Source organism: Halopseudomonas salina, from assembly GCF_008641105.1.
In genome coordinates this window covers 109,810-225,152 of sequence record NZ_VTTI01000006.1, presented here as the reverse complement: position 1 = coordinate 225,152, position 115,343 = coordinate 109,810, and the positions used below count along the sequence as shown (strand labels likewise).

Below are 115,343 nucleotides of genomic sequence, written 5' to 3'. Positions count from 1 at the left end.
GGGCAGCCAGAAGTACAGCGGGAAGATCGCCGATTTGAGGCCGAATACAATCAGCAGCAACATGCCTGCGGCACCGGCCACGGGCGCATCGGCCGGATCCAGCGTGGCAACTCTCAGCGCCATGTCAGCCATGTTGAGCGTGCCGGTAATACCATAGAGCGTTCCCGCCGCGATCAGGAACAGAGCCGACCCGAACAGGTTGAGCACCACATAATGCAGGCCGGCGCGCACGCGGGCAGACCCCGCCCCATGCAGCAGCAAGGCGTACGAGGCGATCAGCAGAATCTCGAAGAACACGAAGAGATTGAACAGGTCACCGGTGAGGAAGGCACCGGTGATACCCATCAGTTGAAACTGGAAAATCGCATGGAAGTTGCGACCCAGCCCATCGTCACCACGCGCAGCATAGATGATCACGCCGCTGGCCAGCACCGCAGCAATCCCCAGCATCAGAGCCGCCAGACGATCAACCACCAGCACTATGCCGAACGGGGGCTCCCAGTTACCCAGCGCATAGACAATAGTCCCGGCATCGGCCTGGCTCATCAGGACCAGTGCGAGCGGCACCTGTACCAGGGTGGCCAGCAGGGACAGGCTCCGTTTGAGGGTCATGCTGCTGCGCGCCATCAGCAGCAGCAAGGCACCGACAAACATGGGTATCAGAACAGGAAGAACCGGCAAGTGATTCATCAATGGTCTCCCTTGCCATCAACGTGATCACTTTCGAGTTCACCCTGGGCCCGCAGCGCCAGCACCAGGACATAGGCAGTCATCGCAAAGCCGATAACAATCGCCGTCAGCACCAGCGCCTGGGGCAAGGGGTCAGCGTACTCCCGGGCCTCCCCGAGAATGGCTGGCATGCCGGTGGCCAGCCGTCCCATGGCGAACAGAAACAGGTTAACCGCGTAGCTGAGCAGAGTCAGACCCAGTACCACCGGAAAAGTCCGGGCCCGCAACATCAGATACACACCGCAACTGGTCAGCACGCCCAGCGTAATGGCATAGAGCAGTTCCATCAGCTTGCCTCCCCGGCATTACGGCCAACCGACAATTTACCCAGATTGGTCAGAATCAATAGCGTTGCACCCACCACAGTGAGATAGACCCCCAGATCAAAGAGCAATGCGCTGGCAAGTTCTACCTTGCCCACCAGCGGTATGCCAACGTACTCGAACGTACTGGTCAGGAATGGGTAACCAAACAGCAGGCTGCCCAGGCCGGTAAGCCCTGCGATAATGACGCCAGCCCCGGCCAGATAATGGTAATCGATGCGCCAGCGCTCGGCGGTCCACTGCACGCCACTGGCGAAGTACTGCAGAATCAAGGCTACCGCGGTTATCAGGCCGGCAATAAATCCACCGCCAGGCAGGTTGTGGCCGCGCAGGAAGATATACACCGAGATCATCAACGCCAGCGGCAGGATGACCCGGGACAGATTTACCAGCATCAGCGGATGCGCATCCCGGGCCCAGGGCCGGCCATTGGCGTCGGTTACCGGTGTGAGCAGGCGCAGGCCGTCGATCAGTGCATAGATCGCGATACCGGCAATCGCCAGCACCGTGACTTCGCCCAGGGTGTCGTATCCGCGGAAATCGACCAGGATCACGTTGACCACATTGGTCCCGCCGCCCCCGGTCTTGCTGTTGGCCAGAAAAAAGCCGGCAATGCTCTCGTACGGACGCGTCAGCACTGCAACCGCCAGGCCCGATACCAGCAGGCCCGCAAATCCCGCTACAACAAGATCGCGTACCTGACGCAGGCTGGAGGATTCCACCGGCGTGCGACGGGGCAAGAAGAACAGCGACAACATCAGCAGAACGATGGTCACCACTTCGACCGACAGTTGGGTCAGTGCCAGGTCCGGAGCAGAGAAGCGCGCAAAGGCCAGAGCCACAAAGAGGCCGACCACGCTGAGCATCACCAGTGCAATCAACCGCTGACGGTGCCAGAGCACTGTCGCCAGTGCGGCCGCCATCAACATAAGGGCGCCTACCAGCGTTACCCCATCAATCGGAGTCATTGCCACATCGCCGCGCAGCTCCGGCAGCTGCAGCAACCAGAAACCGCTGGTTAACAGGGCCGCGACAAGCATCCAGGCCAGGTAGCGCTGCAAGGAAGCGTTCTCAAGTAATAGAGTGAACTGCCCGGCACCGCGTACCAGAGCCTGCACCGCACTTTCAAACATCAGCTTGGCATCCAGTACCGGCAGCCCCTCATACCAGTTGTAGAGCCGGCTGCGACCAGCGTATACCAGCACACCGCCGACCAGGGCGACCACGCTCATCGCCAGCGGCAGGTTGAGCCCGTGCCAGATCGCCAGGCTGTAATAGGGTAAATCGCCACCCACAGTAGCGCTCGCCGACACAGCCAGTAACCCGGCCACGGTAAACGCGGGCGCCAGGCCAACCAGCAGACACAGGGCGACCAAAATCTCAACCGGCACCTTCATGTAGCGCGGCGGCTCATGGGGCGGATACTTGGGAAGGTTGAACGGCTTGCCGTTGAAAAATACGTCGTGAATAAAGCGCAACGAATAGGCGACCGAAAACACCCCCGCCAGCGTCGCGACCAGCGGGATCACCCAGCTGAAGTTGCCGAACTGGGTCTGTTGCAGCGTTTCGGTAAAGAACATTTCCTTGCTCAGGAAGCCGTTGAGCAGCGGCACCCCGGCCATGGCAGAAGCAGCCACCATGGCCAGCGTGGCCGTGTGCGGCATGAAGCGCCAGAGCCCGTTGATACGGCGCATGTCACGAGTACCGGTTTCATGGTCGATGATCCCGGCAGCCATGAACAGTGACGCCTTGAAGGTCGCGTGATTGATGATGTGAAAAACCGCCGCCACAGCGGCAAGCTTGGTATCCAGACCAAACAGCAGGGTAATCAGGCCCAGGTGGCTGATCGTCGAATAGGCCAGAAGCCCCTTGAGATCATGTTTGAACAACGCCGTAAAGGCGCCGAGCAACAGCGTGATCATCCCCGTAATACTGACCAGGAAGAACCACAGATCGGTATCGGCCAGGGCCGGATACATTCGCGCCAGCAGGAACACACCTGCCTTTACCATGGTCGCCGAGTGCAGGTAGGCCGAGACCGGAGTGGGCGCAGCCATTGCGTGGGGCAGCCAGAAATGGAACGGGAACTGCGCCGATTTGGTGAACACGCCAAGCAGCACCAGCACCAGCACTACCGGGTAAAGACTATGGGCCCGGATCAGGTCGCCGGCCGCAAGCACTGCCGACAGCTCGTAGCTACCGACTATATGACCCAGCAATAGAACGCCGGCAAGCAGTGCCAAGCCACCCCCGCCAGTGACCGCCAGCGCCATGCGAGCGCCCTTGCGGGCATCGGTGGAGTGCGACCAGTAGCCGATCAGCAGGAAGGATGACAAGCTGGTCATCTCCCAGAAGAACATCATCAGCAACAGGTTTTCCGACAAGACCACGCCGAGCATCGCGGCCATGAACAGCAGCAGATAGGCGAAGAAACGACCCATCGGATCGCTTTTAGACAGGTAATACCGGGCGTAAAGAATAACCAGTAGACCAATACCCTGGATCAGGAGCGCAAACATGAACCCCAGACCATCGAGTCGGAAGCTCAGATTCAGACCAATCTGTTCCAGCCAGGGCCAGGTTTGCACCAGCACCTTCCCGGCAAAAACGTCCCCGGAGAGCCGCCACAATAGAAACAGGCCGATGGCTGGAGGCAACATGGTTGCCAGTGCACAAAGGGAGCGGCCATAACGAACCGTCAACAGGGGTAACAGGCACCCCAACAGGGGAAGGAATACAATCAGCGCCAGGGTCATGCAGGACTTACTCCATCAATGGCCGTTCAGGCTTCTTCAAGCCGTTCATTATCCACACACAGCCTTGCACTGTCATGAATTCAGCCAATCGATTGGATTTGGACTTTCTATTCAGACCTTTCCCTGCCGACTAAATCCCCCCGAGCCCGGTCGGAATCAAGCGCATCACCTAGCGGCCCGACGCTGGGTCTGACGCCCGCCATATGCCCGGCACGGGAAATGGCGTGGGCTGCCAAAGGTGCGGTGATCAGCAATACCGCTATCGCCAGCAATATCTCCACCCATGCGGTGCCAGCAGTAGCAGCCAGCACGCCAAGCAACACCAGGATTGCCCCCAGCGCGCCGGCTTTGCTGGCCGCGTGCATTCGCGTGTAGGCATCAGGCAAACGCAAGACTCCCAGGGCTCCCAGCAAACTGAAAGCCGCGCCCAGCAAGATCAGCATGGAGCCAGCGAAGGCAAGCAGGTCATTCATGATCCGCCCTCCCGCTTACCTTCATCGCTCTCGCCTGCGACCTGGGGGCGGTCAGTACTGTGGGTGCCCTGGAAAAGCAGCGCAAAGGCCACGCTACCCAGAAAACTGACGATCGCCAACACGATGGCCACATCGAGCAATACCGCCTGCTCACTCATCATCGCCAGTACCGCCACCCCGGCGACCCCGATCATGGTCAGTGCATCGACGGCCACCGCCCGGTCCGGCCGACTAGGGCCCACCAGCAGACGCCACATGATCAGCAACGTACTCAACAACAGCATGCCGCCTGCCAGGGGCAGGACCCAACCGGCTCCAGCCAGTGTCACATTCACAGGTCACCTCCTAGGGGTTGTACCCAGCGCATCAGGCGGCGTTCTATCTCGCTGACGGCCAAAATCACAGAATCAACCGAACGGGTATCCAGTACATGCACAAACAGGTCACCGGTTCGTGCCCGGTAATCCAGCGCCAGGGTGCCCGGAGTCAGCGTGAGCAAACAACCCAGCAGGGTAATCAGGCGCTTGTCCCGAGTGTGGACAGGTACGCACACAACTGCCGGCTCGACCTTGCAGTGGGGATTGAGCACAATCTTTGCCACGTCAAGAGAGGCGCTGAAAACCTGCCAGATGAACCAGGGTACAAACACCAGTGCCGCCTCAAGACGCAACGCATACAAACGACTGCCCTGATGCATCAGCCCGACGACTCTGATGACCGGATACAGCGCTGCAAATCCTAACAAGCAGTACATGGGGCTCAGCGACGCCAGGAATGCGGCCAGGGCGGCAGCAAGGAGCAGATGAATGTAGAACATCACTCACGCCTCCCGTCGAGCAGTTGCAGATAGGCCGGCGCTTCTATCAGCTGGGCCGAAGCGGCCATCGCGTATTCCATAACCGGCCCGGCACCAAGTCCGATTGACACGGTAATCATCGCCAGTACGCCTACCGTGATCCAGGCACCTGCCGGCCCCTGCCCTGTCACGCCAAGCATTGCTGGCTGCGGGTGCGCCTTGAGAAAGCTCTCGTTCCAGATCTTGCTCATCGAAAGCAGAGTAAAGACGCCAGTGAAGAGCGCAAAGAATGCAGCCACCCAGATGCCTGCGTCCAGGCTCGCCTTGACCAGTACAAACTTGGCCCAGAAACCGGACAGGGGCGGTATACCCGCCAGGGACAGAGCGGGTATGGCAAAGAGAATCGCCAGCAAAGGCGTGCGCGCATACAGGCCGCCCATGGCGGCCAGGCGCTCGGAGCCGGTTATACGGGCCGCAATGCCGCCAACAAAGAACAGGTTGGCTTTGACCACGATATGGTGGATCAGGTAGAAAACCGCGCCCGCCAGCGCCAGCGGCGTGGCCAGGGCCAGGCCCAGCACCATGTAGCCCACCTGGCTGACGATATGAAAGGACAGGATACGCCGCACCTCCGTCTGGGCCGCCGCGCCCAGCACGCCAATGATCATGGTCGCGCAGGCTACCCACAACAGCACCGTATGAATAACGCCCGGCTCCGGCCAGAGCAGGGTCACCAGTCGGATCAGGGCGTACACGCCCACCTTGGTCAGGAGACCGGCAAAGAGCGCAGAGACTGGCGTCCAGGCCACGTGGTAACTGGCCGGCAGCCAGCCAAACAGCGGAAACAGCGCCGCCTTGATCGAAAAGGACACCAGCATCAAAATCACGCCCAGCCAGGCTCCGTCGCTGGCTTGCTCGGCGCGGAACAGCAGCGCAAGCTCCCCCATGTTCAGGGTGCCTGTAGCCCCATAGACCAGCCCCGCCGCGAGGAGAAACAGCAGCGTCGCCAGCATGTTGAGCACCAGGTAGGTCATCGCCCCGGACAACCGCCGCTCGCCGCCGCCCAGGGCAATGAGCGCGAAGGAACCGATCAGCAGGACCTCAAACCAGACATACAGGTTGAATACATCAGCGGTGATGAATGCGCCGCAGATACCGGCCAGCAGCCCCTGTATGAACAGATGCGTATCGCGCAGAAAATCTGCCGGCATCGGCTGGCGTAAGCAATAGACCAGTGTCGCCAGGCCGATCACACCGGTGATAGCAACCATGACGGCGGAGAGTCGATCGATCACCAGACTGATGCCATAGGGCGCCCCCCAGCCACCCATCTGCGCGCTCAGCACAGTACCGCCAGCGGCAATCACTACCAGATACAGGCCGGTCAGCAGTAGCAGCACGGCACCGGTGAGGCTGATCGCGGTCACCCAGGCGTGATGACGCCTGACCAGCAGTGCCAGCAGCAGCGTCACAAGGGGAATCAGGATCGGCAGAACGATAAGGGTATTCATTCCCTGCCCCCCTGGCTCTGACCGTGACCCTGTTCAGCGTCCTCGTCCGGAGCCGGCTCTTCGGTTACCTGGCTGACACCGTCGGTATCCTTGTCCCCATGCAGCTCGTGGGTGCGCTTGAGTACCGACAGGGCAAACACGAACAAGGCAAAGCCGATCACAATGGCCGTCAATACCAGCGCCTGGGGCAAGGGATTGGCAGCGTCAAGTGCACCCTCACCGGCGAAGGTAAAAGCCGCCTCACTGCCCGAGTAACGGCCCGCGGTAAGCACCCCCAGATTGATCGCATTGCCCAGCACCGCGATGCCAAGCACAACACGCATCAGATGCCGGTCCAGCATCATCCAGACCCCCAACGCCGACATGAGGCCGGCGGTAATGGCACCAATCCATTCCATCAGGCGGTCCTCCCGATCAGGTTGCGAACCATATGCATGACCGAACCGAATACTGTCAGGAAAACCCCCACATCAAACAATAATGGCGTGCCCAACTTGACGCCGAATGGCTCGATCCAGAAGCCGGTCATGAACGCCACCTGGGCTCCCAGGCCGAACAAACCCGCTCCCACCGCACAGGCGAGCCCCAGGCCAATAATCGTAGGCGGCGCGATCCGCGAGAGCCCGCGCTGAATACCCCGCCCGAATGTAACCACCAGCAGGGTAAAGCCTGTGGCCGCCACCAAGCCTCCGATAAACCCCCCACCGGGCAGGTTGTGGCCACGCCAGAGAATAGCCAGTGATACCACCAGCAGAATGGTTGCCAGAGGGCGCATGCCCTGGCGCAGCATCAGAGAACCAAATTCGGGCAAGCCGCGCGGTTTGCCTTCGGGTAACTGGCCGGCACCCAGCAGCGTGGAGGCAGCCAGGGCAGCGATGGCCACTACCAGGATCTCCCCAAGGGTATCCACCGCTCGGAAGTCCACCAGAATCACATTGACCACATTGCTGCCGTAGCCTGCCGGCAGGCTGTTAGCCAGAAACCAGTCTGCCAGATCGCCAGGCAGAGGTTGGCTGACCGCCGTCATGATCAGCAGCGTAACAGCCAGGCCGAAGAGCATCGCAACTCCGGCATGCCAGATATTCATGGCACGGGTGTTGTTGCCACTGGCTGGCACCCCCCGCATCCGGCGCAGCACCATGGCCAGAAATACCACCGTCAGGGTTTCCACCATTAGTTGAGTAAGCGCCACATCCGGCGCGTTGATGGACACAAAGAAGAGCGCCAGGCCCAGACCGCTAGCCCCAAGGGAGGCCACCAACGCAAGACGCCCGCCCATGAAGGCGGCACCCGCTGCGCCGCCAAGGGCCAACAGACAGCCAATCAGCCCCGGTAGTGACACCGCTGATAACGCCGGACCGTCAAAGGGCTGAGCCTTCATCAACAACAGACCCCCGAGTACGCTGATGCTGACGATCAACGTCATCAAGGCCATATGCAAACGCAATGAGCCGTGCTGGAAAAGGCCGGCCACTGCGCCCGCAAACTGGAAAAGGCGTTTGAGCGACTTGTCCCAGACCAGGTCACCGCTGAACTCCCAGACACTGCCCAGGCGCCTGGCCAGCGCGCGCACCGAATCAGCCCGAAAGTAGAACATGGTCCCCAACCCCAGGGTCAATACGCTGGCCAGCACTGCCGGGGTTATGCCCCCCCACAGATACAGACTGACATCGACCTCGCCACTGGCTGCGGCCTGAACGGCGGTATTCACCAACCAGGTTTCAGGCCACTGGTTCCAGGCGCCGAGACCAAAACCACCCACCGCCAGCAGCAGCGGACCGGCCCACATGACCGGGCTCACTTCATGGGGCTGCCCTTCCCAATGCCCGCGCTGGCCGAAGAAGGTCTTGAAGAAGATCAGACCGGCGGCAGCGACCAACAGGGCATTGGTGAGAATCATCACCAGCGTGACACTCCAGCCAACCGCTCCCATTTCCATCAGCCCGGCGTACTTGAACTCCTTGGCGATAAATCCGAAGAAAGGTGGCAGGCCGGCATTGGAAAAGGCGGCCAGCCCCACTGCGATACCAGTCAGGGGCATCAACGCGAAAAGCCCCCCCAGCTTGCGGATATCTCGCGTGCCTGTGGAGTGATCGATAGCGCCGACAGCCATGAACAAGGCGCCCTTGTAGAACGAGTGGGCAACCAGATACAGCACGAAGGCCTGCAGGCCGTAGCTGGTGTTGGTGCCGATCAGCATGGTCAATTGGCCCAGCACTGCCACCGTGGTAAAGGCCAGCATGCGCTTGAGGTCATATTGCCGAATTGCCAGCACAGCGCCCAGCAAAGCTGTCAGAGCACCCAGTGTGATCAGCACCGTACTCCAGCCAAAGCCACCACCAAGCGTAGGATTGAGTCGGGCCAACAGGTAGATCCCCGCCTTGACCATGGTCGCCGAGTGCAGATACGCCGACACCGGCGTAGGCGCGTTCATCGCGTTGGGCAGCCACAGATGGAAGGGAAACTGTGCCGACTTGGTAAAACAACCAATCAATACCAGCACCATGATTGCCGGAAACAGACCGTGGGCCTGCACCAGTCCCGCCTGCAACTGGGAAAACTGCCAGGTCTCTGCAGCAGTACCCAGTAGCACCAGCCCGGCCAGCAACGCCAGGCCACCGCCGCCGGTAATCAACAAGGCCTGCAGGGCTGCCCGACGGGATTCGGATTTTTCGTGGTTGAAGCTGATCAACAGATAGCTGGCAATACTGGTCAGTTCCCAGAACACGAACATCACGATCAGATTGTCCGCCAGCACCAGGCCGAGCATGGCCATCATGAAGATCAACAGGTAGGCATAGAACCGGCCAAGTTGCGGATGATCATGTAGATAGGCGCCGGAATACATCACGATCAGAGTGCCGATCCCGCTGATCAGCAACGCAAACAGCAGAGCCAGGCCGTCCAGTCGCAGGGTCACCGCGACATCAAGCAAGGGCACCCAGGCAAAACTCTCGAATAGAATCTCGCCGCCTGCCACCGCTGATATCTGTGAGGCAAACCAGGCGAAGCACGCAGCGGGCACCAGCGCCAGCAGCAAACCCGCATAGCGCGGAACCGCGCGATACACCAAAGGCGCACAAAGCCCGTTGATGAAAATGGCTAGAAGACTGGCCAGCATCTCAGGCCGGTCCCGGTAGATCGTGTAATGACATCAAGTGCGCTCCCGTAAACCCTGGAACACTCAATTTACACATTAAGAACCTGATGGAATATCTTGACTAACGCCGACAATCAAACTGCAAAGGCCGACGGCCAGAGCGCTATAAATAAGAAGAAGAACTGTTACCTCTGAAACACTTTGAATCAAAATCTGATGGGATCTGGCCATGACAATGCATCCCCCAAGAGCGTCAGGTGGTTCCAGTCACCCACCCAACGCTCCTTGAAACAGCCGATTGCAGACTATTTGACGACCCGGGTCTGCCCATTGAGCGTCTGTATCCGGACGCGATCTCCAGGCCTGAAGGTCACCTCGGGCGAGGCTTCCTGCACATAGGCACGCATGCTGCCATCATCCTCGCGAACGGTGATTTCGACGCCCTGGGCTCGGGTGATACCCTCCTCAGCCGCAGCACCTGCCATGCCGCCTGCCACTGCACCGATCACCGTGGCAATCGCCGCGCCGCGGCCACCACCCACACCGCTGCCAGCAACACCGCCGATTGCGGCGCCTGCAGCCGGGCCGATAATCGTCTTGCTGCCTTCGATCTGAACCGGCCGCACTGTCTCGACAACCCCCGTGCGCACTACCTGGGGCCTGCGAGCGTCATCTCGGCTATAAGTCTCGCCCGTCAATGAGGAGGCGCAACCCGACAGAACGAGCAGGCTACCGAGCATACAGATCAACACAAATTGTCTTTTCATGGGGTACTCCAATTAGATAAGGCCTGAACGTTGGACGCCGAAAACCCACCGATGTTGCGTAGTGATCGTATTGACCCACGCAGGGGGCGCTATCCAAAGCCAAGAATACCGGGATTAGCTGCAATAGTATGCCTGCAGCACTCCTTCTTTCGTTTCCATACAGAGTGATTTACCCCAACAGGCGGTCGAAAAAGGCAGGCGGGCGCGCTATAATCGCGCCCGTTTCTGGGCGGACCGCCAGCAGAGTACGGTGGCGTTCAGGTACCTTTTTAACTCGAATTCGCGCTTCGTCGTAGCCAGGCCAACATAACAACAATACCGGGCAGGTTGCCGAACATCATCATGTCCGGAGGTTTTTGTATGCCCCTTTTTCAGGCTGCCTGGCTGTATTACCTGAGCAACCCAGCACTGGTCATCAATGGCCTGGCACTATTCTATGCGCTGTCGGGTAGCTGGCTGGTGTTTGCTGCGCAGTGGCGCGCAGCGCGCGGAAGCTTACAACTGACTGCAGGCATCGCTAACACTCTGAATAGCGAAGAAGCGCCCCTTGATAACCGGGTGAATCGGATGTTCCGTCGCATTGGGCTCGGTTGCCTGGCGCTGGCTATGGCATTGAGCCTGCTAAGCACTCTGGTCTGAAGCAGCCAACGCACTGATCGCCGGGTTGGCATACTGCAGCAACCACCATTTCTGCTGCGCAGCGCAGCAGCCGCTGAGACGCTCCTCGAAGCGCGCCTTTTCACTGGCCAGCCGCTCCGGCTTGAAGCCCTCCCGCCAGTTGCCCATGAACGCCTGTATGCCCGGCATGGCCATGAAATCAGGCAGATTTTCGACAGCCATGAAATTGCTCGGTTGCAGCCTGTAACTCTGCAATATCTGTCTGTCTACCTCACGGGCAACGGCTTTCGCATCGGGGTACTCGCCCGTCAATGGCTCACCGAACGCCACGTGTACATGCCCTTTGTAGCCAGTCAATCCCTTCGCAATGGAACGGTCATCCTCCCCTGGCTCCTTCACATAGGTGCCGGTGCGCGCACGCTGCTCCAACTCGCGCGCTTTCATCTGATCGCAAGGGTCCCATTCATAGGCAATGGAAACAGGCACGATATTCAGACTGCGGACGATCTGGGCGAAGTCTTCACCCTTGCGGCTCATGCACAGCATCTTGATGATCGCGGTATCAGTTTCATCCAGGCCATCCTTGGCGCGTCCCTCGGCCTGAGCAATCCAGATGGAATTGCCAGTTGCAATGGAATGATTGATATACGCCGACAATGTCTGATAAACGCTAAGCTTCTCCCGCCGGCCAGTCACCGAGCGATGCACAATAAAGCTCTTGTTCAGGCGCATCAGGTCACTGACAAAGGGCCTTTGCAGCAGGTTGTCACCGATGGCAATACGGGGCGTGGGATGTCCCGCATGGTAGAGCGCATAATTGACGAACGCCGGATCCATGACGATGTCACGGTGATTGGCAAGAAACAGATAAGGACTGTTCTTGGCCAGACGATCCAGCCCGCTGTAACTGACATCAGCGACGCTGCGCTCGATAAGACGATCCAGGTAAGGCTCGATGCGCTGTTGCAGCGCATCCACGCTATCGATTCGACGCGCTTCCCGGCGTAGCCCCGCCCCTACCGTCTTTTTGACCAGGCCGGGGAACCACCGATTCAATCGTGGAAAATGATGGCTGGCCAGGATTCCCAGAAGCTCATTGTCCCGTGTCAGTCGCTGCAATACTGCAGGGACCTCTTCATCGGTATAGGGTCTTATCGCGTCGAACTCGACCATGTCATCCTCGTTTGAAGGTGTTCAAGCCGCGCATTATGCGTTCCGACGGCCGGTTTCGCCAGATTGCCGATAGGGCTACACTGCCGGGAAGCCAATAACAGGAGCAAAATCACATGCAGGCGATCGAAGAAGCCCAGTTGCACTGTCCGCACTGTGACGAGCCCATATCACTGCTGCTTGACCTGTCCGGAGGCACCCAAGCCTATGTTGAGGACTGTCAGGTCTGCTGTCAGCCGATCCTCGTCAACCTGTGGATCGACCACGCCAACGATGATTATCACGTAGATCTGCGCAGGGAACAGGACTGAACATGTTGTGTGCCTACAAACCGCAGGACATGTCTGAAGCGCACCTGCTGCGTCAATTGCTGACTGACCATCACATTAACTGCTACCTGAGCGGTGAGTATCTGCAGGGCGGCATGGGCGAACTACCGGCAATGGATCTGCTCGGCCTGTGGGTAGCCCCCGAGGACCTAGGGCTGGCGCGGGAACTGATCGGTGATTGGCAGCAGGCCACCCCGATCATGCCTGAAATGGACGATCTGTGAGCGGTCGCCTGGCGCAATTTACCGCGCCCGTGAAGGACCTGCCAGAGGGCTGGAAGCCGCAATGGAACCTGGCACCGGGACAGCAGCTGCTGATTCTGCGCAAAGCTGCAAGCAAGATGGAATGTGCCAAGGTGCTATGGAACCTCACACCTGGCTGGCTGCGGCAGCTTGATCGTGCGGCTTTCAGCGCCCAGGCCGAATTCCTTCACGAAAAACCCATGTTCGGAGAGGCTTTTGCCCAGCGGCGCTGCATCATTCCGGTCGATGGGTTCTTTGTCTGGCATGCCCAGGGCAAGCGCAAACAACCCTGGTACCTTCGTCGCCACCAGGGCGGGCTGGCGATAGCCGGGCTCTGGGAGCGATACAGCCTGGAGGATGGCAGTTTCTGGGATAGCTGCGCCCTGGTGACTGCGCCTGCCAAGGGCCTGCCTGCGCGCCTGTCCGCGCGAATGCCGGTAACCTTGAATGCTGCCGAGCAGGCCATCTGGCTCGCCTCAGCAACCGCCCTCGGCGCTCTTCAGCCCCTGTTACTCAACGCGACATCCCAGGTAACCATGATGCACCCGGTCAATCCGTCCATGAGCAGCCCGACCACGCTGGGCGCACAATGCTGTGCGCCCAGCGGCAAGGCCGTGACCCTGGAGTGACGCGGACGGATCAGACCTTGAACTGATTGATCAATCGGCGCTGCTGCTCAGCCAGACGGGTCAGACCCGCACTGGCTTCGGATGCTTCCTGGGCACCACCGGCAACGGATTTGGCCACCTGATCGATGGTTGATACATTGCGATTTACATCTTCGGCCACTGCGCTCTGTTCTTCGGCGGCGCTGGCAATCTGGGTGTTCATCTCGGTAATGATCGACACAGCCTGGGTAATGGACGTCAGCGCAGCGTCGGCTTCTTCTGCCTGCAGCACGCTCTCCTCAGTCCGGCTACGACTCTGCTCCATGACTTTCACAGTATCGCGGGTGCCCTTCTGCAACTGTTCGATCATGGTCTGAATTTCTTCAGTCGAACTCTGCGTTTTCTGGGCCAGGTTCCGGACCTCGTCCGCCACCACTGCAAATCCGCGGCCCTGTTCGCCCGCGCGTGCTGCCTCGATGGCCGCATTCAGCGCAAGCAGGTTGGTCTGCTCCGCGATCCCGCGGATGGTCGCCAGAATGCCGGTAATATTATCGCTATCGCGAGCCAGGGACTGCACGCTGGCGACGGCCTTGTTGATATCTTCTGCCAGGCTCAGCGTTGCAGCCGCGCTGGCCTTGACCACATCACGTCCGTGACTGGCCGATCCATCAGCGTTTCGCGCCGCTTCCGCAGCCTGGGAGGCATTACGAGCCACGTCCTGCGCGGTGGCAGTCATCTGTGTCACCGCTGTTGCCACCTGATCAATCTCGCTCAGCTGCCGCTGAATACCGTCGTTGGTACGCATGGCAATATCAGCGGTGTGTTCGGAGGCGTCGGTGACCTGGGCAACAGACCCGACTACTTCGCGAATCATCGCCTGCAATTTGTCCAGGAATCGGTTGAAGCCTATGGCAATAGAACCCAGCTCGTCACCCCGATCTACCGTCAGGCGCTTGGTCAGGTCACCCTCCCCCTGGGCAATATTATCCAGCATGGCTACCAGGCGACGCGCTGGACGCGACAGGCTGAGCCCCAGTAGCACCATCACCAGCAAACCGCCCAGGGCCACAACAACGCCAATGGCTATCAGCGTTGCGGTATCGCTTGCCTGACGGGTTTTCATTTCGTTGGTCAGCGTAGCCACATCGCTCATGACGGCATCCAACGGCAAGGTGATGAGCAAGGTCCAACGTGTGCCCGTATCGCCAATAGGAACCGGCATCACCAGTTCGATATGGCCACCCGCTTGGTCCACATCGTAAATCAGCTCATCACCCAGAGCCTGAATATTGGCCAGCTCATTGGCATCAAGGATATTACTCGCAGGGTCACCGGGCCGGGCGTCATCACCGGTATAGGCAACCAGCCTGCCATTACTGCTGATCAGCGCCTGGTCGCCAAGGCCGTTGAAGAGGCCGGCGTTGTTTTGTTGGAGTGTCTGCTGGATAAAGTCCAGTGACAGATCCACCCCCACTATTCCGCGGAACTCACCCTCGGACATAATCGGGACAGTGAACGAGGACAACATGACCTGCTTGCCACCCAGGTCATAGGGGGCAGGATCGGCGACACAGGGCTTGAGGGTATCGCGCGGGCACAGATAGTACTCGCCCTCCCGCACGCCGGTAGCCGTGAGCGTCTCGCTCTCAAGGTCAGACAAGGCGTCCAGCTGCGGCTCTCCGTTGTCGTCGCGGAACCACCAGGGCATGAAACGGCCGGTGCCGTCGTAACCGTCGGTTTCGATACCTTCAAAGTACTGGTCGAGATCATCAAACGCATTGGGTTCCCAGCCGACGTACACGCCTAACAGCTCGGGGTTCTGCACCAGGGTATTGCGCAACACCCGGACCATTTCCTCCCGGCTCATCATCAGTGTGGACAAACCATCGGGCTCCAGTTCACCCAGCAAGCGGTTAAGCTGGGAGAGTTGATCGGCAACCATGAAGGGGTCGCTCAAGCGCCGGCGAATGCGCTGACTTTCAGCGGTGGCGACAGCGGTGAGTCGCTCCCTGACCTGGCGCTCGATCAGCTCACGGCTGCTATCCTGCACAAATTGTTGACTGCGGTTCGCAGAGTTGATGCTGTACAGCGTGACCAGACCAACTGCAGCGAACAGGCAAGCCCCAGCAAGTACTACAATGGCTGACTGAATGGATTTGAATTTCATGCGTTACCCCGGCTGGACATATTCCCTATAGCGTTATCGGCTGGCACATGCGGATCTTCAGCACCATTTTCAACGGATAGGCATTTATAATCGGTTGGCAGGTACCTATCTAGTGCACACTGCTGACCAAACAATCGAATCAAACGACTCGATCGGTCGAATTCATAACACAGGATTATTCCCAAATGCGCAGTCGTCTCATACTACTCTTGCTCCCTCTGCTGATACTGACCGGGTGCCAGGCAGTGCAAACTACCCAGGGCGGTGCCGTAGGCGTTGACCGTACCCAATACATGTTCGGCGGCCTCTCCAGTGACGAAGTCGACAAGATGGCCGCACAGTCTTACGCCAAACAGCTGGCCGAGGCGCGCTCCAAGGGCCTCCTGAATACTGACAAGGCGATGCTCAATCGCCTGCGCCGCATCTCCAACCACCTGATACCCCAGGTAACCCACTTCCGGCCAGAAGCGAAAAACTGGAATTGGGAGGTCAATCTGATCAAGAGCGATCAGATCAACGCCAGCGCGGCTCCAGGCGGCAAGATTCTGTTTTATACCGGCATAGTCGACAAGCTGAAACTGACTGATGCCGAGATAGCTCAGATCATGGGTCACGAGATTGCCCACGCCCTGCGCGAGCACGGCCGGGAAGCGATTTCCCGCGCCTATACTTCACAGATGGGCACCCAGATCGCTGGCGCCCTACTCGGCCTGGGTGAGGGCAGCATGCAGGTGGCCGATGCCGCTGTGCAATACGGCCTGATGCTGCCCAACAGCCGTTCAAATGAAACCGAAGCCGATCTGATCGGCATGGAGCTTGCTGCACGCGCCGGGTACGCACCGGAAGCGGCAGTAAGCCTCTGGCAGAAAATGGCCAGCGCCTCTCAGGGCAGCCCTCCGCAGTTTCTCAGCACTCACCCTTCCACTGGCGGTCGAATTGAAACCCTGCGAGCGACCATACCCAGGGTCAAACCCTTGTATGAATCGTCAGCCAAGCGCTGACAGATCCAGACCTACCAATGAGCGGCGGCTGCAGCGGAACAGGCAAAAAGCGGGAAGTCTGTCTAGGCTGTAGCCAGCCGCAGCGGTCGGCTTCACATTAAATGGAGATAAAGACATGAGTATCAAACTCGGCGATATAGCACCCAACTTCGAGCAGGATTCCAGTGAGGGCCCCATCAAGTTTCATGACTGGATTGGAGACAGCTGGGTCGTGCTGTTTTCGCATCCGGCGGACTTCACACCGGTTTGCACCACCGAACTGGGCCTGACAGCCAAGCTGAAAGACGAGTTCGCCGCACGCGGCGTCAAGGCCATAGCCTTGTCGGTAGATCCGGTCGAGTCACACACTCGCTGGATCGACGACATCAATGAGACCCAGGCTACCGTGGTGAACTTTCCGATCATTGCCGACCATGACCGCAAGGTCTCGGATCTCTATGACCTGATTCACCCCAATGCCAGCGACACATTGACGGTGCGCTCGCTATTCATAATCGACCCGAACAAGAAGGTCCGATTGATGATCACCTATCCGGCCAGTACGGGGCGTAACTTCAACGAGATCCTGCGGGTTATCGACTCCCTGCAACTCACCGACAATTACAAGTGCGCCACCCCGGGCAACTGGGTCGACGGTGATGACGTGGTCATTGTGCCGTCCCTTCAGGACGAGGAAGAGATCAAGCGTCGCTTCCCGAAAGGCTACCGCAAGGTCAAGCCTTACCTGCGGATGACGCCTCAGCCCAATCGCTGAGCGCATCACCTGTAGCAAGCGCAAGAACCGAAAAGCCGGAAGTCGCCAGTAGCGCTTCCGGCTTTTCAGCACCTAGCCCGCTGTCAATGCCAGCCAGCCGGCATACAGACCCATCAGCAAAAAGGCGAAGGCCGCAACACTGCGGATGATGCCCAGAGGCAGTTTCGCGGCGGCGGCATTGCCCAGGAACACCACCGGTACGTTGGCCAGCATCATGCCCAGGGTGGTACCCATGACTACCCAGATATAGGTTTCAAATTGCGCGGCAAGCACAACGGTTGCGATCTGCGTCTTGTCCCCCATCTCGGCAATGAAGAAAGCGACCAGCGTTGCCATGAAGGCGCCGTAGTGACTGATGGGCGGGGTATCATCTTCGTCCAGCTTGTCAGGCACCAGCGTCCAGGCTGCCACTGCGAAAAAAGACAAGGCAAGCATGCCGTACAGCCAGGTATCGCTTAACAGGGAGCTGACAAACTGACCGACGGCACCCGCCAGCGCGTGGTTAGCCAGGGTGGCAACCAGAATACCCAGCACGATAGGCCATGGCCGCCGAAAACGCAGCGCCAGCACCAGTGCCAGTAATTGAGTCTTATCGCCAATTTCTGCCAGCGCAACTATACCGGTCGAGACCAGAAAGGATTCCACGGAGTTTCCAGAGAGGGCGGGTCAGACAAACCATTGACATATATCTACCCCCCGCCCCCGGTTGGTCGATATATGTCAAAGGTCTCGTCAAACCCTGTCGGTTCCATGTTGAACACATGAGCGACGGCGGGTCGCAAGTACCATGGTCTGCGGACCAATTATGTTGATACTTGCCTCTATCGAGAGACTACTCCCCCAAGACGGGCGCAAAGATAACCCACAGGCTACGCATGGTCAACCGGGAGCTACTGCGGAGTAGACCTTGAAGCGGTTATTCTCGCGCAGCACATTGCAGGGTCCGATATGCGCTTCGATCAGTGCCGGATAGCGCAGGAAACCATTGGCGACGATGCGCATCTCACCACCGGGCAGCAGGTTGCGGGTCATCTGCTCGAAAAAGCGTTCAGCGATACTGGTGTCATGTTTAATGCCGGTATGAAACGGTGGATTACTGACCACTGCTGCCAGGCGTCCATGTACGTCGCTCAAGCCGTCGGATGGGTAGATCTCCGCTTCCACGCCGTTGCGCTCCAGGGTCTGGCGAGCGCAGTATAGCGCTAGGGCGTCAACATCGACCATCTCGAAGCGGCTACCCGGATTACGCCGGGCCAGCGCTGTCGTCAGCACGCCTGCGCCGCAACCGAAATCCAGTACTTTCCCGGGCGGCAATGGGGCGAGTTCTTCGAGGAGCAACTGACTGCCTTCATCCAGTCGGCCATGGCTGAAAACGCCGGGCAGGCTCACCAGGTCTATGCTCTGATCAGCCAACTCGATGTGAACTTCGCGTTGCCAGGAGCCCAGTTCAAAGGGCTCTGCGCCGTCTGCTACCTGCATGGTCCAGAGCTGGCAGTGCCGGGCGGAGTCGATTTTCCGGGCGCCATTGCCATAGGGTTGCAGGAGCTTCTCGGCGCGGCTGATGCCGCCCTTCTTTTCGCCAACCAGATAAATCGGGCATCCGGGTGTCAGCAGGGGCACGATCTGGGCCAATGCGTACTCGGCACGCTCGAGGGCTTTGGGCACGACAAGTATGGCGGCATCCAGACCTTCAAACCTGGGGCACAGATGTGAGAAACATAGCCGCTCTTCGTCAAGCTGGGTTGCCAGGCTCCGCTGCACTGACCAGTCCCAGGTCCACACCTGCCAGTCGGCGTCGATGCTGCTGACCAGGTCGTCAGCGGGTGGATTGACCAGCAGCAAGCGCTTTCCGGCAAAGAGCTCTTCGCTGCGCTCAAGTATCTGGCTGATGTTTTCCATAAAAACTCCGCTTCTGGGTGAAAGCTGATTGCCCGGGGCTGGGGATTGTAAGCGTGGGCTGCGCAGACTGAAAGTGCGCGAGGAGGAGATTGGGCTACATAGTTTGTCGTGGCCTGATTCAATATTGTCGAAATGGGTTCTGAGCCTTGTAGCTCCCAGCCTGGCAGGGTTCCGAAAGCCGCCGTGAATCCGTCCTTGGAGGCTTGTCAGAAACGTCCCTGTTTCAGACACTTTCTCCACCCCGCCAGGCTGTGCGCTCAACTGGCATCGGTGTGATGTAGAGTTTGCTGTCCAAGGTCAAAACCAAGCCCCACATGACCGCGGAACGGTTTGGTTTTCTCTCGGGTTACTCAGTAGCTGGCAGCAGACGCAGGGCGAGAGGACTAAGACGACCGTCGATGGCAGGGATGCCATCGTCGAGCTTACAGGGACGTACTTGCAGCGTGTCGGCGTGGACTCTCGGCCTGGGGCTGCCTGACTCGATATTCAAGAATCACAGGGGTTTGCTGTCCAGGGTCAAAAGCCAAGGCTCGGCAGGATAGGGAGTGCTGGCTTCAGTTTTTGCGGGGCTTGGCGCGCGTGGTTGGTTCTGCCTGCAGTGGATCATCCGGCCAGTAGTGCTTGGGATAACGTCCTTTCATGTCTTTTTTGACTTCAAGGTAACTACCGGTCCAGAAACCGGCCAGGTCCTGGGTGACCTGCACGGGACGGCGGGCCGGCGACAACAGGTGCAGCTTGAGCGCGACCCGGCCACCGGCAATGCGGGGAGTATCGGTACTGCCAAACATCTCCTGCAGACGCACCGCGAGCACCGGAGGACTGTCACTGTAATCGATACGAATCTGCGAGCCTGTGGGCACCTCCCAATGGGTGGGTGCCTGCTCGTCCAGTTCGCGAGGCAAGGGCCAGGGCAGGAGGCCGGTCAGAATGGAGCTCAGGTCGAGGTTGCCGAAATGCGCCAGTCGGGTGACCTTGTCGAGCCATGGCGCCAGCCACTGCTCTAGGGAATCAAGCAATGCCTGGTCGGAGAGGTCAGGCCAGCGGCTGTCGGCTGTGGTTTGCACATCCAGATCGCGTAGCAGGTTGACGCGCGCCTGCCACTGACGCAGGGCCGGCGTCCATGGCAGCAGCTCCAGACCCTGCTTGCGGACTACCTGGCAGAGAGCCTGGCTTCGTTGCCTGGGGTCGATCTGCGTGAGGGGCTTGCGGCTGAAGACCAGCGCACCCAGCATCTGCTGCCGTTCGGCCAGCAAGGTTTCGCTTCTGGCGTCCCATTCCAGGGTTTCACGGGAGACAAGCAACTCTGGCAAATGCGCTTCTATTTGCTCCGGCAGCAGTGCTGCGGCAAGAAAGATTCGTGCGCTGCTCTGTCCTGCGTGGCCGCCCAGACTGGCTACTGCCAGCCACTGCTGGCCTTGCAGGCTGTCGACGTTGGCAAAGGCGGCGGCTCGGCCGTTGGCCAGCCGATATTCGCTGCCCAGCTCTGCGCGACGGCTGGCGATACGATCGGGATAGGCCATGGCCAGGAGCACGCCCGCCCAGGATTCGTTACGCGGATCGCTCACGGGACTGGGAACAGGCGAGCGCTCGACCAGTCTGTGCCATTGCTTTGCCAGGGTGCGCGCCCGGTGTAATGCTCCGCGGTCTGCCGAGGGTTCCGCGCGGGTGTCATCAAACAATGCCAGGCGACGGGCCAGGTCCGCGTCCTCTATCCCGCGGAGCAGGTCGCGTTCGCTTACCACCGCTGCCACGCGGCAGGCCATTTCACCCAGCCCCAGGCGCTGACCTTTCAGGAGCATATGAGCCAGTCTTGGATGCATCGGCAGGCCGGCCATCGCCAGACCATGGGGCGTTTGCAACCAGCCGTTATCCGCTTGCCGCAATGCACCGAGGCGTTCCAATAATTCACGGCCCTGCTGCAGGGCGGCCGACGGCGGCTGATCTAGCCAGGCCAGCTCGGCTGGGTCCTGAATGCCCCAGCCAGCCAGTTGCAAAGCCAGCGGGGCCAGGTCTGCCTGCAATATTTCCGGCTCGCTGCGCGCCGCCAGTTGGTGCTGCTGGCTTACCGACCACAAACGATAGGCAACACCGGGCTCGAGCCGACCAGCGCGGCCCGCACGCTGCTCTGCGGCGGCTCGGGACACCCTGACAGTATGCAGGCGCGTCATACCCGAGACCGGGTCGAAGGCGGGTTGCCGGGCGAGACCGCAGTCAATCACTACTCGCACCCCCTCAATGGTCAGGCTGGTTTCGGCAATCGAAGTGGCCAGCACAACCTTGCGCTGGCCCTGGGCCGCAGGCTCGATTGCCTGGCGCTGACTGGCAAAATCCAGTTCGCCGTGCAGGGGGATCACCTGCACCTCGTTCTGCGCTGCCAGGGCCTCCTGCAATTGACGTTGTACCCTGCGGATCTCGCCGACCCCGGGCAGGAACACCAGAATGCTGCCGCTCTCCTCGGCCAGTGCCTGGAGCACGCATTGCACGACCAGATAATCCACCGGCTGACCCGGTCTGACGGGATTGCCGTAGCGCACGTCCACCGGGTATTGCCTGCCCTGGCTGCTGATCAGAGGCGCACCATCAAGAAGGTCACAGACCGCGGCCGCATCGAGAGTTGCCGACATGACCAGCAGTTTCAGCGGTGCGGCATCGCGCAGGTATTGCTGGGTCTGCAGGCACAGCGCCAGCCCCAGGTCAGCGTCCAGACTACGTTCGTGAAACTCATCGAAGATAACCAAACCGACGCCGGGCAGCTCGGGGTCAGCCTGGAGCAGGCGCTGCAGGATTCCCTCGGTCACCACTTCGATACGCGTAGCAGCACTGACTCGACTCTCGAGTCTGATGCGGTAACCCACCGTCTGTCCTACCGGTTCGCCAAGCAACTGCGCGAGCCGCTCTGCCGCAGCCCGCGCAGCAAGGCGACGCGGCTCGAGCATGATGATCTTCTGTCCGACAAGCCAGTCGCTATCGAGCAGAGCCAAGGGCACCACCGTGGTCTTGCCAGCACCCGGTGGTGCCTGCAGCACTGCAGCGGGATTGGCAGCCAACGCGCGCTTGAGTTCAGGCAGGATCAGGTTGACGGGCAAATCATTCATTCGGTTGCGGCACCATCGGTAAAAGCCGCTATCATACCCCTATAAAATGCGCACCGCGGGGTGTAGCCCCGTCGACGTTCCCGACTCAGACCCAGCAACCTCAAGAGACTCGATCATGCGAATGAAAACCCTGGCCTCCGCCCTGCTAGTCACGGCCCTTACCAGCCAATTGGCAGCCTGCGGCACCATTTTTTATCCTGAGCGCCGTGGCCAGATAAGCGGCCAGATCGACTCGGGCGTGGCCATTCTCAACGGTATCGGCCTGCTCTTCTATGTCATACCCGGCGTAATCGCCTTTGCTGTGGATTTCGCCACCGGCGCCATCTATCTGCCAGACAACCGCTACAGTATTGCCCCTGAGCAATTGAACAAGGCTGTGGGAGCAGATGGCCAGGTGGACACCGTCAAGCTCAAAGCGCTGCTTCAGGAGGAGATTGGTTTGGACCTGCCGCTTGAGCGCGCCCAGCAGCTGGACCACCCCGATGCTGTGCAAATGGCAGCCTTGGGTCTGCCGTCGCGCGCGTGATGACTCAGCCCAATCACCTGGAGCTCCCTGAACGGGAACGGTTGCTCAAGCTAGCCACATACGCCTCGGTAACCGTGGCTTTCAGTCTGATTGCCCTCAAGAGTGGCGTCTGGATGGCATCAGGATCAGTCAGCATACTGGCCTCACTGATTGATTCGCTGATGGACAGTGCCGCCTCGATCATCAACCTGTTCGCCGTACGTTACGCGTTGAAGCCAGCGGATCAGGAGCATCGCTTCGGGCACGGCAAGGCCGAGGCGCTCGCAGGCCTGGCCCAGTCGGCCTTCATCACCGGGTCAGCGCTGCTGGTATTGCTGCAGGGTATTGACCATCTGGTCAACCCTCAGCCCATCGCCGCCACATGGCTTGGCATCGGGGTAATGGTTCTTTCGATCATTGCAACGCTGGGCCTTTTGGCGATTCAAAAGCATGTAATCGCACGCACCGGCTCAACAGCAATCGGTGCCGATGCGCTTCATTATCGTTCGGATCTGCTTCTCAATGGCAGTGTCATAGTCGCGCTGCTGCTGGCTAGCTACGGCATCCAGCGTGCTGACGCGGTGATGGGCCTGGGCATCGCGGTATATATCGGCTATAGCGCCGTGCGTATCGGGCTTGATGCAATACAGATTCTGATGGATCACGAGCTGCCCGATGAAGTGCGCACCGAGGCCCTGGCATTGGCGCGTGCCGTGCCCGGCGTGCTGGACGTGCATGATTTTCGCAGTCGCCAGTCCGGCCACCTCTGGTTCATGCAGATGCACGTGGAACTACCCGCCGACATGCCGCTGCTGGAGGCCCATGAGCTGGGCGAATCAGTACGTACGGCGCTGGTCGAGCGTTTTCCCCAGGTCGATGTACTGATTCACACGGACCCGGTCTAGACCAGGCCGGAATGTAGCGTTCAATGGCAACACGCAGGCCCCATACAAAAGAACGGCCGGCTTCCCTATGGAGCCGGCCGTTCTTTTTAGCGTCCTGTACACATCCGGATAGGAGGCTGCCTGATTCCCGGGCCTTGTGAGCTGGGAGGCCGGCTGGCGAGAATCCGGTAGGATTTTTGCCTTCCTCTCCCGGGATAGGGGAGCGGACTGGACGAACCGGCCTTGGCTTCGAACTTGGGACTATATTACCCCTCCCATGGCGGCATTTCTTGTCTAATATTGCACATATGCGTTACCTTTCAGCAATATATTATGCTTATTACGTTTTATTGAGCAATAAAGGATCAAAACATGACAAATGATCACAATCTCGACCGCTACGACCTGAAGATACTTGCCGCATTGCAGCATGACGCAAGCATCAGCAACCAGGAACTGGCAGAACATATCGGCTTATCGCCTTCGCCCTGCTCAAGGCGGGTCAAGCAGTTGGAAGACAGCGGCTATATACGGCGTCAGGTCGCGCTGCTTGAGCCACGTCGACTGGGCCTGACCCTCACCGCTTTTGTGATGATCGGCATGGATAGACACACACCTGAACGCTTTGCAGGCTTTGAAACCGCGATCCGCGACTGCCCCGAAGTGCTCGATTGCTGCCTGGTCACAGGTATGGACGCAGACTATCAGCTGCGGGTCGTCGTTCCCGATATGGAACACTACCAGCAGTTCCTGTTGGGCCGCCTGACGCGTATCGACGGCGTATCGAGCGTACGCTCAAGCTTCGTACTTAACCAGATAGTCGGCAGCACCGAACTGCCACTTGGCCATCTGCAAAATTCCGTATCCTAGCGTCACCAACCTTACACCTGCGACAAGGCACCACAGGCCCCAGGCAGAGATTTCGGTATAATGTTGACCCAGATCAATAACTTTTATCGAATGGGAGAGTTTTGTGAGCTATCAAGAATTTGAAGCCTTGGCCATGCCCCTGATGATCTTTGCTCTGGTTGCATTCATGGGCTACATCGTCTGGGATCTGGCAAAAAAATCAAAAGCAGGCCGATACGGCACTGCAGTTCTCTTCACCGGCCTTGGACTCGGCGTCATGGGCTTCGTTATCAAAGCAGTCCTCATCGGACAACTGGACGTCTGAAAACCCCGCCCCTATGGCGCAATTCCCTCCTGCATGAAGATCTGAATCCTGATTCACTGTTCGAATAGATGAATCAGGATTCATACAATGGCCTATCGCACTACTGAAGCCCGACTCGAGCGTGACCAGGCTCTGCGCGAACACATTCTGGGTTGCGCGCTGCACCAGGTAGCCGATGGCGGCTTCGCCGCACTGACCATGAACTCCCTGGCAGAAAGCGCAGGCATTGCTACCGGCAGCCTGTATCGCTACTTTCCTGGCAAGGCAGCACTGGCCTGCGAAGTCTTCACGCGCGCAACCCGGGTTGAAATAGACAGCCTGAAAGTCGCTTTCGCTAGTCAGGGTGACGCGGCGCACCGATTGCGCCGGGGTATCACCCAGTTCGCCACCCGCGCCTGGCACAGCCGACAGCTGGCCTACGCATTGATCGCCGAACCCGTCGAAGCAGAGGTTGATGCCCAGCGGCTGCGCTACCGCGAGGCCTATGCCGAACTCTTCACCCGGCTGATTCGTGAAGGTAACGCTGACGGCAGCTTCAATGTACCCAATATCCCTGTCACTGCGGCCTGCATGGTCGGTACCGTGGCCGAATCACTGATCGGTCCGCTGTCCCCACAGGCACGTGCGCTCAGGGCCAGCGGCCTGCCCAGCGAAAGCCTCGAAAGCGTCACCAGCGCCCTCACCCTGTTCTGTCTGCGCGCCCTCGGCGCCAAGGAGTCTGACCATGCAAACCACTGACCACGCCTCGCTGTATGCGGAAACCCATGAGGTCACCAATCAGGCTCCGCCCCTGGAAGGTATCAACCTGTACCGCGCGGACCTGCCATTGCAGGAGTGGGTACGTCGCTTCGGCGGCGGTTGGGCCGATGAGCACCTGGAGGCCTATGGCAAACTCACCGGGGACTCGTTGATGCAGGCCGGCTTTCTCGCCAACGAGAACAAGCCTGTATTGAAAAGTCATGATCGCTTTGGCAACCGGATCGATGTGGTTGAATTTCATCCCGCCTACCATGAGCTGATGACCGCAGGCATCGCCCAGGGCATAACATCTGCGCCCTGGGCGAACTCCAGGCCAGGCGCGCATGTCGCTCGGGCGGCGAGCATGTACCTGCACAACCAGATTGAATCAGGCACCTGCTGCCCGATGACCATGACTTACGCGTGTATCCCGAGCCTGCGCATGCAGCCAGATCTGGCCGAGACGTGGCTGCCCAAGATCCTCTCGGGCCAGTACGATCCGCGCAATCTGCCGATAGGGCAGAAGACGGGCGCGACCATAGGTATGGCGATGACCGAGAAGCAGGGCGGCACTGATCTACGCGCCAACACCACCCGCGCGCAGCCCATTGGCGCCGGCGGACCAGGCCAGGCATACGAACTGGTCGGCCATAAATGGTTCTGTTCAGCGCCGATGTGCGACGCATTCCTGACCCTGGCGCAGACCAAAAAAGGCTTGAGCTGCTTTCTGCTGCCCCGCCACCGGCCTGACGGTAGCCGCAATCAGTTTTACATCCAGCGCCTGAAAAACAAGCTCGGCAACTGGGCCAATGCCTCGAGCGAAGTGGAGTACCGTGGTGCGTTGGCCTGGATGGTTGGCGAAGAAGGCCGCGGCATCCCGACCATTATCGAGATGGTCTCGCTGACCCGCTTTGATTGCATGATCGGCTCCAGCTCGCTGATGCGCCAGGCCCTGACCCAGGCTACACACCACTGCGCATACCGCGCAGTAGGCGGCCGCCCGCTGGCCGAGCAACCATTGATGCAGAACGTGCTGGCTGATCTTGCCCTGGAGAGCGAAGCCGCGCTGGCACTGACCATGCGCATGGGCAAGGCAATCGACAGCGGCAGCGACGAACACGAGAAAAAATTCGCCCGGCTGGTCACCGCAATAGGCAAATACTGGATATGCAAACGCGCGCCGGGAATGATCAATGAGGCCCAGGAATGCCTCGGCGGCGCCGGTTACGTGGAGGAAAACATCATGCCGCGGCTGTACCGCGAAGCGCCGGTAAATTCGATATGGGAAGGCTCGGGCAATGTGCAATGCCTGGACGTGCTGCGCGCCTTGTCAAAGGAGCCGGGCGTTCTGGAGGTGCTGTTCAGCGAACTGGGAGACGGTCACGGCGATGCTCACCTGACCCGCCATATCCAGCAGATAAAGGCGGATTTTGGCGATACCGATGACATCCAGTACCGCGCCCGGCAGCTGACCGAAGACGTGGCCGTAGCGTTACAGGCCAAACTACTGCTTGAGGCGGGCAATGCAACAGTGTCCGACGCCTTTATCGCCAGCCGTATAGCCGGGCACGGCCGCGCCTTCGGCACCCTACCGCGCGGTACCGATGTCGCGGCCCTGGTGGCACGCGCAACGCCGGCGGGTTGATTTTCTGGCGTTGATTTCAACTTCCTCGGCCGAGATGGAACTCGGCCACTCCCGGAATTCGGCTCGACACATCTACCGGCCCGCACTAGCATCACCTGTTCACCCACTGTCAGATTTGCCTATGCCTGCCAAACACCCTCGACGCCCTACCCCCCCAATTTCTGGCAAGTCGACAACCCCGCGCCGCAAGCCCGCACCGCGGCCGGCCGTCTGCCTGCTTGTGGCACTGAACAAGCCGTTTGATGTACTAACCCAGTTCACCGATGGACAAGGCCGCCGGACACTCAAGGATTTTGTCGACGTGCCAGGTATCTACCCGGCTGGCCGCCTGGATCGCGACAGCGAAGGTCTGTTACTGCTGACAAACGACGGGCATTTACAGGCACGCATAACCGACCCGAAACACAAACTGGCGAAAACCTACTGGGTGCAGGTCGACGGAGTACCTACCGAAATCCAACTGCAGGCGCTGCGTCATGGCGTTACCCTGAAGGACGGCCCCACCTTGCCTGCCGATGTGGAGCAGATTGCCGAGCCTGAGCTATGGCCACGGGACCCACCGGTGCGCTACCGGGCCAATATCCCTACCAGTTGGCTGAGCGTTACCATACGTGAGGGCCGCAACCGGCAGGTGCGCCGCATGACTGCAGCGGTCGGCTTGCCGACGCTGCGCCTGGTTCGGGTACGAATTGGCGACTGGACTTTGGGGGATCTGCAGCCGGGTCAGTGGCGGGAACTGAACGCGGCTGCCAATAACTGTCAGGCATAGCTATTACGCTGCCGACCTGCCTGTCGAGACGAGACTCGCGGTTACCTAGTAGCGCAGTCCGACTGTCCGGAATAGCGCGCCAACCAGCCAGATCGGACCAATCAGCAGAAACTGCAGATCCTTGAAAAAGGATGGTTTTTTACCTTCCAGGTGATGGCCGATGAACTGACCGATCCAGGCCAGCACAAAAATCGCGACGCAGGGCCAGAAAACAACGGTCATGTTCCAGAGAGTCAGCAGCATGAGCAGGCTGACCACCAGCATCACAGCCGCTATCCGCCAGGACAACATCGTATAGAAGGCCATGGCAGCGGCCACCGCTATTACCGACACCCAAGGATCAATTGCCCAGAGGATGCCCAGAACACTGAAGGTTATCAATGGCACACAGATCCAGTGCAGCAGCTTGTTGACCGCGTTTTGATGACTTTCTCCGTACTGATCGAACCACTGATCTATCGCACGCATGCTCTACTCCAATTATTTTTGTAGGTTGTCAGTTGAGAATTCGCCCACAGGCCATGGCGGCCCAAGATACGTCCGGTGATAATTACCGGCCGCAAAGCACTGCTGCTCCCCTGCCGACACCCAACGCATGATGGTAAGCTTAGCCCATGAAAACACTACTCCCTTTTCGCCCCGTGGTTCTCTGTCTTTCCGGTCATGATCCGTCCGGCGGAGCCGGCCTGCAGGCCGATATCGAGGCATTGATAGCCCAGGGCTGTCATGCAGCGCCAACAATAACAGCACTGACCGTACAGAACACCGTGAATGTCAGCGACTTCCGCGTGCTAGACCGCGAATGGGTGCTGGCTCAGGCCAACGCGGTGCTGAATGACATGCCCGTGTCGGCGGTAAAGCTCGGCATGCTGGGCAACCTGACCATGGTCGAGACCATCATCGAGTTGCTGCAGGATCACCCTGAACTCCCGCTGGTATGCGATCCGGTGCTGCGCGCAGGGGGCGGTGGCTCGTTGGGCAAGGACGACGTCGCCCTGGCCCTGCGGGAAAATCTGCTGCCTATTGCTCTGATTGCCACACCCAATCTGCCCGAGGCGCGCATTCTGGCCGAGCTGCCCGAAGGCACTGCCGATGAATGCGCCGCCCGGCTGCTGCCTTACTGTCGTAACCTGCTGATTACCGGCGGCCATGGCGATGAGAGCGAAATTCACAACCGCTTGTATTGCCGGGACGGCAGTCAGCACACCTTTACCTGCCAGCGCCTGCCAGGCAATTACCACGGATCCGGCTGCACCCTGGCCAGCGCCCTGGCCGGCCGCCTGGCGCTCGGGGAGGAGCTGGTCAGCGCAGTACGCTCGGCGCTGGACTATACCTGGCGGACTCTGCGTGATGCCGAGCAGCCCGGCCTGGGTCAGTACGTGCCCCGGCGGCTACCGCTGGATTTCTGTTCATGAGTGAACAGCTCCACGGTCTGTATGCGATCACCGACAGTCATCTGCTCACCCAGGGCCGACTCTTGCCCTGGGTAGACGCTGCCCTCGCAGGTGGCGCGCGGATACTGCAATACCGGGACAAGTCAGACGATCCGGCTCGCCGGCTCGACGAGGCCAGGCAGCTCAAGGGCCTGTGCGAATATTATGGGGCAACACTGATCATCAATGATGATCTGCCGCTGGCTGCTGAATTGGGTGTGGGCCTGCATCTGGGTCGTGATGACGGATGCCTGCGCGAAGCCCGTGCACAACTCGGCAATAACGCAATCATTGGCGCAACCTGCCACGCCGACCTGATGTTTGCCGAACAGGCCCAGGCCGCCGGTGCCAGCTACATCGCCTTCGGCCGCTTTTTCCAGTCCGTTACCAAACCCGGTACGCCCCAGGCGACGCCGGTGCTGCTGGAGCAGGCTCGTCAGCGATTCAGCCTGCCCATAGTGGCCATCGGCGGTATCACGCTGCATAACGCCCCGCAGCTTATTGGCGCCGGCGCCAACATGCTCGCCGTGGTCAATGGCCTGTTCGGCGCGCCCAGTGCTGTCGAAGTCGAGCGTCGTGCCCGCGGTTTTACCGAACTCTTCCAGTCAACATTTTGAAGGAACCCTCCATGTCCCGCTCCGAAACCCTCTTTGCCAACGCCCAGAAACACATACCTGGCGGCGTGAACTCGCCGGTACGCGCCTTCAAAAGCGTCGGCGGCACGCCGCTTTTCTTCAAGCATGCCGAGGGTGCTTACGTAGTAGACGAGGACGACAAGCGCTACGTCGACTATGTCGGTTCCTGGGGACCGATGATTCTCGGTCATGCCCACCCGGCGGTGCTGGATGCAGTTCGCGAGCAGCTGCAGCATGGCCTGTCCTTTGGCGCGCCGACGGCAATGGAAACCGAGATGGCCGATCTGGTCTGCAGCCTGGTCCCCTCCATGGAGATGGTACGCATGACCAGCTCGGGCACCGAAGCCACCATGAGCGCCATCCGGCTTGCCCGCGGCTATACCGGTCGCGACAACATCATCAAGTTCGAGGGCTGCTACCACGGGCACTCCGACAGCCTGCTGGTCAAGGCCGGTTCAGGCGCTCTTACCCAGGGCGTGCCCAGTTCGGCTGGCGTTCCTGCCGATTTTGCCAAGCACACCCTGACACTGCCATTCAATGACATCGGCGCCGTCGAGACCATGCTCACGGAATTGGGCAGCAGCGTAGCCTGCATTATCGTCGAGCCAGTGGCCGGCAACATGAACTGCGTGCCACCGGTGCCGGGCTTTCTGGAGGGCTTGCGCCAGCTCTGTGATCAGCATGGTGTGGTGTTGATATTCGATGAGGTAATGACCGGTTTTCGCGTGGCCCTCGGCGGCGCCCAGGCGCACTATGGCGTCACACCGGACATCACCACCTTCGGCAAGATTATCGGTGGTGGGATGCCCGTAGGCTGCTTCGGCGGCAAGCGCGACATCATGGAGGTGATCGCTCCCATGGGGCCGGTTTATCAGGCCGGCACCCTGTCAGGTAATCCGCTGGCCATGGCCGCCGGCCTGACCACGCTGAAACTGCTCAAGCGCCCCGGCTTCCACGCCGAGCTGAGCGACTACACAGCACGGATGCTCGCAGGGCTGCAGGAGCGGGCCGACGCGGCGTCAATACCCTTTGTTACCACCCAGGCAGGTGGCATGTTTGGCCTGTATTTCTCCGGAGCCGATGACATTCTGACCTTTGATGATGTGATGGCAGGCGATGTGGAACGCTTCAAGCGCTTTTTCCATCTGATGCTCGCTGGCGGCGTTTACCTGGCGCCCAGTGCGTTCGAAGCTGGCTTCACTTCCATTGCCCACGGCGAAACCGAGCTCAAACTCACGCTGGATGCGGCAGAAAAGGCCTTTGCCGCCCTATGACTGCCATCGTCTATGTGCTGCTTGGAGCAAGTGCGCTGGGACTCTGCGTGTGGCTTTGGCGCCATAGAGTTGGCCGACGCGAAGGCGCACGGGGCGCCATAACCGCCGGCCTGGTCGCTCTGGTGCTGGTTGCCAGTAGCGCCCTGCCCCTGGCGTTTGTGCAATGGGACATGGTTGGCAAGAGCGTCGAGCATGCCCAACGCATCATGGGGCTTGCGGCGCAACATATGAGCCTGCCCCTGCTGGGGTTTGCGTGCCTCTATCTGGCCAGCGGCTGGCGCTGGCAGCCGGTGATATGGAGCCGCATCATTCTGGGCATTCTCGCTTTCTACGAGCTGTCGCGGTACCTGGAGTGGCAGACGGGCTACCTCTGGCTGCTGACTCTGATCGGCGCAGTGGGGCTGGCTGCAAGCGGCTTACTCAACATCGGCAGGGACCGCAGGGTGGGCATTCTCTGTCTGGCTGCCATCGTTTGCCTGCTGGCGCCGACGCTGATCAGCGGACTTACCGGCCAACTGCCGTTGCTGAGCCTGCTGGATGCCTCGAGCCACGCCAGCTGGTTGATACCCGGCTTCATAGCCGCCGGAATGGCGGTTGGCGTGCTTGCCGAACAGGCGCACAATGATAGCCAGAATCAACCCGAACACGAGACACCTTCAGAGTCATGATCATTCCCATGCGCAAACCCTTTCTGTTCCTCTGCCTGGTGACTGGAATTACCAGCACGACGGTGTACGCGCAGGAGCAGGACGGCAATCCCCTGCTGGTCAGTACCGAGGAAAGGTGTGCCTTCAACCGGGTGGATGATGAGAGCCTGGAGCTGGCACTGGAGGCCTGCCGCAGCGCCGCAGAAAATGGCGACCTGCAGGCACAATATGAAATGGGGGAGTTCTTTTACCAGGGTGAACGGGTCGAGCGCGACATCGAAAAGGCCCTAGAGTGGTTCGAGCGGGCCTCAATTCAAGGGCACCCCCGCGCGCAGTACCAATTGGGGCTCATGCACTACCAGGGAGAAGGCGTTACCCGTAATCTGCCCCAGGCGTACATCATTCTGAAAATGTCGGCAGTCAACGGCGAGGAAGCGGCCATGGATGCCAGCGACCGGATAGCACTGCAGATGAACGAGAACGAGCTTTCAGTAGCCACCCATGTACTGGGTACGCTGTTCCGCGATTATCTGACCCAACTCCGCGAAGAACAGCTGCAGCAACTGCAGAATCAGCAGCCAGGTCCGATCGGCCCCTCAGTCCCCGCCGTTGAGTCCCCTGATCCTTGATGCTTGATCAGTTTTGCGGAGGCATCGGGAAGCTCATGACGTTACCACCGCCTTTGGCTTCACTGATCTTGGCCTGACCGATTCGCTCAACTTCATCTATGCGCACAATCGACTGCAGGGGGATAAAACTGCGCTCCACACCCTCGAACTGGGTCTTGAGCTTTTCTTCCGCAGGATCAACCAGCAACTGGGAACGCTCACCGAAGAGCAATTCCTCTATTTCCAGGAATCCCCAGAGATCGCTCTGGAATATGTTGCGCGCATACAACTCGTACACCTGCCCCTGATTGAGGAAGATCACGCGAAAAATCGGTTGTTTGTCTTTGCTCATAGCTGAACTGTAAGAACCTGTGGCAAGCGAGCCGGACCAGTGCATCCGACGGGCGCGGATGATACCACAGCGCAGGACATCGGCTTCCTCATCAGTGTATAATTTCGCTTTTGACGAGGCTACGCCCAGCGCATCCCATGGCCAAGAAACTCTTTATTCAGACCCACGGCTGCCAGATGAACGAGTATGACAGCTCGCGCATGGCCGACCTGCTTGGTGAAAACCAGGCGATGGAAATGACCGATCGCCCGGATGAAGCCGATATCATCCTGCTCAATACCTGTTCGATTCGTGAGAAAGCCCAGGAAAAGGTTTTTTCCGAATTGGGCCGTTGGCGACCACTGAAGGAAAAGAATCCTGACCTGATCATCGGCGTCGGCGGCTGCGTGGCCAGCCAGGAAGGCTCGGCCATTCGCGACCGCGCACCCTACGTGGATGTGGTTTTTGGCCCGCAGACGCTGCACCGGCTGCCGGAAATGATCAACGCCGCACGCACTACAAACAAGCCGCAGGTTGATGTGTCTTTCCCGGAAATCGAGAAATTCGACCGTCTGCCCGAACCCCGCGTTGACGGCCCTACTGCGTTCGTCTCGATCATGGAAGGCTGCAGCAAATACTGCAGCTTCTGTGTGGTGCCCTACACCCGAGGCGAAGAAGTCAGCCGCCCCTTCGATGACGTGCTCGCAGAGTGCATACATCTTGCCGAAAACGGCGTGCGTGAAATCACCCTGTTGGGCCAGAACGTCAATGGCTATCGCGGTCAGACCCATGAAGGCACGATAGCCGACCTGGCCGACCTGATTCGCGTGATCGCCGAGATCGACGGCATCGACCGTATCCGCTACACCACGTCGCATCCGCTGGAGTTTTCCGACAGCCTGATTCGCGCCCATGCCGAAGTGCCGGAACTGGTCAAGTACCTCCACCTGCCAGTCCAGTCCGGCTCAGACAGGGTGCTGGCTGGCATGAAGCGCAATCACACTGCCCTGGAATACAAATCGCGGGTGCGCAAGTTGCGTGCGGCGGTGCCGGACATGATTCTGAGCTCGGACTTCATCATCGGCTTCCCCGGCGAGACCGAAAAGGATTTCGAGCAGACGATGAAGCTGGTAGAGGACGTCGGATTCGATTTCTCCTACTCCTTTATCTACAGCGCCCGACCCGGCACACCGGCCTCTGACCTGCCCGACACAACGCCTGTCGAGGTCAAGAAGCAGCGTCTGCAAATTCTGCAGAATCGTCTGAATCAGCAGGGATTCGACAACAGTCGTCGCATGATCGGCACGGTGCAGCGCATTCTGGTCAGTGATTACTCTAAGAAGGACCCAGGCATGCTCCAGGGCCGGACCGAGCACAACCGTATCGTCAACTTCCGCTGCGACAATCCGCGCCTGATAGGACAGTTCGTGGACGTGGTTATCGATGAGGCTCTGCCGCATTCCCTGCGTGGCACGCTGATGGCCGAGACCGTCCACTGAACCGTCCATTCAAACACGCCCGCAAGCCCTTCCGGAACGCGCACCCGCGGTGCGCGCAGACCGCTGATCGCGGCATCTTTGCATCGCGCCTCTGGCGCGCTATGCTGTGATTTCCCGACTATTACGAGGTTACTGACAGATTATTTTGAACGCTCCCCTGCACATCCATCGTTTCAGCATCGAACCCGTCGACCCCCGCCGCCTGGCCAGCCTGTGCGGCCAGTTCGATGAACATCTTCTGCTCATCGAGCAGCGCCTGGGTCTTGAGGTTCGTAATCGCGGCAATCAATTCGAGCTGATTGGCGAGGCCGAACTGGCCCGCTCGGCTGAAGCAGTGCTGCGCCAGCTGTACCGGGAAACCCGTGACCAGGCCGAACTGGCTCCCGATACGGTTCACCTGTTTCTACAGGAATCCGGGCTGGAGAATCTCAGCGAGACTCTCTACAACGGCGCAGGGAATGCACCTGTAGTTTTGCGCACCCGACGCATGGCGATTCAGCCGCGCGGGCCGAACCAGCAAAGCTACGTGCGTTCAATTCAGGAATACGACATCAATTTCGGCATTGGTCCGGCCGGCACCGGCAAGACCTATCTTGCCGTTGCCTGCGCGGTTGATGCGCTGGAGCGGGAACAGGTGCGGCGCATCCTGCTGGTCCGTCCCGCGGTCGAGGCCGGCGAGAAACTCGGTTTTCTGCCGGGGGATCTGGCACAGAAGATCGACCCTTACCTGCGCCCGCTGTATGACGCGCTCTACGAGATGCTCGGGTTCGAGAACGTGGCCAAGCTGATCGAAAAGCAGGTAATCGAAGTCGCTCCCCTGGCTTACATGCGTGGCCGCACCCTGAATAACAGCTTTATTATTCTGGATGAAAGCCAGAACACCACGCTGGAGCAGATGAAGATGTTCCTGACGCGCATCGGCTTTGGTTCCACCGCGGTAATAACTGGTGACGTGACCCAGGTCGACCTGCCCCGCGGTACCAAGTCGGGCCTGTCACACGTTGTTGATGTCCTCAAAGACGTGAAAGGTATCGGCTTCACCCACTTCAAATCCAAGGACGTGGTGCGCCACCCGCTGGTGCAGCGCATTGTCGAGGCCTACGACCGCTTCGAGTTGCGTCAGGAAGGCGAGCGCAAGGAACGCAGTAATGAGTCCTGATCCGGCACCCCTCGAACTGGATATACAGCGCGCCAGCACTGCTGCCGAGCTGCCCGACGACGAGAGCTTCAGGCACTGGGCCGGGCTCGCCCTCTCGGACCGACCCGGCCACGAACTGACTATTCGCCTGGTCGACGAGGAAGAAAGCCAGACTCTCAACCGGGAATACCGGCACAAGGACTATCCGACCAATGTGCTGTCCTTTCCTGCCGACCTGCCACCCGAGCTGAATATACCGTTGCTGGGCGATCTGGTGATCTGCGCTCCTGTTGTGGCGCGCGAAGCCGAGGAGCAGGAAAAGCCGTTGCAGGCACACTGGGCCCACATGGTCATTCACGGCTGCCTGCATCTGATTGGCTACGACCATATGGAAGATGCACAAGCCGATGAAATGGAATCGCTGGAGCGCCAGCTGCTGGCGCAATTGGGTATTGCCGACCCGTATTTGAGCGAATCCCTGTAACACAATACCTATTACAACTGTTTCCAAACGCTATACACATTTCCACAACGAGTAGAAAGGAACCATGAGCGAAGATCGATCGACCAACGGACACAAGACCTGGCTGGACAAACTGGTCCAGGCTTTTGTCCATGAACCCAAGAACCGCCAGGAACTGCTGGAACTGTTGCGCGAAGCGCATGCCAACGAAGTACTGGATATCGAGGCACTGTCGATTATCGAGGGCGCGCTGCAGGTCTCCGACATGCAGGTACGCGACATCATGATCCCACGCTCGCAGATGATCACCATCCGCTCGAGCCAGTCACCCCGCGAGTTTCTGCCTGAAGTGATCGAGGCGGCCCACTCGCGGTTCCCGGTCACCGGCGACAGCCTGGATGATGTGCTGGGTATTCTCCTCGCCAAGGACCTGCTGCCCCTGCTGCTAGAGGAAAACACCGAGCGTTTCAACATCAAGGAAATCCTCCGTCCGGCCACCTGCGTGCCCGAGTCCAAACGCTTGAACGTGCTCCTCAAGGAGTTTCGTGCCACGCGCAATCACATGGCTATCGTGATTGACGAGTACGGCGGCGTTTCCGGCCTGGTGACCATCGAGGACGTGCTTGAGCAGATTGTCGGTGACATCGAAGACGAGCACGACATAGACGAAGACAGCCAGATCAAGCCGCTGCATAGCGGTGATTTCCTGGTTAAGGGGCTGACTCCGATCGAAGACTTCAACGAGCATTTCGGCACCGAGTTCCCGGATGAGGAATTCGATACCGTGGGCGGCCTGGTAATGAATGCATTTGGTCATTTGCCAAGACGCAACGAGGTCGTCGAGCTGGACGGGTTCCGCGTGCGCGTGCTCAATTCAGACAGCCGCCGGGTGCACCTGCTGCGGGTAACCGTCGTCGAATCCTGAGAATGCCATGCCCCTGCTGAACACCCTACTCAACTGGCTGCGCGCGCCCGGCTGGCCGGGCCATCTGTTGGCTCTGCTGGCAGGCGCGCTGAGTACCCTTGCGCTCAGCCCTTTCGGGCTGTGGCCGCTGGGTCTGCTCTCGGTCGCCTTGCTGTTCCAGGGGCTCCAACAATTACAACCCGGTCAGGCAGCACTGCGCGGCTGGTTCTGGGGTCTGGGTCTGTTCGCCAGCGGCGTATCCTGGGTATATATCAGCATCCATGTGCATGGCTATGCTTCGCCGATTCTCGCCGGACTGCTGACCGCCGGCTTTGTCGCCGGTCTGGCCCTGGTGATCGCGCTGATGGCATGGCTATGGGCCCGCTGGTTGCGGCCCACAGGCAATCCCTGGCTGGCCTGCTGGGGATTTGCTGCGCTCTGGGTGCTGCAGGAGGTTTTCCGCGGCTGGTTTCTCACTGGTTTTCCCTGGCTCTACCACGGATATGGGCATACCGACACCTGGCTGGCAGGTTGGGCGCCGCTAGGCGGCGTCTGGCTGTTGAGCTTTCTGAGCGTTTTGTCCGCCTGCCTGCTGAGCGAGCCGGGCCTGTGGCGGAGTATCCGGTCAGCCAGCACGGGCACTGCCCTGTTGCTGGTCATCTGGCTGGGCGGTATGGGCCTTTCCACACTGGAATGGACGCAACCTACCGGCTCGCCGTTGTCAGTTGCACTGATTCAGGCGGACATCCCCCAGTCACGCAAATGGGATCCGGATCACATTGACCAGACCCTGACACTCTATCGCGATCTGAGCATCGCCCTGGCGCCTGTTGATCTGATCCTGTGGCCCGAGACCGCCGTTCCGGTTCTGCAGAGCCAGGCGCTGGCCTTTACCAACGGCATGGCCGCGCGCCTTGCGGAACAGGGCACCACACTGATTACCGGCATCCCGGTGGATGAGTACGACAATGATGTACTACAGATCTATAATGGCATCATGGTTGCGGGTCAGCAGGATGAGCAATACCTGAAACACAAACTGGTCCCCTTCGGCGAATATGTTCCACTGGAGGAGGTCCTGCGCGGTTTGATCGCCTTCTTCGACCTGCCCATGTCGAGCTTTACCCGCGGACCTGCCGTTCAGCAGCCACTAAAAGCCGCCGGATACCGACTCGCGCCCTTCATCTGTTATGAAGCGGTATACCCGCATTTTGCCGCACGCCTGGCAGCGCAAAGCGAGCTGCTCATTACCATCAGCAATGATAGCTGGTTTGGTCGTTCGATCGGCCCCCTGCAGCACCTGCAGATGGCGCGCATGAGGGCAATGGAAAGCGGCCGCTGGATGATCCGCGGCACCAACAACGGGGTGACCGCGCTGATTGATCATCGGGGCAGAATTACCCAGCGCATACCGCAGTTCGAGCAGGCGGTACTGACTGGCGAAGTGCAGCCCCGCACAGGGCTGACGCCCTATTTGCACTGGCCAGACTGGCCATTATGGCTAGTGGTGCTGGCCTGTCTCGCAGGCTGCGCGGTAAAGCGCCAGCGAGCTCGCAGAATTGCCCCCGCCACCAGGAAGTGAAACGCCGCTCTCCAGTGCCTGCAGAATACGCCAGAGCAGCCGTTGATCCTCCTGTGTCAGGCCGTTGAGCTCCAGCTCCGTCAGAGCCGGAGGGTTTCCCTCCATCCACTGGCGCGTGCGCGCCATATCCATTGCCTGATCCAGACGACGCAACAGTCGTCCGTAGGAGGAATCCCGGCTCCGCTCGTGCGATTCGGGTACCGTCCCTTTCATGAAACTCGTCTCCTCTGGTGTAGGCCTGCGTTGAAAATCCGCTCGCCAGATAACCTGAGCATAGTTGCCTTGAGCCGCTACGCAGGTCCGCGGCGACGAATGGCATGGGCTACCTGCTTGCAGCCCGGTGGTGTATCCTGCGCTATTGATTTATGCAGCGGCCTGTCCAGCATCGATTGACTGCTCCAAGGGCGTCTCCGGGATCACCGCAGACCCGCGCTGCATGACTACCTTTTCCGCCAGACGAGCCCAGACCGTTCACATGCAAGAACAGTATTCTCCCCGCGATATAGAAAGCACAGCCCAGACAGAATGGACCCGCAACGAAGTCTTCAAGGTAACCGAGACTCCGGACCAGAACACCTTCTACTGCCTGTCCATGTTCCCCTACCCCAGCGGCAAGCTGCACATGGGGCACGTGCGCAATTACACCATCGGCGACGTGATCAGCCGCTACCATCGCATGCAGGGCCGCAACGTGCTGCAACCCATGGGGTGGGACGCGTTCGGCATGCCTGCGGAAAATGCGGCAATGAACAACAACGTAGCGCCGGCCAAGTGGACCTACGACAACATCGACTACATGCGCACCCAGCTGAAAAGCCTGGGGTTGGCGATGGACTGGTCGCGGGAATTTGCCACCTGTACGCCACAGTATTATCGCTGGGAGCAGTGGCTGTTTACCCGGCTGTTCGAGAAGGGCGTTATCTATCGCAAGAACGGCACCGTCAACTGGGATCCGATCGACCAGACTGTTCTGGCCAACGAGCAGGTTATCGACGGCCGGGGCTGGCGCAGCGGCGCGTTGATCGAGAAACGCGAAATACCGATGTATTATTTCCGTATAACCGACTACGCGGAAGAACTGCTGACTTCCCTGGACGGCCTGACCGGCTGGCCTGAGCAAGTCAAGACCATGCAACGTAACTGGATTGGCAAGTCGGTAGGTATGGAAGTGCACTTCCCCTACGACCAGGCAAGTATTGGCGAGAACGGCAAGCTCAAGGTCTTCACCACCCGCCCTGACACCTTGATGGGTGTGACCTATATGGCAGTTGCAGCGGAACATCCGCTGGCCACCATCGCTGCCAAAGGTAACCCACAACTGCAAAGCTTTATCGATGAATGCAAGCGTGGCGGCGTGGCTGAAGCCGATATCGCCACCCAGGAAAAAAAGGGTATGCCGACGTCCCTGTTCGTCGAGCACCCCCTGACCGGCGAAAAGCTGCCGGTGTGGGTCGCCAATTACGTGCTGATGACCTATGGCGAGGGTGCCGTCATGGCCGTGCCTGCCCACGATGAACGCGACTTCCATTTTGCCAACCAGTACGGGCTACCCATCAAACCGGTTGTGCGCACCAGCGCTGGGGATGAAACGCCGGAACCATGGCAGGATGCCTATGGCGAGAAGGGTGAACTGATCAACTCAGAAGAGTTCGATGGGCTCGACTTTGCCAGTGCCTTGGAAGCCATCGGTGAGGTGCTGTCACAGAAAGACCTGGGCGCACCACGCACTCAATATCGTCTGCGTGACTGGGGTATCAGCCGTCAACGCTATTGGGGCTGCCCGATCCCGATCATCCACTGCGACACCTGCGGAGATGTGCCGGTACCCGAGAACCAGTTGCCCGTCATACTGCCCGAAGATGTAGTGCCCGACGGCAATGGCAGCCCCCTTGCCCGCATGCCCGAATTCTACGAATGCAGCTGCCCTACCTGCGGCGCACCGGCCAAGCGTGAAACCGACACCATGGACACCTTTGTCGAAAGCTCCTGGTATTTCGCCCGCTACGCCTCACCGCACTTTGAACAGGGCATGGTCGATCCCGCCGCTGCGAACTACTGGCTGCCGGTCGATCAGTACATCGGGGGCATCGAGCACGCCATTTTGCACCTGCTCTACGCCCGCTTCTTCCATAAACTGATGCGCGATGAAGGCTTGCTCGACTCCGATGAGCCGTTCAAGAACCTGTTGACCCAGGGCATGGTAATTGCCGAAACCTACTACCGTCTGGCCGAAAACGGCTCCAAGGTCTGGTTCAACCCAGCGGACGTTCAAGTCGAACGTGACGCCAAGGGCAAGATCGTCGCGGCCCGCCTGGCCAGTGACGGACAACCGGTGGAAATTGGCGGCGTCGAGAAGATGTCGAAATCCAAGAACAACGGCGTTGACCCGCAATCGATGATCGATCAGTACGGTGCCGACACCTGTCGTCTGTTCATGATGTTCGCCTCGCCGCCGGATATGAGTCTGGAATGGTCGGATACCGGAGTCGAGGGTGCGCATCGATTCCTGCGCCGGGTCTGGCGTCTGGCGCATCAACACGTTACTGCAGGGCCAACGCATAAGCTGGACAAGACGCGCCTGGATGATGACCAGAAAGCCGTGCGCCGTGCGATTCATCTGGCGATCCGTCAGGCAAGCCAGGATATCGGCCAGAATCACAAGTTCAATACCGCGATCGCCGCCATCATGACCCTGATGAATGTGCTGGAGAAAGCGCCGCAGGCCAGCAATCAGGATCGCGCCCTGCTGCAGGAAGGCCTTGAGGCGGTCGTGCTGCTGTTAGCGCCGATTACCCCGCACATCAGCCATGGTCTCTGGCATGCACTTGGCCACGAGGATCTGGCAGTACAGGCACAATGGCCGGTGCTGGATGAGTCCGCTCTGGTCCAGGACACCCTGCAACTGGTGATTCAGGTGAACGGCAAGCTGCGCGGGCATATCGAAGTCGAAGCCGCGGCAACGCGGGAAACAATAGAAGCAATCGCGCGCGCCAATGAAAACGTCCTGCGCTTTACCGAAGGCCTGACCATCCGCAAGGTGATTGTGGTGCCCGGTAAGCTGGTCAATATTGTCGCCAACTGACATGCAACGGAGAGCCAACATGTTAACGAACCATCATCGCCAGTTGCTTGGCTGCATGCTGATAGCCCTGAGTCTCGCGCTCAGTGGTTGTGGGTTCCACCTACGCGGTACTGGCGTGGATAACGTCCAACTCGAGGAGCTGCAGCTAAGCGCGCGCAACAGCTACGGCCAGCTGTATCGCAATATCCGCCAGGCACTGCAAATCGATGGCGTGGAAATAACCCAAACCGCTCCCTATCATCTGCAACTGCTCGAAGAGCGTGAGGACAAGACTGCCGTCAGCTATACGAGCCGTGCTACACCAGCCGAATTCGAGCTGGAGACCAGTCTCACTTTCCAGATCAGCGACGAGCGTGGCCGGGCTCTGGTAGGCCCGGCAACACTCAAATCCCAGCGACTCTTTGTCAACGATAGCGATAACCTGACCGGTACCAGCGAGGAAGAAGATCTGCTGCGCCGCGAGATGCGCAATGATCTTACCCGGCAGTTGCTGTTTCGCCTGTCCAGCCTGAGCGAAAGCGAGCTCTCGGCCCGCGAGCAGGCGCTTGACAGCCAACAGACGCCCTGAGGCCGGATGAAACTCAACGCTGGCCAGTTGGCGCGCCAACTCAAGGAAAGCCTGGCCCCGGTGTATGCAATCAGCAGCGACGAACCGCTGCTTGCCGGTGAAGCGGCCGACCAGGTCCGGGCTGCGTGCCGGCGCGATGGCAGTGAGGAACGGCTGGTCTTCCATGTGGACCGCTCCTTCGACTGGGGCCAGCTACATGACACCAGCCACAGCCTGTCACTCTTTGCTCAAAAACGCCTTGTCGAGCTGCGCATACCGGGCGGCAAACCCGGGGATGAGGGCGCCAAGGCAATACTGGCCTGGCTCGACAGCCCACCGCCTGACACCACATTACTGATCAGCCTGCCCAAACTCGATGGCAGTACCCAGCGCACCAAGTGGGCCAAGGCACTGACCGAGCATGCCAACAGCCGCTTTCTCCAGATATGGCCAGTGGATGCCCAGCAATTGCCCGGCTGGATGCGCGAGCGGCTGGCTGCCGAGGGTATTACGCCCAGTGCAGAAGCACTCGATCTGCTGAGTACCAGGGTCGAGGGCAATCTGCTCGCAGCCGAGCAGGAAATCCAGAAACTCAAACTGTACTGTGACGCCGGTCATCTCGATCTGGAGACGGTCCAGAAGGTAGTTGCCGACAGCGCCCGTTTCGATGTGTTTTCGCTGGTCGATGCCATGCTGCTGGGCCAGGCCGCACAAGCGCTCAGAATTCTGCAGGGCTTACGCGGTGAAGGGGTCGAAGCCCCCATAATACTCTGGGCACTGGCCCGGGAGATCCGTAGCCTGGCCAGCATGGCCCATGGACTCAAACAGCAGATCCCCCTCGACCGGGTCTTCGCCAGCCAACGCCCGCCGGTCTGGGACAAACGCAAGCCTGTGTTGGGCCAAGCGCTGCAGCGGCATTCCGCGACCGCCTGGGATCAGTGGCTGCAGGCGGCGCAACAGATTGATGAACAGATAAAGGGGCAACAGCCCGGCTCCGCCTGGGATGGTCTCAGCGCCATGGTGCTGGCTGTCGCCGGGGTCCGGTTAACCCTGACTGCACCCGCTCCACACTAATATCCGCAGGACCTACCCATGCTGTTCAGGCGCCTTCTGCCGTTTCTTCAGGAAAACCCCTCCCTGGCTCTATTTGCGCTGCTCGCTACGGCCTCTTCGGGGTTCGGCCAGACGTTCCTGCTCGGCCTTTTCGGCGATCAATTGCGCAACGCTTTCGGCCTTTCTCATTCACTTTACGGACTGACCTATAGCCTCGCCACCCTGTGCTCGGCCGCGCTGCTGCTGCGGTTCGGCTCCCTGCTCGATCACTGGTCGCTGCGCCGGGTCACACTGATGGCCATCCTGGTACTCAGCGCTGGCTGTTTGATGCTGGGCCTGGCCGGGTACCTGTGGATGCTGGCGCTCGGGTTTCTTCTAGTGCGGTTTGGCGGTCAGGCCATGCTCTCGCATATAGGCATGACCACGGCCGGACGTTATTTCAGTCTTAATCGAGGCAAGGTAGTGGCTTTCAGCGCCAGCGGTTTTCCCTTGTCAGAGGCGGTGTTACCGCTGCTGATCTCGGCACTGGTGGTAGCTGTTGGCTGGCGTGGAAGCTGGATCGCCTCGGCGGTTATCCTGCTCATCGTACTATTGCCCCTGATGCTCTGGCTAAGCCGTAATGCCAGTCATCCACAGGCAAGCGGTGATCACGCCGAGCATACCCTGACTGGTTGGACCCGTGCTGAGGTGCTGCGCGACCGCGGATTCTATCTGCTTTTACCTGCCTCGATAGCAGTCCCGTTTATCGTCACGGCATTGTTCTTCCACCAGGGGGCGATCACAACGCTCCGTGGCTGGAGCTTGGAAGACTTTGCCCGTGCGTTCATCAGCTACGGCGCCGGACACTTCCTGAGTCTGTTTCTGGCCGGCGTGCTGATTGATCGTGTCGGCGCGCAAAAGCTCTTGCCGGTGGCGCTGATACCGCTGCTCTCCGGCCTGCTGGTGCTCGGCTTAAGCGGTGCCGATTGGATACCCTGGCTGTTCCTCGGGTTACTCGGCTTGAGCCAGGGCGCGATGAACGCCACCCTCGGCGCCCTGTGGCCGGAACGCTATGGAGTGCGCCACATCGGCGCAATACGGTCGGTGATGCAGGCCATCATGGTGCTCTCCACTGCGGTAGCGCCGGTGGCCCTGGGGCTGCTTCTGGACGCAGGGGTCGGCATCGCCGGCCTGGTAGCGCTGCTTGCCGTGTATACGGCAGCTTCGGCAGCCCTGGCGGCCACCGCGGCAAGAGCCTCAGCGTAGCAGGCTCGGCGACTAGAGGACGTCGTTGGCCTCGAACACCCGATCCCAGTCTTCTACATCAAGGAAGCCCTTGACGCGTGGATGGCCAACATCCGTTTTCGCTATGAGGAAGATCGAAGTACCGTAATCCGGTGTGTCGCTTGAGAATCCGAGCGCTTCCTCGAACCGGGCAATACAGGTGCTATGTGTTATCAGTACAAGGTTTTTGCCGGGCTGCTTGAAATGCATGACATCCTTTAAAAGCGAATCGCTTTTACGGCATTTATTCAGCCAATTGCGATCACCGCTATGATCTCCGAACAGAATATCCGCAGTTTGGTCGGTACGGGTCATCGGGCTGTTGTACAACATCGCCTGATCCAGACCCAACTGGTAGAAATCCTCTGACAACGCTTTGCCGATATCCACTGAACGCGCGGTGATGCCGTCCCGCCCATCCAGGCAGGGCCACTCCGAACGGTCACAGCGCTCCAGGTGCCGCACCAGCACCACCACCTCGCCGAGTTGCCAGCTCTGCAGCACCCTCTCTTGGGTATCATCACTCTCATTGGATAAATCAGGCAGCTCGGGCGGATCCAGTACCCATGCGGCCAATGCAATCGCGGCAATAAATGGCAACGCACGCCCCACTGGTCGTAAAAGTCGCTTCAGTTTCACGTTCTCTCCCTTCGTATCACTGTCTGGCCTCGGAGGTTTTGTGTATTCGGGGCACGGGTCGAAAGTTCAGTGCTGGGCTGCACACTCCACACACAGATGGGCCGCCGGATCAATCCTCAGCCGCCCGGCGGCTATAGGTTCGCCGCACTCTTCGCAGTAGCCGAAGTCATCTGACTCAACGCGTGCCAGCGCCCTGACCAGCCTTTTCAGTTCCTGCTGGTTACGTATCTTCGTGGCATCAAGCATAGCCTGCTGCTGCATTGCATCCATCCGTGACAGGCGACCGACCCTGGCTTGGTCCAGCTCGACCGCCTCACTGCGCGAAGAGCCCGCTGCACAACCCGCCTCAAACTCGGCAATGCGGCGATGAAGCAGCCCATCCAACTCGGCTCGCAGCGTCGAGTCCATATCAGCTACTCAGCGCAGCAATAAGACGGGACGGGACGTTTTCTGCAGGATATTGGTCGTGGTACTACCCACAAAAAACTGACGGATCCGCGAGTGGCCGTAGGCACCCATGACCAGCAGGTCGATATCGTGCTCCTGTTCGTAGTCCATCAGCACCTTCTCGACTTCACCGGCCTTGATATTTACATGAACCTCAAAACCGGCCTTTTCCAACCGGTTCTTGGCAGCGTTGATTGCTTCCCAGGCATCATTGGTATCGGCGCCAACCATCACCAAATGGATCGGTAGCCCAACGAATAAGGGGCTGTCCGCGAGCATCTCGACCCCCTTGCGTGTAGTCGCACTGTTATCGAACGCGAGCATCACGCTGGCGGGTTTGCGGAATTCGCCAGCGGTGACCAGGATCGGCCGATGCATGGTGCGGATCACGCTTTCCAGGTGACTACCCACATGCTGGCCCACGGAATCACCTACCTCACCCTGGCGACCGATGACCAGTAAGCGAATCTCGTGCTCAAGCTCATTCAGGGTTTCAACCAAATCGCCGTTACGTTGCCGGCTGAGCGGCTCTGGTACGCCATCGGCGCGGGCGCGCTCAACTGCAGCCTCCAGCATCAGGCGACCCTGCTCACGCATCAACCTGCCACGCTTCTCATCCAGCTCGGCCAGCTCGTCGAGCAGGTGCTCTCGACTGCCAAGGCCGATGTTGCCTGACAGATCACCGCGAGGCTGAGCATGCTGCTGGTCAAGCACATGGATAAAGACCAGCGGGGCGTCCAGGGCCAGACTGGCCCAGGCCGCGTAATCACATACACCCGTCGAGGAAAGCGACCCGTCGATGCAGGCCAGAACGGTATTCTTGGTCATCGGTTTATTCTCCTTGTTCATTTAATGACCCATCAACTGGTCAACGGCGTCAGGCTTGTCGTGTACTCCGAAGCGGTCGACGATGGTCGCGCTGGCCTCGTTGAGTCCGATGATCTCGACTTCGGTGCCCTCACGGCGGAACTTGATCACCACCTTGTCGAGCGCGGCAACCGCCGTAATGTCCCAGAAATGCGCGCGGGACAGATCGATCACCACCTTATCAAGGGCTTCCTTGAAGTCAAAGGCGCCGACGAACTTGTCGCTGGAACTGAAGAACACCTGGCCAACAACGTTATAACGACGCTCAATGCCTTCAGCAATCGAATCGCTGCCAATATGCAGGTAGTGGCCCATCTTGTTGGCAAAGAACATGGCTGCCAACAGCACGCCCACAAACACGCCGTAAGCGAGGTTATGGGTAGCAACCACCACAACCACGGTGGCCACCATGACAATATTGGTCGACAACGGGTGCTTCTTGAGATTGCGCAGTGAATCCCAGCTGAAGGTACCAATCGAGACCATGATCATCACTGCTACTAGTGCCGCCATGGGAATTAACGACAGGTAATCACCCAGAAACACTACCATCACTAACAGAATGACACCCGCTGCAAAGGAGGAAAGCCGCGTGCGACCACCTGATTTGATGTTGATGATCGACTGACCAATCATTGCACAACCGGCCATACCACCGAGAAGGCCTGAACCAATGTTAGCGATACCCTGACCCTTGCACTCGCGGTTCTTGTCGCTGGGCGTGTCAGTCAGGTCATCGACGATAGTGGCCGTCATCATCGATTCCAGGAGGCCCACTACCGCGAGCGCAGCAGAGTAAGGGAAGATGATCATCAGGGTTTCGAAATTCAGCGGCACCTGGGGCCAGAGGAATATCGGAAGAGTATCGGGCAGTTCGCCCATATCACCGACGGTACGAATATCCAGTCCCAGATAGAGCGCCAGTAGAGTCAGTACCACAATGCAAACAAGCGGCGAAGGAATCATCTTGCCGATTTTGGGTAAGTACGGGAAAAGGTAGATGATCGCCAGACCACCTGCCGTCATCGCATACACATGCCAGGTAACGTTGGTCAGCTCTGGCAGCTGGGCCATGAAGATGAGAATTGCCAGGGCGTTGACGAAGCCCGTCACCACAGAACGTGAAACAAAGCGCATCAGTGATCCCAGCTTGAGGTAGCCGGCACCAATCTGCAGCAGGCCGCACAGTATCGTTGCCGCCAGCAAGTATTCAAGCCCGTGGTCGCGTACCAGGGTGACCATCAAAAGCGCCATGGCACCGGTTGCTGCCGAAATCATACCTGCACGTCCACCGGTAAAAGCAATCACCACCGCGATGCAGAACGAAGCGTACAGACCGACCTTAGGATCCACTCCGGCAATAATCGAAAACGCAATCGCCTCGGGGATCAACGCCAGGGCTACCACAACACCAGCGAGAATATCGCCACGGATGTTGGAAAACCAATCTTGTCTTACTGATTGCATCAGGGTCATACAATTCGTCCACTTGGAAAATAAGGGCCCGGACTTTTTGCTGCATGCCGTGTTCGCCTGACGATCCCGAATGGGGCAACCAGGGCACAGCTTTCAACGGCAAAAATAACAGGGTCGTATCAGGAAACTCAGGATTTAATTCACAGCCAGATAAGATCAGGCCGGATAAAGACTGCCTTGGGTAAACAATAGCGCCAGACTTTAGCGCTGTTTACCAGGGCAACTACACACAAGCAAAGGTATAGCTTGCGGATGACAAAGTGTCATCTGGGGAGGTAAAACCTATGGCGGCGTAGCGCCGGGAAAACTGTTCATCGGCTTGTCCGGTAAGGGGTCCGTTTAGAGGGGGCGTACTCTATCACAGGAGATAGCCGCAGGCTATCAACCAAATGCTTTCAATTCGCACACAACGTAGCCTGTTAGCTTTCTGTTCAAGCCATCAAGAACTCACTCGGACACACGCTGATACCCACCGCTTACGCCTTCCTTGGAGAGCACCCACTGCCAGAGCTGAATATCTCTCGCCCGGAATGCTCCAGCGCAAGACAAAAGGTAATACCGCCACATCCGGTGAAAGCGCTCGCCCAACTGATTGGAAAATCGCGGCCAGGCTTTTTCGAAATTCTCATGCCATGCCATCAGGGTACGGTCGTAATCGGCGCCAAAGTTGTGCATATCCTCAACTACAAAAAGTTCATCTGCAGCATCTCCCAGCTGTCCGATGGAGGGCAGGTCTCCATTGGGAAAAATGTATTTGTCGATCCAGGGATCCGGGGCAGACTTGCGGGTGTTCTTGCCAATTGTGTGCAGGAGAAACAGGCCGTTATCTTCAAGGCAGCGGTGGGCTACTTCCATGAATATACGATGATTCTTACGACCCACATGCTCGAACATGCCTACGCTAGCTATGCGATCGAATTTCTCTTCCAGATCGCGATAGTCCATCAACCTGAAGTCCAGTGGCAGGTCAGGGTAGCGAGCCTTCACCCAGGCGGCCTGCTCACTGGAAATTGTTACACCCACGCACTCCACACCGTAATGCTCAGCTGCATAGCTCATGAAGCTCCCCCAGCCACAGCCAATATCCAATACACGCATTCCGGGCTCAAGCTGCAATTTGCGGCAGATAAGGTCGAGCTTGTTGGTCTGCGCCTGCTCCAACGTCTCTGCATCTTTCCAGTAACCACAGGTGTAGGTCATTCGCTCATCGAGCATGGCGGCATAGAAATCATTGCCTAGATCGTAATGCTGCTCGCCGACCTGCCACGCTCGCTTCATGGTCTGCAGGTTAAGCAGGCGGGCACGCAAACTGTGAATCACCAGGCGCAGTGGCTGCACTTCCTTATCAAGACGGGCGTCGAGTAGATGACAGAAAAACTCGTCCAGATGCGGGCAGTCCCAGTCGCCATCCATATAGGCTTCACCCAAGCCCAGATTGCCTTTGGACAGCGCACGCTCGGGGACGCCGGGGTGATTGAGCTGTATATCCCACGGACGGTCGCCGTTGATCTGAATATCAGCACGATCAAACATTGTTTTTACCGTGTTATGAAAAGAACTTTCGTTCAGCTCCGTGTTTTGTTTTTCTTCATACATAGGTGACGAGGACATTACGAGCTCCTGACTGCTTTAGCAGGAGCGGCTAGAAGCGATCATTTATCACTCCGGACGCTCCCTCTGACTTTCATCCCATTTCCAGCGACATATATCGTGCCCAGTCATCAGTTGGACCTAAAATAACTGCGGCGTCAGAGAATGCGTACATTAAGGTGGCGTAACGCCATTCAGGTTCGCTAATTTCATTTTGCTTACTCCTTAAACACGGGCTTTAGAGCCAGTTTGCTACCGCGATATAACCTACCCCCCCGAGAACCACAGTATAGGGTAGCGCCATGACGACCATCCGTCCGTACGACAAACGCACCAGTGGCGCGATGGCAGAGGTCAGCAGGAACAAAAAAGCCGCCTGACCATTGGGTGTAGCTACGCTTGGCAGGTTGGTACCCGTATTGATCGCAACAGCCAGCAGTTCGAAGTGCTCCCGATCGATCTGCCCTGAATCAAGCGCCTGCTTGATTTCACTGATATATACCGTGGCAACAAAGACATTGTCGCTGATCATGGACAGCAGTCCGTTGGCGAGGAAGAACATGCCGGGCTGTTCGTCGAGGGGCAGCGCCAGCACCATGGCAATGATCGGGCTGAACAGATGTTGCTGATGGATGACCGCAACAATGGCGAAAAACACCACCAACAGCGCAGTGAACGGCAGAGCTTCCTGGAACGCCTTGCCAATCTGGTGCTCGTCGGTAACGCCATTGAAGCTGGTCATCACAATAATCACCAGCAGACCGATCAGACCGACTTCAGCAACATGAAAAGCCAGACCAAGGATCAGTACCAGAGCCGCAAACGCCTGAACAATGAGCTGAGCCTGCTGCGCTTTCCCTCGCTTGCGCTGTTCTTCTGCGGCGAATTCCTCGAGCACACGACGCACATTACGGGGAATCTTTGCCCCGTACCCGAACCAGCCGGTTTTTTCCAGCAACACGCAGGTAAGCGAGCCTGCGGCCAGGACAGGCAAACTTACCGGCGCCATACGCATAAAGAATTCTGCAAAATCCCAGCCTGCTGTTTTGGCGATCAGCAGGTTCTGCGGCTCCCCCACCAGCGTGCATACGCCACCCAAGGCGGTACCAATTGCGCCATGCATAAGCAAGCTGCGCAAGAAAGCCCTAAATGACTCCAGATCATCACGATGCAGCTCAAGGGCCTCGTCATCTGGATGAACCACTTTCTCTGTTTGGGTCTTGTGGGGAGCGGAGGCTACCTTGTGGTAAACCGAATAGAACCCCACTGCCACGCTGATAATAACGGCGGTGACGGTCAAGGCATCGAGAAAGGCTGAGAGCAATGCCGCGGTCAGGCAGAACAGCAAACTCAAGGAGGACTTGGAGCGCACGCCAAGCAGTATTCGGGTAAAAACCAGCAGTAACAGGCTTTTCATGAAGTAGATGCCGGCCACCATGAACATCAACAGCAGGATCACCGGGAAATTCAGTAGCATCTCGGCGTAGAGCGCCTCGGGGGTGGCCATGCCGATCAGTAAAGCTTCTACGGCGAGCAATCCTCCCGGAAGAAGCGGGTAGCACTTGAGCGCCATGGCCAGGGTGAAAATGAATTCCGCGACCAGAATCCAGCCTGTTACGTACGGGCCGAGCAGCCAGAGGAATACCGGGTTCAGAACAAGAAATGCAAGGATAGCCTGCTTGTACCACTTAGGCGCATTGCCGAGAAAATTGTGCGCAAACGCACTGCCGAGAGTCGTGGTTGGAATGTTCAATTTTTGATCCAATGTTACGGGCTGGTAAAACCCAAACACAAAAAGACGCGTTCTGATCCGGCTGTCCGGTTCAGTTAGAGCGTCTTGTTGTTTTTTTTACGCGAAAATTATTGCACGCAAGCGCGCGCAGGAAGGAAGCCACGAAAAGGCCGGGGTGTGGGACGCTATGGTGGCGTAACGCCGGAGATAAAAGACATGAACATGTTCGCAACGAGTAAAATAAAAGGCCGGACCTTAGCATACAAAATAGCCAGACGCTATCACCCGGTGTCTTTCGATCAGATACCACAGACCAGGTCCCGGATGATAACCGTCGGCTAGCCACATCAGGTTTCAGCCCGAATTAGCGATCCAGTCCCCGTGTCCAGTTATTCAGATTGAGCTTGTCGATCACCAGGTGCGTCAGCAAAGCGGCGCGGAGCTCGAGCGAATATTGATCCGGGGCGAGGGATCGAGCTGCGGTCGATTCTGCGGAAAAGGATACGGCAAGGCGCGCCGGAGTGAACTCCAGCTCGCTATTGGTGCGCAGCAAGCCGACCATTTCGCCTTGATTTACCCAGGCTTCATCAGGAAGGGCGTCGCGAAATATCGATTCCCCAAAAGCAACAAATGGCTCTGTGGAGCCCATCAGATCGACTACGGTTGGCAAGATATCGTAATGGGAAACAAGCTTGTCGGATCGGTGCGCTGAAATCAGCTTTGGAGCATAAACAACCAGCGGAACGTGGAAACGACTGCGCAGACTGCCGGCGGATGCCCGCAATACATGATCAGAGGTTATCAGGAACACGGTATCGTCATACCAGTCGCTCGCCCTCGCCTTGGCCATGAACTCCCCCAGAGCCCAATCGGAATAGGCAAGGGTGTTGAGGTAGCCATTCTCGCTGGCGCTATCATGGGGAAAGCGATGAAATTGCTTGCCGGGATCGGCGAAAGGTTCATGGGTAGTGCCGGTAAAGACCACGCCCATGAAGGGCCCCTTTGACGCCATTCTGTCCAGCCGCTGATGAAAGAACTGTAATGTGTCGTGGTCCCAGCCAAAGCGTGGCGTGGGCTCGGGGTAGTCCATTACCAGGGGTATGTCTTCCTGTCCGAAATATTCAGAGAAACCCAGGCTGGCCGCAACGGCGTTCATCCGGAAGGAGCGACGTGTGGAAGACTGCACGAACACGCTCTCATAGCCTCGCTCGGCGGCCAGGTTGCCTACTCGCGACATATCCACCTGCTCCAGCCCCTCGGACAGACGCGGTTGCCCGGGTAGGACAGGGACGCCGGTCAGTATGGCTTGCAGGCTCTGGATGCTGCGCTGGGCGGCCGCATAGTGGTTGGTATATACCTGTGACTGCTCCAGCAAGGCATCCATATTGGGCGTTACGCCCAGATCTTTGCCAGAAAGCCCGTCGATATAATCGTTGCTCCAACTCTCCAGAACGATCAGGACAATATTCGGGCTGGAGTGGGGCGTAGGTTGGTCGCCGTATTGACGCACGAAGGGGTTGGCTTGAGAAATATTGAGCTCTTTTCTCAGCGCCGCCTCAGTGGAATCCGAAACCGGGCTTTTCAGTACCTTGTCGAGGTTACGACTGGTATGAATAACAGAAAACGCCGCATTCATTGCCAGGTTAGCCAGTCGGGCATCACCCAGGGCATGGGCGTCAACGACATTGAGCGTCTTGCCATCCAACACCAGACCACGTCCGAGCAAAACAAGCAGGGGCAGCACCAAAACCAGGGTAAGCCATGCGTGGGGCCAGCGTGGCGCCGGTCCGTCCATCACGTCGGATCTGATCAGTTTCCACCAGGCCCAACCGCCGAGGAGTGAAACCATGAGCAGGGCGATGAATTCTTCGCGTCTGGACGAAACCAGCAAGTCAACGACGAAGGGCCAGTCGTTGACCATGAACAGTAACTCCGCTCCTAGATGACGTTGCACCTCCCCATAGAAAGCGATGCTGGCTATGCCCAGCACAAGAACCAGTAGAAGAGGCAGGATTGCAAGCAGCATCCAGCCCTGGCGCCATAAGGGATGGGCGGCAAATCGGAACGGAACCAGTAGAGCCAGCAGTATCAGGGCATTGAGCTGGGTGAGGACTGCCAGATCAAACCTCGCGCCAACCCATAATGTCCTTAGCCCCTCCAGAATGGTTATCCCTGCAAACGAGTCGGGATAAGTCACCCACAGCGCGAGGCGCAAACCGAGGCATAACAGCAGACCCACCAGATAAATGATCAGCAAACTGCGGAGATTAGACGGGATCCTCAATAACACCTCTTTCAATTTCTGCCACCCAGCCATCGAACCAAAATTTTATACGGGGCTTCAAATTGCTTTTAGATGCAGAGCGCACTCAATCTGGAGCATGCTGGGTATCCCGTTCCCGTCTGCGGAATACCGACATTATCAGCGCCGAGAGACTGTAGATCACCATAAAGGGGTCGATCAGATAATCCCAGTAGTTGTCCGATGGTTTCAAATCGACAATGAAGGCCAGGGTGGCAAACGCCAGCATAACCACACCCAGGGTATTTCGCAGCAGCACAAAGAGCACCGTCAGCGCAGCCACGAGCACTAGCAGCGCTCGTGGGCTGTAGCCCCATCGGTAGGTATCGACCATGCCAACACCCAGTGCTGCGGGATACAAAACCAGACCGAGAACGGCAAAGCATAGCCAGAGCGGCCATTTTGCAGCAAGCGGAACGGGCGGCAGGTAACCCAGTCTGATTATGGATGCAGCCACCAGCCAGACAATGCTGGTCATCGCCAGATCATCCGTCAAGCCGCGCAACAGCCCAGCCAGCGTCAAACCGGTGGAAAGCGGTATCAAGGCCACCAGCACGAGCCCCAGCAACACCGCCAGGCGATAGGCTGGCGATAACCGGCGCAGCGGTAACAGCAGAAACAGTATGAGCGCAAAAGTGAGCACCGCCTGCCAATTGGCAATAATCATTCCTGCGCCTCCAACCAGGCCCTGTTGAAAGTAACGTGCTTGATAAAGCTGTTGTTCCAGGAATACACCATATGGAAACGTCCATCATCCGAGCGGATCAGGTAGGGATACTCATAGTCGAAATTGCACAGTCCCCGGCGACAAACGCGCCCCTCAAGCAACTGCATATACTCGTCGAGCAGAACGTCTCGCTTGGGACCACTGGCCTCGAGAAACTTCTCACGCATCAACGGCTCATACTTTTCCAGGGGAATGGGATCGCCATCTGCGTCTGACGACTCATCGATCGTATTGATCAACGACCAGGTACTCAAACTGAAACTGGCCTCGTCCAGAGTCAAACGAAACCGGCCATCAGTGAGATTGTTCTGAGCGACCAGGAGCGTATTGCGGTGTGAACGCACGGCCGCCAGTGACGAGTTGGGGTTCCAGGGCTCCACTGAGCGCTCTTCGCTCCAGGTCTGCCCTGCGTCCGCGGTTACTGTGGCCAGCACATGACCCTCCTCCGATTCTCCAGCGTAGCGCAACAGCGCAATTGCCCGCCGCTCGTCCAGAGGCACTACCGTAGGTTGCAGCGAGTGGGTCCCGTCCGCCATGCGGAATTTGTCTACCACACGGCCGTCAGCGTCGAGGTAGAGATACTCGGGAAATTTACCCAGAAACTCGTGGTAGACCGGCAGGCCGATTGAACCGTCCTTGTGAAAGACCGGAGCGCTACGTACCAGGGTACTGATGTTGATAAATGGCGAGGTGATCAACTGACGCGGCTTTGACCAGGTCACGCCCTGATCTTCCGACACCATCACATTGATCGCACTGCCTGCCCAGCCACCCAGTGAGACCGACACGTAGAACAGCCAGAGACGCTCATCAGGCGCGAGTGCTATAACCGGGTTGCCCAGTTTACGGATCGGTTTGCCCACCGCAGCGCGCGTTATATCTCGGGTTGCAAAAACCTCTTCATTGCTCCATTCACCCGTACCCGCATCAAAGCGTGCACCGCGAATCTGGACATCAGCGGCTCCCTCACGGGAGCCGGCAAACCAGACACTTAGCAGATCGCCACCAGGTAGCGCGGTGATTGAAGAAGAATGCACGAAATCATCCAGGTCGCTGGATACAAAGCGCCGCTCCATAACGGGCTCTGAGCTTATTTCTTTGCTGTCATCCCATTTTGTCGCAGTGTCAAAACCCGACATTGTGTAGGGTGTACTCCACAACCAACCTAGCGCAAAAAGCACTGCCAGCAGCACCAGAACAGGGGCTCTGTAGTGCAAGGACCATGAACGGAAAAACATACTACTCCTTGTTATTCTGAAGCGCTGTCAACACCGATCACGACATTCGTTGATAATGAGTGCCAAGCAAGTGCCCGTTGGATTAGTCGGCCGGAATGGTTTCCGATGTTATCAAATATCGTCCTTTTTCCCTATGATTCCGAATCAGGTTCTGAGAAATAACCAAGTCTGTGCCAGCAATCGACACAGCCTGAAACCCTGACTCTGGATCAGATTAACCAGTTCGACCGTGGGCAATTCACCAATGTCCGGCGTGTGAATTTCGATAAGAATCATGCGCAAACAAGCTGGCAGTTCAGCCGGAAATAACCCGCATTCCCCACCCTCGATATCCAGCACCAGTACGGTAGGCTCATGATCACCAAGCAAGGAAGAAAGGGATCTGGCCGGCACGGTGAGTCTGCGATCAGCCTTGGCGGGTGTCAGTGCGCTGCTCCACCAGTATTCATCGTAGATCCCCAGCTCGATATGCTCGGCCTGGTAGGCGTCAGCAACCACGGCCGCTTCAATAAGCTCCAACGTCTGGCCGTTGGCGGCGAAGGTGTTTCGTATCTGGTCGTACATGGCCGGATTGGGCTCGACAATCACTACAGGCTGCTGCGAGCGCATCCCCGCGAAGGACCCGGTGACACCGGCCCCAGCCCCGCACTCCATTACCCGGTCGCCGGGGCGAATCATTGCGTCGATCAGTTGCAGATCGGCCTGCTCATAGTCGCCAATGGCGAAGTAGTAGGCCATCCGCGCACTGAATCCTGATCTGACCGGTAGCACCAGGGAGTAGAACGGATGTTTCAGGCGGCCTTCGTCCGACAGACCATTAACCCACTGCTGAAAACGCTGAATCTGGAAGGCATCTTCAGGTTCTTCCTGGGGCCACTGATGCAGGCCCCGGGCGCTGACCCGCAAGCGACGTTTCTCGATAGTGCTATCTTCAAGCGACGGGACCGGCATCGACTGACCCTCGGATTGGTCTGGCCGGCCATACTAACACCGTGCCAGAGTCGTATCCATGCGCGCTGATACGACCATCAGCGGTCACGAACCAACTGTTTGCCATGGTAGAGTTGCACGATATATCCAAGTCGGAACATCTCAATGCCTATGAACACTCCTCGCCCGACCTTCACCACTCGCTATCTGGCCACAGCCACCCTGGCCCTGCTGCTGGCAGCTTGTGCCGACACACCCATCCAGAAGGCTCATGCCGAAAGCCCGGTTACCACAACGGCTCCAGCCAGCGCTCCAGGCCTCGCGGAAACGCCGGCCGTCGAACCTGTCGCCCAAGACCAGACTTTCAGCCAATGGCAGCAGCAATTCAGAGGCCAGGCGCTCGATGCAGGCATCAACGAGGCACTTTTCGACCGTGCATTTGCTGGTGTTGTGCCTGATCCGGGCATACTGCGCGCCGACAGCAGCCAACCCGAATTCACTCGCCCTGTTTGGGAGTACCTGGACGGCGCCCTCTCCAGTACGCGTATAAGTCGAGCGCAGCGCCTGCTGGATGAACATGCATCAACGCTGGGGGCCATTGAACAGGCATACGGGGTCGATCGACATATTCTGGTCGCCATCTGGGGCCTGGAGAGTAACTTCGGCAGCAATATGGGCGACAACTACGTCATTCGCGCCCTGGCTACGCTGGCGCATCAGGGCCGCCGGCCCGATTTTGCCCACGCGCAGCTCCTGGCTGCCCTGGAAATACTGCAGCGCGGCGACATCGCCCCGGACGGCATGCTTGGCTCCTGGGCAGGCGCCATGGGACAGACCCAGTTCATACCGACGACCTATAACAGCCATGCCGTGGATTTTGACGGCGACAACAAACGCGATATCTGGAACTCCTCAGCCGATGCCTTGGGGTCCGCCGCCAACTATCTGAAAGTGTCCAACTGGGATAGTGGGCAACCCTGGGGTGCAGAAGTTTCGCTGACCGAAGACTTTGATTACGCGCTGGCAGACACGGCGATACGCAAGACTGTCGCCGAATGGGCAGCGTTAGGGGTAAAAAGCGCCCAGGGGGGACCGCTGACCTTTGCTGACGGGAGCCAGCCCGCCTCGCTCCTGCTACCCGCGGGTTACCGGGGGCCGGCGTTTCTGGTTCTGGGCAACTTCCGCAGTATTCTGCGCTACAACAACTCGTCGAGTTATGCCTTGGCAATCGGGCTGTTAACCGAGCGCATGCAGGGCCGGGGTGAAATAACGGCAAGCTGGCCCAAGGGTGACCAACCATTGGCGCGCAGTGAGCGGCTCGAACTGCAAAGACGACTCAAAGAGGTGGGCTTCGACCCGGGCGGCGTTGACGGCATCATTGGCGCCAATAGCCGCAAGGCATTGAGAAACTTCCAGATTGCCCTGGGGCTGCCGGCTGACGGCTACCCGTCCAAATCACTCCTGGAAAAATTGCGTACATATCAATAGCGGCTTCAGCCGATACTCACAGGCGCCCTTGACAGCGCCTGTGATAAGATTACACCAATCTATCTTGGGTAAAAGCCGGCTCCCCTCACCATGACCCGGCGTTTACATCGTCTTGGGCCCGGTACAGGAGCAGCTACCTTTCATGAGCGACCACCCCTCAAAACGCGTCGGTAGCGGCGAGAAGTTTCGCAACGCTCAGGGTATTGCCGCGATAAAGGACGGCCAGAAACGGCGCGCTACGAGCGTCGAGCCTGTGGTGTTCGAACCCAAACCCAGATGGCTACGCGCACGCGCCCCGACCGGAGAGCGCTTCGAGGCCGTCAAACAGAATGTGGCTTCCCACAAGCTGAGTACGGTGTGTCAGGAATCCCACTGCCCGAACATGGGCGAATGCTGGTCCAATGGCACAGCAACCATCATGCTGATGGGGTCGGTCTGCACCCGCGCTTGCCGCTTCTGCGCAGTCGACACCGGCAACCCCAATGGCTGGCTGGATATCGATGAGCCGGAAAACACGGCCAAGTCGGTAGAGCTGATGGGCCTGCGCTATATCGTTCTCACATCGGTAGATCGCGACGACCTGCCGGACGGCGGAGCCAGCCACTACGCCGCCGCTGTCCGTGCGATAAAACAACGCACGCCGCAGGTGGTGGTTGAAGCCCTGACACCTGACTTTGACGGTGTGCATACGGCTATCGAGGCCGTGGTAGATTCAGGGCTGGAGGTTTTTGCCCAGAACGTGGAAACAGTCGAGCGACTCACCCGTGAAGTCCGTGACCCCCGAGCTGGCTATGCCAAGACCCTCAAAGTTCTGGAGCATGCCAAGCGCCATCGCCCCAAGGTGATCACCAAGACCAGTTTGATGCTCGGTCTGGGTGAAACAGATGAAGAGATACTGGCTACCCTGGATGATCTGCGGGCAATCGGCGTCGATATCGTGACGCTTGGCCAATACCTGCAGCCCACCAAGAATCATCTCAAGGTAAAGCGCTGGGTCACGCCTGAGGAGTTCAACCGCTATCGCGAGATTGGGCTGGCCAAGGGATTCATGGAGGTGCCATCGGGCCCATTGGTGCGCTCGAGTTACCGCGCAGACCGGGTTTTCGAGAAAAACAATCTGGGGCTGGCAGAGCCCACTGCGGTGCCTGGACAAGGCCCCGTGCCACAACTGATACCCACCCGCTCCGTCAGCTGAGCTCCTGCAACAGCGCCTGCTCCAGGCGCTGGCCCACCTCATCAATACCCGGCCGCGCCTCAAGCTCCTCACTCATCTGCGTCATCACCAGACCTGCATAGCCACAGGGGTTGATCCTCTGGAATGGCTGCAGATCCATATCCACATTCAATGCCAGACCGTGGAACGAGCAGCCCCGGCGAATGCGCAGGCCCAAAGAGGCGATCTTTGCGGCCCCAACGTACACGCCGGGGGCGTCAGGACGCGGAGCGGCTTGGATACCGTAACCGGCCAAGGTATCCACCAGGCTCCGCTCCATGGCGGTTACAAGGTCACGAACACCCATATCCCGTCGACGAATATCCAGCATCAGATATGCAACCAGTTGCCCCGGGCCGTGGTAGGTCACTTGTCCGCCGCGCTCAACCTGCACCACCGGAATATCGCCAGCGGCCAGCACATGCTCGGCTTTCCCCGCCTGGCCCTGGGTAAACACCGGTGGGTGCTCCAGCAACCAGATCTCATCCGGGGTACCTGCATCGCGCTCATGAGTAAAAAGGCGCATCGCTTCAAGTGTAGGCAGATAATCAACTAGCCCCAGGCGACGAACCACAGGCGCGTCACTCACAGGACCATCTGCACCCGGCCTGTGGCCTTCAGCTCCGCATTCAGGGCCTGCAACTGCTCAGGGCCGGTGGCCATGATTTCCATGCGCAGGGACAGGAACCGACCGTTCTTGCTCTCCCTGATATCGATGGCTGCAGGGTCCAGGCCCGGCGCGTGACGTTCGACAATATCCGCCACCAGCGCTACAAATCCTTCACCGGCATTGCCGATTACCTTGATGGGATACCGGCAGGGAAATTCGATGCGCGGTGCGTCAGTATTTGTCGTTGCCATGGGCAGGCCCCTCTCAGTTGAACAAGCCGTAGAAAAACAGCCTGAGGTTATCCCACAAACGGCCAAAAATGCCTGCCTGTTCGACATTTGCCAAGGCCACAAGCGGCGCACTGTGCACAATCTCATCACCCAGCCTGACCTCGACCTGACCCAATACGTCGCCCACGGCGATTGGCGCCTTGATCGACGAATCGATGGTGATACCCGCTTCCAGTTTCTCCGCCTGCCCTTTGGGCAAGGTCATCACCAGCCCATCAGTCAGACCCAGCGCAACCTGATTCTCTGCACCGGCCCAAACCCTGGCTTGAGACAGCACCTGCCCGGCTTCATAGAAAGACTTGGTCTCGAAGAAACGAAAGCCCCAGGTCAGCATTTTTTGGGTTTCCGCCGCTCTTGCCTGCTCGCTGGTCGTGCCCATGACTACCGATATCAGACGCATACCTTCACGCTCGGCAGAGGCCACCAGGCAGTAACCGGCTTCCTCGGTATGCCCGGTCTTGAGTCCGTCAACCGTGCTGTCACGCCAGAGCATCAGGTTGCGGTTGGGCTGGGTAATACCGTTCCAGACAAACTCCTTTTCCTTATACAACTTGTAATGTTCCGGGTCGTCACGAATGATGGCGTGCGCCATGGTTGCCATATCGCGAGCAGTGGAAAGGTGGCCCTCAGCTGGCCATCCGGTGGAGTTTTCGAAGTGTGTATTGGTCATGCCCAGACGCTTGGCGTGGCTGTTCATCAGGTCAGCGAAGGCGTCCTCGCTACCGGCAATATGCTCAGCCATGGCAATACTGGCATCGTTCCCGGACTGAATGATGATGCCTCGCAGCAAATCGATAACCTGTACCTGGTTGCCTACCTCGATGAACATCTTCGAGCCACCCTTGCGCCAGGCCTTCTCGCTCACCAACACCAGATCGGATTCCTTGATCTGGCCACGCAGTATCTCCATGCTGGCAATATAACTGGTCATCATCTTGGTCAGACTGGCCGGCGGCAGCGGCTCGTCGGCATTGTGCTCCATGAGCACTTTGCCGCTGCGGGCATCCAGCAGCATATAGCTGCTGGCCGCAAGCTGTGGCGCCGATGGAACAATAGCTGCACCCTGAGGCGCGACGTTAGGCGTGGGTACCTGGGCAGAAGCCAGACCGGAAAAGGCCAGCGAACCTGAAAGCAGCAACATGTGGGTCAATTTTTTAAGCATGGTACTCACTATGAAATGGGTTGGTACGGTGATTGATTGTCAATTGCCGGAAATCAGCGTTGGGGTGCCCAGATTGGCACGCTGCAATATATCTAGCAGCTGCCGGGCCTGATCCTGCGAGACCAGCGGTCCGATGCGAACCCGGTGTAACGTCGTGGCATTATTTTCCGTGGTACTGAGAAATACCGGATTACTGGTCTGGCTCTGCAATTGTGCCCGAAGCTGCTCGGCCGCCTGAATGGAAGAAAACGCGCCCACCTGGAGAAACACCTTTTCCTCGGCAACGGGTTCCTGCGTTGCATACTGAGGCGCTGGCTCCGGCTCGGCCGCCTGCGCGGTCACCAGATAACCCGGATTCCGTTGCTGATGCCAGACAACCGGGTCAATACCTTCAACCAGCACCCGCGCCGTGCCCTTATCAGCAAAGCCGAGCTTCTTGGCCGCCGCATAGGACAGATCGATTATCCGCGTGGAATAAAAAGGCCCGCGGTCATTCACCCGCACGACAATCTTGCGATCATTTGCAAGGTTGGTGACCTGAACATAGGTCGGCAATGGCAACGTCTTGTGTGCGGCCGTCATGCCATAGAGGTCATAGAGTTCGCCGTTGGCTGTCTTCTGCCCATGGAACTTGGTTCCGTACCAGGATGCCTCACCCTCCTCCCGATAACGCCGGCCATCCTGCATGGGGGTGTAATGCTTGCCGAGTACCTTGTAGGGCGAGGCTTTATAGGGGCCGTTGTGCACCACAGGCACCGCATCAGGAATGGCCGAAACGTCCATAAGATAGTCTGGCGCGCCATCTACCGCGGGTCTGCTAGCGGGAGCAGAGCCGGTAACCGGCTGCTGGGGAGCACTCGAGCAGGCCCCCAGCAATGCCAGCACAACGGCACCCAGGGCTCCCCGGAGACTGCATGTAGACATGTTATTCATTTACCCCGGCCTCTTTGATCAGCTGCGACAACTGATGCACCACCATCGCATACATGACACTTCTATTGTAACGGGTAATCACATAGAGATTATTCAGCCCGATCCAGTGCTGCACATGGTCTCCGGCGTCAAACTCGTAAGCCATGACCTCCAGATTAGTTGCAAGTTCACTCTCGGGCTGCCAGCCCAGCGCCATCAAATCTCCCACGCTGCTGCGGGCTTCCAGGCCCCGGTCCAGCGTCACCCCACTGGCGAAGTCGTCTCCAGTAACGGTGGCCGGAACCGCAACGGCCTCGCCTGACCGCCAATCATGCTCGCTGAAATAATTGGCCACACTGCCTATGGCGTCAACCGGGTTATTCCAGATATCAACCTTGTCATCACCGTCAAAATCAACAGCAAAGGCCTGATAACTGCTGGGGATGAACTGGGGATAGCCCATTGCTCCGGCGTAGGAGCCCGTTAACGTCAGAGGATCCATCTGTTGTTCGCGGGTCAATACCAGAAATGCCTTGAGTTGACGACGGAAGAAGTCGGCCCGTGGCGGATAGTCAAATCCCAGGGTGGTGAGCGCGTCAATCACGCGGTGGCTGCCTTTGTTACCACCGTAGGACGTTTCCACGCCGATGATTGCAGTGATCACTTCAGCCTCCACACCGTATTGCTGCTCGGCGCGAGCCAGCGCATCAGCATGGGTGCGCATGAACTCAAGGCCATCTGCGATGCGTTTATCAGTAATGAATATTGCGCGGTACTCATGCCAGGGGCGAACGCGTTCGGCTGGTCTGGAAATAGCGTCCAGGATGGCTTGCTTGCGTTCGGCATCGGCAAGCAACCCACTCACATAGGCCGCGGGAAAACCGTGCTCGACCTGCATTTCATGCACGAAGGGTGCTACCGCCGGATGCTCGGCGGAATAATCGGACGCCCATAGCGGCGCGCCGCTGGACGTCAGAACAGCGGCAACGAACAGGTTCAGACGACGGAATAAATTTGCCTGCATTACTGGGCCATCCATTTTCGATGCGTTTGAATCGACATCAGAATGCCGAATCCGGATAGAAGCGTTACCAATGAGGTGCCGCCATAGCTGATCAGCGGCAAGGGTACCCCGACTACCGGTAACAGGCCACTGACCATGCCGATATTGACCAGCACATATATGAAGAATGTGAGTGTGATACTACCTGCCAACAGCTTGCTGAAGGTATCCTGGGCCTGCAGAGTGATGAACAGCCCCCGCGCGATGATCAGCAGGTACACGACCAACAATAGACACACGCCAACCATGCCGAACTCTTCGGCCAATACCGCGATGATGAAATCGGTATGCCCTTCGGGCAGAAAGTCCAGGTGTGACTGGGTACCCTGCAGCCAGCCCTTGCCGAATACGCCACCGGAACCGATGGCAGCCTTGGACTGGATGATATTCCAGCCCGCACCCAGGGGATCACTTTCCGGGTTCAGGAAAGTCAGCACCCGACGCTTCTGATACTCGTGCAGAACGAAAAACCACATGGCCATGGCGGCGGGCGCTAATAACACCCCCGCCCCGATGATATAGCGCCAGCGTAAACCCGCCAGCAGCAGAACAAAGAATCCTGACAATGCCACCAGCAGGGACGTACCCAGGTCCGGCTGCTTGAGAATCAGAACCATGGGGACCAGGACAATCACCAAGGTACCGCAGATATACCGGAAACTCGGCGGCAGATTACGTCGCGCCAGATACCAGGCCACCGCCATCGGCATGACCAGCTTCATGATCTCCGAGGGCTGGAAACGGATCACCCCGGGGATGGTCAGCCAACGCTGAGCGCCCTTGGCCTCGGTACCCACCACCAGAACGGCAAGCAATAAAAGCAGACAGCCTACATAGGCCGCTGGCACCCAACGCTCCATGAAGCGCGGTTTGAACTGGGCAATGGCCAGCATCACGGCCAACCCCACGCAATAGGCAGCGCCCTGGCGATACAAGATCGCCAGACTTTTACCACTGGCGGAATACAGCACGAAGCCGGCAACAGCGGCAAGCACCATGATCAGCAGCAGCAACCAGGGATCCACGTGAATCCGTTGCCAGAATGGATCGCGCCTTTGCAAACCGCCGCCGCCGGCGGCCACTGCAGAGAGAATACCTCTCATTCTGCTACCTCCTCGGTGAAAGCGGTCGGTTCGGGGTCAGGCACCAGCCATGCGTCGAAGAGCTGGCGCGCGACGGGCGCTGCAACACGTCCGCCCGACTCCCCGTTTTCAACCATCACTGCCACCGCAATTTTTGGCGCTTCAGCCGGTGCAAAGCCCACGAACAGGGCGTGATCACGGTGGCGCTCCTGCAGCGCTTCCGAATCGTACTTTTCACCCTGGGCAATGGCTACCACCTGAGCAGTGCCGGTTTTACCCGCCATGCGGTATGGCGCATCTACAGCAGCGCTGCGCGATGTGCCATGCGGTGCATGCATTACATCCTGCAGAGCATCGACAATGAAGTCCCAGTCATCCGGGTTCTTGAGTTCGATATCAGCCGGCGTGTCATCCACCTGAGGCGGCTCGCCTTCGGCGTGCATGAGCAGACGCGGTCGACGCCAAACGCCCCGATTGGCCATCAAAGCAACCGATTGGGCAAGCTGCAATGGCGTAGTCAGCATGTATCCCTGACCGATGCCGGTGATCAAGGTTTCGCCTGGGTACCAGGGCTGGCGACGGGCTTCGCGCTTCCAGGCACGCGAGGGCATGAGCCCCGCAGACTCTTCATACATGTCATGGGAAACGCGTGTTCCGAGGCCGAAACGGGTCATGTATTCATGCATCCGGTCGATGCCCAGCTTGTTTGCCAGGTCATAGAAATACGTGTCGTTGGAGCGCGCTATGGCATAGGCCATGGACACCCAGCCATCCCCCGAGCGGTTCCAGTTGCGGTACTTGTGGCTGTGGTTGGGTAACTGGTAGAAGCCTGGGTCATAAACGCGGCTTTCCCGTGTAGTCACACCACTGTCGAGTCCGGCCAGGGCAATGATCTGCTTGATCGTCGAGCCGGGTGGATACAGGCCGCGCAGAACCCGGTTGAACAGGGGCTGATCGAGGGAGTCGCGCAGGGCACCGTAATCAGCATGGCTGATGCCGGTCACGAAGAGGTTGGGATTGAAACCCGGCTGGCTGACAAACGCGAGCACCCCACCAGTTTCAGGTTCGATCGCTATGACGGCGCCGCGTCTATTACCCAGCGCCTTTTCCGCCACCGCTTGCAAGCGGCTATCCAGGTGCAGGGTAATGTCCTTGCCAGGCAGCGGATCTGTGCGCTTGAGCACCCTGAGAACACGCCCCCGCGCGTTGGTTTCCACTTCCTCATAACCCACGGTACCGTGCAGGGTATCTTCGTAGAACCGCTCGATACCGGTCTTGCCTATATAGTGGGTACCGGCATAGGCCACCTGATCAATGGTGGTCATTTCCTTTTCGTTGATGCGCCCGACATACCCTACTGCATGAGCAAAATGCTCCGCAAAGGGGTAATGCCGTACAAAGCTGGTCTGCACCTCGACGCCAGGCAGCCGAAACTGGTTGATGGCAATTTGCGCTATCTGCTCTTCGGTCAGGCCAAACATGACCGGCACGGCTTCGAAGGGCCGCCTTCCCTGGGTCAACTTGCGTTCCGCGCGCTCCAGGTCCTCTTCGCTCAGCTGCAGCAGCGAGCCGAGAAGCACGAAGGTGTCATCCAGATTGGGTACCCGTTCCCGGGTGATGCTGAGACTGAAGCTGGGGCGATTTTCAGCGAGCACTATTCCGTTACGGTCATATATCCGGCCACGACTCGGCGGCACCGGCTGAATATGCACCCGGTTATTCTCGGACAGGGTCGAATGATGCTCGTATTGCGTGACCTGCAGAAAGTACATACGACCAACCAGTGCCATCGTCAACGCTGCGACGAACACGGAGGCAAGCACTACCCTCCTCTGGATAACACCGGCGTCACTGGAATGGTCCTTCAGGTGAATAGGTCTGGCCATGTATCACTTGTGGTAGGGGTGGCGATTTAGAATTGTCCAGGCTCGGTACAGCTGTTCCGCCAATAGTATCCTTACCAGAGGGTGCGGCAGGGTTAACGCTGACAGTGACCAGCGCTGCTCGCTGCGCGCCGCCACCTCAGCGGCCAGACCTTCCGGTCCGCCAACCATCAGATTGACATTGCGCGCTTCCAGACGCCAGGCCTCCAGATGGGCAGCAAGGTCTTCAGTGCTCCAGCTGCGACCGGTTACCTCCAGGGTGACAATGCGATCGCCTGGCTGGGTGGCCGCCAGCATCTGCTCACCCTCACGGCGCATCAACCTGGCAATGTCCGCATTCTTGCCACGCGTTGCCAGCGGCACCTCCACCAGGTCCAGCGGCAGATCAGCGGGCATGCGCTTGGCATACTCGTGATAACCCTGCTCGACCCAGCCCGGCATGCGTGACGCTACACTGATTAAGCGTATACGCAATGCAACTTACTCGGCGGGTTGCTGCTGCTGGGCCCGGCGAGACTCAGCGCTCTGCCACAGGCGTTCCAGGTCATAGAACTGCCGGGTTGCGGGCTGCATCACATGCACGACTATGTCGCCCAGATCTACCAGCACCCATTCACCGGACTCCTTGCCTTCAATACCCAGGGGACGATTACCGGCCGCCTTGGCTTTCTCCAACACGTTATCACTGAGCGCACTGACGTGCCGGTTCGAGGTACCGCTGGCGATAATCATGTAATCGGTGACACTGGTAAGTTCGCGGACGTCGATGCGCACCACATCCTTGGCCTTGAGCTCCTCCAGCGCATCTTCTATCACTTTGAGCATTTCGTCGATCTGCATAGGTAGTTCTAATCCTTTGGTGTCAGGGCCGGTACAGCCCGTGGTTTTCAATATAATCGAGTACGGCATCGGGCAACAGGAAACGCGGTGATCGGTCTGCCGCAACCAGTTGGCGAATGTGAGTGGCCGAAATCGCCAGCGGTGTCTGCGAGAGGCAGATAATCTGCCCTGCCTTCGCGTTGGCGCCAGCGGGATCACTGACGCTGCGAGCAGCCAGTAGATCCTTGAGCACCTCAGGCAGCTCCGGATCGTAATCCGGACGCTGCAATACCACCAGGTTGCTCAGTTCCAGCAATTCTTCCCAGCGATGCCAGCCCGGCAATCCGCCGAAGGCATCCCAACCAAGAATCATGTACAGGGTAACAGTATCGCCAAGCTCGCTGCGCAGCGATTCAAGCGTTTCTACGCTATATGACGGGCGGTCACGCTGCAGTTCACGGTCATCGACCCGCAAACCACAACCACCCTGGGCGGCCAGCCGGACCATTTCCAGGCGTTGCCCGGCAGTGGCCCCCGGTTGTTCACGATGCGGCGGGCGTGCACTGGGGATCAACCGAAGCTCATCCAGACCCAGGCATTCAGCGGCTTCCAGCGCACCGCGCAGATGACCGTAGTGGATCGGATCGAAGGTGCCTCCGAGCAGACCGATACGCTGACTCATCCGCACATCATTGGCGGATATGTCCGTCGCCGAATACCACATATTTTTCGCTCGTGAGGCCTTCCAGGCCAACCGGACCACGGGCATGAATCTTGTCAGTAGAGATACCGATCTCGGCTCCGAGTCCATATTCAAAGCCATCGGCAAAGCGCGTCGATGCGTTGATCATCACCGAACTGGAATCCACCTCGGCCAGGAACCGCCGAGCCCGGGTGAAATCTTCCGAGACCATGGCATCGGTGTGCTGGGAACTGTAGGTATTGATATGCTCGATAGCTGCATCCATATCGGCGACGACGCGGATCGACAGAATCGGTGCCAGATACTCGGTCGACCAGTCTTCCTCGGTAGCCACCAGGGCCTCAGGGAGAATCGCACAGGTGGCGGCACAACCGCGTAACTCTACCTGCTTTTCGGCGTACACCTTCGCCACCCGGGGCAGAAAGCTGGCAGCAATGCTCTCATGTACCAACAGGGTTTCCATCGCATTACAAACGCCATATCGATGAGTCTTGGCGTTAACGGCAATCGCCTCCGCCTTGTCCAGGTCGGCCCGATCGTCCACGTACACGTGACAAATTCCATCCAGATGCTTGATGACCGGGACACGCGCATCACGACTGATCCGCTCAATCAGCCCCTTGCCACCGCGCGGCACAATCACATCGACAAATTCCGGCATGGTGATCAGTGCGCCCACAGCGGCACGATCGGTCGTTTCCACAACCTGCACCACCTCGGCAGGTAACCCGGCCGCGGCCAGGCCCTGAGCAAGGCAGCGGGCTATAGCTCGATTGGAGTGAATCGACTCGGAGCCACCGCGCAATATACAGGCGTTGCCAGACTTCAGGCAGAGGCTGGCTGCCTCCACTGTCACATTGGGCCGCGATTCGTAAATGATACCGATGACGCCCAGGGGCACGCGCATTCGGCCTACCTGAATTCCGGAGGGCAGAAACTTCATATCGCGTATGGCGCCAATAGGGTCGTCTAGCGCCGCGACCTGACGCAGGCCTTCGAGCATTCCCTGGATACGCGCAGGCGTCAGTGCCAGGCGGTCGAGCATCGCTGCGTCCAGACCATTGTCCCGACCCGACTGAAGATCCAGCTCATTGGCTTCCACCAGCTGGTTCTGTGCCGCTTCGATGGCATCTGCCGTTGCCAGCAACGCGCGATTCTTCACCGTTGTGCTGGCACGGCCAATCACCCGGGATACCTGCCGGGCCTTGAGACCGAGCCCCTGCATGTAATCTGCTACCTGTTCTGCGCCCATGCCTGCCACCGATTACCTGTTGCCGAGACTAAAGGCCGCATTATAGCTGCCTGCCCCGGCACTGGACAGGGCAGAGCTGCTATGATCTGCAATATGATTGGATCACGCCAACACAGATACCCGACCGGCCCAAAGGCCTTCGCAACCGCGAGGATGCAAGGACCATGGACAATCTGCTGACGGGCAGCCTGATTGAATGGCTTGGAGACCATCGACAATGGCTCGGCCTGGCCATATTTCTGATCGCGTTGCTGGAGTCTCTCGCCGTCGCAGGACTGGTAATACCCGGTGTATTTCTGCTCCTCGCAGTCACGGCCATGGCTGGAGGCGGCGGCATGTCCTTTGTCGCAGCCTTGTCCTGGGCTTTCTGCGGCGCAGTATTGGGCGACATGCTCAGCTTTGCGCTGGGACGTTTTTTTCACCAGGATATCCGGCGTCTGGGACTCTTTCGCCGTCACCCACAGTGGATTGCCCGCGGAGAAATCTTTTTCAGACGTTATGGTCTGTTCGGGATTTTCATAGGCCGATTCGTGGGCCCGATCCGCCCTATAATTCCCATGATCGCAGGCATGCTCGACATGCCCACCGTCCGCTTCGTCGCTATCAACCTGCTCTCTGCCCTGGCCTGGGCACCGGTTTATGTCACACCGGGCTTTCTGGCAGGCCGAGCAGTCAAATGGCCGGTACCGGAGTTTTTCTGGCAGCATGCGTTAACGTTACTGGGACTGCTTGCGGGGTTACTACTGGCTGTCGTTCTGATTCTTCGGGCGCAGCAGCGCTGGAGCAACATCCTGGCGGGCCTGTTATGCCTGGTCGCATTGGTGGCGTTGGCGATGCACAGCGAAAGGCTGGTAATTCTTGATCAGAGCCTGGCCGTCTGGCTTTCCATGGCAGACGTTAACGCGGGCCTGCTGGACGCAATGGCGGCGCTGGCCAGTCCGGTCTACCCTGCCGCCCTTTTCAGCCTGCTCGCCTTGAGTCTGGCAATGTCGCGGGGCTGGCGATCCCTGGCCCTGACTCTTGTGGCTTCACTGATGTGTGGATTGCTCGTGTTGGCGTTTGATGCAACCTGGCAGGCAACCACACTTGCCGCCAGTCTTTTGCTCATCGCTATCGCCGCCTTGCTGAAAAACCGGCCACATGCTTTCTGGACACGCGCGGCGTTCATGTCTGGAGTCGCCCCGCCGGCGATTCTGCTGGGAACGATAAGCCTTGCTGCCACGCACATGAGCCTGATGGGCCTGGTAAACGCCTTTCTGCTGGCGGCAGCCAGCCTGCTTCTGTCCCTTTGGCTGGTCGAACGCGCAGGCCCCGTTGAATGTCCTGCGTTCCCGGCCAATAATCTGCTGCTGTGGTTGCCATTGGCGACCGCGGTCGGGGTGCTTTCAGGCCTGCATTATTTCTAGCCATTCATTGATCTGACTGAGCCGCGCCTGGGGATGATCGAGATTCAGCAGCGCGACCTTCTGATCCAGCGAGAAGGGCAACAGAAAAGCCAGCTGGTATCCCAGGCGTTGCTGGCTCCCGGCCACTTCGGGCAATCCCAGGCCCTCGGCCAGAGGGTGCTGCATCAACGCATCGTGCAACACCACCAGATCATCATGCTGCTCCAGCACGGGCGCATCTGCCTGTTCCGGCAACCAGCTGATCTCTCCACTGACCAGTCCGTCTGCAGCCACATCAGCGGAGTCGATGCGCCCGCGCCGGCCGCCTTCCACGCGAATACCCAGCAGTCCATTGTCGCGCTGCTGCCAATCGGTTATCAGCGCCTCACAGCCCAGGGCATTGAAACGAAGGTCGCCAGACCCGGTTTCAGGGCCGGATTCCAGGGCCACAATCAGAAAACTCTCGCCCTGCTTGAAACACCGGCTGAGCATATCCAGATAACGCGCTTCGAAAATCTGCAAATCGATAACGCACCCGGGCAAGAGAATGCTCTGGAGTGGAAATAAGGGGTGTCTCTCAGTCATGCCCGCCTCGCGCTGGAAAGAAAATGGACCGCCGGCGTCTCTGTGCGGCGGTTATGGCATTCAGCAAACCTATTCAGCCGTGTGCCGATTGACCCGGTCAGCAACCCTTGTAACCATGGCAAATGACTTGAACTTGTGTCTATAGTTTCGCCTGCACTCATTGCAAGCGCCTGTTTCACACAGCTCCGCATGGGGCACTACAACAACAGCCATGGAGAACGCCATGACCGCCGTACCCGTTTCCGAACTGACCTCCTACATTGGCAAGGATCTCGGCCATTCAGAATGGATGACCATTGATCAGGAGCGCGTCAATCAATTTGCCGACTGCACCGGCGACCATCAATTCATCCACATCGATGAAGAGAAGGCAAAACAAACGCCCTTTGGCGGCACGATCGCCCACGGATTCTTGTCCCTGTCCTTGCTGCCCACGCTGTCAGCCGGACTCTTGATTCGCCCTGAAGGTCTGAAGATGGCGGTCAATTACGGCCTGGACAGCCTGCGTTTCATCCAACCGGTACGGGTGGGGTCCCGCGTCCGCCTGCAGAGCACGGTAATCGACGTAACCGAGAAGAAACCCGGTCAGTGGTTGATCAAGGCACGCTCTACACTGGAAATCGAAGGTAACGACAAGCCGGCCTTCATCGCAGAAGCGCTGTCACTGTACTTCGTCTGACGCTTGCACCGCTGCCGGCTACTGGCCGGCAGTAATTACTCTCCCCAACGTGCCAACAGGTTTTGCTCGATACCCAACTGGTTTAGAATCCGCGCCACTACAAAATCCACCAGATCATCAACCGACTCGGGCTTGTGATAAAACCCCGGACTGGCCGGCAGTATCACCGCGCCCATCTGGCTCAGCTTCAGCATATTCTCCAGATGCACCGTCGAATAGGGCGCCTCACGGGGCACCAATATCAGCTTGCGACGCTCTTTCAACGCCACATCAGCGGCACGCTCGATCAGATTATTGCTGGCGCCGGTCGCGATAGCCGACAGCGACCCAGTTGAGCAGGGACAGACCACCATCGCACTGGGCGCCCCAGAGCCTGATGCGACAGGAGACATCCAGTCCTGCTTGCCAAACACGCGTATCTGCCCCTCGCGCGCACTGTAGCGCTGGGTAAGAAACAGCTCCAGGGCCTGTGACTTGGGTGGAAGCTTGATATCTGTCTCGGTCGCCACCACCAGCTGCGCTGCCTGGGAAATCAGGAAATAGACCTCCACGTCAGCCTTGACCAGGCACTCGAGCAGACGCAGCGCATACTGAGCTCCGGAGGCACCGGTGACGGCAAGTGTTACCCGACGGTTATCCACACTTCACCTCCAACGCACCCAGCATGCGCTGATGGATGCCACCAAAACCGCCATTGCTCATGATCACTATCCGCGTACCTGACACGGCTCGAGCCAGCACCGATTGGATAATGTCGTCAATGTCGGTCTCGACGCGAGCTGGCACCGGACTGGCGTCCACTACTGACTGCAGTGACCAGTCCAGCCCGGGTGGCTGAAACCAGATGACCTCCGAGGCACTTGCCACACTCGCGGCTAGTGCCGCAGCGTGGCTGCCAAGACGCATGGTGTTGGAACGTGGCTCGATGATCGCGATCAGCGGTGCATCACCTATGCCCGCTCGCAAGCCGGCAAGCGTCGTGGCAATGGCTGTGGGATGGTGAGCAAAATCGTCGTACAGACTCACGCCTTCAAAAGTGCCCAACAACTCCATGCGCCGCTTGGCACTGCGAAATTCGCCTAGTGCAGCAATCCCCTGGGCGGGCGTTACGCCTACGTGCCGTGCAGCCGCCAGGGCCGACAAGGCGTTAGCCACACTGTGGGCTCCGGTCTGGGACCACTCTGCGACGCCTTGGAGAGCGCCATCAAGCCAGACCTCGAACCGCGAACCGTCCGCCGCCAGGAGGCTGGCTCTCCATTCGCCCTCACCGCCCGTGGTCTGCCGGGGTGTCCAGCAACCCATATCGATCACTCTCTGCAACGCAACATCGCCGTGCGGGTGCACAATAAGGCCGGTTGAGGGAATGGTACGAACCAAGTGGTGGAACTGCCGTTCTATAGCAGCCAGATCCGGGAAGATATCTGCATGATCATATTCTAGATTGTTCAGGATCGCGGTACGGGGTCGGTAATGCACGAACTTTGAGCGCTTGTCGAAAAAGGCGCTGTCATACTCGTCAGCCTCAACCACGAAAAAAGGCGTATCCCCCAGACGCGCCGAGATCCCAAAGTTCTGCGGCACGCCCCCGATCAGGAACCCCGGCGCCATACCTGCATGTTCGAGAATCCAGGCCAGAAGACTGGACGTCGTCGTCTTGCCATGGGTGCCGGCTACGGCGAGCACCCAACGGTCCTGCAGAACATGTCGAGCCAGCCATTCAGGACCGGAGACATAAGGCAAGCCCTGGTCGAGCACATATTCTACCGCCGGATTACCTCGCGACATGGCGTTACCGACGATCACCAGATCCGGTGCAGGCTGCAGGTGCTCGGGTGAATATCCCTCAAGCAATGCAATCCCTTGAGCCTGCAACTGAGTACTCATCGGGGGGTAGACATTGGCGTCGCTACCGCTGACCTGATGGCCAAGCTCGCGGGCCAGTAAAGCCAACGACCCCATGAACGTACCGCAGATACCCAGAATGTGCAGATGCATTGTCGCGCCCAGACCCCGTGCCAGAAAAGAATGCGAGGATGTTATCACGCGCCATGCAACAGCGCCGCCATACGCCTGACAGCGATGCAAATGGACATACTTTCGGCTATAGTTGCACGCCAAACCCGTTCGCCGTTTTTGTCCGCAGCTCTGGTTCGCCCATATCCAGGCGATCCGGCGCCGCGTGCCCACCCCGGCCATTGCCTTACACATGGAGTCCGCATGACCGTCAAGAATGCCTTTTACGCCCAGTCCGGTGGTGTCACCGCCGTTATCAACGCCTCAGCTGCAGGGGTAATAGAAACGGCTCGTCAGCATCCCGATCGAATAGGCAAGGTATTCGCCGGTCACAACGGCATTATCGGAGCTCTGACCGAGAATCTGATCGACACCAGTATGGAGCCGGCAGAAAACATCGCCGCGCTGCGCCACACCCCCTCCGGCGCTTTCGGCTCGTGCCGTTACAAACTAAAAAGCCTGGAAGCCAATCGCGCCGAATACGAGCGCCTGATTGAAGTCTTCCGCGCCCACGATATCGGTTATTTTTTCTACAATGGGGGTGGTGACTCAGCCGACACCTGCCTGAAGGTTTCCCAGTTGGCCGAAACCATGGGCTATCCAATTCAGGCTATCCACGTTCCAAAGACTGTCGATAACGACCTGCCAATAACCGATTGCTGCCCAGGTTTCGGTTCAGTTGCCAAATACGTAGCCACCTCTATTCGCGAAGCGGGCTTTGACGTGGCATCCATGGCCGCCACCTCCACCAAGGTATTCATTCTCGAAGTCATGGGCCGCCATGCAGGCTGGATTACCGCTGCCTGCGGATTGGCCAGCGAAGGTGAAGGCCAGCCTCCTCACATCCTGCTGTTCCCGGAGGTCCGCTTTGATCAGGACGCCTTCCTCGCCCGGGTGAAAGAATGTGTAGAGACTTACGGCTACTGCGTGATTGGTGTGTCTGAAGGCATCAAGAATATCGACGGCAAGTTCCTGTCCGAAACTGGACTCACTGACGCGTTCGGCCATGCGCAGCTGGGCGGCGTGGCACCTACCGTGGCCAACCTGGTAAAAGACCAGCTGGGATACAAATACCACTGGGCGGTTGCCGACTATTTGCAACGCTCTGCGCGCCACCTGGCTTCAGCCGTCGATGTGGAGCAGGCATATGCTCTTGGCCAGGCCGCGGTACGCATCGCTCTGGAAGGCAAGAATGCCGTCATGCCCGCCATTCGTCGCCTGCAGGACAGCCCTTACCAGTGGGATATCATTGAAGCGCCCCTCAAGGATGTCGCCAACGTCGAGAAATTCATGCCCCGTGAATTTATTACCGAGGATGGATTCCATATTACCGACGAATGCCGTCGTTATCTTTCGCCCCTTATCCAGGGCGAGGACTACCCACCCTTTGTCAACGGCATGCCCGCCTACGTGCAATTGAATAATCACAAAGTCGAGCGCAAGTTGCCTGAATTCAAAATCTGACCCATACCGCAGAGCCCCGGCGAAGGAATGACGCCTCTGCTCCGCGCCAGCGGGACCTTTCAGACACCCCGTCCGGCCTCACCCGGACGGGGTGTTTTGTTTTCTCCGATTGAAGATTCGCCACCTTTGGGGCAGGATAATGGCAACTGACTCATATGCAATAATGAGCCACAATCTGACCCTTAATGGAAAACACGTATGCGTATTGTGCAGGCAGATATTAGCCGGCTTGACGAAGTAACGCCGCTTTTCATCAAATACCGTGAGTTTTACGGCCAGCTGCCCAAGCCTGAGGCTTCCAGACGTTTTCTGGAAGACCGGCTGAAAAACGACCAGGCCATTATCCTGGTGGCCGAGGACGAGGATACCGGCAAGGTCCTTGGATTCTGTCAGTTTATCCCGAGCTTCTCGGCACTTACCCTGTCACCCAGCTGGGTACTCAAGGGCATCTATGTGATCGAAGAAGCCCGCCGCCAACTGGTAGCTGACAGAATGATCAACCAGGCCAAGGTCATGGCCCGCGCCCAGGGCATCAAGCGCATGACGGTCATGACCGGGGAAGACAACATCACTGCACACGGCCTCTATCGATCCCTGGGCTTTTCGGCTGACTCGGAATTTCATTATTTCGCCCTCAAGCTCTGATATCTTCACTCCCTCACGCCCCCCCCGACCCATGCCCTCGCAAGGTAGCGGGTGGGGGTGCGTCTGCGACTATTGTTTTAGTTGTTTTCTGCGCTTATCACTTGGTATCCCTTGTCGCAGCCTCTATAATCGCGGCCAGAATTTTTCAATCATGCCCGAATCAGGTAACCCATGAGCTACGACCAGATCCCCGCAGGCAAAGACATCCCCAACGACATCTATGTCGCCATTGAAATTCCGGCCAATCACGCGCCGATCAAGTATGAGATCGACAAGGACAGCAATACTCTGTTTGTCGACCGCTTCATGGCAACCCCGATGTTCTATCCGGCCAACTATGGATTCATCCCCAACACACTGGCCGATGATGGTGACCCACTGGATGTATTGGTCGTTACCCCGCACCCCGTCTCGCCTGGCGCAGTGATCCGCTGCCGCCCGGTAGGTGTTCTGCACATGACCGACGATGGCGGCGGCGATGCCAAGCTCATCGCTGTGCCCCACGACAAGCTGAGCGCGCTATATCGCGACATCAAGGAATATACTGATCTGCCGGAACTGCTGATGCAGCAGATCCAGCACTTCTTTGAGAACTACAAGGATCTGGAACCCGGCAAATGGGTCAAGATCGATCGCTGGGGCGGCTCCGATGAAGCCCGCGCGGAAATAGTTAAGGCTGTAAACGCTTACCAAAAATAAGTGTTTTGCCCCCTTGAAAGCCGGCCACAAGCTGGCTTTTTTAATGCCTGAAATTCAGCCCATCTGACGCAGCAATCACGGAGCTTCCCGCCATGGCAGATCGCTACTTCGACCAGATGGGCGCACATTTTGCCCGAAAGATCTACGACGGCCCCAAAGGTGCTGTGCGTCTGGCAGTTTTGACCCGCGACCTGCAAGAGTGGCTGCCGGCAATCTGCGAGCCAGACCAGTCCCTTCGCGTACTCGATGTGGGCGCCGGGCTGGGGCATATGAGTGAATGGCTACTGGGCCAGGGGCATCGGGTGACCCTGGCCGACCCCTCCCCAGAGATGCTCGACGCCGCCAGGGAACGACTCAAGCCCCTGGTATCTGCTTACCCTGTTACCTACCTGCTGAGCCCGTTACAGGATCTGCCGGCGAACGGAGAAACCTATGATCTGGTGATCTGCCACGCGGTACTGGAGTGGCTCGAGGACCCGGCACAGGCCATCAATGCGCTCAGGCAACTTTGCACGCCCGAAGGGCGCATCTCCCTGGCGTTCTACAATCGCGATGCGTTGGTTTACAAGAACCTGATCAAGGGCCAGTTTCGTAAACTGGCGAAGAACCAGCTGGCCGGAAGCAAGCGCAGCCTGACTCCGCAACAACCACTTGATCCGGCACTGGTCGCCACCTGGGTCGCCCAGAGCCGGCTGCAATGCCTGGAAAAAAGCGGAATCCGGGTTTTCTATGACTACATGCCAGCCGAATTCCAGTCACAGCTCGAAACTGCAGAGATTGTAGAGCAGGAATTGCTTTACAGCCGCCACCCGACATACCGTGACATGGGACGTTACCTGCACTGGTGGCTAAGCCCGGCCGAGTGACAGGCTACCCGCGCACCACACGATTACGCCCAGCCTGCTTTGCCTGATAAAGGGCCTTGTCGGCCCTGTCAATTAGCAGCAGGGCATCCATGGCCTCAAGTGACCCGGCCATAGCGGTTCCCAGACTGATGGTGACATCCAGCATCAACTCTGCCACCGGAAATGGCGGACAGGCCATGGTTGCGCGCACGCGCTCGGCGACTATGTCCAGCTGTTCATGGGATTTCACCAAAGCCAGCACAGCGAATTCCTCACCACCCATACGCACTGCCAGGTCCTCGGGGCGGATCGCAGCTACCAACCTCTGGCCCACCTCCACCAATACCTCGTCACCGACTCCGTGACCATGCTCATCATTGATCTGCTTGAAATGGTCGAGATCACCGTAGATGAAGCCAACGTATAGAGCGTCCCTCTGAGCGCGGCTTTCAAGCGCTGGCAGCATTTGCTCCAGGCCCTCGCGATTCAGAAGCTGTGTCAATGGATCCAGCAACGCTCGACGCTTGGCGCCGTCAAGCTCGACCAACAACTGCTTTTGCTCGACCCGCAGCAGTGAGGTCTCAAACATCGCCTCCAGAACCAGGGCAAAGTCCTGCATGCTCTGCCTTTGGCTGACAGACAATGCGTTGGGTCTATCGTCAAGCACACAGAAGGTGCCCACACGGCTGCCGCCGGGTGCGTGCAAGGCAATACCTGCATAAAAACGAATGTGTGGCTGGCCGGTAACCAATGGGTTGTCTGCAAAGCGCTCATCCTTCAGAGCGTCGGGGACCTCCATAATGGCATCGCTATGGATGGCGTGCCCGCAAAAGGACAGACTACGCGGTGAGCCAGACAGAGCCGTCCCGCGGCGCGCCTTGAACCACTGCCGTTCGTTGTCCACCAGGGTCACAAGTACGGTCCGGATGCCAAACACACCCTGAGCCAGACGCAATAACGCGTCAAAGCGCGGATCTGGCCCGGTATCCAGCAGGTTCAGCGCTTCCATATCAGCCTGTCGTTGAGCTTCATCGAGCGGCAGGGTGGGCTCTTTCATGGCGAATCTCTCAGCGCAGTGGTCTGACTGACAAGACTAGCTTTCGTGTGAGTTCTGTACAGCTGGCTTTCGATATTCAGTTACCCGCCCTGCTATTACCCAATCAGCCTCCGGCGCGCCTGGCCTGAAAACCCTGCTCTTTTAGCCAGGCTGTAATAAGATCAGCGTGATCTCCCTGGATTTCGATCGTGCCTTCTTTCACTGAACCACCGCAGCCACAACGCGTTTTCAGCTTTTTACCCAAGACCTTCAACTCCTCGGCCTGGAGTGGAAGACCGCTGACGGTAGTGACCGTCTTGCCACCACGTCCTTTCGTTTCGCGGCGGATACGAGCAATACCGTCTCCCTCTGGAAGAGGGGCCGCCGCGCAATTGCAGGCGGCAACTGGCTGTCGGCAGCCAGGACAGGTTCGCCCAGCCTCAGTCGAATAGACCAGACCACCCAATGCATTCATACCTTTGACTGTCTTGACCATCTTTGTTGGATACCCAATTCGCGTTTTCCGGCACATTATTCAGCGATAGACCTGCACAGCTGTCTATGTCTATTCAGCGCGTTCAATGTCTGTGTGTCCTGCGAGGAGCAGTTCGAGCGCCCGTAGCGAATCCGGAGCGTAATTCTCTCCACTGCGCTTCCAAGCCTGGTGGGGGTCTATCCAGCGGAACCCGACCACTTCTTCGGGCTGCATGATTATCGGGCCATCCCATACACAACTGAATACGCGGCCCCAAAGCCTACTTTGTGGCGATTCGTAGAAAAAGCAAAAATGCGCCTCGAGCTCGACGTCGGCGACACCCAGCTCTTCTTGAAGCTCCCGTCTGGCGCCCTGAAGGTAAGTTTCACCTGCTGCGACCACACCACCGGCTGCCACATCCCAGTAGCCGGGATAAAGCCGCTTGCAGGGGGAGCGCTGATGGATACAGAGTTCCCCTTGACGGTTGAAAACAATAATAAAGGTACAGCGCGGGATCAGCCCCCTGGCATGCAAACTACCCCGCGCGACCACGCCCAACGGCCGATCGTTTTCATCAACATGAATCACCTGCTCGGCTGCCGAGGCGGCCAGATGAGCCCTGTCCCGCGGGTTCATCGTGCTCAGCCCTGCTCCATCAAACGGCGCAGGTCAATAATGGCCGCATTGGCGCGCGACAGATAATTGGCCATTACCAGAGAATGATTGGCGAGCACTCCAAATCCACCTCCGTTAAGCACCATCGGGCTCCACAATGATTCCTGGGTTGCCTCAAGCTCCCGAATGATCTGCTTCAGACTGGCCTGGGCATTCTTCTTGGCAATGATATCGGCAAAGTCGACCTCTACTGCTCGCAGCAGGTGAACCAGCGCCCAGGCACTACCCCTGGACTCGTAAAACACATCATCTATCTCAAGCCAGGGAGTCTGCTCGCGCGGACGACTGCCATCGGTAACGGGAGCCTGACCAACACTGGCTGAAAGACGCTGCGAAAGCGAGCCCAGGCGCGTACTGACATCCCCGAGCCAACTACCAAGATTGTCAGCACGTGCATAGAAATCAGCCTCATCAGCCCTGAGGCGTGCAGCGTAGGAATTCAACGCCTTGAGTCCGCTGCGATACTCCCCTTCCGTAGAGGGCATGATCCAGCTCTTGTTGTCAAAATGAAAAAGTGGCTCTGCACGGGCCAGATCTTCATCTTCAGCAGACTGGGATTGCGACCGCGCCATGTCCCGGCGCATCGCACGGGTGACATCCCGGATCTGTACCAGAACGCCAAATTCCCAGTTGGGCATGTTATCCAGCCAGACACCAGGAGGCATGATGTCATTACTCAGATAGCCGCCGGGCTTTTCCAGCAAGGTGGTCATGAGAGCTTCGACCGTTGCGACTGTCATCTCTCCCTCTACCCTGTCTGTTTGTGCCGAGGTGGCAGGAATCAGTTGCATGACGCCAGGCTCTCGGTTCCAGTACCAACCGACGAACACGCAAACAACCAGATAGACCAGCAAAATCGCCAGTAGCCCTTTGACCACCAGCGTTGGCCCTTGCCCATCCGCCGGGCGGGAGGCCGCGCTAGCAGTCGATTTTTTGCCGAACATACCCTTTCCGAACTTCATGTGTTGACTCCTTTGAACGTCTCGCTCAGGAGCATAGCACTCCAACCCACACAGCACACTCAGGCACCTGATGCTTGTAAGGATCGGAACACAGCCTTCGGGACCCAATCGATTACCCGCAATGCACGCGAGGACTCAGGCCGGGAAGGGCAAGTCAGAATCCCGAATAAACCATTCTTACCGTGGCGAAGGGTTACAAAACACAAATCCCGATTTTGCCTATGACGTTTTGTCACTCGGCAAGAAACCTCGTAGCGATTATGATGAAGGCCAATCTTATCTGGCCCGGATCAAATATTTTGCTGTTACGCCTGTTGCTGCTCACCTGTTTCCTGATACCCGGCCTGGCTAACGGGGGATTGCTCGACAATTCCGCCGATTCCGGCTCTGGCGTGTTGCAGGGCAGCGCCGGCCAGACCCGTTTCTTGCCGGTGAACGAAGCGTTCCGCCCCGGCATAGTCGGTCTCTCGGACCAGGAGATACGTCTTCGGTTCGAGATTGTGCCCGAATATTATCTTTATCGTCACAGGCTCGGTTTTTCACTGACCGGGGACGGCGCCAGCGTGGCCGAACCTGCCCTGCCTTCGGGCACTCAACGCCATGACGAGTTTTTCGGCGATGTTGAGGTTTACTACGACAGCCTCAATGTCATTCTCGAACTGGAAGGGGAGTTGAAGCCTGAACAGTTGCTGCAAGTCGACTTTCAGGGCTGCGCTGATGCCGGGCTTTGCTATCCACCGGAAACCGTGACTCTTGCGCTACCCGGGGGGGTTGCTGCGGCCCAACCATTAGCCGCAGGTAACACGCCGCCAACGGAGTCCCAAGAGGGGCTGGCCCTGGCACTTGCACTGTTTTTCCTGGCCGGGCTCGGATTGACTTTTACGCCCTGCGTATTGCCTATGCTACCGATTCTCAGCAGCCTGGTGGTGGGCCGCAGCAATATCGACAGGTCACGCGCAACATTGCTAGCGCTGAGTTACGTGCTGGGCATGGCACTGACTTTTGCCGCCGTGGGCGCGCTGATCGGCCTTTTCGGCGCCGCACTGAACATTCAGGCGCGCCTGCAGTCCCCCTGGGTGCTGGGTACTTTTGCTGCCTTTTTCATCCTGTTTGCCCTCGCCATGTTCGGGCTGTTCGATCTGCGTCTACCAGCTTTTCTGCGTGATCCCCTTGAGCGCCTGGGGAGTCGCACCCGTGGCGGATCGATTCCCGGGGCAGCCGTCATGGGCGCCCTTTCAACCCTGGTCGTTTCGCCATGTATTTCGGCGCCATTGGCTGGAGCCCTGGTGTATATAAGCACCACTGGGGACGCCGCCGGCGGAGCTCTGCGGCTTTTTTTGCTAGCCCTGGGCATGGGCGTCCCGCTGCTCCTGGTGGCGGTATTCGGCAATGCCTTCCTGCCGCGATCCGGCCCCTGGTTGAACACCGTCAAGCAGCTGTTCGGATTCGGTTTGCTGGGCGTTGCCATCTGGTTGCTCGAACGTCTGTTACCCGGCTCCATCAGTCTGGCGCTTTGGGCCGTCTTGGCCGCGGGCCTGGCGGTGCAGCTCGGATTATTCGAGCGCACTGAACCACGCATTGCCAGCCGGCTGGCTCACATCATCGCGCTGCTGGCCGCGATCTATTCTGCGGTAGCCCTGACAGGGGCATTGGTCGGCGGTTCAGACCCTTTACGCCCGCTCGAACCCTTGACGGCAACAGATCGACAGGGCAGTGCCCGTGCACCGGGCTTTTTCACCACAGTCCGGGATCAGAGCGGAATCAATGCCCAGCTGGCCAGGGCAGTGGATCTGGGCAGCCCCGCGGTCATAGAGCTCTATGCTGACTGGTGCATCAGTTGTAAGGTCATCGAACGCCAGGTCCTCAATGACTCTGATGTACGTGAGGAGCTGGAGCCTTACGTGCGCATCAAGCTGGATCTGACTGACAACACCCCCGATCAGCGCCAATGGCTGACTGAAAAGGGGCTGTTTGGCCCCCCTGCCTTCGTGTTCTACGCCGCCGATGGCGGCGAGAGGGGGGATCTTCGCATTCAGGGCGAGATCGATCGGGAGGGCTTTCTGAACCACCTTGCCAGGAATACCGATTAGCAATCTAGGCTTAATTGCGGCAATCATGCGGGCATCTGGTGGCAACCTAGCGATTCTGGACAGCTCGCACAGATTCCGGCAGACTTCACCCATGACCTGATGGTCAGTTTTTTTTAATTGCCTGTGGATCGATAACAATGGCGAGCATTCTGGTACTTAACGGCCCCAACCTGAATCTTCTCGGTACCCGAGAGCCGGGAGTCTATGGCGTCGCCACGCTGGAACAGATTGTGCAGACACTGCGTGAGCAGGCTGCTGCCAGCGGTCACCATCTACTCAATCTGCAAAGCAACGCCGAACACGAACTGATTGAGCGCATCCACGCTGCTCGAGATGAAGCAATCGATTTCATTCTGATCAACCCGGCTGCATTTACTCACACCAGCGTCGCAATACGTGACGCATTGCTGGCTGTGAGCATCCCATTTATCGAAGTGCATCTATCCAACGTTCATAAACGCGAGCCCTTCCGTCACCACTCCTACTTCTCCGACGTAGCTGTGGGCGTGATCTGCGGGCTGGGCGCCAGAGGCTATCAACTGGCGCTGGATGCTGCGATACATTTGATAGAACAAACCGAACAAGACTAAAACTGCTCTGGAGTGCAAGCACCAATGGATATCCGCAAAGTAAAAAAACTGATCGAGCTTCTGGAAGAATCCGGTATCGACGAACTGGAAATACATGAAGGCGAAGAATCGGTAAGGATCAGCCGCCACAGCAAGCAAGTAGCTCAGCCACAATATTACCCGCAGCCAGCTCCGGCCCCTGCCGCCGCGCCCGCCGCGGCGCCAACTGCGCCCGCCTCATTGGTTGAAACCCCTGCAGCAGAGCCAGCTGGCCACCTGGTACGCTCGCCCATGGTGGGCACCTTCTACCGCTCGCCGTCTCCGGCTGCTGGCTCCTTTGTCGAGGTTGGCCATACCGTGAAGGCTGGCGATGTATTGTGCATCGTCGAAGCGATGAAGATGATGAACCATATCGAAGCTGACAAGAGCGGCGTGGTTCAGGCCATCCTGGCCGATAACGGCCAGCCGGTGGAATTCGATCAACCCCTGTTCAGCATCGCCTGAGCCCGGCCCGGAGCCTCCGATGCAAAAAGTACTGATAGCCAACCGCGGTGAAATTGCATTGCGCGTTATTCGCGCCTGCAAGGAGCTGGGGTTGAAGACCGTAGCCGTGCACTCGACGGCCGACCGTGAACTCATGCACCTGGCCCTCGCCGACGAAACCGTCTGTATTGGGCCGGCCAATGCCACTGAATCCTACCTGAACATCCCCGCGATCATCAGCGCGGCCGAAGTGACGGGTGCCGACGGTATCCATCCGGGCTACGGGTTCCTCGCAGAAAACGCCGATTTTGCCGAACAGATCGAGAATTCCGGCTTCACCTTTATCGGCCCCAGCGCGGAAGTGATTCGCCTGATGGGCGACAAGGTCTCGGCAATTGCTGCCATGGTAGCTGCTGGCGTGCCTACTGTTCCTGGTTCCGACGGCCCCTTGCCGGAAGACGAGGCAGAATGCCTGAGCATCGGTCGGCGCGTGGGCTACCCGGTGATCATCAAGGCCTCCGGTGGTGGTGGTGGACGGGGCATGCGCGTCGTTCATGACGAAGCCGAATTGATAAAATCAATTGCCCTGACCCGGACCGAAGCGGGCGCCGCTTTCGGTAATCCGGTTGTGTATCTGGAGAAATTCCTGACCAACCCGCGCCACGTCGAGGTTCAGATTCTCTCCGACGGCCAGGGCCACGCAGTGCATCTGGGCGATCGTGACTGCTCCCTGCAGCGCCGTCACCAGAAGATTATCGAGGAGGCGCCAGCCCCCGGTATCGACGAAGAAGCGCGGGCCATGGTCCAGGCCCGTTGCGTCAAGGCCTGTATTGACCTGGGTTACCGCGGTGCCGGCACCTTCGAGTTTCTCTACGAAAACGGCGAGTTCTTCTTTATCGAGATGAACACCCGGGTTCAGGTCGAGCACCCTGTTTCCGAGATGGTCACTGGTATCGACATCGTCAAGGAGCAGATCCTGGTCGCCTCTGGGCAGCCCTTGAGTATTACCCAGGAGGACGTGGTCATTCGCGGGCACTCCATAGAATGCCGTATCAATGCCGAAGATCCCAAAACCTTCATGCCCAGCCCTGGCACTGTGACCTTCTTCCACGCTCCCGGTGGCAACGGGGTTCGAGTTGACTCGCACCTTTACAGTGGCTACAAAGTGCCACCCAACTACGACTCGCTGGTGGGCAAGCTGATTACCTATGGCGCCACCCGTGACGAAGCATTGGCACGAATGCGCAATGCGCTGGACGAACTGGTGGTGGATGGGATCAAAACCAATACCCCGCTGCACCGTGAACTGGTGCGTGACGAGGGCTTCTGCAAGGGTGGTGTCAATATTCACTATCTCGAGCACAAGCTGGGTATAAAGTAAGCCTTGGCTGCAAGCTGCAAGAGTATGATCCTTGCCCCCGGGAGCAGCCAGTCTGCTCCCGGGTTATTTTTGCTCATTCAAGCCCGCCCCAGATATCCAGCTCCCGAAGGAAATTTCATGCCCTGGTTACAACTCCGTCTTGCCATCAGTCCCGAACAGGCCGATCCGCTGGAAGATCAGTTGCTGGCACTTGGCGCGGTGTCGGTAACGTTCATGGATGCCGAGGACCAGCCCATCTTCGAACCGGACCTGGGCACCACCCCGCTCTGGTCGCACACTCACCTGTTGGCGCTTTTCGAGTCTGACACCGATCGCGACGCCCTGCTGGCCTCCCTGCAAAGCCTGTGGCAGGGCGGGCTGCCGGAGCACGAGATAGAAGAAATAGCTGATCAGGACTGGGAACGCAGCTGGATGGAGCACTTTCATCCCATGCGCTTTGGTCAGCGCTTATGGATAGTGCCCAGCTGGCATGCTGCTCCGGAACCGGATGCAGTCAATCTTCTGCTTGACCCAGGCCTGGCCTTCGGCACCGGCACCCACCCTACCACTGCGCTTTGTCTGGAATGGCTGGATAGCCAACGGCTGGAGGAAAAGCAATTGATCGACTTCGGCTGCGGTTCTGGCATCCTGGCCATCGCGGCGCTGCTGCTGGGAGCAAAAAAAGCGACAGGCACTGACATCGACGTACAGGCACTCGAAGCGTCACGCGATAACGCCCAACGCAACCAGATTGTGGACGAGCGATTTGCCCTTTACCTGCCCGAAAATATGCCGCAGCAACCAGCCGATGTATTGGTAGCCAACATCCTTGCTGGGCCACTGGTTCAACTGGCGCCGCAACTGGCCCAGCTAGTAAAGCCCGGCGGATTGATCGCGCTGTCCGGCATTCTTGCCGAGCAGAGCGAGGACATACTTGCCGCCTACCGGGATGATTTCGAACTCGATCCGGTTGCCAATCGTGACGGCTGGATTCGTGTCAGCGGAAAACGCCGCTTGGCGACCTGATCGGGTTCACGGCACAATGCCATTTCGGCTTTCACGACGCTAAAGGATCTCCAGTTACCCCATGAGCGAACTGCTGGTAGCGCAATGCCCTTTTTGTCAAACGCGTTTCCGGCTGTCTCAGGAGCACCTGCAGGCAGCGGCTGGCAGTGTGCGTTGCGGTGCCTGCCTGAAAGTATTCAACGCTAACCTGACCATCAAGGCAGACCCGCAGCCCACTGTCACCCCACTTGCCGCCTCCGCGCCAGCTCATAAGCCAGTCAAATCTGATGAGCGCCGCGATACCCTGATGATCCATGACGATATGGATCTGGACGATCTGGAGCTTGATCTCGAGGCCTTGGGGCTTGACGAGTCCATTCTGGATGAAATCAACCCGACCGGTCGTTCGACGGACTCCACGCCCGAACATTCCCCTGATCAAGCCGAGTTGCGACTCACTCCAGAACCCGATATCGAAGAGGCGCCGGAGCCTGATTCTGACAGCCTTTTTGTCGAGCAGGACGATGAGCCGGGGCCCTGGGACTTGCTCGACGACCCTGAACACACCGGGATAAATTCGTCATCACAAGCGTCGCCAGAGCGGGAGCTTGCAGATAGCGAAGAGCTCGATCTGCATGACGACTTTATATCGACGCCCACCGCCCGGGATTTCGAACTACCCTCAGCCTCTTCCGAGGGCGCCAACAGGATCCTGGTTCCAGGACCTGAACGGGCAGCGGAAGACCGGGGTATCTTTCTGCGGGACCGCCCAGCCGGCCCCTCCTCAGAATTCCTGCAGGCAGATGTTCACGAAGCCGAGCAGGAAACCGATGAACCTGATGATCGCCGCGAGCCCGAACTGGGCAAGCTGATTGATCTGCCTGACCTGGTTGATGAGCCCCTTCAGTTGTACTCCCAGCCAGGCTCCAGGCGCAGCAGGTACAGATCGCTCTGGGTCGCCCTGAGCCTGCTCGCCATGCTTGGCCTGCCGGCACAGGCGCTGTATTACAACTTCAGTACGCTGGCCCACGGAGAAAAAACCCGTCCCTACCTGGAGCAGTTCTGCCTACTGACTGGGTGCGAACTGCCGGCACGCGTCGATATATCCCTGATCCGCAGCAGCAATCTGATGGTCCGACCTCACGCCGAATATCCGCGGGCGCTGGCGATTGATGTCATCGTCTACAACAGGGCTGATTTTGCCCAGCCATTCCCAGTCCTGCGTATGACGTTCAACAATACGCGTGGCGAAGAAGTCCTCAGCAAACAGTTCAGGCCTGATGAGTACCTGGGAGGCGAGCTTGCGGGAGTCACACTGATGCCGCCGCAGACCCCGGTTCACGTGGCGCTCGACATGCTTGATCCCGGGCCAGAGGCCGCCGGCTACCAGCTGGATTTTCTCAGTCCCTGAACCGGTCGGCGGATCTGTTCAAATTTCATCCAGTCCAGTCTTTATATGGTCACCCGGAGCGGGTATGATTAGCGCCCTTTTTGCGCAAATATAACGCCGACAACAGATGACTTCCCGCAAGGGCGTTGCTTGTCGGGCCCGTCACTGATGAGTCGATATTGCAGGGATGAACCAGTCTGTGATCCGTATCGGACCCTACCAGCTCGCCAACCAGGTCATACTCGCGCCGATGGCGGGTGTGACCGACCTCCCCTTCCGGCAGCTCTGCCGGAAGCTCGGAGCAGGGCTGGTAGTGTCCGAGATGGTCACCAGTGATGTACGTTTGTGGAACAGTCGCAAATCCCGTAACCGGCTTGATCACAGCGGTGAAGATGAGCCACGCTCCGTACAGATCGCCGGTAGCGAACCGCTGATGATGGCTGAGGCAGCGCGAATGAACCAGCAACTTGGCGCCCAGATAATCGACATCAACATGGGCTGTCCAGCCAAGAAGGTCTGCAACAAGGCGGCCGGCTCCGCATTGATGCGGGATGAAAAGCTTGTCGCCGAGATACTCGAAGCTGTAGTCGAGGCCGTGGATATGCCGGTCACGCTGAAGATTCGTACCGGCTGGTGCACACAATCGCGCAACGGATTGAACATTGCACGGATAGCCGAAGAATCGGGCATCCAGGCCCTGGCGGTGCACGGTCGCACGCGCAACCAGCTCTATACCGGCTGCGCCGAATACGACACCATCGCAGCGATCAAGCAGCAGGCCGGCATACCGATCTTCGCCAATGGCGATATCGACTCCCCACAGAAGGCGTTGCAGGTTTTGCGTCACACTGGGGCGGACGCTGTGATGATAGGTCGTGCAGCACAGGGGCGCCCATGGATCTTCAAGGAGATATCACACTTTCTCGAGTACGATGAGCTGTTACCCCCGCCGCCCCTGGAATGGCAACGGCAAACCCTGCTGGAACACCTGGAAGCGCTGCATCAGTTTTATGGCGACCACCAGGGCGTACGAATTGCACGCAAACATGTGGGCTGGTACCTGCAGACACTGCCCGGAGCCGACGAATTCAGACGCGGGTTCAACCGGGTCGAATGTCCTGCGCAGCAGCATCAGAGCATACAGATCTTTTTTACCCGCCTGCTGGAAGGAGACCTTGCGGCATGAGCCTATTGAACGCATCAGTGATGACTGGACCTGACACCGTGAGCGACGTACCCCAAGACACACCCTTTATCGAACCCGACAAGCTCAGCCAAAGCAGTCGCACACTGCGCAACAGCGTTGAACAGGCCTTGAAGAACTATTTCGAGCACCTGGATGGCCAGGACGTGACCGATGTTTACAACATGGTACTGTGCGAGGTCGAAGCCCCTCTCCTTGAGAGCGTGATGGAACATGTGAAGGGCAACCAGACACGCGCCTCCGAAATTCTGGGCCTCAATCGGGGCACACTGCGCAAGAAGCTGAAGCAATACGGGCTTCTCTGAAACACCGTAAGACTGCTGCAAGGGTTTACTGTTCGGAGCTCAAACGCGACCGACGACTATTCTCAATTGACCATAACTGGATACCCCATGACTGACCAAACCACCCGCCTGCCGATTCGTCGCGCGCTCGTCAGCGTGTCCGACAAGACCGGAATCGTCGAATTCGCCCGCGAGCTGAGCGCTCAGGGTGTGGAGATCCTGTCCACCGGTGGCACTTTCAAGCTCCTTCGCGAGCAGGGCCTGGCCGCAGTGGAAGTTGCTGACTACACAGGCTTCCCGGAAATGATGGATGGGCGCGTGAAAACCTTGCACCCGAAGATTCACGGCGGGATTCTTGGCCGTCGTGACATCGACGGCGAGGTGATGCAGCAGCATGGCATCCAGCCCATCGACATGGTAGTGGTCAACCTCTACCCTTTTGCCGCTACCGTTGCCAACACCGACTGCACCCTACCCGACGCCATCGAGAATATCGACATTGGCGGGCCTACAATGGTCCGGTCAGCGGCAAAGAACCACAAGGATGTTGCGATTGTGGTGAATGCAGGCGACTACGCTGGCATCATCGAGGCGTTGAAAGCCGGCGGCCTGACCTATGCCCAGCGCTTCGATCTGGCACTTAAGGCCTTCGAACATACCGCAGCCTACGACGGCATGATCGCCAATTATCTGGGTACCATTGACCGTCAGTCCGACACACTCAGCACCGAAAACCGTTCCGCGTTTCCACGCACCTTCAATAGCCAGTTCATCAAGACGCAGGACATGCGTTACGGTGAAAATCCACACCAGGCAGCCGCTTTCTACCGCGAGGCTAACCCAGCCGATGCGTCCATCGCGACGGCCGTGCAGCTGCAGGGCAAGGCACTGTCCTACAACAACGTGGCAGATACCGACGCTGCGCTGGAGTGCGTGAAAAGCTTCACCAAACCGGCCTGTGTCATCGTCAAGCATGCCAACCCCTGCGGCGTGGCCGTGGTGCCTGATGCCGAAGGTGGTATTCGCCAGGCTTACGAGCTGGCTTACGCTACCGATTCCGAATCAGCCTTCGGCGGCATTATCGCGTTCAACCGGGAGCTGGATGCTGAGACTGCCCAGGCGATTGTCGAGCGCCAATTCGTCGAGGTCATTATCGCGCCCCGCATCAGTGCCGGCGCCCGTCAAGTGGTCAGTGCGAAGACCAACGTGCGTCTGCTCGAGTGCGGTGAATGGAACGCGCAACCCACCGCTGACTGGGATTTCAAGCGCGTCAATGGCGGTTTGCTGGTACAGAGCCGTGATATCGGCATGATCACCGCAGCTGACCTCAAGGTAGTGACCAAACGCGCGCCCACCGAGCAGGAAATCAATGATCTGGTCTTTGCCTGGAAGGTTGCCAAATTCGTCAAGTCCAACGCTATTGTCTATGCCAGTCAGCGCCAGACGGTGGGCATCGGTGCCGGGCAGATGAGCCGAGTGAACTCCGCGCGCATCGCGGCGATCAAGGCCGAACATGCCGGCTTGCAGGTAACGGGCGCCGTGATGGCGTCAGATGCGTTCTTCCCGTTCCGTGACGGCATCGATAATGCTGCCGCAAACGGCATCAGCGCAGTGATTCAGCCCGGCGGGTCGATGCGCGACGCCGAAGTGATTGCTGCCGCCGACGAGGCCGGCATGGCCATGGTATTTACCGGCATGCGGCATTTCAGACATTAATAACGAGCCGCAAGCCTCCAGCGGCAAGCCACAAGCCAGGATCTCCGTTTCTGCTTGTAGCTTGTAGCTTGCAGCTTGCCGCTCTCTCCAAGGGAGAGACTCATGAACATCCTAATTATCGGTAGTGGCGGACGTGAACACGCATTGGCCTGGAAAGTGGCCCAGGATCCGCGTGTGGAGACCGTGTACGTGGCGCCAGGTAACGCCGGCACAGCCACCGAAGCAAAGTGCGAGAACGTCGCCATTGATGTTCTGGAGCTTGATCGGCTTGCCGACTTCGCCGCGCAAAACGTGCAACTCACCATCGTCGGTCCTGAAGCGCCACTGGTGGCCGGCGTGGTCGACCTGTTTCGCGAGCGCGGTCTAAAGTGTTTCGGGCCTACCACAGGGGCAGCTCAGCTCGAGGGCTCAAAGGCCTTTACCAAGGATTTCCTGGCGAGGCATCGGATCCCTACAGCCGAGTACGCCAATTTCACCGATGTCGAAGCAGCCATGGAGTACCTGCACCGCAAGGGTGCCCCTATCGTGATCAAGGCTGACGGACTGGCTGCAGGCAAAGGCGTCATTGTGGCGATGACGCTGACTGAAGCGGAAGACGCCGTGCGTGACATGCTGTCGGGTAACGCCTTTGGCGAAGCCGGCTCACGAGTGGTAATCGAAGATTTTCTGGAAGGAGAAGAAGCCAGTTTTATTGTCATGGTGGATGGCGAGCATGTTCTGCCAATGGCAACCAGCCAGGACCATAAACGTGTCGGCAATGGCGACACTGGTCCGAATACCGGCGGCATGGGGGCTTATTCACCCGCTCCGGTAGTCACTCCCAGTGTGCACCAGCGGGTGATGGATGAGGTTATCTGGCCCACTGTCCGTGGCATGGCTGCGGAGGGCAATGTATATACCGGATTTCTGTATGCCGGCTTGATGATTGACCCGGCGGGCACGCCACGGGTTATCGAATTCAATTGCCGTTTTGGCGATCCCGAGACCCAACCCATCATGCTTCGCTTGCAGTCGAGCCTGGTTGATCTGACGGAAGCCGCGCTGGCTGGTCGCCTCAACGAGACAGAAGCAAACTGGGACCCCCGACCCAGTCTCGGAGTGGTGCTGGCAGCAGGCGGTTATCCGGGGGATTACACCAAGGGCGCGGTTATAAGCGGCCTGGATGCGTCGAATAGCCCAGATGGGAAGATATTTCACGCAGGTACAACCCTTGTCGGAGATCAGATCGTTACCAGTGGTGGCAGGGTGCTGTGCGCTACCGCTCTGGGTGCAACCGTGGAGCAAGCGCAAAAAAATGCCTACCTCCTGGCTGAAAAACCCGGCTGGGAAGGCAGTTTCTATCGCACTGATATTGGCTACCGGGCAATAGCAAGAGAGCAGCAGGAGAGCTGAGGTCCATTCCGTGGGAGAGCCTCCCGCTTACCATAGGTGGCCGCCGTCACGATGCGGCAGAGGCGCAGCTGAAGATCCCGTTCCGGGAGGTCAGGCCTTGAGCTATAATGGCCATTCGCAGAGACAATCTGCCTTTCGCTTGCCTATGGACAGGATGCCATCAATTTGAAGCAGACGAGCTGGTTTCTCGCCGTTCTCGCAGCGCTGGTCCTGGCCATGGCCGGGTGGGTCGCCGCGACCGAAACCAAAGACCCTGTTTACAGCACTTTTGTCGACACGAGTGGCCAACTGACGCTCAAGGATGTCGCGTCAGCGCGCTACATACACCGGTTTGCACCACGTGCGCCCGGGCCTCTGCAGGTACCCGGAGACGGTGCATTGTGGATACAGATCTCCCTGCAGGGTGGGATTGACCAGCAGCTACTGCTGGAAAACCCCCTGTTATCGCGAGCCGAGCTCTTTCTCTTACGCAATGACAACCTTATCGAGGAATATCTGGCAGGGGCCAGCATCCCTGAGTCTTCGGGTAACCTGCCACATCCAGGTTTCGCTTTCCTTCTGGGCACCAGCGAAGGCGCCGGGTATCACGCCTACCTCAGATTGCAAAACGACTTCCCACTCACCACAGTGGTGCAAGTATCCAGCGTCAGGGATGCGGCAACCCGACAGAGTGCCAGCCAGGCACTCCAGGGCATATTGATCGGACTGCTGCTCGCGCTGGCAGTCCATGGTCTGCTGCACGGCGTTGTGAGTCGCGATCCTTTTCATCTTTTACTCGCCCTGGCTGCCCTGACGCTAGGTGCCAGTGCACTGAGCGGAATCAGCTGGATAGTGGAAGCGTTACCCGGGCTACGCGGACACAGCGCAGGTGTTCTGCAACTCGTCAGCTACCCGATCATGGCATTGATCCTTCTGAGTCTACTGCCACGTGAGAGCCTGCATGCCAAGGGCAGCGTACCCCAGAGCCTGGCGCTGGTCTCTTCGATAATGGGTCTTGTCATACTGATCGCTGCTCTCGACGTCAGCTTGCTGAACATCGCCACAACTGTTCTAAGGCTCACCCTACCGCTATTGGCGGCCATATTGATGCTGTTTCTCTGGCTGCGCCATCAGCCAGTGGATAAGGCATTCGTGGTCTCCATATTCTTTATGCTTGGCAGCTTTGTTGCAGAGTACCGACCTTCCGCACATCCCTTTGGCGATGCCTTCGTCATTCTGTTGCTCTGGCTCGCATTGGTCAGCTATGCATGGGGCTTGCACAAACGCCTGCAGCGGCGCTTAGCCCGACAATCCGGCCACCGGCAGTCAAGTGATGCGTATCAGGCAGAGCGACGAACCAAAGCAGAATTTCTGGCACGTATAAGTCACGAGATCCGCACACCGATGAATGGCGTTCTCGGCATGTCCGAGCTGCTACTGGATACGGCACTGTCAGCGAAGCAGCGCGATTATGTGCAAACAATCCACGGATCGGGCAGCGACTTGCTGTATCTCATAAACGAGATTCTGGATATATCGCGCCTGGAGTCAGGCGAAATGATTCTTGAATCAGTCCGCTTCGACCTTCACGGCCTGATCAATGACTGCCTGGAAACGGTCCGCAGCCGCGCAGGTAACCAGAACATCGAGCTCATCAGTTATGTTCATCCAGAGGTACCTCGCAGCATTGAGGGCGACCCCACCCGACTCAGACAAGTACTTACCAACCTGCTTAACAACTCATTACGCTTCACCGTTGAAGGCGAGATACTCCTGGTAGTTCGTCTTGATACGGAAGAGCAAGGCTCCCTGCTGCGCTTCGCTGTGCAGGATACCGGAAACGCGATGCCCGACCAGGCGCGCGAGTCCCTGTTGAAGACATCCATGGACACCGTTCGCTTGCTTGAGCAAACCGATCAGTCAGGGCATATGGGACTGCTCATCGCCAACCAGCTGGTCCGTATGATGGGGGGCAAGATCGGTATTAAATATGCGTCCGAGCAAGGCAACTCAATATGGTTCTCACTGGATGTGGATGCCCAGACCTCTGATGACTCGGCTGAATCGCCCGCGGAGGGGCATCCTCTGGAAAACAGGCGTACCTTGATTGTCGACGACAATGCCACATGTCGTAAGGTTTTGCAGAATCAGTGCAGCGCCTGGGGCATGCACGTCGAAACACTAGGCGGCGGCAAAGAAGCACTCGCCCTGCTCCGTACCCAAGCTCACCTTGGCAACCCATTCGAGATCCTGTTGGTAGATCAGGCCATGCCAGGCATGAGTGGGCTGGAGCTGGCCAGTAGAATCAAGGATGACCCGGCCATACGCAACAGCCTACTGATCATAATGCTCACCGGCGTTAGTCATGCGCCAAGCCGAGTGATCTCCAGAGCTGCCGGGGTTCGCCGCATACTGAGCAAACCAGTGGCAGGTTACACCTTGCGAGCCACTCTAGTGGAGGAATGGCAGCAGCATCTCGCTACGCTAAATCGCATAAATGCAGCGGTCCCGGAAAGTGCGGCAGAAAGCTCTCTTGGGGATTTCAGGGTACTGGTCGCCGAAGACAATGCCATCTCGACCAAGGTGATCCGAGGCATGCTTGCCAAACTGGGGCTTCAGGCGACGGCCGTTCAAAACGGTCATGAAGCGGTAGAAGCTGTCAAGGCAGGGCACTATGACCTGGTGTTGATGGATTGTGAAATGCCTGAACTGGACGGCTTTGCAGCCGCAAAACGCATCCGCGAGTGGGAAAAAATCGGGGGCAGGCAACCGGTGCCGATCATAGCCTTGACGGCACACATTCTCCCGGAGCACCGCGAGCGCTCGCGTCGCGCGGGTATGAATGCGCACATGGCCAAGCCCGTGGAGCTCACGCAGTTGCGTGAACAAGTCGATTACTGGGTGGGCCGCAAGCAGGAAAACAAGACGTCCTGACTGCCTGAAAGCCCACCCGTTCCTCACGACCTGCGGGCTGACGCTCTGGGTGCTGATTTGCCGCTCTTTTTACCTGCAGGCTTCTTGCGTGCGCCGCTATCGCGTGGCGGCAAACCATTATGTTGAGTCAGTATCACGCCTGGCTTGGCCTTGCTGCCCGCCGCCGTGGAGTTCTTTCGCCTTGCGCTGGCATAACCTTCAACAGCGGGTTGGAACGTCGGAATAAGTTGCTGCTTGCTGTTACCAATCAGGTCTGCTCGACCCATTTCCTTCAGAGCTTCGCGCAGCAACGGCCAGTTTTTCGGATCGTGATAACGCAGAAAAGCCTTGTGCAAACGCCGCTGACGTTCACCCTTGACGCTCTCTACCCCATCACTCTTGTAGGTCACCCTGCGTAGCGGATTCTTGCCCGAGTGATACATGGCAGTAGCCGTAGCCATGGGTGACGGATAGAAGGCCTGCACCTGGTCAGCCCGAAAATCATTGGTCTTGAGCCACAGCGCCAGATTCATCATGTCCTCGTCCGAGGTACCCGGATGCGCGGCAATGAAGTACGGAATCAGGTACTGCTTCTTACCGGCTTCTTTGGTGTATTTCTCGAACAGGCGCTTGAAGGTGTCATATGTCCCGATGCCGGGCTTCATCATACGGCTTAGCGGCCCCTGCTCGGTATGCTCAGGCGCAATCTTCAGATACCCGCCAACGTGGTGCGTGACCAGCTCCTTGACATACTCTGGGGATTCCACAGCGAGGTCATAACGCAAGCCTGAGGCAATCAGAACCTTCTTCACACCCGGCAATTCCCGCGCCTTGCGGTAGAGACCGATCAGGGACGAGTGATCGGTATTCAGGTTCTCGCAGATACCCGGATAGACACAGGACGGTTTACGGCAGGCGGCCTCGATCTCGGGGCTCTTGCAGGCAATCCGATACATGTTGGCAGTCGGCCCGCCCAGATCGGAGATCACCCCGGTAAAGCCCGGCACCTTGTCCCGTATCTCTTCGATCTCACGGATGATCGAGTCGTGGGAGCGGTTCTGGATAATCCTTCCTTCGTGTTCGGTAATCGAGCAGAAGGTACAGCCGCCAAAACAACCGCGCATGATATTCACCGAAAAACGGATCATCTCGTAGGCAGGTATCTTCGCATCGCCATAGGCCGGGTGCGGGACACGGGCATAGGGCAACCCGAATACGTAGTCCATTTCCTCGGTCGTCAGCGGGATCGGCGGTGGGTTGAACCACACATCCTTTTCGCCGTGACGCTGTACCAGGGCTCGCGCGTTGCCGGGATTGGTTTCCAGGTGCAGCACGCGGTTGGCGTGGGCATAAAGCACCGGATCACTTTTGACTTTCTCGAAGGACGGCAACCGAATAACCGTTCTGTCGCGTTCCAGGCGCGGATGCGGCAGCAGTTGCACGACCTGCACCCCGTCCTCCGTGGCCTCGGCGCCCTCCTCACCCGGCCCCTTGGCCTGCTCGACCGCACAGGCGCTGGTGTCCTGGGTATTCACATAAGGGTTGATGATCTTGTCAACCTTGCCGGGTCGGTCAATTCGTGTCGAGTCCAGCTCAAACCAGCCCTGTGGGGTGTCGCGGCGCATGAAAGCGGTGCCACGTATATCGGTTATCGTCTGAATGTCTTCGCCGCGGCTGAGGCGCTGGGCAATTTCGACTACCGCTCGCTCAGCGTTGCCATAAAGCAGAATATCGGCCTTGGCGTCGAGCAGCAGAGAGTGCCGAACCTTGTCCTGCCAGTAATCGTAGTGCGCTATACGACGCAGGGAAGCCTCAATACCGCCCAATACTACGGGCACGTCCTTGAAGGCCTCACGACAGCGTTGGCTATACACCAGACTGGCTCTGTCAGGCCGGCTGCCAGCCTTGCCACCAGGCGTATAGGCGTCATCCGAACGGATCTTGCGATCAGCGGTATAACGGTTGATCATCGAGTCCATATTGCCTGCCGCCACGCCAAAGAACAGGTTTGGCTTGCCCAGCGTGGTGAACGCGTCCTTACTTTGCCAGTCAGGCTGACTGATGATGCCGACACGAAACCCCTGGGCTTCAAGCAGACGACCAATAATCGCCATGCCGAATGACGGGTGGTCCACATAGGCATCGCCGGTCACGATGATGATGTCGCAGCTGTCCCACCCGAGCAGGTCCATCTCGTCACGGCTCATGGGCAAGAAAGGCGCCGCACCGAAACATTCGGCCCAGTACTTGGGATAGTCGAACAACTGCCTGGCGGCCGGCATACTAAGGGACATGATTACTCCATATCGCCGTACCCGGCATAGGAGCCAGGTGCGAGATTTTCGAAACGGGTGAATTTGCCCAGAAAGGCCAACCGGATGTTACCGATTGGGCCATTCCGCTGCTTGCCGATAATGATTTCGGCGATACCCTGATCCTGAGTATCCGGATGATAAACCTCATCCCGGTAGACGAACATGATAACGTCTGCGTCCTGCTCGATCGCCCCGGATTCACGCAAATCAGAGTTGATTGGTCGCTTGTTCGGGCGTTGCTCAAGCGAACGGTTAAGCTGCGACAGCGCAACTACCGGCGCATTGAATTCCTTGGCCAGGGCTTTCAGCGAGCGCGAGATTTCGGAAATCTCGTTAGTTCGATTCTCCGAGCTACCACCAATCTGCATCAACTGCAGATAATCGATCATGATCATGCCGATCTCGCCATGCTCGCGCACCACCCGGCGCGCCCTGGCACGCATTTCCATCGGCGACAGACCAGCAGTGTCATCAATGAACAACTTGCGGTCATTGAGCAGATTTACCGCTGAGGTCAGACGTGGCCAATCGTCGTCATCCAGACGGCCCGCTCGAACCTTGCTCTGGTCGATTCGACCCAGGGACGACAACATACGCATTACCAGCGAATCCCCAGGCATTTCCAGGGAGAAAACCAATACCGCCTTGTCGTAACGCAGTACCACGTTCTCGACCAGATTCATCGCAAAGGTTGTTTTACCCATCGAAGGACGACCGGCAATAATTACCAGGTCCGCTGGCTGCAATCCTGAGGTCATCTCGTCCAGATCGGCGAAACCGGTGGAGAGACCGGTGATCGCGCCATCGCTATTGAACAGCGTATCGATCCGGTCGATGGCTTTGGTAAGCAGGTTGTTGACCGACTCGGGGCCACCGGTTTTAGGACGGCTCTCGGCAATGGCAAATATCTGTCTTTCAGCTTCATCCAGGATCGCATTCGCTTGCTTGCCCTTGGGATTGAACGCACTGTCGGCAATATCCGAGCTGGTGCTGATCAATTTGCGCAGGGTGGAGCGCTCGCGGATGATGTGAGTGTAGGCACTGATATTGGCAACCGACGGTGTATTTTTCGCCAGCTGCCCCAGATAGGCCAGCCCGCCGACCTGATCGATCAGACCTTCTCGGTCTAGCTCCTCGGCCAGGGTTACCACATCGAAGGGCTGATTCCGCGAGGCCAGACTGGCCAGGGCACGAAAAATCAGTCGATGGTCGTGTCGGTAGAAATCAGCCTCACTGAGCAGCTCCACAACCCGTTCCCAAGTTGTGTTCTCCAGCATGACGCCGCCCAGCACTGCCTGCTCGGCTTCGATCGAGTGCGGGGGGATCTTCAGCGACGAGGCCTGCAGATCAAGTTCCGTGTTGTCGGTGTACATAGGTTCGCTCATCGGCACAGGCCCGGTACTTGCTCACTACTCGATCCAAACGCCCCGAAGCAGAAATAATCGGGACACAAAAACAGCAACACGGCGCCTGTCGAGGACAGGCGCCGTGTTGGACAGTCTAACCTTAAAGACCGTGGAACTCACCCTGCAACGCGGATCGCGCTTGAGGACCAGAAACCAGGGTCAGTCGGATTAACCGTTGACTACAACCAGTTTAACGCTGGCTTCTACGTCTGTGTGCAGGTGCAACGCTATGTCGTACTCACCGACGTTGCGCAGCGGGCCTTCAGGCAAACGCACTTCACTTTTCTCGATCTCGACACCCACTGCAGTCACCGCGTCAGCGATGTCACGGGTACCAATGGAACCGAACAGCTTGCCTTCTTCACCGGCGTTGGCTGCGATGGTCACAGTCAGATCAACCAGCTTGGCAGCACGTGCTTCGGCTTCACCCTTCTTCTCGTCAGCAATGCGCTCAAGCTCAGCGCGACGTGCTTCAAAGGCTTCCAGATTGGATGCAGTAGCCGGGGTTGCCTTGCCGAAAGGCAGCAAGAAATTGCGTGCATAACCGGCGCTCACAGCAACCTTGTCACCAAGGCCACCCAGATTCGCGATCTTTTCGAGCAGGATAACTTCCATAGCAATAACCTCTAGTATTCAGTCTTGGCCGTTCGGATCGTCATCGTCACGGGGGCCCTGGGCCGGCGCAAGACGGGAACGAAAGTCGAACAGGCTATCAATAAAAGCCAACAACATAATCAGGGGGTACACAAACTGGGCCGCCAGCACAAATACCACATAGAGCATGACCAGCCATACGGCCCCAAGCTTCTTGATCCCGACAGAGCCGTGAATCAGCGCAAGGCCCGCCAGCATGAGCGGCAAACTGGTAATGGGTGCCAGTAACGCCACCTGACCGAACTGCGGCCCAAAAAGCGTTACCAGTAACAAAGCGCCCGCGATGACCGGCGATAACCTCAACCGATGAAACTCCTCGCGGAATCCACCGGGATTATATAACCGGGCCTGCCACGAGCGGCCTACCATGACACTCACCAACACCATTAATGTGTGCACCGCACCCATCAGGCCAGCAAGCACCGGCACCAGAAGCGCCTCGATGCGAGCCATACCAGCCTCGTCGACCGCCCCACCCATATCAGCCAGCAGCTGAGGGAGGCGCTCCTGAATCTGTGCGGCCAAAGCCAACAAGGGCTCGTTCAACACAGTCAGCAAAAGCAGAGCGTAGCCCAGGCCCAGTGGAACTGATGCCAGCAATACTGATGTCCAGTCACTGCGGCTGTGCAGCAAGGTTGCCAAAGCCACACTGCCACCAATGACCAGCAGCGGCGTAATATCACCCACCCAGGCCCAGGCGATAGCCGGCAAAATACCCCAGGCCAGAACCGGGACCGCCTCGCTCAAGCCGCGCCTTAGCACGACTAGGGCGAGGGCAGCGGCGCTGACCCAGAACAACAGCGGTATGGCAGCGGAGATGGCTACTACCAGAGTAGCCTCCTTGCGCCCCCGCATGATGTATTCAGCCAACCCACGCATGCCGGTCAGATATCCCTGATTACGTACGTAATAAATTACCTATCAACGACCATGACTGTCGGTGAAGGGCAGCAGAGCCAGATAACGGGCACGCTTGATAGCGACACCCAGCTGACGCTGGTAACGAGCCTTGGTACCGGTAATACGGCTAGGTACGATCTTGCCGGTCTCGGTAACGTAGGCCTTCAAAGTGTTGAGATCCTTGTAATCGATCTCTTTAACGCCTTCAGCGGTAAAACGGCAGAACTTTCTGCGGCGGAAAAAACGTGCCATGGCAGCGTCTCCTTTAATACTGGAAATGGGACCGGGTTGACTTACTCGTCGTCGCCGTCGTTATCGTTGTCGTTCGAGCTATCATTGTCAGAATCGCTGTCGTCACCTTCGGTGCGCTCGCGACGCTCACGACGCTCGCCACGACCGGTATCTTCGGGCTTGAGCATGTCGGACTGTTCGGTGATAGCTTCGTCACGACGAATGACCATGTTACGGATAACGGCGTCGTTGTAACGGAAGTTCTCGGTCAGCTCTTCCAGTGCCTTGGCGCTGCACTCGACGTTGATCATGATGTAGTGGGCTTTATGGATCTTGTCGATCGGGTAAGCCAGTTGACGGCGACCCCAATCTTCCAGACGGTGAATCTTGCCGCCGTCTTCTTCAATGAGCTTGGTGTAGCGCTCGATCATGCCGCCGACCTGTTCGCTCTGATCCGGATGAACCAGGAATACGATTTCGTAATGACGCATTAGTGCTCCTTACGGGTTGTAGCCAGCCACCCAACATGGTCTGGCAAGGAGTAGAACTCTAGTTTGGGGCGCACATTCTATGGGAGTGGTGGTGAAGAGGCAAGCCTTATAGCTTTGGGCCGCAAGCCGCAAGCTACAAGCGGCAAGCGGCAAGCGGCAAGCGGCAAGCAGAGTGAAGTCGCTTTGAGCTTTGAGCTTTGAGCTTTGAGCTTTGAGCTTTGAGCTTTGAGCTTGTAGCTTGTAGCTTGAAGCTTGAAGCTTGCGGCTTGCGGCTTGCGGCTAGCTTCTCTGCCGCACCGCTTCAAACAGACAGATCCCACTTGCGACCGATACGTTCAGACTGGATACCGAACCGGCCATCGGGAGCTTGGCCAGGTAATCACAGTGTTCGCGGGTGAGTCGGCGCATGCCACTGCCTTCAGCACCCATCACGATCACGCTGGGCACTTTGAGATCGACCTGGTAGATCAGCTGTTCAGCTTCACCGGCAGTACCCATTACCCACAGCCCTCGCTGCTGCAGCTGCTTGAGCGTGCGGGCGAGATTGGTAACAGCAACCAGGGGTACCGTCTCGGCTGCGCCACAGGCGACCTTGCGCACAACCGGGGTGAGACTAGCCGAGCGATCACGGGGAATGATCACTGCATGGGCACCGGCAGCATCAGCGCTGCGCAGGCAGGCACCCAGATTATGCGGATCCGTTACTCCATCAAGAACCAGTAACAGGGCCGGAGTATCAAGCCCATCGAGGAGCCGATCAAGCATCTCCTCAGACCACATCTGGCTGGGCGACACCTGAGCAATAGCGCCCTGGTGAACGCCCTCGACCAGCTTATCCATGTCTTCGGGTGCCAGACGCTGAATATTGACCCCGATGTTTTCGGCCAGATCGGAGAGCGTTTGGGCCCGCCCATCTAGTCGACCACGGGTCAGAATCAACCCCTTTACGCGCTTGGGCGAACGCTCGAGCATCGCCTGAACGGCGTGCACGCCAAATACATATTCACTATCACTCATGTCTGCACATTCACCCGGCTCAGGTCTTGCGTTTGCGCGGAGCTCGGGGCGCACGTGGAGCACGCGGTCCGGAACCGGTAGAGGTTTTCTCAGCCGGCTTTTTACCGGCTGGAGCCTTGGCAGCGCCCTTTGATCGCGGCGCCCGGCCCTGTTTGGCTGCACCCGCTCCGGCCTTTTTCGAGCCCTCGATCAGACTCTTGCGAGCCGCCCGACTGGCCTCAACATCCGTTCGTTGGTTTTCCGGCTGACTCTTGTCCATCTCGAAATCAATCTTGCGTTCATCAAGATCAACACGGGCGATAACGACGCGAACGGTGTCTCCCAGACGGAAGCTTCTGCCTGAGCGCTCGCCAACCAGTCGGTGATGAACCTGATCAAAGTTGTAGTAATCAGCGGGCAGCGCTGTGATATGTACCAGGCCTTCGATATAGATATCTTTCAGCTCGATAAACAGACCAAACCCTGTAACTGAAGTGACCAGCCCATCGAAGCTCTCGCCCACCCGATCCTGCATGAACTCGCACTTGAGCCAGCTGACCACATCACGCGTTGCTTCATCGGCGCGCCGCTCGTTCTGCGAGCACTGCTCACCGAGACGCTCTAGGGCCGGCATATCGTAAGGATAGAGGGCTGCTTTCGGGATGGTCCCGGCACCGGCACGCTTGACTAGATCAGTCTTGCGGCGCGAGCGGATCACGCTTCGAATGGCACGATGCGTCAAAAGGTCGGGATAGCGACGAATTGGCGAGGTAAAGTGCGTATAAGCTTCGTAATTCAAGCCAAAGTGGCCGGCATTATGCGGGCTGTAAACCGCCTGACTGAGAGAGCGCAACATCACTGTCTGAATCAACTGAGCATCCGGGCGCCCCTGGACCTTACGCAGAACCTCGGCGTAATCCTCTGGTGTCGGGTCGCCCTTTTTGCGTGTCAGTGACAGACCCAGCGCATTGAGGAACTCGCGGAGACGCTCAACTTTCTCGGGCTTTGGACCGTCATGCACGCGATATAAGCCGGGCAGCTCGAGGTCTCCAAGAAAACGCGCAGTGGCTACGTTGGCCGCCAGCATGCACTCCTCGACAATCTTGTGTGCGTCATTGCGGGTAGTGGGACGAATTTCAGCTATCTTGCGGTTCTCACCAAAGACAATCCGAGTTTCCGTGGTCTCGAAGTCGATTGCACCTCGACCCTGGCGCGCCTTCGCCAAAGCCTTGTAAAGCTCATAGAGATCCTTGACTGCAGGAAGAACCTCGGCGTATTGCTTGGACAGCGCCATGCCTTCCTGACTGCGGGGATGCTCGAGCATGTTCGAGACCTGGGTATAAGTCAGGCGCGCATGGGAGTGAATCACGCCTTCACAGAACTCGTAGGAAGTCAGCTCACCACTTTTGGAGATCGTCATCTCGCACACCAGCGCTAGACGATCAACCCGCGGCATCAATGAGCAGAGGCCGTTAGAGATCGCCTCAGGCAACATAGGCACCACTTCGCTTGGGAAGTAAACCGATGTACCGCGCAGCTCCGCTTCCTCGTCCAGTGCCGAGCCTACTGGCACATAATGGGAAACATCAGCAATGGCGACATACAACTTCCAGCCGCCCGCGAACAACCTCCAACCACTGGCTTTCTGAGGCTCGCAATAGAGTGCGTCGTCAAAATCCCGGGCATCTTCACCGTCGATCGTAACCAACGGCAAATGGCGCAGATCAACGCGCTTGAGTTTGTCTTTTTCCTCGACCTGGTCCTTAAGCTTGCTCGCCTCGTCGAGAACGGCCTGCGGCCACACGCTAGGAATGTCGTAGCTGCGCAAGGCAACTTCAATCTCGACACCCGGAGCCATGTAGTCACCGACTACCTCGACTACTTCACCCTGGGCCTGGCGGTGAATATTCGGCCACTGGGTTATCTTTACCTCGACATACTGACCGGGCTCGGCACCATGCTCGCAACCAGGCTGGATCAGTACCTCATGATTGATCTTGGCATTATCGGCGGCAACATAAGCGATCCCGTTCTCACGATAATAGCGACCGACCAGTACCTCATGGGCCCGTTCAAGCACTTCTACAATCGTGCCCTCACTGCGACCACGGCGGTCAACGCCGGTAACCCGGCCAAGGACCTTGTCACCATCAAACACCAGACGCATCTGCGCAGGGCTAAGGAAAAGGTCGTCGCCGCCGGCTTCTGGTACCAGGAAGCCGAAGCCGTCGCGATGGCCTTGTACGCGGCCCTTGATAAGATCCAGCTTGTCTACCGGTGCGTAGGCGCCGCGGCGGGTGTATATCAACTGACCATCACGTTCCATCGCACGAAGCCGGCGCCGCAGGGCTTCGATTCCCTCTTCACCGGAAATACCCAGTTCGTCCTGGAGTTGCGCGCGGGTAGCAGGCGCACCACGGTCTTCGAGCAGTTTGAGAATAAGCTCGCGACTGGGAATGGGGTTCTCGTATTTCTGGGCTTCGCGTGTCGCTTCTGGATCTATTGCGGTCCAGTCGACTGATGATGCGGAAGTACGTTCGGAGTTGCTCGGCAGGGCCGAGTCTTTTGATATTGATTTTTTCGTCATAGTCTTCTATTGAACCGCGAATTGGCTTTTCATGCACCTGTTTCCGGCAAATACGGATTTATTTTTACCGGGGGGTTTACAAGCACATGGCCGCTACGTATTATTCGCGCCGTCAACACAACAACGGTTGCAACGCGAAACGCCTGTTTCAGCATAGCATCCAGATTGACTGAAATGCCCAGGTGGTGAAATTGGTAGACACGCCAGCTTCAGGTGCTGGTGGCCGCAAGGCCGTGGAAGTTCGAGTCTTCTCCTGGGCACCATCTTTTCTACTGCTGATACTTGCATCGGCAGCTTCGCTTGAAAATCCATAGTTTTTTCAACGGCAAAGCCCGATGGCGAAGCTATAGTTCTCCAAATAGTCATTATTTCACAACAGTATTTCTGGTTACTCTTCTGTTTTGTTTGTGGACACAAAAAAGGCGCCTGTTTGGGCGCCTTTTTGGTTCAGGCATGATCAGTCCTGAAATATCTTACGCAGAATGACCGTTTCGTTCCGATCTGGCCCTGTAGATATGATATCAACCGGCGCAGCTACCAGCTCTTCAATCCGACGGATGTAGGCGCGGGCATTTTCCGGGAGCTGCTCAAGCGTTTGAGCGCCCAGAGTCGACTCGCTCCAACCAGGCATCTCTTCGTAAACAGGATCAAGACCCAGATAGCTGTCAGCATCGCTTGGCACCTCTATCACCGCACCCGCCTCGTTGCGGTAACCGATACAAATGCGGATAACATCCAGACCGTCCAGCACGTCCAGCTTGGTCAGGCAGAGACCACTGATGCTATTGACCTCCATGGCGCGGCGCAAAATAACAGCATCGAACCAGCCACAGCGACGCGCCCGGCCGGTGGTAGAGCCAAACTCGTGCCCACGTTCAGCAAGGCGTGCACCCACGTCATCAAACAACTCGGTAGGGAAAGGTCCCGAGCCGACCCGGGTGGTGTAAGCCTTGGTGATACCCAGAACATAATCCAGATACAGCGGACCGAAACCAGATCCGGTCGCCGTGCCACCAGCTGTCGTATTGGAGCTGGTCACATAGGGATAAGTACCGTGGTCGATATCCAACAATGAGCCCTGGGCGCCCTCAAACATGATATTGGCACCTTCGCGGCGCAGTTCATGCAACCTGGCAGTGACATCCGTCATCAACGGACGCAACCACTCGGCATAGCCCATCGCTTCGTCCAGAGTTTTCTGGAAGTCGACAGGCTCCACCTTGTAATAATGCTCCAGGGAGAAGTTATGATATTCCAGCACTTCAGCCAATTTGATGGCAAAGCGCTCGGGATTGAACAGGTCTGCTACGCGCAAGCCCCGCCTGGAAACCTTATCCTCGTAGGCCGGACCGATACCCCGGCCTGTTGTGCCAATCTTGGCCTCTCCCCGGGCTTTTTCACGAGCCTGATCCAGCGCCACGTGATAAGGCAGAATCAACGGACAGGCGGGACTGATACGCAGTCGCTCGCGAACCGGCACACCCTTGGCTTCCAGCTCTTTGAGCTCTTTCATTAGAGCTTCCGGAGAAAGAACCACGCCATTACCAATAAAACACGTGACGTTCTCGCGCAGAATACCTGAGGGGATCAGGTGCAATACGGTTTTCTCACCATCAATAACCAGGGTGTGGCCAGCGTTGTGCCCCCCCTGATAGCGGACAACGGCAGCGACCTGATCAGTCAACAAATCCACGATCTTGCCTTTGCCTTCATCGCCCCACTGTGTACCGAGGATGACTACATTCTTGCCCATTTCAGCTCTCGCCTCATTCGAATTTGAATAGCCTGCACGGCCGTTGAATCAGTTTTCCAGCTTTTTGACCTGCCACGCCCCGCCCTGCCAGCGCAAAATACGATCGCAGCCGTGCTCGACTGCGTCAGCATCAACCTGGCCCGGCAGCGCCACTATGACGCGCTCACCCTCGCGGCGAAGCTTCATCACCTCACGCTGCAGACCCTGCTCGTTGGCATAAGCCGCCCATATGGCACTCGAGCGCTCGGCACCAGCGCTAACCTTGCCGCGCTCCACAAGCAGCCGCAGATCTGTCGAAAATCCCGTTGCCGGACGCGCACGCCCGAAGTCCGAGCCGATATCGTCATAACGTCCACCCTGGGCAATACTCTGCCCCAGCCCCGGAATGTAGGCAGAAAAAACTGCGCCGGTATGATAGTGGTATCCACGCAGCTCACCCAGATCAAAATACAGGGGAATCTCCGGATATTGGCGGGACAGGGTCTGAGCAATTTCGGCCAGGTCGTCCAGCGCAGCCATTACCGACTCTGGAGCACCATCGAGCAACACGTGGGCGCGCTCAAGCACCTCCACGCCACCTGACAACTCAGCAAGGCTGCAAAGCATCGCCGCCAGAGAGGATTGACTCTGCCCCAGCGGCTCAGCTATGGCCCTTACCTCATCCACCGCCTTGCGCTGCAGCGCGTCAAACAGCGCCTGCTCCACCTTCTCATCCAGACCCGCAGCCTGGGCAAGTCCACGATAGATACCCACATGCCCTATATCCAGATGCGCACCACTTACCCCACAACTGGAGAGCGTTTCGAGCATCAGGGTAATGATTTCAATATCGCTGGCACTGGACGCATCACCATACAGCTCTGCGCCCAGCTGGATAACACTCCGCGCCGTAGACAAGGTGCGCGGTCGAGTGTGCATGACGCTACCGCAATAGCAGAGCCTGCTCGGTCCTTCCGCGCCCAGGGTATGGGCATCAATACGCGCAACTTGCGGCGTGATATCGGCCCGCACGCCGAGCATACGGCCTGAGAGTTGGTCGACCATCTTGAAGGTCTGCAGCTCCAGGTCATGACCGGCACCGGTCAATAGAGACTCTACATATTCGATATGCGGGGTGATGACCAGGTCATATCCCCAGGAAGAAAACAGATCAAGCAGTTGCCGGCGTGCGGCCTCGATAAGTGCGGCCTCTTCGGGCAGAACTTCCTCGATGCCCTCGGGCAACAGCCAGCTATCAACAGTTGGCATTTTCACAACCTTCCTACATGGTGATTACAAGTGGCCTGCATCAGACGGTATCAACGCACCAGGTACAGAAAAAGGGTGCCGATCACCATACTGCACAATCCTATAATTCGCAGTTGGCTGTCGCTGATCTGAGTAATACCAGTCAGCATCCGCTTCCATCTACCGGGTGCGAGAAATGGCATCAGCCCTTCAATGACCAACACCAGACACATTGCAGTTGCCAGGCTTTGCCACATCGGCTGCATCCTATGTTCCGGCCGGGCCGCTTTTTATCCGGCTCAGGCAGACGGCAGTCACAAAAAAGCCGGGAAAACCCGGCTGCGTGATTGTAACACGTTTTTCCGTGGCCACACCCGCAAAGGCTGAGGGCGTGGCCGGACTCGAATTATGGCGCGCTGCCACCCTGGAGATAACGGAAAAAGTCACTATCGGGATCGAGGACAAGGATGTCCGACTTGCTGGCAAAGCTCTCACGATAAGCCTGCAGACTGCGGTAGAAAGAGTAGAACTCCGCGTCCTTGTTGTAGGCTTCCGCATAAATGGCAGCCGCCTGGGCATCACCATCACCACGGACCTGCTCAGCCTCACGGAAGGCTTCCGCTAGAATGACGCGCTGCTGCCGGTCTGCGTCTGCACGGATACCCTCAGCCAATTCGTTACCCTTGGCCCGATGCTCACGAGCCTCGCGCTCACGCTCACTGCTCATGCGCTCGAACACACTGCGATTCACTTCGTTCGGCAGATCGATAGCCTTGACCCTGACGTCCAGGACTTCAATCCCGAGCTCACGACGGGCACTGGTATCCAGCACTGTCGTGATATCCGCCATCAACTGATCACGCTCACCGGAAACGACTTCGTTAAGCGAGCGGCGAGCCACTTCGTTGCGTAAGCCTGATTCCAGCTGACGAGACAAGCGATCTTCGGCAAGGGCCCGTATTCCCGAGGTGGCCGTGTAGAAGCGTTCCACATCGGCAATACGCCACTTGGCGTAGGAGTCCACCATCAACGCTTTCTTCTCGAGAGTCAGATACCGCTGGGTAGCAGTATCGAGGGTAAGAAGTCGACCATCGAACAAGCGTGCTTCCTGCACAAACGGCAACTTCAAGTGCAGACCCGGCTGCACATCGGTTCTGACTACCTTACCGAACTGCAGCACGATACCGCGTTGAATCTCACTGACCACGAAGAAGCTCTGCCAGCCGACCACAACGACTATCAAGGCCAGAATCAGACCAAAAATTGTCTTGTTACTCATTAACGTGTCTCCCGTGAACGCGCATCACGCGGCGAGGTCTGGGACTGGCGGTTGGCCGCATCGTTAGCCAAAGACCCCGAGGAAGTTGAAGCCGAACCAGATCCGGAATTTCCACCCTGCTGCATCAACTTATCAAGAGGAAGATAAAGCAGGTTATTGTTGCCCTCACCACCGGACACCAGAATCTTGCTCGTATTGCTCATCACGTCCTGCAAGGTTTCGATGTACATGCGTTCACGCATGACTTCGGGTGACAAGCGATACTGGGTTACCAGTTGATTGAAGCGCTGGGCCTCACCATCTGCACGCGCAATAACCTCGTCGCGATAACCATTGGCCTCCTCGAGCAGGCGCTGTGCCTGACCGCGGGCCTCCGGAATCACGCCGTTGGCATAGGACTCAGCCTGGTTGCGTACGCGAACCTCGTCCTCGCGGGCCCGGATAACGTCGTCGAACGCATCCTGCACTGCAGCAGGCGCCTGGGCACTTTCAATGTTCACCTGAACGACGGTGATACCGGTGTTGTAGTTATCCAGATAACGCTGCAGCCGCTCCGTGGTCTCCACACCCATTTGCTCACGGCCTTCGGTCAAGACCTGATGCATCGGCGTAGAACCTACAACGTGGCGCAACGCGCTCTCGGTTGCGTGGCGAAGACTGGTCTCGGGGTCTTCCACTTCAAGAATAAAATTCTCGAGGTTGGAAATTCGATACTGAATTGCAACCGGCACTTCAACGATGTTTTCGTCCTGGGTCAGCATCTGACCCTGCTGCCGATAGGAACGTACCTGGGTGACGTTTCGCTGAAATTTCTTTTCAAAGGGCGGCAAATAAAGATGCAGGCCCGATTCGACCGTGCGGTTGTATTCACCGAAGCGAAGCACGATAGCCTGCTCCTGCTCATCAACTGTGTAGACAGCGGCGAAGAGCCAGACGGCAACAATAATAAGAGCCACAATGCCCAGGACAGCCTTGGGGAAACCCTGGCCGGAACCCGAACCGCGGTTACCACCCTTGTCACCGCCACCTTTCTTGCCACCGAACATGCCATTCAGGCTGTCCTGAAGCTTGCGCAAAGCTTCATCCAGATCCGGGGGCCCTTGCTTGCCTCCACGATTACCGTTATTGCCACCACCGCCCCAAGGGTCTTGATTCTTACCACCACCAGGCTCATTCCAGGCCATAGCGTTCTCCGTTATTCGTAAACTTGTGTGCAAAAAAGACCCTGAAGTCTTTCCGCTTATCTGATCAAGGGTACAGCATACCGCGCCTGACGGGCGAACCGAACGACGCCTTTATTGCAACGCATGTTGCTCGATAAAGGCGTCCATTTGCCAGCCTTCACGCTTGAGCAATCGATTCAGGTCACTGCGCTGCAATCTCAGATCAAGCTGCTGGCGTCCATCATCGGCAATGCTCTCGCTGACAACCGCTCCAATTTCATAAAACTGGGCACGCAAGCGCGCTTGCTCGGGCTCCAGCACAAAGGACTCCTGGATGACATCTACCGAAAGCCGCTCGGCCATTGCCTCGGCCAATAGGTCAAGACCTTCGCCACTTTGTGCCGAGACCCAGACCCTGACCGCCAGACCCTCTTCATTTCGCTGTATATGTGGCTCTACCGACTCAAGCAGGTCGACCTTGTTGTAGACCTCGAGCATCGGCAGCGTCGCAGCACCTATCTCGCCGAGCACTTTCATTACTTGCTCAACGTGTGAGGTGCGCTCAGGATCTGCGGCATCAACCACATGTAGCAACAGATCAGCCTGAGCCGATTCCTCCAGCGTCGCCCGAAAGGCTTCGACCAGTTTGTGCGGCAGATGCCGGATGAATCCGACGGTATCAGCCAGAATGGTGGGACCAATATCGTCAAGCTCGATTCGACGCAGGGTCGGATCGAGCGTCGCAAACAGCTGGTCTGCCGCATAGACTTCAGATGTGGTCAGCGTATTGAAGAGAGTGGACTTGCCCGCGTTGGTGTAACCGACAAGCGATACCACCGGAATCTCTGCACGCTTGCGTGCACGGCGCGCCTGCTCACGCTGGCTGCGCACTTTTTCAAGCCGCCGGGTAATCTGTTTGATCCGTTCGCGAAGCAAACGGCGGTCGGTTTCGAGCTGAGTCTCACCCGGACCGCGCAGGCCAATACCACCCTTCTGACGTTCAAGGTGGGTCCAGCCACGAACCAGCCGCGTACTCAAATGATCAAGTTGAGCAAGTTCAACCTGGAGCTTGCCCTCATGAGTGCGCGCTCGCTGGGCAAAAATATCGAGAATCAGGCCGGTGCGATCTATCACCCGACACTTGAGCTCACCTTCAAGATTACGTTCCTGACTGGGCGTAAGGACGTGATTGAAGATCACCAGATCACCCTGATGCTCCCCAACAAGGGCCTGAAGCTCCTCGACCTTGCCGCTACCTATAAGAAAACGAGGGCTGGGCTGATGTCGATTTATGGTAAGAAAGGCAACAATCTCCGCGCCGGCCGAATTAGCCAGCTCGATGAATTCCTGAGGATCCTCCCGGGTGCGCTCGTCCATACCTTCGAGGTGAACGAGTATCGCCCGCTCACCGCCTTCATGGCGCTCAAAGAACAATCAAGCCTCCGGATAAATCAAGGGTTTTCCAACTCGGCCTCTTCACTGCCGGCCTGAACAGGCAAGCGCACCGGACGACCCGGCACAACAGTGGAAATAGCGTGCTTGTAGACCATCTGGCTGACTGTGTTCTTCAGCAGAATGACAAACTGGTCAAATGACTCGATCTGGCCCTGCAATTTGATGCCATTAACCAGATAGATGGATACCGGAACACGTTCCTTACGCAGAACGTTCAGGTAAGGGTCTTGTAATGAATGCCCTTTTGACATTGCCTTACTCCTTATGGAAACCGTATTTATATGCATTAATTCAATGCGTTATCACCGCCGGGCCCATTATCCATCGGACGGAGCAGTGCAATTATCAACCTGACCAATTAAAGCCAGAATCTGTAAAAATCAGGGTACTGCTTTTTTCAGAGCGCCGTCCTAAAAAACCTATATTGTGGTTCGTTCAAGACGTTTCAAGGCCTGGTCAAATCTGTTCGGGTCCAGGCTGTCAAACCAGTCGATCTCTGCCTTCCAGCCACGCAACCAGGTCATTTGCCGTTTCGCCAGCTGCCTGGTGGCTATGATCCCCCGTTCGACACCTTCGTCTAGCGAGAGTTTCCCTTCAAAATAATCCCAGAGCTGCCTGTAACCCACAGCCCTGACTGAAGGCAAGGCCGGATTCAAGTCAGCTCTGGCATACAGGGACTCGACCTCGTCGAGAAACCCCTGGCGCATCATGGCCTGAAAACGACTGGCTATCCGCTCATGCAATACATGCCTCTCGAGCGGTGCAATTGACATATAATGCATAGTATAAGGCAAAAACGCATTACCGGAGTCCTTCGACTCGGCTTTTTCTATGCTTTGCCTGTGATGCCATTCAGACATGCTTATACCTGTCAACATATATACCTCTAATGCCCGCTGCAGGCGCTGGGGGTCATTTGGGTGAATGCGCTGCGCTGCTTCAGGGTCAACGGCTGCAAGTCGCGCGTGCACCCCTTCCCACCCCTCACTGGCCGCTGTCAGCTCGATATCCTGACGAACCCGGGGATCGGCAGCAGGCATTGACGCGAGTCCTTCGGTAAGCGCCCGAAAGTAGAGCATGGTGCCACCCACAAGCAAGGGGATACGGCCGCGGGCGACAATATCGGCTATCAGCCCCAGTGCGTCGACTCGGAACCGGGCCGCAGAGTAGCTTTGTGCAGGATCGAGAATATCCACCAGATGGTGCGGGTAGCGGAGCAGAGTGCTCCTGTCGGGCTTGGCCGTACCAATATCCATACCGCGGTAGACCAGTGCGGAGTCCACACTCACCAGCTCACAGGGATAACGGTCTGCAAGATACATGGCCAGCTCGGTCTTACCGGAAGCAGTAGGGCCCATAAGACAAATGACCGACGGCAGCGCACCAGTCATTGGGCAGTTACCGACAACAGATCAACGTCCACGCAGAAACAGCTTATCAAGATCACCCATACTCATTCTGGTCCAGGTAGGGCGTCCGTGATTGCACTGCGCACTGCGCTCGGTGTGTTCCATATCACGTAGAAGCGCGTTCATTTCCGTCAGGGTGAGACGCCTGTTGGCCCGGATTGAACCGTGACAGGCCATAGTGGAGAGAAGCTCGTTACGGTGCGCCTCTATGCGGTCGCTGGTGCCGTACTCCAGAAGATCACTCAGAACATCCCGAACCAGTTGCACGGCATCAGCCTGACGCAACAGCGCCGGGATCTCGCGAATACCCAGGGTTTCAGGCCCCATGCGCTGCACCACAAAACCCAGACGGGAGAACCAGTCCGCATGCTCTTCGGCGCAATCCACTTCCCGCTGACTGAGGGCCACGGACTCGGGGACCAGTAGCGGCTGCCCCCTGAGACCTTCCTCATCCATGGCGTGCTTGAGTCGTTCATAGGTAATGCGCTCATGGGCGGCATGCATATCTACGACGATCAGGCCTTCGGCGTTTTCAGCCAGAATGTAGACGCCATGCAGCTGCGCCAGCGCATAGCCCAGCGGTGGCACGTCATGCTCCGGACTGCTGGCCTCAGCCATCACAGCAGAAGTTGCCTGACCGGAAGGGAGCCCTGCTTCACCGGAAACCGAATTGACGCCGTACAGGCCCGGGTAGGCTTCAAGGTTCCCCGAGAGCTCCCGGGACGATGGACGTTCAGGCAGGGCGCCGGGCACAGACCACCCGCCACGCGACTCGTTGAGCGGCATGCGCTCCTGCCCGGAAAAGATGCCAGCCGCCTGACCGGTCGCCATTGGCACGGCAACTGGGGACTCGACCAGTTCAGCATCCGAACGGTCACCTGGTCGCTGATCGGCCAGGGCGCGATGCAGAGTACTGAACAGGAAGTCGTGAACCATGCGACCGTCGCGAAAGCGCACTTCATGCTTGGTCGGATGTACGTTGACATCAACGACTGCTGGATCCACCTCGAGAAACAGAACGAACGTCGGATGCCGGCCATGAAACAGGACATCGCGATAGGCCTGGCGCACCGCGTGCACAACCAGCTTGTCACGAATCATGCGCCCGTTGACGAAAAAATACTGCAGGTCGGCCTGGCTGCGTGAAAAGGTAGGTAGTCCAACCCACCCCCATAGCCGCAGCCCACTGCGTTCACTATCGATCGACAGCGATTGCTCGACAAACGCCGGGCCACAGACACTGGCCACACGGCGCCTGGACTCCATCTCTCCGTGGGCCGGGCGCAGACTGAAAACGGTGCGGCCGTTGTGGCGCAGAGTGAAAGCGACATCAAAGCGAGACAGCGCCAGGCGCTTTACCACTTCTTCCAGATGGCTGAATTCGGTTTTCTCTGTCCGCAAAAACTTGCGCCGGGCCGGGGTATTGAAGAAAAGATCACGTACCTCGACTGTGGTGCCCTGGGGATGAGCCGCCGGGTGCATGCTTGGCGCCATATCACGGCCTTCGGTCTCGACGGCCCAGGCCTGATCCGAGCCTTTTGCGCAGGAGGTCAGCGTCAATCTGGAAACCGAACTGACTGAAGCCAGAGCTTCACCGCGAAAGCCAAGAGTGATGACCTTTTCGAGATCATCAAGATCTCTGATCTTGCTGGTAGCATGGCGTGACAAAGCCAGCGGCAGGTCCTCCTGAACAATTCCATCGCCGTCATCGCGGACCCGCAGCAGCTTGACGCCACCCTGCTCGACTTCAATATCGATTCGGGCAGCGCCCGCATCCAGAGCATTTTCCAACAATTCCTTGATTACCGAAGCCGGCCTTTCCACGACTTCACCGGCTGCAATCTGGTTGGCCAGCCGGGGACTAAGCAATTCAATACGTGACATATCAGGGCTCATTCCTGACCAGCATATTGCCGGCCGGTACTTTCAGGATCTGTCCAACCCGTATCTCGTCACTGCCCAGGTTATTGGACTGTCGCAAGCTGGCCAGACTCACATCAAATCGCGTCGCAATAAGGGAAAGCGTATCACCTCTGACCACCTCATATTGACGGGGCCGCTGGGCCTGCAGCTTGCCACTGGATTTCAAGGCCGCTACCCGCGTACCGGGTGGCGGATTGCGGTGAAAATAATCCCTGATACCCGAGTGCATGGCCCGGGCCAAAGCCTGCTGATGCGTTCGGGTCACGAGCTTGCGCGCTTCGCCCGGATTGGAAATAAAGCCGGTTTCGACCAGAATCGATGGAATATCCGGCGATTTGAGCACCATGAATCCTGCCTGCTCGACCCTGCGCTTATGCAGTGGCGTGATACCGCCGACGGCCGACAACACCTGCTGGCCGACATCAAGGCTGGCTGACAGCGTCGCGGTCATCGACAAATCCAGCAGCACGCTGGCCAACACCTGATCCTTGTTGTCGAGACTCACGCCGCCGACACCGCCGATCAGGTCAGAACGGTTCTCCCGGTCCGCCAGGAAACGGGCCGTTTCCGAAGTAGCGCCGCTGTCCGAGAGAGCAAACACCGAAGCGCCGAAAGCGCTGGCGCGAGTAAAGGCATCGGCATGGACTGACACAAACAGATCGGCGCTGTGCTTGCGGGCAATGTCGGTCCGTTTGCGCAGCGGAATGAAATAATCACCCGTGCGGACCAGAACTGCCTCGAAGCCCGGCTCGGCATCGATCATTTTTTT

The 115,343-nt window shown here is 58.1% G+C and carries 110 protein-coding genes, 1 tRNA gene and 1 riboswitch (2 of these 112 only partly in view); of the genes, 47 read left to right on the top strand and 64 right to left on the bottom strand.

Annotation, left to right across the window (positions count from 1 at the left end; genetic code table 11):
* From FZF01_RS11890 to FZF01_RS11845, 10 genes are all read right to left on the bottom strand, one after another.
* On the bottom strand, positions 1-690 hold the start of the coding sequence (locus tag FZF01_RS11890; protein ID WP_150278395.1) for a monovalent cation/H+ antiporter subunit D. It extends 834 nt beyond the left edge of the window; the window shows 690 of its 1,524 coding nt (coding positions 1-690); its start codon is at positions 688-690; the stop codon falls past the left edge of the window.
* Complete coding sequence (locus FZF01_RS11885) at positions 690-1,016, bottom strand: Na+/H+ antiporter subunit C (protein WP_150278394.1); 327 nt, start codon at positions 1,014-1,016, stop codon at positions 690-692. The genes FZF01_RS11890 and FZF01_RS11885 overlap by 1 nt, the downstream gene beginning before the upstream one ends.
* Positions 1,016-3,808, bottom strand: a complete 2,793-nt coding sequence (locus tag FZF01_RS11880; protein WP_150278393.1) for a monovalent cation/H+ antiporter subunit A — start codon at positions 3,806-3,808, stop codon at positions 1,016-1,018. The genes FZF01_RS11885 and FZF01_RS11880 overlap by 1 nt, the downstream gene beginning before the upstream one ends.
* Before the next feature lie 107 nt (positions 3,809-3,915).
* A complete protein-coding gene (gene mnhG / locus FZF01_RS11875) occupies positions 3,916-4,281 on the bottom strand; it encodes a monovalent cation/H(+) antiporter subunit G (RefSeq protein ID WP_150278392.1) in 366 nt (121 codons plus the stop codon).
* The gene (locus tag FZF01_RS11870) at positions 4,278-4,616 is read right to left on the bottom strand and encodes a monovalent cation/H+ antiporter complex subunit F (protein WP_150278391.1); all 339 of its coding nucleotides are present in this window, start codon (positions 4,614-4,616) and stop codon (positions 4,278-4,280) included. Before FZF01_RS11870 ends, mnhG begins: the two co-directional genes overlap by 4 nt.
* On the bottom strand, positions 4,613-5,098 hold the full coding sequence (locus tag FZF01_RS11865) for a Na+/H+ antiporter subunit E (protein ID WP_150278390.1): 486 nt from the start codon (positions 5,096-5,098) through the stop codon (positions 4,613-4,615). Before FZF01_RS11865 ends, FZF01_RS11870 begins: the two co-directional genes overlap by 4 nt.
* The gene (locus FZF01_RS11860; protein WP_150278389.1) at positions 5,098-6,588 is read right to left on the bottom strand and encodes a proton-conducting transporter transmembrane domain-containing protein; all 1,491 of its coding nucleotides are present in this window, start codon (positions 6,586-6,588) and stop codon (positions 5,098-5,100) included. The genes FZF01_RS11865 and FZF01_RS11860 overlap by 1 nt, the downstream gene beginning before the upstream one ends.
* The gene (locus tag FZF01_RS11855; RefSeq protein WP_150278388.1) at positions 6,585-6,986 is read right to left on the bottom strand and encodes a sodium:proton antiporter; all 402 of its coding nucleotides are present in this window, start codon (positions 6,984-6,986) and stop codon (positions 6,585-6,587) included. Before FZF01_RS11855 ends, FZF01_RS11860 begins: the two co-directional genes overlap by 4 nt.
* Positions 6,986-9,709, bottom strand: coding sequence for a hydrogen gas-evolving membrane-bound hydrogenase subunit E (gene mbhE, locus FZF01_RS11850; RefSeq protein WP_150278387.1), 2,724 nt, complete (start codon positions 9,707-9,709; stop codon positions 6,986-6,988). The genes FZF01_RS11855 and mbhE overlap by 1 nt, the downstream gene beginning before the upstream one ends.
* A 284-nt stretch (positions 9,710-9,993) precedes the next feature.
* Positions 9,994-10,455 carry an outer membrane lipoprotein gene (locus FZF01_RS11845; protein ID WP_150278386.1) on the bottom strand — a complete coding sequence of 154 codons (462 nt, stop codon included), beginning with the start codon at positions 10,453-10,455 and terminating at the stop codon, positions 9,994-9,996.
* A 360-nt stretch (positions 10,456-10,815) separates the two neighbouring features.
* Here FZF01_RS11845 and FZF01_RS11840 point away from each other — a divergent pair, with 360 nt between their 5' ends.
* Positions 10,816-11,094, top strand: a complete 279-nt coding sequence (locus FZF01_RS11840) for a hypothetical protein (protein WP_150278385.1) — start codon at positions 10,816-10,818, stop codon at positions 11,092-11,094.
* Here the strand turns inward: FZF01_RS11840 and FZF01_RS11835 are convergent.
* Complete coding sequence (locus FZF01_RS11835) at positions 11,077-12,246, bottom strand: 1-acyl-sn-glycerol-3-phosphate acyltransferase (RefSeq protein WP_150278384.1); 1,170 nt, start codon at positions 12,244-12,246, stop codon at positions 11,077-11,079. The two genes, FZF01_RS11840 and FZF01_RS11835, sit on opposite strands and share 18 nt — an antisense overlap.
* 113 nt (positions 12,247-12,359) lie before the next feature.
* On the opposite strand from FZF01_RS11835, the gene FZF01_RS11830 reads away from it, so the two are divergent.
* From FZF01_RS11830 to FZF01_RS11820, 3 genes are read left to right on the top strand one after another with little or no spacing between them, the layout of a single operon-like run.
* Entirely contained in the window at positions 12,360-12,554 is a 195-nt protein-coding gene (locus FZF01_RS11830) for a CPXCG motif-containing cysteine-rich protein (protein ID WP_150278383.1), read from the top strand.
* Positions 12,555-12,556: 2 nt separating this feature from the next.
* Positions 12,557-12,796, top strand: a complete 240-nt coding sequence (locus FZF01_RS11825) for a putative signal transducing protein (RefSeq protein WP_150278382.1) — start codon at positions 12,557-12,559, stop codon at positions 12,794-12,796.
* Positions 12,793-13,443, top strand: a complete 651-nt coding sequence (locus FZF01_RS11820; RefSeq protein WP_150278381.1) for an SOS response-associated peptidase — start codon at positions 12,793-12,795, stop codon at positions 13,441-13,443. The genes FZF01_RS11825 and FZF01_RS11820 overlap by 4 nt, the downstream gene beginning before the upstream one ends.
* Before the next feature lie 10 nt (positions 13,444-13,453).
* Here the strand turns inward: FZF01_RS11820 and FZF01_RS11815 are convergent, their stop codons facing one another.
* Positions 13,454-15,589 (bottom strand): methyl-accepting chemotaxis protein, encoded by a 2,136-nt coding sequence (locus FZF01_RS11815; RefSeq protein WP_150278380.1) that lies wholly within the window; start codon positions 15,587-15,589, stop codon positions 13,454-13,456.
* Between the two features lie 185 nt (positions 15,590-15,774).
* Here FZF01_RS11815 and FZF01_RS11810 point away from each other — a divergent pair, with 185 nt between their 5' ends.
* Complete coding sequence (locus FZF01_RS11810; protein WP_150278379.1) at positions 15,775-16,590, top strand: M48 family metallopeptidase; 816 nt, start codon at positions 15,775-15,777, stop codon at positions 16,588-16,590.
* 115 nt (positions 16,591-16,705) lie between these two features.
* Complete coding sequence (locus tag FZF01_RS11805; protein WP_150278378.1) at positions 16,706-17,344, top strand: peroxiredoxin; 639 nt, start codon at positions 16,706-16,708, stop codon at positions 17,342-17,344.
* A 72-nt stretch (positions 17,345-17,416) separates the two neighbouring features.
* Here the strand turns inward: FZF01_RS11805 and FZF01_RS11800 are convergent, their stop codons facing one another.
* The 3 genes from FZF01_RS11800 to hrpB form a co-directional block, all read right to left on the bottom strand.
* Entirely contained in the window at positions 17,417-17,989 is a 573-nt protein-coding gene (locus FZF01_RS11800; RefSeq protein ID WP_150278377.1) for a TMEM165/GDT1 family protein, read from the bottom strand.
* 89 nt (positions 17,990-18,078) lie between these two features.
* Positions 18,079-18,197: riboswitch (yybP-ykoY riboswitch) on the bottom strand.
* Positions 18,198-18,223: 26 nt separating this feature from the next.
* Complete coding sequence (locus tag FZF01_RS11795; protein WP_150278376.1) at positions 18,224-19,243, bottom strand: methyltransferase; 1,020 nt, start codon at positions 19,241-19,243, stop codon at positions 18,224-18,226.
* 554 nt (positions 19,244-19,797) lie between these two features.
* Positions 19,798-22,338 carry an ATP-dependent helicase HrpB gene (gene hrpB, locus FZF01_RS11790; RefSeq protein ID WP_150278375.1) on the bottom strand — a complete coding sequence of 847 codons (2,541 nt, stop codon included), beginning with the start codon at positions 22,336-22,338 and terminating at the stop codon, positions 19,798-19,800.
* 115 nt (positions 22,339-22,453) lie between these two features.
* On the opposite strand from hrpB, the gene FZF01_RS11785 reads away from it, so the two are divergent.
* The 7 genes from FZF01_RS11785 (at position 22,454) to FZF01_RS11755 (ending at position 28,053) form a co-directional block, all read left to right on the top strand.
* Complete coding sequence (locus tag FZF01_RS11785) at positions 22,454-22,864, top strand: polyribonucleotide nucleotidyltransferase (protein ID WP_150278374.1); 411 nt, start codon at positions 22,454-22,456, stop codon at positions 22,862-22,864.
* Positions 22,864-23,748, top strand: coding sequence for a cation diffusion facilitator family transporter (locus FZF01_RS11780; RefSeq protein WP_150278373.1), 885 nt, complete (start codon positions 22,864-22,866; stop codon positions 23,746-23,748). Before FZF01_RS11785 ends, FZF01_RS11780 begins: the two co-directional genes overlap by 1 nt.
* Before the next feature lie 351 nt (positions 23,749-24,099).
* Complete coding sequence (locus FZF01_RS11775; protein WP_150278372.1) at positions 24,100-24,597, top strand: Lrp/AsnC family transcriptional regulator; 498 nt, start codon at positions 24,100-24,102, stop codon at positions 24,595-24,597.
* A gap of 103 nt (positions 24,598-24,700) precedes the next feature.
* Complete coding sequence (locus FZF01_RS11770) at positions 24,701-24,901, top strand: DUF2788 domain-containing protein (protein ID WP_373286434.1); 201 nt, start codon at positions 24,701-24,703, stop codon at positions 24,899-24,901.
* 87 nt (positions 24,902-24,988) lie between these two features.
* Positions 24,989-25,639: a TetR/AcrR family transcriptional regulator gene (locus tag FZF01_RS11765; RefSeq protein ID WP_150278371.1), complete on the top strand. Its 651-nt coding sequence runs from the start codon at positions 24,989-24,991 to the stop codon at positions 25,637-25,639.
* The gene (locus FZF01_RS11760) at positions 25,626-27,284 is read left to right on the top strand and encodes an acyl-CoA dehydrogenase family protein (RefSeq protein ID WP_150278370.1); all 1,659 of its coding nucleotides are present in this window, start codon (positions 25,626-25,628) and stop codon (positions 27,282-27,284) included. Before FZF01_RS11765 ends, FZF01_RS11760 begins: the two co-directional genes overlap by 14 nt.
* Positions 27,285-27,405: 121 nt before the next feature.
* Entirely contained in the window at positions 27,406-28,053 is a 648-nt protein-coding gene (locus FZF01_RS11755) for a pseudouridine synthase (RefSeq protein WP_150278369.1), read from the top strand.
* A 45-nt stretch (positions 28,054-28,098) separates the two neighbouring features.
* On the opposite strand, the gene FZF01_RS11750 is transcribed toward FZF01_RS11755, so the two are convergent.
* Positions 28,099-28,521: an Mpo1 family 2-hydroxy fatty acid dioxygenase gene (locus tag FZF01_RS11750; RefSeq protein WP_150278368.1), complete on the bottom strand. Its 423-nt coding sequence runs from the start codon at positions 28,519-28,521 to the stop codon at positions 28,099-28,101.
* Positions 28,522-28,667: 146 nt separating this feature from the next.
* On the opposite strand from FZF01_RS11750, the gene FZF01_RS11745 reads away from it, so the two are divergent.
* Genes FZF01_RS11745 through FZF01_RS11725 form a run of 5 tightly spaced genes read left to right on the top strand, consistent with a single transcriptional unit; the run spans position 28,668 to position 32,671 of the window.
* Positions 28,668-29,468 carry a hydroxymethylpyrimidine/phosphomethylpyrimidine kinase gene (locus tag FZF01_RS11745; protein ID WP_150278367.1) on the top strand — a complete coding sequence of 267 codons (801 nt, stop codon included), beginning with the start codon at positions 28,668-28,670 and terminating at the stop codon, positions 29,466-29,468.
* Positions 29,465-30,103: a thiamine phosphate synthase gene (gene thiE / locus FZF01_RS11740; RefSeq protein ID WP_150278366.1), complete on the top strand. Its 639-nt coding sequence runs from the start codon at positions 29,465-29,467 to the stop codon at positions 30,101-30,103. The genes FZF01_RS11745 and thiE overlap by 4 nt, the downstream gene beginning before the upstream one ends.
* An 11-nt stretch (positions 30,104-30,114) precedes the next feature.
* Positions 30,115-31,395, top strand: a complete 1,281-nt coding sequence (hemL, locus tag FZF01_RS11735) for a glutamate-1-semialdehyde 2,1-aminomutase (protein WP_150278365.1) — start codon at positions 30,115-30,117, stop codon at positions 31,393-31,395.
* Positions 31,392-32,063, top strand: a complete 672-nt coding sequence (locus tag FZF01_RS11730; protein WP_150278364.1) for a hypothetical protein — start codon at positions 31,392-31,394, stop codon at positions 32,061-32,063. The genes hemL and FZF01_RS11730 overlap by 4 nt, the downstream gene beginning before the upstream one ends.
* A gap of 8 nt (positions 32,064-32,071) precedes the next feature.
* Positions 32,072-32,671, top strand: coding sequence for a tetratricopeptide repeat protein (locus tag FZF01_RS11725; protein ID WP_188434398.1), 600 nt, complete (start codon positions 32,072-32,074; stop codon positions 32,669-32,671).
* A gap of 7 nt (positions 32,672-32,678) precedes the next feature.
* Here the strand turns inward: FZF01_RS11725 and FZF01_RS11720 are convergent, their stop codons facing one another.
* Positions 32,679-33,002, bottom strand: a complete 324-nt coding sequence (locus FZF01_RS11720; RefSeq protein WP_150278362.1) for a DUF1820 family protein — start codon at positions 33,000-33,002, stop codon at positions 32,679-32,681.
* 137 nt (positions 33,003-33,139) lie between these two features.
* Here FZF01_RS11720 and miaB point away from each other — a divergent pair, with 137 nt between their 5' ends.
* From miaB to lnt, 5 genes are all read left to right on the top strand, one after another.
* Positions 33,140-34,480 (top strand): tRNA (N6-isopentenyl adenosine(37)-C2)-methylthiotransferase MiaB, encoded by a 1,341-nt coding sequence (miaB, locus tag FZF01_RS11715; RefSeq protein ID WP_150278361.1) that lies wholly within the window; start codon positions 33,140-33,142, stop codon positions 34,478-34,480.
* A 145-nt stretch (positions 34,481-34,625) separates the two neighbouring features.
* Entirely contained in the window at positions 34,626-35,639 is a 1,014-nt protein-coding gene (locus FZF01_RS11710) for a PhoH family protein (protein WP_150278360.1), read from the top strand.
* Positions 35,629-36,102: an rRNA maturation RNase YbeY gene (ybeY, locus tag FZF01_RS11705; RefSeq protein ID WP_150278359.1), complete on the top strand. Its 474-nt coding sequence runs from the start codon at positions 35,629-35,631 to the stop codon at positions 36,100-36,102. The genes FZF01_RS11710 and ybeY overlap by 11 nt, the downstream gene beginning before the upstream one ends.
* Before the next feature lie 64 nt (positions 36,103-36,166).
* Positions 36,167-37,006, top strand: coding sequence for an HlyC/CorC family transporter (locus FZF01_RS11700; protein WP_150278358.1), 840 nt, complete (start codon positions 36,167-36,169; stop codon positions 37,004-37,006).
* A 7-nt stretch (positions 37,007-37,013) separates the two neighbouring features.
* On the top strand, positions 37,014-38,567 hold the full coding sequence (gene lnt, locus FZF01_RS11695) for an apolipoprotein N-acyltransferase (protein ID WP_150278357.1): 1,554 nt from the start codon (positions 37,014-37,016) through the stop codon (positions 38,565-38,567).
* On the opposite strand, the gene FZF01_RS11690 is transcribed toward lnt, so the two are convergent.
* Positions 38,487-38,780 (bottom strand): hypothetical protein, encoded by a 294-nt coding sequence (locus FZF01_RS11690; RefSeq protein WP_150278356.1) that lies wholly within the window; start codon positions 38,778-38,780, stop codon positions 38,487-38,489. The genes lnt and FZF01_RS11690 overlap by 81 nt on opposite strands.
* A 262-nt stretch (positions 38,781-39,042) precedes the next feature.
* Here FZF01_RS11690 and leuS point away from each other — a divergent pair, with 262 nt between their 5' ends.
* From leuS to FZF01_RS11670, 4 genes are read left to right on the top strand one after another with little or no spacing between them, the layout of a single operon-like run.
* Positions 39,043-41,649, top strand: a complete 2,607-nt coding sequence (gene leuS / locus FZF01_RS11685; protein ID WP_150278355.1) for a leucine--tRNA ligase — start codon at positions 39,043-39,045, stop codon at positions 41,647-41,649.
* Between the two features lie 19 nt (positions 41,650-41,668).
* Positions 41,669-42,217 (top strand): LPS-assembly lipoprotein LptE, encoded by a 549-nt coding sequence (locus FZF01_RS11680; RefSeq protein WP_188434400.1) that lies wholly within the window; start codon positions 41,669-41,671, stop codon positions 42,215-42,217.
* 6 nt (positions 42,218-42,223) lie between these two features.
* A complete protein-coding gene (gene holA, locus FZF01_RS11675) occupies positions 42,224-43,270 on the top strand; it encodes a DNA polymerase III subunit delta (RefSeq protein ID WP_150278353.1) in 1,047 nt (348 codons plus the stop codon).
* A gap of 18 nt (positions 43,271-43,288) precedes the next feature.
* Positions 43,289-44,494: an MFS transporter gene (locus FZF01_RS11670; protein ID WP_150278352.1), complete on the top strand. Its 1,206-nt coding sequence runs from the start codon at positions 43,289-43,291 to the stop codon at positions 44,492-44,494.
* 12 nt (positions 44,495-44,506) lie between these two features.
* On the opposite strand, the gene pmrG is transcribed toward FZF01_RS11670, so the two are convergent.
* From pmrG to FZF01_RS11620, 10 genes are all read right to left on the bottom strand, one after another.
* Entirely contained in the window at positions 44,507-45,151 is a 645-nt protein-coding gene (gene pmrG / locus FZF01_RS11665) for a lipopolysaccharide core heptose(II)-phosphate phosphatase PmrG (RefSeq protein ID WP_150278351.1), read from the bottom strand.
* Between the two features lie 66 nt (positions 45,152-45,217).
* Positions 45,218-45,559, bottom strand: a complete 342-nt coding sequence (locus FZF01_RS11660; RefSeq protein ID WP_150278350.1) for a TraR/DksA family transcriptional regulator — start codon at positions 45,557-45,559, stop codon at positions 45,218-45,220.
* A 9-nt stretch (positions 45,560-45,568) separates the two neighbouring features.
* Positions 45,569-46,426: a universal stress protein gene (locus tag FZF01_RS11655; protein ID WP_150278349.1), complete on the bottom strand. Its 858-nt coding sequence runs from the start codon at positions 46,424-46,426 to the stop codon at positions 45,569-45,571.
* Between the two features lie 21 nt (positions 46,427-46,447).
* Positions 46,448-47,932, bottom strand: a complete 1,485-nt coding sequence (locus FZF01_RS11650; protein WP_373286440.1) for a SulP family inorganic anion transporter — start codon at positions 47,930-47,932, stop codon at positions 46,448-46,450.
* A 456-nt stretch (positions 47,933-48,388) separates the two neighbouring features.
* Positions 48,389-49,474, bottom strand: a complete 1,086-nt coding sequence (cfa, locus tag FZF01_RS11645; RefSeq protein WP_229734544.1) for a cyclopropane fatty acyl phospholipid synthase — start codon at positions 49,472-49,474, stop codon at positions 48,389-48,391.
* 295 nt (positions 49,475-49,769) lie between these two features.
* The gene (nhaB, locus tag FZF01_RS11640) at positions 49,770-51,278 is read right to left on the bottom strand and encodes a sodium/proton antiporter NhaB (RefSeq protein ID WP_150278517.1); all 1,509 of its coding nucleotides are present in this window, start codon (positions 51,276-51,278) and stop codon (positions 49,770-49,772) included.
* 349 nt (positions 51,279-51,627) lie between these two features.
* Positions 51,628-53,547, bottom strand: coding sequence for an LTA synthase family protein (locus FZF01_RS11635; RefSeq protein WP_188434402.1), 1,920 nt, complete (start codon positions 53,545-53,547; stop codon positions 51,628-51,630).
* Between the two features lie 85 nt (positions 53,548-53,632).
* Entirely contained in the window at positions 53,633-54,232 is a 600-nt protein-coding gene (locus FZF01_RS11630; RefSeq protein WP_223825491.1) for a hypothetical protein, read from the bottom strand.
* Entirely contained in the window at positions 54,229-55,530 is a 1,302-nt protein-coding gene (locus FZF01_RS11625) for a sialidase family protein (protein WP_223825490.1), read from the bottom strand. The genes FZF01_RS11630 and FZF01_RS11625 overlap by 4 nt, the downstream gene beginning before the upstream one ends.
* 144 nt (positions 55,531-55,674) lie before the next feature.
* Positions 55,675-56,481 (bottom strand): FkbM family methyltransferase, encoded by an 807-nt coding sequence (locus FZF01_RS11620; RefSeq protein WP_150278347.1) that lies wholly within the window; start codon positions 56,479-56,481, stop codon positions 55,675-55,677.
* Positions 56,482-56,625: 144 nt separating this feature from the next.
* Between FZF01_RS11620 and FZF01_RS11615 the strand changes: the two genes are divergently transcribed.
* The gene (locus tag FZF01_RS11615; RefSeq protein ID WP_150278346.1) at positions 56,626-57,948 is read left to right on the top strand and encodes a lytic murein transglycosylase; all 1,323 of its coding nucleotides are present in this window, start codon (positions 56,626-56,628) and stop codon (positions 57,946-57,948) included.
* A gap of 142 nt (positions 57,949-58,090) precedes the next feature.
* Positions 58,091-59,143: a lipoyl synthase gene (gene lipA, locus FZF01_RS11610; protein WP_150278345.1), complete on the top strand. Its 1,053-nt coding sequence runs from the start codon at positions 58,091-58,093 to the stop codon at positions 59,141-59,143.
* Here lipA and lipB read toward each other — a convergent pair.
* From lipB to FZF01_RS11555, 11 genes are read right to left on the bottom strand one after another with little or no spacing between them, the layout of a single operon-like run.
* Positions 59,136-59,750: a lipoyl(octanoyl) transferase LipB gene (gene lipB, locus FZF01_RS11605; RefSeq protein ID WP_150278344.1), complete on the bottom strand. Its 615-nt coding sequence runs from the start codon at positions 59,748-59,750 to the stop codon at positions 59,136-59,138. The genes lipA and lipB overlap by 8 nt on opposite strands.
* Positions 59,747-60,022 (bottom strand): YbeD family protein, encoded by a 276-nt coding sequence (locus FZF01_RS11600; protein WP_150278343.1) that lies wholly within the window; start codon positions 60,020-60,022, stop codon positions 59,747-59,749. Before FZF01_RS11600 ends, lipB begins: the two co-directional genes overlap by 4 nt.
* Positions 60,023-60,035: 13 nt before the next feature.
* Positions 60,036-61,202, bottom strand: a complete 1,167-nt coding sequence (locus tag FZF01_RS11595; RefSeq protein ID WP_373286441.1) for a D-alanyl-D-alanine carboxypeptidase family protein — start codon at positions 61,200-61,202, stop codon at positions 60,036-60,038.
* 60 nt (positions 61,203-61,262) lie between these two features.
* Positions 61,263-62,156, bottom strand: coding sequence for a septal ring lytic transglycosylase RlpA family protein (locus FZF01_RS11590; protein WP_150278341.1), 894 nt, complete (start codon positions 62,154-62,156; stop codon positions 61,263-61,265).
* Complete coding sequence (gene mltB, locus FZF01_RS11585; RefSeq protein ID WP_150278340.1) at positions 62,149-63,159, bottom strand: lytic murein transglycosylase B; 1,011 nt, start codon at positions 63,157-63,159, stop codon at positions 62,149-62,151. The genes FZF01_RS11590 and mltB overlap by 8 nt, the downstream gene beginning before the upstream one ends.
* On the bottom strand, positions 63,159-64,301 hold the full coding sequence (rodA, locus tag FZF01_RS11580) for a rod shape-determining protein RodA (protein ID WP_150278339.1): 1,143 nt from the start codon (positions 64,299-64,301) through the stop codon (positions 63,159-63,161). The genes mltB and rodA overlap by 1 nt, the downstream gene beginning before the upstream one ends.
* A complete protein-coding gene (gene mrdA, locus FZF01_RS11575; protein ID WP_150278338.1) occupies positions 64,298-66,166 on the bottom strand; it encodes a penicillin-binding protein 2 in 1,869 nt (622 codons plus the stop codon). The genes rodA and mrdA overlap by 4 nt, the downstream gene beginning before the upstream one ends.
* A gap of 3 nt (positions 66,167-66,169) precedes the next feature.
* Positions 66,170-66,637, bottom strand: a complete 468-nt coding sequence (gene rlmH / locus FZF01_RS11570) for a 23S rRNA (pseudouridine(1915)-N(3))-methyltransferase RlmH (protein ID WP_150278337.1) — start codon at positions 66,635-66,637, stop codon at positions 66,170-66,172.
* Positions 66,638-66,643: 6 nt separating this feature from the next.
* Complete coding sequence (rsfS, locus tag FZF01_RS11565; RefSeq protein WP_150278336.1) at positions 66,644-67,003, bottom strand: ribosome silencing factor; 360 nt, start codon at positions 67,001-67,003, stop codon at positions 66,644-66,646.
* Between the two features lie 22 nt (positions 67,004-67,025).
* The gene (nadD, locus tag FZF01_RS11560) at positions 67,026-67,664 is read right to left on the bottom strand and encodes a nicotinate-nucleotide adenylyltransferase (RefSeq protein ID WP_150278335.1); all 639 of its coding nucleotides are present in this window, start codon (positions 67,662-67,664) and stop codon (positions 67,026-67,028) included.
* 7 nt (positions 67,665-67,671) lie between these two features.
* The gene (locus FZF01_RS11555; protein WP_223825489.1) at positions 67,672-68,937 is read right to left on the bottom strand and encodes a glutamate-5-semialdehyde dehydrogenase; all 1,266 of its coding nucleotides are present in this window, start codon (positions 68,935-68,937) and stop codon (positions 67,672-67,674) included.
* Between the two features lie 164 nt (positions 68,938-69,101).
* Here FZF01_RS11555 and FZF01_RS11550 point away from each other — a divergent pair, with 164 nt between their 5' ends.
* Positions 69,102-70,343 (top strand): DedA family protein, encoded by a 1,242-nt coding sequence (locus tag FZF01_RS11550; protein WP_150278334.1) that lies wholly within the window; start codon positions 69,102-69,104, stop codon positions 70,341-70,343.
* Here FZF01_RS11550 and FZF01_RS11545 read toward each other — a convergent pair.
* Entirely contained in the window at positions 70,323-70,907 is a 585-nt protein-coding gene (locus FZF01_RS11545; protein ID WP_150278333.1) for an LON peptidase substrate-binding domain-containing protein, read from the bottom strand. The two genes, FZF01_RS11550 and FZF01_RS11545, sit on opposite strands and share 21 nt — an antisense overlap.
* 223 nt (positions 70,908-71,130) lie before the next feature.
* Between FZF01_RS11545 and FZF01_RS11540 the strand changes: the two genes are divergently transcribed.
* Positions 71,131-71,586: a MaoC family dehydratase gene (locus FZF01_RS11540; RefSeq protein WP_150278332.1), complete on the top strand. Its 456-nt coding sequence runs from the start codon at positions 71,131-71,133 to the stop codon at positions 71,584-71,586.
* 35 nt (positions 71,587-71,621) lie between these two features.
* Here the strand turns inward: FZF01_RS11540 and FZF01_RS11535 are convergent, their stop codons facing one another.
* Positions 71,622-72,227, bottom strand: a complete 606-nt coding sequence (locus tag FZF01_RS11535; RefSeq protein ID WP_150278331.1) for a flavin prenyltransferase UbiX — start codon at positions 72,225-72,227, stop codon at positions 71,622-71,624.
* Entirely contained in the window at positions 72,220-73,581 is a 1,362-nt protein-coding gene (gene mpl, locus FZF01_RS11530) for a UDP-N-acetylmuramate:L-alanyl-gamma-D-glutamyl-meso-diaminopimelate ligase (RefSeq protein ID WP_150278330.1), read from the bottom strand. The genes FZF01_RS11535 and mpl overlap by 8 nt, the downstream gene beginning before the upstream one ends.
* A gap of 222 nt (positions 73,582-73,803) precedes the next feature.
* Here mpl and FZF01_RS11525 point away from each other — a divergent pair, with 222 nt between their 5' ends.
* From FZF01_RS11525 to FZF01_RS11510, 4 genes are all read left to right on the top strand, one after another.
* A complete protein-coding gene (locus tag FZF01_RS11525; protein ID WP_150278329.1) occupies positions 73,804-75,063 on the top strand; it encodes a 6-phosphofructokinase in 1,260 nt (419 codons plus the stop codon).
* A gap of 198 nt (positions 75,064-75,261) precedes the next feature.
* A complete protein-coding gene (locus FZF01_RS11520) occupies positions 75,262-75,708 on the top strand; it encodes a GNAT family N-acetyltransferase (RefSeq protein ID WP_150278328.1) in 447 nt (148 codons plus the stop codon).
* A 171-nt stretch (positions 75,709-75,879) separates the two neighbouring features.
* On the top strand, positions 75,880-76,407 hold the full coding sequence (gene ppa, locus FZF01_RS11515) for an inorganic diphosphatase (protein ID WP_150278327.1): 528 nt from the start codon (positions 75,880-75,882) through the stop codon (positions 76,405-76,407).
* A gap of 92 nt (positions 76,408-76,499) precedes the next feature.
* On the top strand, positions 76,500-77,273 hold the full coding sequence (locus FZF01_RS11510; RefSeq protein WP_150278326.1) for a methyltransferase domain-containing protein: 774 nt from the start codon (positions 76,500-76,502) through the stop codon (positions 77,271-77,273).
* A 4-nt stretch (positions 77,274-77,277) separates the two neighbouring features.
* Here FZF01_RS11510 and FZF01_RS11505 read toward each other — a convergent pair whose 3' ends face one another.
* The 4 genes from FZF01_RS11505 to FZF01_RS11490 form a co-directional block, all read right to left on the bottom strand.
* Positions 77,278-78,309, bottom strand: coding sequence for a GGDEF domain-containing protein (locus FZF01_RS11505; protein WP_150278325.1), 1,032 nt, complete (start codon positions 78,307-78,309; stop codon positions 77,278-77,280).
* Positions 78,310-78,412: 103 nt separating this feature from the next.
* On the bottom strand, positions 78,413-78,784 hold the full coding sequence (locus tag FZF01_RS11500) for a translation initiation factor Sui1 (RefSeq protein ID WP_150278324.1): 372 nt from the start codon (positions 78,782-78,784) through the stop codon (positions 78,413-78,415).
* 69 nt (positions 78,785-78,853) lie between these two features.
* Positions 78,854-79,399 carry an NUDIX hydrolase gene (locus FZF01_RS11495; protein WP_150278323.1) on the bottom strand — a complete coding sequence of 182 codons (546 nt, stop codon included), beginning with the start codon at positions 79,397-79,399 and terminating at the stop codon, positions 78,854-78,856.
* A gap of 5 nt (positions 79,400-79,404) precedes the next feature.
* Positions 79,405-80,382, bottom strand: a complete 978-nt coding sequence (locus FZF01_RS11490; RefSeq protein ID WP_223825503.1) for a DUF2333 family protein — start codon at positions 80,380-80,382, stop codon at positions 79,405-79,407.
* Positions 80,383-80,660: 278 nt separating this feature from the next.
* Between FZF01_RS11490 and dsbD the strand changes: the two genes are divergently transcribed.
* The 11 genes from dsbD to FZF01_RS11435 all read left to right on the top strand — a co-directional run bounded on the left by dsbD (position 80,661) and on the right by FZF01_RS11435 (position 94,806).
* Complete coding sequence (gene dsbD / locus FZF01_RS11485) at positions 80,661-82,490, top strand: protein-disulfide reductase DsbD (protein WP_223825488.1); 1,830 nt, start codon at positions 80,661-80,663, stop codon at positions 82,488-82,490.
* 137 nt (positions 82,491-82,627) lie between these two features.
* Complete coding sequence (gene aroQ / locus FZF01_RS11480; RefSeq protein ID WP_150278321.1) at positions 82,628-83,080, top strand: type II 3-dehydroquinate dehydratase; 453 nt, start codon at positions 82,628-82,630, stop codon at positions 83,078-83,080.
* Positions 83,081-83,104: 24 nt separating this feature from the next.
* Positions 83,105-83,563 carry an acetyl-CoA carboxylase biotin carboxyl carrier protein gene (gene accB / locus FZF01_RS11475; RefSeq protein WP_150278320.1) on the top strand — a complete coding sequence of 153 codons (459 nt, stop codon included), beginning with the start codon at positions 83,105-83,107 and terminating at the stop codon, positions 83,561-83,563.
* A 19-nt stretch (positions 83,564-83,582) separates the two neighbouring features.
* The gene (gene accC / locus FZF01_RS11470) at positions 83,583-84,923 is read left to right on the top strand and encodes an acetyl-CoA carboxylase biotin carboxylase subunit (protein WP_150278319.1); all 1,341 of its coding nucleotides are present in this window, start codon (positions 83,583-83,585) and stop codon (positions 84,921-84,923) included.
* A 117-nt stretch (positions 84,924-85,040) separates the two neighbouring features.
* Complete coding sequence (gene prmA, locus FZF01_RS11465; RefSeq protein WP_150278318.1) at positions 85,041-85,928, top strand: 50S ribosomal protein L11 methyltransferase; 888 nt, start codon at positions 85,041-85,043, stop codon at positions 85,926-85,928.
* Positions 85,929-85,989: 61 nt separating this feature from the next.
* A complete protein-coding gene (locus tag FZF01_RS11460) occupies positions 85,990-87,318 on the top strand; it encodes a zinc-ribbon and DUF3426 domain-containing protein (RefSeq protein WP_150278317.1) in 1,329 nt (442 codons plus the stop codon).
* A 166-nt stretch (positions 87,319-87,484) separates the two neighbouring features.
* Positions 87,485-88,483: a tRNA dihydrouridine synthase DusB gene (gene dusB / locus FZF01_RS11455; RefSeq protein ID WP_150278316.1), complete on the top strand. Its 999-nt coding sequence runs from the start codon at positions 87,485-87,487 to the stop codon at positions 88,481-88,483.
* Positions 88,480-88,806 (top strand): DNA-binding transcriptional regulator Fis, encoded by a 327-nt coding sequence (fis, locus tag FZF01_RS11450; RefSeq protein ID WP_223825487.1) that lies wholly within the window; start codon positions 88,480-88,482, stop codon positions 88,804-88,806. The genes dusB and fis overlap by 4 nt, the downstream gene beginning before the upstream one ends.
* An 87-nt stretch (positions 88,807-88,893) precedes the next feature.
* Positions 88,894-90,501 carry a bifunctional phosphoribosylaminoimidazolecarboxamide formyltransferase/IMP cyclohydrolase gene (gene purH, locus FZF01_RS11445; RefSeq protein WP_150278315.1) on the top strand — a complete coding sequence of 536 codons (1,608 nt, stop codon included), beginning with the start codon at positions 88,894-88,896 and terminating at the stop codon, positions 90,499-90,501.
* A 102-nt stretch (positions 90,502-90,603) separates the two neighbouring features.
* Positions 90,604-91,893 carry a phosphoribosylamine--glycine ligase gene (gene purD / locus FZF01_RS11440; protein WP_150278314.1) on the top strand — a complete coding sequence of 430 codons (1,290 nt, stop codon included), beginning with the start codon at positions 90,604-90,606 and terminating at the stop codon, positions 91,891-91,893.
* Positions 91,894-92,058: 165 nt separating this feature from the next.
* Positions 92,059-94,806, top strand: coding sequence for a response regulator (locus FZF01_RS11435; protein ID WP_150278313.1), 2,748 nt, complete (start codon positions 92,059-92,061; stop codon positions 94,804-94,806).
* A 23-nt stretch (positions 94,807-94,829) separates the two neighbouring features.
* On the opposite strand, the gene FZF01_RS11430 is transcribed toward FZF01_RS11435, so the two are convergent.
* From FZF01_RS11430 to rnr, 8 genes are all read right to left on the bottom strand, one after another.
* Positions 94,830-97,067, bottom strand: coding sequence for a YgiQ family radical SAM protein (locus FZF01_RS11430; RefSeq protein WP_150278511.1), 2,238 nt, complete (start codon positions 97,065-97,067; stop codon positions 94,830-94,832).
* Positions 97,068-97,081: 14 nt separating this feature from the next.
* The gene (gene dnaB / locus FZF01_RS11425) at positions 97,082-98,473 is read right to left on the bottom strand and encodes a replicative DNA helicase (protein WP_150278510.1); all 1,392 of its coding nucleotides are present in this window, start codon (positions 98,471-98,473) and stop codon (positions 97,082-97,084) included.
* Between the two features lie 201 nt (positions 98,474-98,674).
* Positions 98,675-99,121, bottom strand: a complete 447-nt coding sequence (gene rplI / locus FZF01_RS11420; protein WP_150278312.1) for a 50S ribosomal protein L9 — start codon at positions 99,119-99,121, stop codon at positions 98,675-98,677.
* Between the two features lie 18 nt (positions 99,122-99,139).
* Positions 99,140-100,039, bottom strand: a complete 900-nt coding sequence (locus FZF01_RS11415) for a YybS family protein (protein WP_150278311.1) — start codon at positions 100,037-100,039, stop codon at positions 99,140-99,142.
* 42 nt (positions 100,040-100,081) lie between these two features.
* A complete protein-coding gene (rpsR, locus tag FZF01_RS11410) occupies positions 100,082-100,312 on the bottom strand; it encodes a 30S ribosomal protein S18 (RefSeq protein WP_150278310.1) in 231 nt (76 codons plus the stop codon).
* A 41-nt stretch (positions 100,313-100,353) separates the two neighbouring features.
* Complete coding sequence (gene rpsF, locus FZF01_RS11405; protein WP_150278309.1) at positions 100,354-100,782, bottom strand: 30S ribosomal protein S6; 429 nt, start codon at positions 100,780-100,782, stop codon at positions 100,354-100,356.
* A gap of 279 nt (positions 100,783-101,061) precedes the next feature.
* Positions 101,062-101,799 (bottom strand): 23S rRNA (guanosine(2251)-2'-O)-methyltransferase RlmB, encoded by a 738-nt coding sequence (rlmB, locus tag FZF01_RS11400; protein ID WP_150278308.1) that lies wholly within the window; start codon positions 101,797-101,799, stop codon positions 101,062-101,064.
* Positions 101,800-101,818: 19 nt separating this feature from the next.
* Entirely contained in the window at positions 101,819-104,365 is a 2,547-nt protein-coding gene (gene rnr, locus FZF01_RS11395; protein ID WP_150278307.1) for a ribonuclease R, read from the bottom strand.
* 176 nt (positions 104,366-104,541) lie between these two features.
* Here rnr and FZF01_RS11390 point away from each other — a divergent pair.
* A tRNA-Leu gene (locus FZF01_RS11390) sits at positions 104,542-104,628 on the top strand.
* 194 nt (positions 104,629-104,822) lie between these two features.
* Here the strand turns inward: FZF01_RS11390 and FZF01_RS11385 are convergent.
* The 10 genes from FZF01_RS11385 to FZF01_RS11340 all read right to left on the bottom strand — a co-directional run.
* Complete coding sequence (locus tag FZF01_RS11385) at positions 104,823-106,118, bottom strand: adenylosuccinate synthase (RefSeq protein WP_150278306.1); 1,296 nt, start codon at positions 106,116-106,118, stop codon at positions 104,823-104,825.
* A 48-nt stretch (positions 106,119-106,166) separates the two neighbouring features.
* On the bottom strand, positions 106,167-107,366 hold the full coding sequence (locus FZF01_RS11380; protein WP_150278305.1) for an ATP phosphoribosyltransferase regulatory subunit: 1,200 nt from the start codon (positions 107,364-107,366) through the stop codon (positions 106,167-106,169).
* A 50-nt stretch (positions 107,367-107,416) separates the two neighbouring features.
* Entirely contained in the window at positions 107,417-107,578 is a 162-nt protein-coding gene (locus tag FZF01_RS11375) for a DUF2065 domain-containing protein (RefSeq protein ID WP_223825502.1), read from the bottom strand.
* 173 nt (positions 107,579-107,751) lie between these two features.
* Positions 107,752-108,624: a protease modulator HflC gene (gene hflC / locus FZF01_RS11370; protein ID WP_150278304.1), complete on the bottom strand. Its 873-nt coding sequence runs from the start codon at positions 108,622-108,624 to the stop codon at positions 107,752-107,754.
* Positions 108,624-109,808, bottom strand: coding sequence for an FtsH protease activity modulator HflK (hflK, locus tag FZF01_RS11365; protein WP_150278303.1), 1,185 nt, complete (start codon positions 109,806-109,808; stop codon positions 108,624-108,626). The genes hflC and hflK overlap by 1 nt, the downstream gene beginning before the upstream one ends.
* 111 nt (positions 109,809-109,919) lie before the next feature.
* The gene (hflX, locus tag FZF01_RS11360; protein ID WP_150278302.1) at positions 109,920-111,221 is read right to left on the bottom strand and encodes a ribosome rescue GTPase HflX; all 1,302 of its coding nucleotides are present in this window, start codon (positions 111,219-111,221) and stop codon (positions 109,920-109,922) included.
* A gap of 17 nt (positions 111,222-111,238) precedes the next feature.
* On the bottom strand, positions 111,239-111,493 hold the full coding sequence (gene hfq, locus FZF01_RS11355; RefSeq protein WP_150278301.1) for an RNA chaperone Hfq: 255 nt from the start codon (positions 111,491-111,493) through the stop codon (positions 111,239-111,241).
* A 168-nt stretch (positions 111,494-111,661) separates the two neighbouring features.
* Positions 111,662-112,633, bottom strand: coding sequence for a tRNA (adenosine(37)-N6)-dimethylallyltransferase MiaA (gene miaA, locus FZF01_RS11350; RefSeq protein ID WP_150278300.1), 972 nt, complete (start codon positions 112,631-112,633; stop codon positions 111,662-111,664).
* A 21-nt stretch (positions 112,634-112,654) separates the two neighbouring features.
* Positions 112,655-114,535: a DNA mismatch repair endonuclease MutL gene (gene mutL / locus FZF01_RS11345; RefSeq protein ID WP_150278299.1), complete on the bottom strand. Its 1,881-nt coding sequence runs from the start codon at positions 114,533-114,535 to the stop codon at positions 112,655-112,657.
* Between the two features lies 1 nt (position 114,536).
* On the bottom strand, positions 114,537-115,343 hold the 3' portion of the coding sequence (locus FZF01_RS11340; RefSeq protein WP_150278298.1) for an N-acetylmuramoyl-L-alanine amidase. Its footprint extends 555 nt past the window's final position; only the last 807 of its 1,362 coding nucleotides appear in the window; its start codon lies beyond the right edge, outside the window; its stop codon occupies positions 114,537-114,539.

Excerpts from the sequence above, each read along its gene's own strand:
- FZF01_RS11885 (WP_150278394.1), bottom strand. The coding sequence starts at position 1,016 with ATGGAACTGCTCTATGCCATTACGCTGGGCGTGCTGACCAGTTGCGGT.
- FZF01_RS11880 (WP_150278393.1), bottom strand. The coding sequence starts at position 3,808 with ATGACCCTGGCGCTGATTGTATTCCTTCCCCTGTTGGGGTGCCTGTTA.
- mnhG (WP_150278392.1), bottom strand. The coding sequence starts at position 4,281 with ATGAATGACCTGCTTGCCTTCGCTGGCTCCATGCTGATCTTGCTGGGC.
- FZF01_RS11865 (WP_150278390.1), bottom strand. The coding sequence starts at position 5,098 with ATGTTCTACATTCATCTGCTCCTTGCTGCCGCCCTGGCCGCATTCCTG.
- FZF01_RS11860 (WP_150278389.1), bottom strand. The coding sequence starts at position 6,588 with ATGAATACCCTTATCGTTCTGCCGATCCTGATTCCCCTTGTGACGCTG.
- FZF01_RS11855 (WP_150278388.1), bottom strand. The coding sequence starts at position 6,986 with ATGGAATGGATTGGTGCCATTACCGCCGGCCTCATGTCGGCGTTGGGG.
- mbhE (WP_150278387.1), bottom strand. The coding sequence starts at position 9,709 with ATGCTGGCCAGTCTTCTAGCCATTTTCATCAACGGGCTTTGTGCGCCT.
- FZF01_RS11845 (WP_150278386.1), bottom strand. The coding sequence starts at position 10,455 with ATGAAAAGACAATTTGTGTTGATCTGTATGCTCGGTAGCCTGCTCGTT.
- FZF01_RS11840 (WP_150278385.1), top strand. The coding sequence starts at position 10,816 with ATGCCCCTTTTTCAGGCTGCCTGGCTGTATTACCTGAGCAACCCAGCA.
- FZF01_RS11835 (WP_150278384.1), bottom strand. The coding sequence starts at position 12,246 with ATGGTCGAGTTCGACGCGATAAGACCCTATACCGATGAAGAGGTCCCT.
- FZF01_RS11830 (WP_150278383.1), top strand. The coding sequence starts at position 12,360 with ATGCAGGCGATCGAAGAAGCCCAGTTGCACTGTCCGCACTGTGACGAG.
- FZF01_RS11825 (WP_150278382.1), top strand. The coding sequence starts at position 12,557 with ATGTTGTGTGCCTACAAACCGCAGGACATGTCTGAAGCGCACCTGCTG.
- FZF01_RS11815 (WP_150278380.1), bottom strand. The coding sequence starts at position 15,589 with ATGAAATTCAAATCCATTCAGTCAGCCATTGTAGTACTTGCTGGGGCT.
- FZF01_RS11810 (WP_150278379.1), top strand. The coding sequence starts at position 15,775 with ATGCGCAGTCGTCTCATACTACTCTTGCTCCCTCTGCTGATACTGACC.
- FZF01_RS11805 (WP_150278378.1), top strand. The coding sequence starts at position 16,706 with ATGAGTATCAAACTCGGCGATATAGCACCCAACTTCGAGCAGGATTCC.
- FZF01_RS11795 (WP_150278376.1), bottom strand. The coding sequence starts at position 19,243 with ATGGAAAACATCAGCCAGATACTTGAGCGCAGCGAAGAGCTCTTTGCC.
- hrpB (WP_150278375.1), bottom strand. The coding sequence starts at position 22,338 with ATGAATGATTTGCCCGTCAACCTGATCCTGCCTGAACTCAAGCGCGCG.
- FZF01_RS11785 (WP_150278374.1), top strand. The coding sequence starts at position 22,454 with ATGCGAATGAAAACCCTGGCCTCCGCCCTGCTAGTCACGGCCCTTACC.
- FZF01_RS11780 (WP_150278373.1), top strand. The coding sequence starts at position 22,864 with ATGACTCAGCCCAATCACCTGGAGCTCCCTGAACGGGAACGGTTGCTC.
- FZF01_RS11775 (WP_150278372.1), top strand. The coding sequence starts at position 24,100 with ATGACAAATGATCACAATCTCGACCGCTACGACCTGAAGATACTTGCC.
- FZF01_RS11765 (WP_150278371.1), top strand. The coding sequence starts at position 24,989 with ATGGCCTATCGCACTACTGAAGCCCGACTCGAGCGTGACCAGGCTCTG.
- FZF01_RS11760 (WP_150278370.1), top strand. The coding sequence starts at position 25,626 with ATGCAAACCACTGACCACGCCTCGCTGTATGCGGAAACCCATGAGGTC.
- FZF01_RS11755 (WP_150278369.1), top strand. The coding sequence starts at position 27,406 with ATGCCTGCCAAACACCCTCGACGCCCTACCCCCCCAATTTCTGGCAAG.
- FZF01_RS11750 (WP_150278368.1), bottom strand. The coding sequence starts at position 28,521 with ATGCGTGCGATAGATCAGTGGTTCGATCAGTACGGAGAAAGTCATCAA.
- FZF01_RS11745 (WP_150278367.1), top strand. The coding sequence starts at position 28,668 with ATGAAAACACTACTCCCTTTTCGCCCCGTGGTTCTCTGTCTTTCCGGT.
- thiE (WP_150278366.1), top strand. The coding sequence starts at position 29,465 with ATGAGTGAACAGCTCCACGGTCTGTATGCGATCACCGACAGTCATCTG.
- hemL (WP_150278365.1), top strand. The coding sequence starts at position 30,115 with ATGTCCCGCTCCGAAACCCTCTTTGCCAACGCCCAGAAACACATACCT.
- FZF01_RS11730 (WP_150278364.1), top strand. The coding sequence starts at position 31,392 with ATGACTGCCATCGTCTATGTGCTGCTTGGAGCAAGTGCGCTGGGACTC.
- FZF01_RS11725 (WP_188434398.1), top strand. The coding sequence starts at position 32,072 with ATGCGCAAACCCTTTCTGTTCCTCTGCCTGGTGACTGGAATTACCAGC.
- FZF01_RS11720 (WP_150278362.1), bottom strand. The coding sequence starts at position 33,002 with ATGAGCAAAGACAAACAACCGATTTTTCGCGTGATCTTCCTCAATCAG.
- miaB (WP_150278361.1), top strand. The coding sequence starts at position 33,140 with ATGGCCAAGAAACTCTTTATTCAGACCCACGGCTGCCAGATGAACGAG.
- ybeY (WP_150278359.1), top strand. The coding sequence starts at position 35,629 with ATGAGTCCTGATCCGGCACCCCTCGAACTGGATATACAGCGCGCCAGC.
- FZF01_RS11700 (WP_150278358.1), top strand. The coding sequence starts at position 36,167 with ATGAGCGAAGATCGATCGACCAACGGACACAAGACCTGGCTGGACAAA.
- lnt (WP_150278357.1), top strand. The coding sequence starts at position 37,014 with ATGCCCCTGCTGAACACCCTACTCAACTGGCTGCGCGCGCCCGGCTGG.
- FZF01_RS11690 (WP_150278356.1), bottom strand. The coding sequence starts at position 38,780 with ATGAAAGGGACGGTACCCGAATCGCACGAGCGGAGCCGGGATTCCTCC.
- leuS (WP_150278355.1), top strand. The coding sequence starts at position 39,043 with ATGCAAGAACAGTATTCTCCCCGCGATATAGAAAGCACAGCCCAGACA.
- FZF01_RS11680 (WP_188434400.1), top strand. The coding sequence starts at position 41,669 with ATGTTAACGAACCATCATCGCCAGTTGCTTGGCTGCATGCTGATAGCC.
- holA (WP_150278353.1), top strand. The coding sequence starts at position 42,224 with ATGAAACTCAACGCTGGCCAGTTGGCGCGCCAACTCAAGGAAAGCCTG.
- FZF01_RS11670 (WP_150278352.1), top strand. The coding sequence starts at position 43,289 with ATGCTGTTCAGGCGCCTTCTGCCGTTTCTTCAGGAAAACCCCTCCCTG.
- FZF01_RS11660 (WP_150278350.1), bottom strand. The coding sequence starts at position 45,559 with ATGGACTCGACGCTGCGAGCCGAGTTGGATGGGCTGCTTCATCGCCGC.
- FZF01_RS11655 (WP_150278349.1), bottom strand. The coding sequence starts at position 46,426 with ATGACCAAGAATACCGTTCTGGCCTGCATCGACGGGTCGCTTTCCTCG.
- FZF01_RS11650 (WP_373286440.1), bottom strand. The coding sequence starts at position 47,932 with ATGCAATCAGTAAGACAAGATTGGTTTTCCAACATCCGTGGCGATATT.
- cfa (WP_229734544.1), bottom strand. The coding sequence starts at position 49,474 with ATGTTTGATCGTGCTGATATTCAGATCAACGGCGACCGTCCGTGGGAT.
- FZF01_RS11630 (WP_223825491.1), bottom strand. The coding sequence starts at position 54,232 with ATGATTATTGCCAATTGGCAGGCGGTGCTCACTTTTGCGCTCATACTG.
- FZF01_RS11625 (WP_223825490.1), bottom strand. The coding sequence starts at position 55,530 with ATGTTTTTCCGTTCATGGTCCTTGCACTACAGAGCCCCTGTTCTGGTG.
- FZF01_RS11620 (WP_150278347.1), bottom strand. The coding sequence starts at position 56,481 with ATGCCGGTCCCGTCGCTTGAAGATAGCACTATCGAGAAACGTCGCTTG.
- FZF01_RS11615 (WP_150278346.1), top strand. The coding sequence starts at position 56,626 with ATGCCTATGAACACTCCTCGCCCGACCTTCACCACTCGCTATCTGGCC.
- lipA (WP_150278345.1), top strand. The coding sequence starts at position 58,091 with ATGAGCGACCACCCCTCAAAACGCGTCGGTAGCGGCGAGAAGTTTCGC.
- FZF01_RS11600 (WP_150278343.1), bottom strand. The coding sequence starts at position 60,022 with ATGGCAACGACAAATACTGACGCACCGCGCATCGAATTTCCCTGCCGG.
- FZF01_RS11595 (WP_373286441.1), bottom strand. The coding sequence starts at position 61,202 with ATGTTGCTGCTTTCAGGTTCGCTGGCCTTTTCCGGTCTGGCTTCTGCC.
- FZF01_RS11590 (WP_150278341.1), bottom strand. The coding sequence starts at position 62,156 with ATGAATAACATGTCTACATGCAGTCTCCGGGGAGCCCTGGGTGCCGTT.
- mltB (WP_150278340.1), bottom strand. The coding sequence starts at position 63,159 with ATGCAGGCAAATTTATTCCGTCGTCTGAACCTGTTCGTTGCCGCTGTT.
- rodA (WP_150278339.1), bottom strand. The coding sequence starts at position 64,301 with ATGAGAGGTATTCTCTCTGCAGTGGCCGCCGGCGGCGGCGGTTTGCAA.
- mrdA (WP_150278338.1), bottom strand. The coding sequence starts at position 66,166 with ATGGCCAGACCTATTCACCTGAAGGACCATTCCAGTGACGCCGGTGTT.
- rsfS (WP_150278336.1), bottom strand. The coding sequence starts at position 67,003 with ATGCAGATCGACGAAATGCTCAAAGTGATAGAAGATGCGCTGGAGGAG.
- nadD (WP_150278335.1), bottom strand. The coding sequence starts at position 67,664 with ATGAGTCAGCGTATCGGTCTGCTCGGAGGCACCTTCGATCCGATCCAC.
- FZF01_RS11555 (WP_223825489.1), bottom strand. The coding sequence starts at position 68,937 with ATGGGCGCAGAACAGGTAGCAGATTACATGCAGGGGCTCGGTCTCAAG.
- FZF01_RS11550 (WP_150278334.1), top strand. The coding sequence starts at position 69,102 with ATGGACAATCTGCTGACGGGCAGCCTGATTGAATGGCTTGGAGACCAT.
- FZF01_RS11545 (WP_150278333.1), bottom strand. The coding sequence starts at position 70,907 with ATGACTGAGAGACACCCCTTATTTCCACTCCAGAGCATTCTCTTGCCC.
- FZF01_RS11540 (WP_150278332.1), top strand. The coding sequence starts at position 71,131 with ATGACCGCCGTACCCGTTTCCGAACTGACCTCCTACATTGGCAAGGAT.
- mpl (WP_150278330.1), bottom strand. The coding sequence starts at position 73,581 with ATGCATCTGCACATTCTGGGTATCTGCGGTACGTTCATGGGGTCGTTG.
- FZF01_RS11525 (WP_150278329.1), top strand. The coding sequence starts at position 73,804 with ATGACCGTCAAGAATGCCTTTTACGCCCAGTCCGGTGGTGTCACCGCC.
- FZF01_RS11520 (WP_150278328.1), top strand. The coding sequence starts at position 75,262 with ATGCGTATTGTGCAGGCAGATATTAGCCGGCTTGACGAAGTAACGCCG.
- ppa (WP_150278327.1), top strand. The coding sequence starts at position 75,880 with ATGAGCTACGACCAGATCCCCGCAGGCAAAGACATCCCCAACGACATC.
- FZF01_RS11510 (WP_150278326.1), top strand. The coding sequence starts at position 76,500 with ATGGCAGATCGCTACTTCGACCAGATGGGCGCACATTTTGCCCGAAAG.
- FZF01_RS11505 (WP_150278325.1), bottom strand. The coding sequence starts at position 78,309 with ATGAAAGAGCCCACCCTGCCGCTCGATGAAGCTCAACGACAGGCTGAT.
- FZF01_RS11500 (WP_150278324.1), bottom strand. The coding sequence starts at position 78,784 with ATGGTCAAGACAGTCAAAGGTATGAATGCATTGGGTGGTCTGGTCTAT.
- FZF01_RS11495 (WP_150278323.1), bottom strand. The coding sequence starts at position 79,399 with ATGAACCCGCGGGACAGGGCTCATCTGGCCGCCTCGGCAGCCGAGCAG.
- FZF01_RS11490 (WP_223825503.1), bottom strand. The coding sequence starts at position 80,382 with ATGTTCGGCAAAAAATCGACTGCTAGCGCGGCCTCCCGCCCGGCGGAT.
- dsbD (WP_223825488.1), top strand. The coding sequence starts at position 80,661 with ATGATGAAGGCCAATCTTATCTGGCCCGGATCAAATATTTTGCTGTTA.
- aroQ (WP_150278321.1), top strand. The coding sequence starts at position 82,628 with ATGGCGAGCATTCTGGTACTTAACGGCCCCAACCTGAATCTTCTCGGT.
- accB (WP_150278320.1), top strand. The coding sequence starts at position 83,105 with ATGGATATCCGCAAAGTAAAAAAACTGATCGAGCTTCTGGAAGAATCC.
- accC (WP_150278319.1), top strand. The coding sequence starts at position 83,583 with ATGCAAAAAGTACTGATAGCCAACCGCGGTGAAATTGCATTGCGCGTT.
- prmA (WP_150278318.1), top strand. The coding sequence starts at position 85,041 with ATGCCCTGGTTACAACTCCGTCTTGCCATCAGTCCCGAACAGGCCGAT.
- FZF01_RS11460 (WP_150278317.1), top strand. The coding sequence starts at position 85,990 with ATGAGCGAACTGCTGGTAGCGCAATGCCCTTTTTGTCAAACGCGTTTC.
- dusB (WP_150278316.1), top strand. The coding sequence starts at position 87,485 with ATGAACCAGTCTGTGATCCGTATCGGACCCTACCAGCTCGCCAACCAG.
- fis (WP_223825487.1), top strand. The coding sequence starts at position 88,480 with ATGAGCCTATTGAACGCATCAGTGATGACTGGACCTGACACCGTGAGC.
- purH (WP_150278315.1), top strand. The coding sequence starts at position 88,894 with ATGACTGACCAAACCACCCGCCTGCCGATTCGTCGCGCGCTCGTCAGC.
- purD (WP_150278314.1), top strand. The coding sequence starts at position 90,604 with ATGAACATCCTAATTATCGGTAGTGGCGGACGTGAACACGCATTGGCC.
- FZF01_RS11430 (WP_150278511.1), bottom strand. The coding sequence starts at position 97,067 with ATGCCGGCCGCCAGGCAGTTGTTCGACTATCCCAAGTACTGGGCCGAA.
- dnaB (WP_150278510.1), bottom strand. The coding sequence starts at position 98,473 with ATGTACACCGACAACACGGAACTTGATCTGCAGGCCTCGTCGCTGAAG.
- rplI (WP_150278312.1), bottom strand. The coding sequence starts at position 99,121 with ATGGAAGTTATCCTGCTCGAAAAGATCGCGAATCTGGGTGGCCTTGGT.
- FZF01_RS11415 (WP_150278311.1), bottom strand. The coding sequence starts at position 100,039 with ATGCGTGGGTTGGCTGAATACATCATGCGGGGGCGCAAGGAGGCTACT.
- rpsR (WP_150278310.1), bottom strand. The coding sequence starts at position 100,312 with ATGGCACGTTTTTTCCGCCGCAGAAAGTTCTGCCGTTTTACCGCTGAA.
- rpsF (WP_150278309.1), bottom strand. The coding sequence starts at position 100,782 with ATGCGTCATTACGAAATCGTATTCCTGGTTCATCCGGATCAGAGCGAA.
- rlmB (WP_150278308.1), bottom strand. The coding sequence starts at position 101,799 with ATGAGTGATAGTGAATATGTATTTGGCGTGCACGCCGTTCAGGCGATG.
- rnr (WP_150278307.1), bottom strand. The coding sequence starts at position 104,365 with ATGACGAAAAAATCAATATCAAAAGACTCGGCCCTGCCGAGCAACTCC.
- FZF01_RS11385 (WP_150278306.1), bottom strand. The coding sequence starts at position 106,118 with ATGGGCAAGAATGTAGTCATCCTCGGTACACAGTGGGGCGATGAAGGC.
- FZF01_RS11380 (WP_150278305.1), bottom strand. The coding sequence starts at position 107,366 with ATGCCAACTGTTGATAGCTGGCTGTTGCCCGAGGGCATCGAGGAAGTT.
- FZF01_RS11375 (WP_223825502.1), bottom strand. The coding sequence starts at position 107,578 with ATGTGTCTGGTGTTGGTCATTGAAGGGCTGATGCCATTTCTCGCACCC.
- hflC (WP_150278304.1), bottom strand. The coding sequence starts at position 108,624 with ATGAGTAACAAGACAATTTTTGGTCTGATTCTGGCCTTGATAGTCGTT.
- hflK (WP_150278303.1), bottom strand. The coding sequence starts at position 109,808 with ATGGCCTGGAATGAGCCTGGTGGTGGTAAGAATCAAGACCCTTGGGGC.
- hfq (WP_150278301.1), bottom strand. The coding sequence starts at position 111,493 with ATGTCAAAAGGGCATTCATTACAAGACCCTTACCTGAACGTTCTGCGT.
- miaA (WP_150278300.1), bottom strand. The coding sequence starts at position 112,633 with ATGACTGGTGCGCTGCCGTCGGTCATTTGTCTTATGGGCCCTACTGCT.
- mutL (WP_150278299.1), bottom strand. The coding sequence starts at position 114,535 with ATGTCACGTATTGAATTGCTTAGTCCCCGGCTGGCCAACCAGATTGCA.